General features: G+C 40.6%; 118 protein-coding genes, 1 other RNA gene, 3 pseudogenes and 1 other annotated feature (1 of these 123 only partly in view). Of the genes and pseudogenes, 21 read left to right on the forward strand and 101 right to left on the reverse strand.

Annotation, left to right across the window (positions count from 1 at the left end):
• Window positions 1–44: 44 nt before the first annotated feature.
• From recO to rpsU, 15 genes are all read right to left on the reverse strand, one after another.
• A complete protein-coding gene (gene recO, locus DFR59_RS06855; protein ID WP_114744898.1) occupies window positions 45–797 on the reverse strand; it encodes a DNA repair protein RecO in 753 nt (250 codons plus the stop codon).
• A 36-nt stretch (window positions 798–833) separates the two neighbouring features.
• Window positions 834–977 carry a YqzL family protein gene (locus DFR59_RS06860; RefSeq protein WP_114744899.1) on the reverse strand — a complete coding sequence of 48 codons (144 nt, stop codon included), beginning with the start codon at window positions 975–977 and terminating at the stop codon, window positions 834–836.
• Between the two features lie 147 nt (window positions 978–1124).
• Complete coding sequence (gene era / locus DFR59_RS06865; RefSeq protein ID WP_114744900.1) at window positions 1125–2033, reverse strand: GTPase Era; 909 nt, start codon at window positions 2031–2033, stop codon at window positions 1125–1127.
• Window positions 2026–2424, reverse strand: coding sequence for a cytidine deaminase (locus DFR59_RS06870; RefSeq protein WP_114744901.1), 399 nt, complete (start codon window positions 2422–2424; stop codon window positions 2026–2028). Before DFR59_RS06870 ends, era begins: the two co-directional genes overlap by 8 nt.
• 285 nt (window positions 2425–2709) lie before the next feature.
• On the reverse strand, window positions 2710–3102 hold the full coding sequence (locus DFR59_RS06875; RefSeq protein WP_114744902.1) for a diacylglycerol kinase family protein: 393 nt from the start codon (window positions 3100–3102) through the stop codon (window positions 2710–2712).
• Entirely contained in the window at window positions 3083–3556 is a 474-nt protein-coding gene (gene ybeY / locus DFR59_RS06880) for an rRNA maturation RNase YbeY (RefSeq protein WP_114744903.1), read from the reverse strand. Before ybeY ends, DFR59_RS06875 begins: the two co-directional genes overlap by 20 nt.
• Window positions 3553–5715: an HD family phosphohydrolase gene (locus DFR59_RS06885; RefSeq protein ID WP_114745255.1), complete on the reverse strand. Its 2163-nt coding sequence runs from the start codon at window positions 5713–5715 to the stop codon at window positions 3553–3555. The genes ybeY and DFR59_RS06885 overlap by 4 nt, the downstream gene beginning before the upstream one ends.
• A 233-nt stretch (window positions 5716–5948) precedes the next feature.
• On the reverse strand, window positions 5949–6911 hold the full coding sequence (locus DFR59_RS06890) for a PhoH family protein (protein WP_114744904.1): 963 nt from the start codon (window positions 6909–6911) through the stop codon (window positions 5949–5951).
• Window positions 6912–6914: 3 nt separating this feature from the next.
• Complete coding sequence (gene yqfD, locus DFR59_RS06895) at window positions 6915–8102, reverse strand: sporulation protein YqfD (RefSeq protein WP_114744905.1); 1188 nt, start codon at window positions 8100–8102, stop codon at window positions 6915–6917.
• Between the two features lie 12 nt (window positions 8103–8114).
• On the reverse strand, window positions 8115–8399 hold the full coding sequence (gene yqfC / locus DFR59_RS06900; RefSeq protein WP_114744906.1) for a sporulation protein YqfC: 285 nt from the start codon (window positions 8397–8399) through the stop codon (window positions 8115–8117).
• A 109-nt stretch (window positions 8400–8508) separates the two neighbouring features.
• On the reverse strand, window positions 8509–8880 hold the full coding sequence (locus DFR59_RS06905; RefSeq protein WP_114744907.1) for a hypothetical protein: 372 nt from the start codon (window positions 8878–8880) through the stop codon (window positions 8509–8511).
• A 29-nt stretch (window positions 8881–8909) separates the two neighbouring features.
• Window positions 8910–9914, reverse strand: a complete 1005-nt coding sequence (floA, locus tag DFR59_RS06910; RefSeq protein WP_425454698.1) for a flotillin-like protein FloA — start codon at window positions 9912–9914, stop codon at window positions 8910–8912.
• A gap of 7 nt (window positions 9915–9921) precedes the next feature.
• The gene (locus DFR59_RS06915) at window positions 9922–11247 is read right to left on the reverse strand and encodes an NfeD family protein (RefSeq protein ID WP_114745256.1); all 1326 of its coding nucleotides are present in this window, start codon (window positions 11245–11247) and stop codon (window positions 9922–9924) included.
• A gap of 159 nt (window positions 11248–11406) precedes the next feature.
• Window positions 11407–11853, reverse strand: coding sequence for a GatB/YqeY domain-containing protein (locus tag DFR59_RS06920; protein ID WP_114744909.1), 447 nt, complete (start codon window positions 11851–11853; stop codon window positions 11407–11409).
• Window positions 11854–11867: 14 nt separating this feature from the next.
• Window positions 11868–12041 carry a 30S ribosomal protein S21 gene (gene rpsU / locus DFR59_RS06925; protein ID WP_006838418.1) on the reverse strand — a complete coding sequence of 58 codons (174 nt, stop codon included), beginning with the start codon at window positions 12039–12041 and terminating at the stop codon, window positions 11868–11870.
• Between the two features lie 277 nt (window positions 12042–12318).
• Between rpsU and DFR59_RS06930 the strand changes: the two genes are divergently transcribed.
• Window positions 12319–13242 carry a Na/Pi symporter gene (locus DFR59_RS06930; protein WP_114744910.1) on the forward strand — a complete coding sequence of 308 codons (924 nt, stop codon included), beginning with the start codon at window positions 12319–12321 and terminating at the stop codon, window positions 13240–13242.
• Window positions 13243–13280: 38 nt separating this feature from the next.
• On the opposite strand, the gene deoC is transcribed toward DFR59_RS06930, so the two are convergent.
• The 13 genes from deoC to gpr form a co-directional block, all read right to left on the reverse strand.
• On the reverse strand, window positions 13281–13952 hold the full coding sequence (gene deoC / locus DFR59_RS06935) for a deoxyribose-phosphate aldolase (protein WP_114744911.1): 672 nt from the start codon (window positions 13950–13952) through the stop codon (window positions 13281–13283).
• Window positions 13953–14101: 149 nt separating this feature from the next.
• The gene (gene mtaB / locus DFR59_RS06940) at window positions 14102–15460 is read right to left on the reverse strand and encodes a tRNA (N(6)-L-threonylcarbamoyladenosine(37)-C(2))-methylthiotransferase MtaB (protein ID WP_114744912.1); all 1359 of its coding nucleotides are present in this window, start codon (window positions 15458–15460) and stop codon (window positions 14102–14104) included.
• Window positions 15461–15465: 5 nt separating this feature from the next.
• Complete coding sequence (locus DFR59_RS06945) at window positions 15466–16218, reverse strand: 16S rRNA (uracil(1498)-N(3))-methyltransferase (protein WP_114744913.1); 753 nt, start codon at window positions 16216–16218, stop codon at window positions 15466–15468.
• A 29-nt stretch (window positions 16219–16247) separates the two neighbouring features.
• Window positions 16248–17186: a 50S ribosomal protein L11 methyltransferase gene (prmA, locus tag DFR59_RS06950; protein WP_114744914.1), complete on the reverse strand. Its 939-nt coding sequence runs from the start codon at window positions 17184–17186 to the stop codon at window positions 16248–16250.
• Between the two features lie 24 nt (window positions 17187–17210).
• Window positions 17211–18344, reverse strand: a complete 1134-nt coding sequence (gene dnaJ, locus DFR59_RS06955; RefSeq protein ID WP_114744915.1) for a molecular chaperone DnaJ — start codon at window positions 18342–18344, stop codon at window positions 17211–17213.
• Window positions 18345–18509: 165 nt separating this feature from the next.
• Window positions 18510–20339 carry a molecular chaperone DnaK gene (gene dnaK, locus DFR59_RS06960; RefSeq protein ID WP_114744916.1) on the reverse strand — a complete coding sequence of 610 codons (1830 nt, stop codon included), beginning with the start codon at window positions 20337–20339 and terminating at the stop codon, window positions 18510–18512.
• Window positions 20340–20371: 32 nt separating this feature from the next.
• Window positions 20372–20956: a nucleotide exchange factor GrpE gene (gene grpE / locus DFR59_RS06965; protein WP_114744917.1), complete on the reverse strand. Its 585-nt coding sequence runs from the start codon at window positions 20954–20956 to the stop codon at window positions 20372–20374.
• 151 nt (window positions 20957–21107) lie between these two features.
• Window positions 21108–22139: a heat-inducible transcriptional repressor HrcA gene (gene hrcA / locus DFR59_RS06970; RefSeq protein ID WP_114744918.1), complete on the reverse strand. Its 1032-nt coding sequence runs from the start codon at window positions 22137–22139 to the stop codon at window positions 21108–21110.
• 85 nt (window positions 22140–22224) lie between these two features.
• Window positions 22225–23367: a radical SAM family heme chaperone HemW gene (gene hemW / locus DFR59_RS06975; RefSeq protein WP_114744919.1), complete on the reverse strand. Its 1143-nt coding sequence runs from the start codon at window positions 23365–23367 to the stop codon at window positions 22225–22227.
• Between the two features lie 113 nt (window positions 23368–23480).
• Entirely contained in the window at window positions 23481–25316 is a 1836-nt protein-coding gene (gene lepA, locus DFR59_RS06980) for a translation elongation factor 4 (RefSeq protein ID WP_114744920.1), read from the reverse strand.
• Between the two features lie 154 nt (window positions 25317–25470).
• A complete protein-coding gene (locus DFR59_RS06985; RefSeq protein ID WP_170137270.1) occupies window positions 25471–25803 on the reverse strand; it encodes a DUF3679 domain-containing protein in 333 nt (110 codons plus the stop codon).
• A gap of 12 nt (window positions 25804–25815) precedes the next feature.
• Window positions 25816–27024, reverse strand: a complete 1209-nt coding sequence (gene spoIIP, locus DFR59_RS06990) for a stage II sporulation protein P (protein WP_114744922.1) — start codon at window positions 27022–27024, stop codon at window positions 25816–25818.
• Window positions 27025–27097: 73 nt separating this feature from the next.
• On the reverse strand, window positions 27098–28228 hold the full coding sequence (gene gpr / locus DFR59_RS06995) for a GPR endopeptidase (RefSeq protein WP_114744923.1): 1131 nt from the start codon (window positions 28226–28228) through the stop codon (window positions 27098–27100).
• A gap of 209 nt (window positions 28229–28437) precedes the next feature.
• Between gpr and rpsT the strand changes: the two genes are divergently transcribed.
• On the forward strand, window positions 28438–28701 hold the full coding sequence (rpsT, locus tag DFR59_RS07000) for a 30S ribosomal protein S20 (protein ID WP_114744924.1): 264 nt from the start codon (window positions 28438–28440) through the stop codon (window positions 28699–28701).
• Between the two features lie 230 nt (window positions 28702–28931).
• Here rpsT and holA read toward each other — a convergent pair whose 3' ends face one another.
• Window positions 28932–29957, reverse strand: a complete 1026-nt coding sequence (gene holA, locus DFR59_RS07005; protein WP_114745257.1) for a DNA polymerase III subunit delta — start codon at window positions 29955–29957, stop codon at window positions 28932–28934.
• A gap of 304 nt (window positions 29958–30261) precedes the next feature.
• Here holA and DFR59_RS07010 point away from each other — a divergent pair, with 304 nt between their 5' ends.
• Complete coding sequence (locus DFR59_RS07010; RefSeq protein ID WP_114744925.1) at window positions 30262–30396, forward strand: YqzM family protein; 135 nt, start codon at window positions 30262–30264, stop codon at window positions 30394–30396.
• 62 nt (window positions 30397–30458) lie between these two features.
• On the opposite strand, the gene DFR59_RS07015 is transcribed toward DFR59_RS07010, so the two are convergent.
• From DFR59_RS07015 to DFR59_RS07025, 3 genes are all read right to left on the reverse strand, one after another.
• Window positions 30459–32753: a DNA internalization-related competence protein ComEC/Rec2 gene (locus tag DFR59_RS07015; protein WP_114744926.1), complete on the reverse strand. Its 2295-nt coding sequence runs from the start codon at window positions 32751–32753 to the stop codon at window positions 30459–30461.
• Window positions 32753–33214: a ComE operon protein 2 gene (locus DFR59_RS07020; RefSeq protein ID WP_114744927.1), complete on the reverse strand. Its 462-nt coding sequence runs from the start codon at window positions 33212–33214 to the stop codon at window positions 32753–32755. The genes DFR59_RS07015 and DFR59_RS07020 overlap by 1 nt, the downstream gene beginning before the upstream one ends.
• A 61-nt stretch (window positions 33215–33275) precedes the next feature.
• The gene (locus tag DFR59_RS07025; protein ID WP_114744928.1) at window positions 33276–33935 is read right to left on the reverse strand and encodes a helix-hairpin-helix domain-containing protein; all 660 of its coding nucleotides are present in this window, start codon (window positions 33933–33935) and stop codon (window positions 33276–33278) included.
• 43 nt (window positions 33936–33978) lie between these two features.
• Here DFR59_RS07025 and comER point away from each other — a divergent pair, with 43 nt between their 5' ends.
• On the forward strand, window positions 33979–34800 hold the full coding sequence (gene comER, locus DFR59_RS07030; RefSeq protein WP_114744929.1) for a late competence protein ComER: 822 nt from the start codon (window positions 33979–33981) through the stop codon (window positions 34798–34800).
• An 89-nt stretch (window positions 34801–34889) separates the two neighbouring features.
• Here comER and DFR59_RS07035 read toward each other — a convergent pair whose 3' ends face one another.
• The 8 genes from DFR59_RS07035 to DFR59_RS07070 all read right to left on the reverse strand — a co-directional run bounded on the left by DFR59_RS07035 (window position 34890) and on the right by DFR59_RS07070 (window position 39976).
• A complete protein-coding gene (locus DFR59_RS07035) occupies window positions 34890–35636 on the reverse strand; it encodes a class I SAM-dependent DNA methyltransferase (RefSeq protein ID WP_114744930.1) in 747 nt (248 codons plus the stop codon).
• Window positions 35636–35992, reverse strand: coding sequence for a ribosome silencing factor (gene rsfS / locus DFR59_RS07040; protein ID WP_114744931.1), 357 nt, complete (start codon window positions 35990–35992; stop codon window positions 35636–35638). The genes DFR59_RS07035 and rsfS overlap by 1 nt, the downstream gene beginning before the upstream one ends.
• Complete coding sequence (gene yqeK / locus DFR59_RS07045; protein ID WP_114744932.1) at window positions 35993–36562, reverse strand: bis(5'-nucleosyl)-tetraphosphatase (symmetrical) YqeK; 570 nt, start codon at window positions 36560–36562, stop codon at window positions 35993–35995.
• Window positions 36555–37124: a nicotinate-nucleotide adenylyltransferase gene (locus DFR59_RS07050; RefSeq protein WP_114744933.1), complete on the reverse strand. Its 570-nt coding sequence runs from the start codon at window positions 37122–37124 to the stop codon at window positions 36555–36557. The genes yqeK and DFR59_RS07050 overlap by 8 nt, the downstream gene beginning before the upstream one ends.
• Window positions 37125–37144: 20 nt before the next feature.
• Window positions 37145–37435, reverse strand: coding sequence for a ribosome assembly RNA-binding protein YhbY (gene yhbY, locus DFR59_RS07055; RefSeq protein ID WP_114744934.1), 291 nt, complete (start codon window positions 37433–37435; stop codon window positions 37145–37147).
• Complete coding sequence (gene aroE, locus DFR59_RS07060; RefSeq protein ID WP_114744935.1) at window positions 37422–38270, reverse strand: shikimate dehydrogenase; 849 nt, start codon at window positions 38268–38270, stop codon at window positions 37422–37424. Before aroE ends, yhbY begins: the two co-directional genes overlap by 14 nt.
• 81 nt (window positions 38271–38351) lie before the next feature.
• Entirely contained in the window at window positions 38352–39452 is a 1101-nt protein-coding gene (gene yqeH / locus DFR59_RS07065; protein ID WP_114745258.1) for a ribosome biogenesis GTPase YqeH, read from the reverse strand.
• 2 nt (window positions 39453–39454) lie between these two features.
• On the reverse strand, window positions 39455–39976 hold the full coding sequence (locus DFR59_RS07070) for a YqeG family HAD IIIA-type phosphatase (RefSeq protein ID WP_114744936.1): 522 nt from the start codon (window positions 39974–39976) through the stop codon (window positions 39455–39457).
• A gap of 346 nt (window positions 39977–40322) precedes the next feature.
• Between DFR59_RS07070 and sda the strand changes: the two genes are divergently transcribed.
• Window positions 40323–40463 carry a sporulation histidine kinase inhibitor Sda gene (gene sda, locus DFR59_RS07075; RefSeq protein ID WP_114744937.1) on the forward strand — a complete coding sequence of 47 codons (141 nt, stop codon included), beginning with the start codon at window positions 40323–40325 and terminating at the stop codon, window positions 40461–40463.
• Between the two features lie 47 nt (window positions 40464–40510).
• On the opposite strand, the gene DFR59_RS07080 is transcribed toward sda, so the two are convergent.
• On the reverse strand, window positions 40511–41308 hold the full coding sequence (locus tag DFR59_RS07080; RefSeq protein WP_114744938.1) for a phosphatidylserine decarboxylase: 798 nt from the start codon (window positions 41306–41308) through the stop codon (window positions 40511–40513).
• Between the two features lie 126 nt (window positions 41309–41434).
• Here DFR59_RS07080 and pssA point away from each other — a divergent pair, with 126 nt between their 5' ends.
• Window positions 41435–41974: a CDP-diacylglycerol--serine O-phosphatidyltransferase gene (pssA, locus tag DFR59_RS07085; RefSeq protein ID WP_114744939.1), complete on the forward strand. Its 540-nt coding sequence runs from the start codon at window positions 41435–41437 to the stop codon at window positions 41972–41974.
• Window positions 41975–42007: 33 nt separating this feature from the next.
• Here pssA and DFR59_RS07090 read toward each other — a convergent pair whose 3' ends face one another.
• Window positions 42008–43789, reverse strand: a complete 1782-nt coding sequence (locus DFR59_RS07090) for a M3 family oligoendopeptidase (RefSeq protein ID WP_114744940.1) — start codon at window positions 43787–43789, stop codon at window positions 42008–42010.
• Between the two features lie 328 nt (window positions 43790–44117).
• The gene (locus DFR59_RS20505; RefSeq protein ID WP_281269341.1) at window positions 44118–44252 is read right to left on the reverse strand and encodes a hypothetical protein; all 135 of its coding nucleotides are present in this window, start codon (window positions 44250–44252) and stop codon (window positions 44118–44120) included.
• Window positions 44253–44704: 452 nt separating this feature from the next.
• On the opposite strand from DFR59_RS20505, the pseudogene DFR59_RS07095 reads away from it, so the two are divergent.
• A pseudogene (locus tag DFR59_RS07095) lies at window positions 44705–44902 on the forward strand (RNA polymerase subunit sigma-70); the annotation flags it as partial.
• 184 nt (window positions 44903–45086) lie between these two features.
• Window positions 45087–45506 (forward strand): DnaA N-terminal domain-containing protein, encoded by a 420-nt coding sequence (locus tag DFR59_RS07100; RefSeq protein ID WP_114744941.1) that lies wholly within the window; start codon window positions 45087–45089, stop codon window positions 45504–45506.
• 32 nt (window positions 45507–45538) lie between these two features.
• Here DFR59_RS07100 and DFR59_RS20510 read toward each other — a convergent pair whose 3' ends face one another.
• The 4 genes from DFR59_RS20510 to DFR59_RS07110 all read right to left on the reverse strand — a co-directional run bounded on the left by DFR59_RS20510 (window position 45539) and on the right by DFR59_RS07110 (window position 47600).
• On the reverse strand, window positions 45539–45673 hold the full coding sequence (locus DFR59_RS20510) for a hypothetical protein (protein WP_281269342.1): 135 nt from the start codon (window positions 45671–45673) through the stop codon (window positions 45539–45541).
• 62 nt (window positions 45674–45735) lie between these two features.
• The gene (locus tag DFR59_RS07105; RefSeq protein WP_114744942.1) at window positions 45736–46566 is read right to left on the reverse strand and encodes a hypothetical protein; all 831 of its coding nucleotides are present in this window, start codon (window positions 46564–46566) and stop codon (window positions 45736–45738) included.
• Between the two features lie 190 nt (window positions 46567–46756).
• The gene (locus tag DFR59_RS20245; protein ID WP_170137271.1) at window positions 46757–46927 is read right to left on the reverse strand and encodes a hypothetical protein; all 171 of its coding nucleotides are present in this window, start codon (window positions 46925–46927) and stop codon (window positions 46757–46759) included.
• A 13-nt stretch (window positions 46928–46940) separates the two neighbouring features.
• A complete protein-coding gene (locus DFR59_RS07110; RefSeq protein WP_114744943.1) occupies window positions 46941–47600 on the reverse strand; it encodes a hypothetical protein in 660 nt (219 codons plus the stop codon).
• A gap of 227 nt (window positions 47601–47827) precedes the next feature.
• Between DFR59_RS07110 and DFR59_RS07115 the strand changes: the two genes are divergently transcribed.
• Both DFR59_RS07115 and DFR59_RS07120 read left to right on the forward strand, forming a co-directional pair.
• Window positions 47828–48229, forward strand: a complete 402-nt coding sequence (locus DFR59_RS07115; protein WP_114744944.1) for a helix-turn-helix domain-containing protein — start codon at window positions 47828–47830, stop codon at window positions 48227–48229.
• Window positions 48230–49018, forward strand: coding sequence for an ImmA/IrrE family metallo-endopeptidase (locus DFR59_RS07120; protein WP_114744945.1), 789 nt, complete (start codon window positions 48230–48232; stop codon window positions 49016–49018).
• 75 nt (window positions 49019–49093) lie between these two features.
• Here the strand turns inward: DFR59_RS07120 and DFR59_RS07125 are convergent, their stop codons facing one another.
• The 4 genes from DFR59_RS07125 to DFR59_RS07140 all read right to left on the reverse strand — a co-directional run bounded on the left by DFR59_RS07125 (window position 49094) and on the right by DFR59_RS07140 (window position 56146).
• Complete coding sequence (locus tag DFR59_RS07125) at window positions 49094–52090, reverse strand: type I restriction endonuclease subunit R (protein WP_114744946.1); 2997 nt, start codon at window positions 52088–52090, stop codon at window positions 49094–49096.
• A 2-nt stretch (window positions 52091–52092) separates the two neighbouring features.
• Window positions 52093–53382, reverse strand: a complete 1290-nt coding sequence (locus tag DFR59_RS07130; RefSeq protein WP_114744947.1) for a restriction endonuclease subunit S — start codon at window positions 53380–53382, stop codon at window positions 52093–52095.
• A complete protein-coding gene (locus DFR59_RS07135) occupies window positions 53375–55420 on the reverse strand; it encodes a type I restriction-modification system subunit M (protein WP_114744948.1) in 2046 nt (681 codons plus the stop codon). Before DFR59_RS07135 ends, DFR59_RS07130 begins: the two co-directional genes overlap by 8 nt.
• 162 nt (window positions 55421–55582) lie before the next feature.
• Entirely contained in the window at window positions 55583–56146 is a 564-nt protein-coding gene (locus tag DFR59_RS07140) for a recombinase family protein (RefSeq protein ID WP_114744949.1), read from the reverse strand.
• Between the two features lie 329 nt (window positions 56147–56475).
• Here DFR59_RS07140 and DFR59_RS07145 point away from each other — a divergent pair, with 329 nt between their 5' ends.
• The 5 genes from DFR59_RS07145 to DFR59_RS07165 all read left to right on the forward strand — a co-directional run bounded on the left by DFR59_RS07145 (window position 56476) and on the right by DFR59_RS07165 (window position 61243).
• Window positions 56476–57708, forward strand: a complete 1233-nt coding sequence (locus DFR59_RS07145; protein WP_245948406.1) for a hypothetical protein — start codon at window positions 56476–56478, stop codon at window positions 57706–57708.
• Window positions 57709–57900: 192 nt separating this feature from the next.
• Complete coding sequence (locus DFR59_RS07150; protein WP_158538344.1) at window positions 57901–58176, forward strand: helix-turn-helix domain-containing protein; 276 nt, start codon at window positions 57901–57903, stop codon at window positions 58174–58176.
• Window positions 58173–58541 carry a restriction endonuclease subunit S domain-containing protein gene (locus tag DFR59_RS07155; protein ID WP_114744951.1) on the forward strand — a complete coding sequence of 123 codons (369 nt, stop codon included), beginning with the start codon at window positions 58173–58175 and terminating at the stop codon, window positions 58539–58541. The genes DFR59_RS07150 and DFR59_RS07155 overlap by 4 nt, the downstream gene beginning before the upstream one ends.
• Before the next feature lie 228 nt (window positions 58542–58769).
• Complete coding sequence (locus DFR59_RS07160) at window positions 58770–60947, forward strand: site-specific integrase (RefSeq protein WP_114744952.1); 2178 nt, start codon at window positions 58770–58772, stop codon at window positions 60945–60947.
• A gap of 2 nt (window positions 60948–60949) precedes the next feature.
• Entirely contained in the window at window positions 60950–61243 is a 294-nt protein-coding gene (locus DFR59_RS07165; RefSeq protein WP_114744953.1) for a hypothetical protein, read from the forward strand.
• A gap of 59 nt (window positions 61244–61302) precedes the next feature.
• Here the strand turns inward: DFR59_RS07165 and DFR59_RS07170 are convergent, their stop codons facing one another.
• The 4 genes from DFR59_RS07170 to DFR59_RS20050 form a co-directional block, all read right to left on the reverse strand.
• Window positions 61303–61836, reverse strand: coding sequence for a hypothetical protein (locus DFR59_RS07170; protein ID WP_114744954.1), 534 nt, complete (start codon window positions 61834–61836; stop codon window positions 61303–61305).
• Window positions 61837–62309: 473 nt separating this feature from the next.
• Window positions 62310–62465 (reverse strand): hypothetical protein, encoded by a 156-nt coding sequence (locus DFR59_RS20045; protein WP_158538345.1) that lies wholly within the window; start codon window positions 62463–62465, stop codon window positions 62310–62312.
• A gap of 12 nt (window positions 62466–62477) precedes the next feature.
• Complete coding sequence (locus DFR59_RS07175) at window positions 62478–63302, reverse strand: hypothetical protein (RefSeq protein ID WP_114744955.1); 825 nt, start codon at window positions 63300–63302, stop codon at window positions 62478–62480.
• Between the two features lie 84 nt (window positions 63303–63386).
• Window positions 63387–63527, reverse strand: a complete 141-nt coding sequence (locus DFR59_RS20050) for a hypothetical protein (RefSeq protein ID WP_158538346.1) — start codon at window positions 63525–63527, stop codon at window positions 63387–63389.
• 277 nt (window positions 63528–63804) lie between these two features.
• Here DFR59_RS20050 and DFR59_RS07180 point away from each other — a divergent pair, with 277 nt between their 5' ends.
• The 3 genes and pseudogenes from DFR59_RS07180 (at window position 63805) to DFR59_RS07190 (ending at window position 66786) form a co-directional block, all read left to right on the forward strand.
• Complete coding sequence (locus DFR59_RS07180) at window positions 63805–65412, forward strand: recombinase family protein (protein ID WP_114744956.1); 1608 nt, start codon at window positions 63805–63807, stop codon at window positions 65410–65412.
• Window positions 65390–65917: pseudogene (sigK, locus tag DFR59_RS07185) on the forward strand (RNA polymerase sporulation sigma factor SigK); the annotation flags it as partial. The gene DFR59_RS07180 and the pseudogene sigK, both read left to right, overlap by 23 nt.
• Before the next feature lie 218 nt (window positions 65918–66135).
• A complete protein-coding gene (locus DFR59_RS07190; protein WP_114744957.1) occupies window positions 66136–66786 on the forward strand; it encodes a hypothetical protein in 651 nt (216 codons plus the stop codon).
• 221 nt (window positions 66787–67007) lie between these two features.
• Here the strand turns inward: DFR59_RS07190 and DFR59_RS07195 are convergent, their stop codons facing one another.
• The 6 genes from DFR59_RS07195 to DFR59_RS07220 all read right to left on the reverse strand — a co-directional run bounded on the left by DFR59_RS07195 (window position 67008) and on the right by DFR59_RS07220 (window position 71364).
• The gene (locus DFR59_RS07195; protein WP_114745260.1) at window positions 67008–67154 is read right to left on the reverse strand and encodes a YrzI family small protein; all 147 of its coding nucleotides are present in this window, start codon (window positions 67152–67154) and stop codon (window positions 67008–67010) included.
• Window positions 67155–67520: 366 nt separating this feature from the next.
• Complete coding sequence (locus DFR59_RS07200) at window positions 67521–67769, reverse strand: YrhC family protein (protein ID WP_158538347.1); 249 nt, start codon at window positions 67767–67769, stop codon at window positions 67521–67523.
• 154 nt (window positions 67770–67923) lie between these two features.
• Complete coding sequence (locus DFR59_RS07205; protein WP_114744959.1) at window positions 67924–69060, reverse strand: bifunctional cystathionine gamma-lyase/homocysteine desulfhydrase; 1137 nt, start codon at window positions 69058–69060, stop codon at window positions 67924–67926.
• 1 nt (window position 69061) lies between these two features.
• Window positions 69062–69985: a PLP-dependent cysteine synthase family protein gene (locus DFR59_RS07210; protein WP_114744960.1), complete on the reverse strand. Its 924-nt coding sequence runs from the start codon at window positions 69983–69985 to the stop codon at window positions 69062–69064.
• A gap of 29 nt (window positions 69986–70014) precedes the next feature.
• Entirely contained in the window at window positions 70015–70710 is a 696-nt protein-coding gene (mtnN, locus tag DFR59_RS07215; RefSeq protein ID WP_114744961.1) for a 5'-methylthioadenosine/S-adenosylhomocysteine nucleosidase, read from the reverse strand.
• A gap of 15 nt (window positions 70711–70725) precedes the next feature.
• Window positions 70726–71364, reverse strand: coding sequence for a class I SAM-dependent methyltransferase (locus DFR59_RS07220; RefSeq protein WP_114744962.1), 639 nt, complete (start codon window positions 71362–71364; stop codon window positions 70726–70728).
• A 164-nt stretch (window positions 71365–71528) separates the two neighbouring features.
• Between DFR59_RS07220 and DFR59_RS07225 the strand changes: the two genes are divergently transcribed.
• The gene (locus tag DFR59_RS07225; protein WP_114744963.1) at window positions 71529–71738 is read left to right on the forward strand and encodes a DUF2536 family protein; all 210 of its coding nucleotides are present in this window, start codon (window positions 71529–71531) and stop codon (window positions 71736–71738) included.
• A 44-nt stretch (window positions 71739–71782) separates the two neighbouring features.
• On the opposite strand, the gene DFR59_RS07230 is transcribed toward DFR59_RS07225, so the two are convergent.
• The 23 genes from DFR59_RS07230 to DFR59_RS07340 form a co-directional block, all read right to left on the reverse strand.
• Window positions 71783–72484, reverse strand: a complete 702-nt coding sequence (locus DFR59_RS07230) for a YrrS family protein (protein WP_114744964.1) — start codon at window positions 72482–72484, stop codon at window positions 71783–71785.
• Between the two features lie 72 nt (window positions 72485–72556).
• On the reverse strand, window positions 72557–74320 hold the full coding sequence (locus tag DFR59_RS07235; RefSeq protein ID WP_114744965.1) for a peptidoglycan D,D-transpeptidase FtsI family protein: 1764 nt from the start codon (window positions 74318–74320) through the stop codon (window positions 72557–72559).
• A 92-nt stretch (window positions 74321–74412) separates the two neighbouring features.
• Window positions 74413–74889: a transcription elongation factor GreA gene (greA, locus tag DFR59_RS07240; RefSeq protein ID WP_114744966.1), complete on the reverse strand. Its 477-nt coding sequence runs from the start codon at window positions 74887–74889 to the stop codon at window positions 74413–74415.
• A gap of 155 nt (window positions 74890–75044) precedes the next feature.
• The gene (udk, locus tag DFR59_RS07245; RefSeq protein WP_114744967.1) at window positions 75045–75683 is read right to left on the reverse strand and encodes a uridine kinase; all 639 of its coding nucleotides are present in this window, start codon (window positions 75681–75683) and stop codon (window positions 75045–75047) included.
• Between the two features lie 2 nt (window positions 75684–75685).
• On the reverse strand, window positions 75686–76960 hold the full coding sequence (locus DFR59_RS07250) for a peptidase U32 family protein (protein ID WP_114744968.1): 1275 nt from the start codon (window positions 76958–76960) through the stop codon (window positions 75686–75688).
• A gap of 73 nt (window positions 76961–77033) precedes the next feature.
• Entirely contained in the window at window positions 77034–77963 is a 930-nt protein-coding gene (locus DFR59_RS07255) for a peptidase U32 family protein (RefSeq protein ID WP_114744969.1), read from the reverse strand.
• Window positions 77950–78606: an O-methyltransferase gene (locus DFR59_RS07260; RefSeq protein ID WP_245948407.1), complete on the reverse strand. Its 657-nt coding sequence runs from the start codon at window positions 78604–78606 to the stop codon at window positions 77950–77952. The genes DFR59_RS07255 and DFR59_RS07260 overlap by 14 nt, the downstream gene beginning before the upstream one ends.
• A gap of 261 nt (window positions 78607–78867) precedes the next feature.
• Window positions 78868–80016 (reverse strand): endolytic transglycosylase MltG, encoded by a 1149-nt coding sequence (mltG, locus tag DFR59_RS07265; RefSeq protein ID WP_114744970.1) that lies wholly within the window; start codon window positions 80014–80016, stop codon window positions 78868–78870.
• Window positions 80017–80214: 198 nt separating this feature from the next.
• Window positions 80215–80508, reverse strand: a complete 294-nt coding sequence (locus tag DFR59_RS07270; protein WP_114744971.1) for a DUF1292 domain-containing protein — start codon at window positions 80506–80508, stop codon at window positions 80215–80217.
• Window positions 80509–80522: 14 nt separating this feature from the next.
• The gene (ruvX, locus tag DFR59_RS07275; RefSeq protein ID WP_114744972.1) at window positions 80523–80939 is read right to left on the reverse strand and encodes a Holliday junction resolvase RuvX; all 417 of its coding nucleotides are present in this window, start codon (window positions 80937–80939) and stop codon (window positions 80523–80525) included.
• Window position 80940: 1 nt separating this feature from the next.
• Window positions 80941–81207: an IreB family regulatory phosphoprotein gene (locus DFR59_RS07280; RefSeq protein WP_114744973.1), complete on the reverse strand. Its 267-nt coding sequence runs from the start codon at window positions 81205–81207 to the stop codon at window positions 80941–80943.
• A gap of 85 nt (window positions 81208–81292) precedes the next feature.
• Complete coding sequence (alaS, locus tag DFR59_RS07285) at window positions 81293–83926, reverse strand: alanine--tRNA ligase (protein ID WP_114745262.1); 2634 nt, start codon at window positions 83924–83926, stop codon at window positions 81293–81295.
• Window positions 83927–84254: 328 nt separating this feature from the next.
• Entirely contained in the window at window positions 84255–85331 is a 1077-nt protein-coding gene (locus DFR59_RS07290) for an AI-2E family transporter (protein WP_245948408.1), read from the reverse strand.
• A gap of 89 nt (window positions 85332–85420) precedes the next feature.
• Window positions 85421–85555: a YrzQ family protein gene (locus DFR59_RS07295; RefSeq protein ID WP_425454699.1), complete on the reverse strand. Its 135-nt coding sequence runs from the start codon at window positions 85553–85555 to the stop codon at window positions 85421–85423.
• Window positions 85556–85582: 27 nt separating this feature from the next.
• Window positions 85583–85771, reverse strand: coding sequence for a hypothetical protein (locus DFR59_RS07300; RefSeq protein ID WP_114744976.1), 189 nt, complete (start codon window positions 85769–85771; stop codon window positions 85583–85585).
• A complete protein-coding gene (locus DFR59_RS07305; RefSeq protein WP_114744977.1) occupies window positions 85719–86261 on the reverse strand; it encodes a PRC-barrel domain-containing protein in 543 nt (180 codons plus the stop codon). Before DFR59_RS07305 ends, DFR59_RS07300 begins: the two co-directional genes overlap by 53 nt.
• Before the next feature lie 129 nt (window positions 86262–86390).
• Window positions 86391–86987, reverse strand: a complete 597-nt coding sequence (locus tag DFR59_RS07310) for a biotin transporter BioY (RefSeq protein ID WP_114744978.1) — start codon at window positions 86985–86987, stop codon at window positions 86391–86393.
• A 157-nt stretch (window positions 86988–87144) separates the two neighbouring features.
• A complete protein-coding gene (gene recD2, locus DFR59_RS07315; protein ID WP_114744979.1) occupies window positions 87145–89541 on the reverse strand; it encodes an SF1B family DNA helicase RecD2 in 2397 nt (798 codons plus the stop codon).
• 32 nt (window positions 89542–89573) lie between these two features.
• Window positions 89574–90239 (reverse strand): tetratricopeptide repeat protein, encoded by a 666-nt coding sequence (locus DFR59_RS07320; protein ID WP_114744980.1) that lies wholly within the window; start codon window positions 90237–90239, stop codon window positions 89574–89576.
• Window positions 90240–90338: 99 nt separating this feature from the next.
• Window positions 90339–91454: a tRNA 2-thiouridine(34) synthase MnmA gene (mnmA, locus tag DFR59_RS07325; RefSeq protein ID WP_114744981.1), complete on the reverse strand. Its 1116-nt coding sequence runs from the start codon at window positions 91452–91454 to the stop codon at window positions 90339–90341.
• Window positions 91455–91469: 15 nt separating this feature from the next.
• Window positions 91470–92615, reverse strand: a complete 1146-nt coding sequence (locus DFR59_RS07330; protein ID WP_114744982.1) for a cysteine desulfurase family protein — start codon at window positions 92613–92615, stop codon at window positions 91470–91472.
• 61 nt (window positions 92616–92676) lie between these two features.
• Window positions 92677–93096, reverse strand: a complete 420-nt coding sequence (gene cymR, locus DFR59_RS07335; RefSeq protein ID WP_114744983.1) for a cysteine metabolism transcriptional regulator CymR — start codon at window positions 93094–93096, stop codon at window positions 92677–92679.
• A complete protein-coding gene (locus DFR59_RS07340; protein ID WP_114744984.1) occupies window positions 93093–93770 on the reverse strand; it encodes a YczE/YyaS/YitT family protein in 678 nt (225 codons plus the stop codon). Before DFR59_RS07340 ends, cymR begins: the two co-directional genes overlap by 4 nt.
• Before the next feature lie 142 nt (window positions 93771–93912).
• On the opposite strand from DFR59_RS07340, the gene DFR59_RS07345 reads away from it, so the two are divergent.
• The gene (locus DFR59_RS07345; protein WP_114744985.1) at window positions 93913–95181 is read left to right on the forward strand and encodes a replication-associated recombination protein A; all 1269 of its coding nucleotides are present in this window, start codon (window positions 93913–93915) and stop codon (window positions 95179–95181) included.
• Window positions 95182–95401: 220 nt separating this feature from the next.
• Here the strand turns inward: DFR59_RS07345 and DFR59_RS07350 are convergent, their stop codons facing one another.
• The 10 genes from DFR59_RS07350 to DFR59_RS07395 all read right to left on the reverse strand — a co-directional run bounded on the left by DFR59_RS07350 (window position 95402) and on the right by DFR59_RS07395 (window position 104102).
• A complete protein-coding gene (locus DFR59_RS07350; RefSeq protein ID WP_114744986.1) occupies window positions 95402–96352 on the reverse strand; it encodes an ABC transporter permease in 951 nt (316 codons plus the stop codon).
• Between the two features lie 19 nt (window positions 96353–96371).
• Window positions 96372–97274, reverse strand: a complete 903-nt coding sequence (locus DFR59_RS07355) for an ABC transporter ATP-binding protein (protein WP_114744987.1) — start codon at window positions 97272–97274, stop codon at window positions 96372–96374.
• A gap of 16 nt (window positions 97275–97290) precedes the next feature.
• The gene (locus tag DFR59_RS07360) at window positions 97291–97992 is read right to left on the reverse strand and encodes an ABC transporter ATP-binding protein (RefSeq protein WP_114744988.1); all 702 of its coding nucleotides are present in this window, start codon (window positions 97990–97992) and stop codon (window positions 97291–97293) included.
• Window positions 97993–97994: 2 nt separating this feature from the next.
• Window positions 97995–98369, reverse strand: a complete 375-nt coding sequence (locus DFR59_RS07365; RefSeq protein ID WP_114744989.1) for a GntR family transcriptional regulator — start codon at window positions 98367–98369, stop codon at window positions 97995–97997.
• A gap of 4 nt (window positions 98370–98373) precedes the next feature.
• Window positions 98374–99156, reverse strand: a complete 783-nt coding sequence (locus tag DFR59_RS07370) for a hypothetical protein (protein ID WP_114744990.1) — start codon at window positions 99154–99156, stop codon at window positions 98374–98376.
• Between the two features lie 132 nt (window positions 99157–99288).
• Window positions 99289–100050 carry a tRNA threonylcarbamoyladenosine dehydratase gene (locus tag DFR59_RS07375; protein ID WP_114744991.1) on the reverse strand — a complete coding sequence of 254 codons (762 nt, stop codon included), beginning with the start codon at window positions 100048–100050 and terminating at the stop codon, window positions 99289–99291.
• Window positions 100051–100220: 170 nt separating this feature from the next.
• Window positions 100221–100404: non-coding RNA, 6S RNA (gene ssrS, locus DFR59_RS07380), on the reverse strand.
• A 102-nt stretch (window positions 100405–100506) separates the two neighbouring features.
• On the reverse strand, window positions 100507–102285 hold the full coding sequence (gene aspS, locus DFR59_RS07385; RefSeq protein ID WP_114744992.1) for an aspartate--tRNA ligase: 1779 nt from the start codon (window positions 102283–102285) through the stop codon (window positions 100507–100509).
• Window positions 102286–102299: 14 nt separating this feature from the next.
• The gene (gene hisS / locus DFR59_RS07390) at window positions 102300–103571 is read right to left on the reverse strand and encodes a histidine--tRNA ligase (protein WP_114744993.1); all 1272 of its coding nucleotides are present in this window, start codon (window positions 103569–103571) and stop codon (window positions 102300–102302) included.
• Between the two features lie 64 nt (window positions 103572–103635).
• Window positions 103636–103866: a binding site (T-box leader), on the reverse strand.
• A 62-nt stretch (window positions 103867–103928) separates the two neighbouring features.
• A complete protein-coding gene (locus DFR59_RS07395; protein ID WP_114744994.1) occupies window positions 103929–104102 on the reverse strand; it encodes an RNA polymerase subunit sigma-70 in 174 nt (57 codons plus the stop codon).
• A gap of 163 nt (window positions 104103–104265) precedes the next feature.
• Here DFR59_RS07395 and DFR59_RS07400 point away from each other — a divergent pair, with 163 nt between their 5' ends.
• Entirely contained in the window at window positions 104266–106014 is a 1749-nt protein-coding gene (locus tag DFR59_RS07400) for an N-acetylmuramoyl-L-alanine amidase family protein (RefSeq protein ID WP_114744995.1), read from the forward strand.
• Between the two features lie 36 nt (window positions 106015–106050).
• On the opposite strand, the gene dtd is transcribed toward DFR59_RS07400, so the two are convergent.
• The 7 genes and pseudogenes from dtd to DFR59_RS07435 form a co-directional block, all read right to left on the reverse strand.
• Window positions 106051–106488, reverse strand: a complete 438-nt coding sequence (gene dtd / locus DFR59_RS07405) for a D-aminoacyl-tRNA deacylase (RefSeq protein ID WP_114744996.1) — start codon at window positions 106486–106488, stop codon at window positions 106051–106053.
• A gap of 33 nt (window positions 106489–106521) precedes the next feature.
• A pseudogene (locus DFR59_RS07410) lies at window positions 106522–108714 on the reverse strand (RelA/SpoT family protein).
• 446 nt (window positions 108715–109160) lie between these two features.
• Complete coding sequence (locus tag DFR59_RS07415) at window positions 109161–109673, reverse strand: adenine phosphoribosyltransferase (protein ID WP_114744997.1); 513 nt, start codon at window positions 109671–109673, stop codon at window positions 109161–109163.
• On the reverse strand, window positions 109664–112027 hold the full coding sequence (gene recJ / locus DFR59_RS07420; RefSeq protein ID WP_114744998.1) for a single-stranded-DNA-specific exonuclease RecJ: 2364 nt from the start codon (window positions 112025–112027) through the stop codon (window positions 109664–109666). Before recJ ends, DFR59_RS07415 begins: the two co-directional genes overlap by 10 nt.
• Before the next feature lie 255 nt (window positions 112028–112282).
• Window positions 112283–112624, reverse strand: coding sequence for a LapA family protein (locus DFR59_RS07425; RefSeq protein ID WP_114745263.1), 342 nt, complete (start codon window positions 112622–112624; stop codon window positions 112283–112285).
• A 163-nt stretch (window positions 112625–112787) separates the two neighbouring features.
• The gene (gene secDF / locus DFR59_RS07430; protein WP_114744999.1) at window positions 112788–115055 is read right to left on the reverse strand and encodes a protein translocase subunit SecDF; all 2268 of its coding nucleotides are present in this window, start codon (window positions 115053–115055) and stop codon (window positions 112788–112790) included.
• A gap of 152 nt (window positions 115056–115207) precedes the next feature.
• On the reverse strand, window positions 115208–115343 hold the final stretch of the coding sequence (locus DFR59_RS07435) for a post-transcriptional regulator (RefSeq protein WP_114745000.1). 176 nt of this gene lie beyond the right edge of the window; 136 of the gene's 312 nt are visible here — the last part of the coding sequence; its start codon lies off the right edge, out of view; it ends in the stop codon at window positions 115208–115210.

Below are 115343 nucleotides of genomic sequence, written 5' to 3' on the forward strand. Positions count from 1 at the left end.
AATAATTCAAACTAGGATGAAAGTCAAGTAAGTACTTGATTTCATCATAGCATTCCCTTTAAGTTTTCCATCTGTTCGAGGAATCTCTTCGATTTCAGATGGAGGCCTGTATATTCCTCATAATAGGCTGAAATGATCTTCCTAAGCTCCTTTTTGGTTTCTTCTTTTACAGAAATATTACCCAATCGATGGATATCAAGGAAGTAGAAAAGCCTAAGGAGTTTCAACACACCCTGGGAAACGGGAAAATAGTAGGGATCGACACTGAAGCATCTATGGCATATGAACCCATTTTCCCGAATGGAAAATCCGAATTCCCCATCTGTACTCCCACAAACTGCACAACGATCCAAAACAGGATAATGTCCAAGTACAGGCAAAATCTTCATTTCAAAGATATTCATCATAATATCAGGATCATAGCCTTCATTGATGTAATTAAGCGTTTGATAAAAAAGTTCAAATAGGAATGGATTCGGTTTACGATCTTCAACACTTTTATCCAATAAATCGGCAATATAGGTTGAATAAGCTGTTTGGAATAAATCTTCCCGGATTGTCCGGAAAGAATGAATAATTTCTGCCTGCTGCAAAGTCCCCAGCCCAGAACTTTTTTGAAATAAAAAGTATCCGTATGTAAAAAGCTGGGAGACCGAGGATAAGCGGCTGTTGGTTTTCTTTGCACCTCTAGCCATCATCCCGACCTTGCCCAGTTCTCTCGTAAAGATTGTGACGATTTTATTCGATTCTCCATAATCAGTAGCTCGTATTACGATGCCTTCGCATTTTTGAAGCACGAAAATCACCCTTCCAGAGTGGTGCTTTTATTGCTGTTAAATGATTGGGAAGTTGATTTCAGTCATTTCATCATCTGGATAGCTTGGCATTACAGGGTTATCTTTTTCAAGTTCCTTAAAAAGTAGGTATGTGTCAATACTACCTGTCTGTACAAAGAATTTCCAGGTAAGCTCTAACATTACAATCCCGCCTTTCAATTTTGAAACTAGTGGAATCCCATTACCTATGTGATTAGCATCACCCCAGCGGTCAAAAACATGAGACGTAAAATTTGCTAATTGACGAAATCCCTGACACCAAGCCTCCCGATTATGAAATTACGATGATCAGTAATCGTCGTCCCTGAATCCAAAATCCTTAAGATGGATTGATTTGTTTCTCCAATCTTTTTGAACCTTTACCCACAGTTCAAGGAAGACTTTTGAACCAAGGAGATTTTCAATATCCAAGCGAGCTCTCTTGCCGACTTCCTTCAGCAATTTACCTTGCTTGCCTATAACGATTCCTTTTTGGGAATCTCTTTCTACCACAATTGTCGCCATGACATGAATGACATCTTTATTGTCGTCTTTGGACATTTTATCGATTACAACTGCAATGGAATGCGGAATTTCTTCCCTTGTCAAATGCAAGACCTTTTCACGAATTAGTTCAGACACAATGAATCGTTCTGGATGGTCCGTGACTTGATCTGCCGGATAATATTGCGGGCCTTCCGGCAGCAGCAATTTAATCTGCTCCAGCAAACGGTCAACATTATTGCCTTCAAGCGCAGAAATCGGAACAATTTCTTTGAAGGGATAGAATTCTCTATATTGTTCAATAATCGGCAATAGCTCATCAGGCTGAAGCTGATCGATCTTGTTCACAACAAGAAACACCGGCGTCTTGACTTCCTTTAATTTTTCGATAATAAATTCATCCCCACGGCCATAGCCTTCGTCGGCATTTACCATAAAGAGGATCAAGTCCACTTCCCTCAGCGTATTTTGGGCGACTTTCATCATGAAATCCCCTAGTTTGTGCTTTGGTTTGTGAATTCCAGGTGTATCAATGAAAATCATCTGTGCATCTTCCTGTGTATAAACCCCTTGGACTTTGTTTCTTGTAGTCTGCGGCTTATCACTCATGATGGCGATTTTTTGGCCGATGACCCGATTAAGAAAAGTGGATTTCCCTACGTTCGGCCTTCCGATAATGGAAATAAATCCTGATTTGTGTTCACGATTACTCATGTAGATCCTCCGGAGAGAATGCACCTGGGAGCAATTCATCTACTGTCAGTTCATGGATATCGCCATTCAGATTGGTCAGGATGACTTTCATATCTTTTGAACAAAGTTCAGAGATCACTTGACGGCATGCGCCACACGGAGGAACCGGTCTTGTAGTATCTGCAACTACTGCAATTGCTTCAAACTGAGTATCTCCTTCAGAATACGCTTTGAAGAGAGCCGTCCTTTCCGCACAGTTGCACATGCTGTATGCGGCATTTTCTATATTGCAGCCGTGGTACACCTTTCCATCCTTCGTCAATAGGGCAGCGCCAACTTTGAACTTGGAATAAGGGACATAGGCTTTTTCTCTGGCGTTTTTCGCTTCTATGATTAATTGCTGTGAATTCATCTACGATTTCTCCTTTGTTGTCTATACTTCTATTTTACTACAAATCCAAGCCTCATTTGCTGTGAATAACAGAAATGTAATATAAAAATTATAAAATTCAAAAAAATCAATTATTTAGGACATGAATTGCTGCAGTGAATTCATTTTATCCCAATTCTAAAACGTTTTCAAACAGATGCACATTATTTAGGAAATTTTTCTCTTATTACCTTTCCAATATCGGTATATAGAAAAAGGATGCAGAAAAATCATCCACATCCCACTCAATCAATATTAGTTTATGAATTAAAGAAAAAAGTGTGCAATTTTCGGAAGGAAAAGTATGCATCCGATGATGACGGAAAAGATGGCAGCCAGCAGGACAGCGCCGGCAGCCAAGTCTTTTGCCATTTTAGCTGTCGGATGGTATTCCTCCGTTACCAAGTCCACCGTTTTCTCAATGGCTGTATTGATTATTTCCAAGGAAAGGACACCTGAGATCGTCAACAGCAGAATCAGCCATTCCCATTTTTCTAAAGAAAGGAGGGTGCCGAGAATAATGGCAATGATAGAAGCTCCAATATGGAATTTGAAATTCCTTTCATGCTTCATGACATATTTAAGCCCGTTGCCCGCAAACAAGAAAGAAGCTGCAAACTGCCGGATTTTCGATGACTGCCTAAGCTCTTTTAAGTCCATAACTGTCCAAAATCTCTTTTTGGCGTCCAAACATTTCTTTTTCCTCTTCTTCTGTCAAATGGTCGTAGCCCAGCAGATGAAGGAATCCATGGAGTGCAAGGAATCCTAACTCCCTTGAAAAAGAATGTCCATATTCCTCTGCCTGTTCTCTTGTTTTTGGGACAGAAATGATGATATCACCTAAAACCCGCGGCATGTCTGCACCAACTATTTCTAATTCCCCTTCGCCAAGCTCTTCGAGTGCAAAAGAAATAACATCTGTAGCACTATCCTTATCTCTGTATTGTCGATTGATTTCCTGTATTTTTTCATTATCAACGAAAGTAATCGAAAGTTCACTATCCGGTTCGACTTCTTCCATTTTTGCCGCAAAGTCCAATAAGCTTTGAACAAGTTCCTGGTCATCCATGGATATTTCATTGGTTTCATCCATAAAATCAATCATCAACGTCATGCTTCTTTCACCTTCTGTTTTTTCATTTCTGGATATTCTATCCTTGAGTGGAATATACCATTCAGCGTTTCACAAAATGTCTTCTTCACTACCTCAAGCTCTTTCAAGGTTATATCACATTGACTGAATTGTCCATCCTTCAAACGGTCTTGAACAATTTGATGGACCACTTTGCTGATTTCCTCCGGTGAAGGGTTGTTTTTTGACCGGACAGCTGCTTCCACACTGTCTGCCACAGCGATGATTGCCGCTTCTTTAGTCTGCGGCTTAGGTCCGGGGTATCTGAAGCTTGCTTCATCAATATCTTCATCTTTTTCCTTCGCTTTATAATAAAAATACTTCAAAAGCGTCGTCCCATGATGCTGTTCCGCAATATCGATGATTTCCTGAGGCATTTTATATTTCCTCAGCATATTCGCTCCGTCGGTGGCATGGGCAATGATGATATCCTTGCTTGCCTCGGGTGATAACCGATCATGAGGATTATCAATATTCACTTGATTCTCGATAAAAAAGACTGGCCTTTTTGTCTTGCCAATATCATGATAGTAGCAGCCTACTCGTGCAAGCAGGCCATTCTCACCGATTGCCTCACAGGCAGCCTCAGCCAAATTGGCAACCATTACACTGTGATGGTAGGTACCAGGTGCCTCAGTCAATATTTTCTTTAACAATGGATGATTTGGATTGGATAATTCGATGAGCTTCATTGATGATAAAATACCAAATCCAGCTTCAAAAAACGGAAGGAAGCCTATCGTCAATACTGCTGAAGTAATCCCGGATACAAAAGCAAAGATAATGTAATAAACATATTCCATTCGTGTAAACTGTCCGTTCCCCATCAATACAAGGAAGAACAGCAGCAGCACATTGACAAATGAAACAAAGATCCCTGCCTGCAAAATATTCACTCTATGCTTTTGATTGGATATGAATAAGATACCTGATAGTCCGCTGAAAAGAATATACAGGGCAATCTCCACATCAATCGTACCGTCCACCCCGCCGTGGAAGATGATGCTGCCGCATGCGGCCAGGATGATAGTGACGATCATTGCCACACGATCATTCAATAGGATTCTCACAAGCATAGGAGCCATTGCAGCTGGAAATAAATACGCGATATCTTCTATGTCCAATTCTTCCACTAAATCGATTACTTTCATGATCAATAAAGACGACAAGAGGATGATGCTGATCATAATCAAGCGGTTCTGATTTTTTTCCTCTGGTTCCTTAACATGGTGATAATGGAGATACAGCGTTCCGACAATCATGAAGACAAAAATGGCCAATCCTATCAACGGCTTTATAGTAGGGTTGCTTTTTAACAGTCCTAAAAGCTTCAGTTTCCTGTATACTTCTTTATCAATGGTTTGATCCTTTTGCACCAGCAGCTCCCCTTGAAAGATCTTCTCGGGTTCAATCGCATCCATTGCCTGCTGCTTGCGTTCCTTCGTTAATTCTGGACTGTATATATTATTCGGGACGATGGCGTACTTCCCCAATTCAATTCCTGCATCAAGGACGGGCTTTGTAAAACTTAATGAAGTCATCCTTTTTTCGAGTTCCTTTCGGGCGCCCTGGACTTCTTCTTCTTTGATTTTATCACCCATTATGGATTCAATTTGATTCAATACCACGCTTTTGACCCTTGATAGTTCTGATTCATTCGCTTCAAGGAGAGACTTGAATACGGAGTCAGGCAGATATTTTGTCACATCTTCAGTAGTGTTTTTGGAGAGTTTCTCCTTTAAAGAAGATAATTGTTCATCAATTGTCTTTTTGGGCTTACCTGATGCAGTGATTGAATCAACCCCCGTTTCATCAGGAAGATCCCCCTCTGCTGCAGAATCCCCTTCGTCAGAAGGCTCCTGCCTTACCTCTTCAATAAAATCAAAAACGGAGGAAATGAGAGCTACCCTATTTTGAGCTGCTTCCTTTTTATATTCATAGACATTCGGGACCTCTTCTGCAGCTTTATCCTTCTCAATCTCGGACTTTTGTTCATCAATTACGGTTTTTGGCGAATATATATTTTTCTGTGCAACAGAAAACAGCTCAATATCATATGTCTCCGGCTTCACATTACTGTACAGCATTCCGTAAATCAAAAGGGCAAGCCCGATGAAGATGATTCCTGTAAACATCTTCATGCTTAGAAAATTGCGAATTTTCGAGATTAACGTTTCCACTTTATCCTCTCCTATCACCTAATAGATAGGTAAGTCCTAATAAGTCCTATTGACCATATGTGATTATGTAAAATGATAACAGTTTTTTCATCAAATTTCATCTTCATTTATATTTTTCCAAACATGCACCCATTAGGAAGAAGAAAAACCGGCAATGAAGTCTGTGATGAGATGACTTCATTGCCGGTTAGTTTTTATTGGTCATTTTTTTCATATGCTTGAATGATGCTTGAAACAAGAGGATGTCTTACTACATCGCTATGTTCCAGGTATACAAAGGAGATGCCGGAAATATCCTTAAGGATTTTTTCTGAGGCAACCAGCCCTGATTGGGCTCCTTTTGGCAAATCAATTTGGGTCCTATCCCCTGTAATGACCATTTTTGAATCAAATCCAAGTCTGGTAAGGAACATTTTCATCTGTGCCTGCGTCGTATTTTGAGCCTCATCCAAGATGACAAAAGCATCGTCCAATGTCCTGCCGCGCATATAGGCAAGGGGAGCGATTTCGATTGTGCCTCTTTCAATAAGCCTCTGTGTATGCTCTGCTCCTAGGACATCATTCAGGGCATCATATAGCGGCCTTAAATAAGGATCGACTTTTTCCTTCAGGTCTCCAGGCAGGAACCCAAGGCTTTCACCGGCTTCAACTGCCGGCCTCGTAAGAATGATTCTTTTCACGCTGCCAAGTTTAAGGGCAGCGACAGCCATGACAACCGCCAAGTAGGTCTTACCTGTTCCAGCAGGACCTATTCCAAAAACAAGGTCCTTCTTTTTAATGGCAGAAATATACTGGCGCTGTCCCAGCGTTTTGACACGAATCGGCTTGCCTTTTGCATTTTTCGTTATTTCTTCTTCATAAAGATCGGAAAAAGACTCAAGTCTTCCTTTTTTCCCTAATTCAACGGCATACAATACATCCCGTCCGCTGATGTTTATCCCTTTGCGAATAACAAAGAGAAGTTCTTGAATCAATTCGTTTACAAGGGATACTGAATCTTCATCACCTGAAACGTAAATGGCCTCGCCGCGGGTGACAATGGAAACCCCCAGCTCATCCTCCATAATTTTTAAGTTAGAGTCGGAATTTCCAAATAATGCAATTGCTTCGTTCGGATTATCTATGTGCAGATTCATTTCTTTTAGGTTTTCTGACATTCGTTAGTCTCCTTGAATGATCGGTTGTCCAATCGCAATGTTTTCTACAACTTGGAAGTATAATGATAAGACTACTTTACCATTCTCGACTTTTTCATGCAAAACTTTTTCATCTATGATTTTTGCATCTTTATCCAATTGCGCTTTCAGACTGTTTCTCGCAAGCTCTTTGCCTTCTCTTAAAGCATCTGTTTTTGTATATGTCCTTTTCCCGGTTTCTTCTTCTCTAATGGTGGTTTTATTATAGCTGATTGGCAATGTCCATTTTAAAAATTTGACTGGATGTTTTACCTTATCTTCTACATGTTCCTTCATTTTATTATCGCCGAAGCCCCAAATCGGGAATTCCCAATTCCATAGCTTAATGGTATGTTTAATTTTTTCCTTTCCTGTCAATACATGAAATTCTGATTCGAGTGGAATTTCCACACTGCTTTTATACCATGTCTGTCCCCAGACTTCTCCTTTAGAAGCGACCAATTTTGCATGCTTGTCCTTACCGATATAGCCTGACACTAAAACCTGCCCTTTGTCTACATTGTCATGCACACTGACCATTGTTTGTCCTTCTTCCACAAACATTTTTACAATAGTGGCCTTTTTGGATGCGATTAAGTTTTGGAAACCAGTTTCCACCACTTTCTCAGGTGCATTTTTTTCGACCACTTGAAAATGATAAGTTGTCCCTTTCAAGACCACACCAACCCAAGTGATGTTGTCTAATGAATTACTTAATTCCCGTTGTATCGATTCAACATCCTTCATAAAGAACTGAGATTTACCAACCTGCACACCCATTCGATCCAACTGTTTCCGAATTGAATGTTCCGTTTGGGGGGTCGCTCCCTTGATTTCTATCCCCCATACGATATTGGATAGAATAGTAATGATTACAAAGAAAAGAAGGATACCTAACATAAAACCGGCATTCTTCATGGATCTTTTCAACAAAAAAGGTGCTCCTTCCCCCCTTAGGAATGACAGTTTACAAGGGAAAGATCTTTTTACCTTTCGAAGGACAGAAATATCATCCAGACGCATCATGAAGGTAATAGTATCGCTTCCCTGCCTCTTCACATTCCATACTGACATATTCGATCGGATTAGTGCATTAATGAATCGTTCTAAACCGCCGCCTTGCACCTTTACTTTCACGGTTCCTCCAAAAAAAGTCAGCCAATGATTCTTCAAGACTTTTTCCTCCTATTCATCCAAATACAGGACTTCACCAATTTTTCCTTCTAGCATGATTTCTTCGGGCAATATAGTTTTGATGACAAAAGAGTCACCTTTGATCAAGAGCTGCCCTTGTTTTAACAGCAGCCTCACTTCTCTATCTGAAAAACCCAATAGTCCTCTGTGATTTTCAATATAAATATGTATTTGTCCAATCATGGTGATTCGAGGAAGGTCCATTATGACATCTTCCGGCAGGTCCATTTTTTTAGTCATCCAGGTCCGAACCCTTTGTGCGATATTTTTGGCCATAAAAAAGAACCCCCTTTCCTCTCATATGTATGAGAAAAAAAGCGGGTTCAGCACATTTTTTTATTTAAATACATTCATAGAAACGATAGTCGTCAATACTTGTCTAATTCTATCTGCGGTATGGTTTCTTCGATTTAGGCGGACCTAATATTTCGCCAAGCACAACAGATCTTACAAGCTCATCACCTGTCAGCTCCGATCCAAATGGGCCCCAGGTTTCCTTGTCTTCCTTTTGGGCGCTGTCTGCGGTATTTTGGACAACCGTTTCTTCTGCTGTCTTTTTCTTATTATAGTAGTCAGTTCGAGCCTCAGCCGAATTCATCCTTGACTTTGAAGACTGAATTACTGCTTTTTCACTAATCGACTGTTGTTCAACTGGCGTTTTCTTAATCTGGCCAGGTTCATTAACTTTCTTTTGTTCCGCGATTTTTTTAAAAATCAGTCCAATGATCCCTATTGCAATAGGAATGAGAATTTCCATTGCTGGAACCTCCCTTCAGTTAGGGGCAATCACTTCGTATTTTTTGGCTTTTCCTTAGCATCCCCTGTCATTTTGCCAATGGATTCACGCATGTCTGTATCCGCATCAATGTTCTTAAAGTTCATATAGTCCATTACGCCGATATTCCCTGCCCTCAAAGCTTCTGCCATGGCAAGAGGGACCTCTGCCTCGGATTCAACCACTTTCGCCCGCATCTCCTGAACTTTTGCCTTCATTTCCTGTTCGTTCGCGACAGCCATTGCACGTCTTTCTTCAGCTTTAGCTTGTGCGATTTTTTTGTCTGCATCCGCTTGTTCCGTTTGAAGTTCCGCACCGATATTTTTGCCGATATCAACATCAGCAATATCAATGGAGAGGATTTCAAATGCAGTACCGGCATCCAAACCTTTAGTCAAGACGGTTTGTGAAATCAAGTCTGGATTTTCCAGTACCTTTTTATGATCCTCGGAAGAACCGATCGTACTGACAATCCCTTCCCCAACACGGGCAATGACGGTTTCTTCACCTGCTCCCCCTACCAATCTTTCAATATTGGCCCGGACAGTGATCCTTGCTTTCGCTTTCACTTCAATCCCATTCATTGCCACTCCGGCAATAAATGGCGTTTCAATTACTTTTGGGTTTACACTCATTTGAACGGCATCCAACACATCCCTGCCTGCAAGGTCGATAGCAGCGCATCGTTCAAATGAAAGTTCAATATTCGCCCGGTGTGCCGCAATCAGTGCATTGACCACCCTGTCAATATTCCCTCCGGCAAGGTAGTGGCTTTCCAACTGATTGATTGTGACATTCAATCCTGCTTTTGATGCTTTAATCAAAGGATTGATTACCCTGCTTGGGATAACGCGTCTCAGCCTCATTCCAATCAAGGTAAATATACTTATCCTTACTCCGGCTGCCAATGCTGAAACCCAAAGCATGACAGGGACAAATGTAAATAATACAGCTAATACGATGATCCCTAATGCAATGGCCAATAAAATAAGTATCGTTCCTGCATCCATCAACATTTCCTCCTTAAAATTCTTCTGTTTTTAAATATTCCCGTACAATGATCCGCGACCCTTCCACTTTCATCACCATGACCTTTACATCCTTGGCAATGTATCCGCCTTCACTAACGACATCCACTCTTTCATCATCGATGAGAATGGTCCCCGCAGGCCGTAGAGGAGTCTTGGCAATTCCGATGCGCCCAATAAGCTCCAGCCTATTTACATTTGATACATATCCGCTCTCGGTATTGGTAGAGTCAAAAAGAATCATTTTTTTAAACATCTTCATTTGCTTACCGAAAATTTTCACCATAACAATCATTCCAATGATTGCTGCAGCTGCAGCAATTAAAATAGAAATACCCATATACATCACATTCCCTGCTGCCATGTATAAGCTTACGATGATTGCCGCTGCGCCTAGTATTCCTGCAATAGCCCCAGGCACAAACAATTCTATGACTAAGAGAAGGAGCCCGATGATGAACATCACAAGCGACTCGTATCCAGCCAATCCCGATACAAGGTGCCCATAAAAAAACAATACAAGTGCACTAAGGCCAGCTGTCCCGGCTATCCCAAAACCAGGTGAATATAATTCGAGTACGAGACCAAGGCTTGCAACAGTCAAAAGGATTGGAACAATGAAGGGATTTGTCAGGAACTTTGCGAATTTTTCAGATGGACTTAAGTCCATTTTCACTACTTTCGCATCCTTATATCCGATGTCCGATAATAAGGATTCTACATTTTTGTAGGTTCCTTCTGAGTAGCGGACTTTTTCAGCCTGGTCAGCAGTCAATGTCAATAAATCCCCTTTGCCTGCATTTAAATTTGGCATATCGAATTCCGGATCTGCCATTGCTATTGCATATTCCGGATTCCTTCCATGCTGCTCCGCTGCATTCTTCATTGCTGCTCTCCAAAAGCTTTTTGCTTTTTTATCTGCCATATTCCCTTTTTGGTCGACGATTGCCGATGCTCCCATCGTGGCATTAGGGGTCATATAAATATGATCGGCGTGCAATGCAATATACGCCCCTGCAGATAATGCCCTGGAATCGGCATAGACTGCAGACTCAATCTCGGTCTCTTCAAACTTTTTCCCAATGTTCACAGCTTCTGATACTGATCCACCCGGAGTATCCATATCAAACAAAATGAGATCAGCATTATTTTTTTCTGCTTCTTTAATCGATTTGTCAATAAAGACCGTAAGCGATCTGCTAATTTCATCATGGACAGGGATGATATAAACCAGTTTATGCTGTGCAGATCCCTTGGCAATACTAGGAATCAATAATACTGCCATGAACAATAGCAGGATTGCTGCAATCTTTTTCTTCATTCTCACCGATGCCGCCTCCCTCCTTATTCATAATCTTATTTTCTTCTACGCTTTTCTTCACAAAAGGTTTCAGTTTTCCGAAATATATTTATAAATACTTTATATTAGACATGAAAAAGATCCGCAAAGCAATCTTTGCGGATCTTTGTAATAGTTATGTTAAGATAAAAGTTGTTGAACGAGTTTGCTCACGAGTGACCCATCTGCTTTGCCTTTTACTTTAGGCATCAGCGCACTCATCACTTTACCCATATCAGCTTTAGATGAAGCGTTTACTTCAGAAATAGTGTGTTTAACAATCTGTGCAACTTCTTCCTCTGACAGCTGTTTAGGCATGTATATTTCAACGAAAGTTATTTCTGTGCGAACTTTTTCCGCCAAATCTTCTCGACCAGCGTTTTCAAATTCCAGAAGGGAGTCTTTGCGTTGCTTGACTTCGCGAGAAAGAACTGTCAACTCTTCGTCTTCCGTTAATTCTTGTTTGCCTAATTTAATAGCTTCATTTTGCAATGCAGCTTTAAGCATTCTAATAACGGAGAGCTTCTCTTTTTCCTTATTCTTCATCGCTTGTTTCATATCACCGTTTAAACGTTCGAGAAGACTCATAACTACACCCTCTCTTAAAACTTGCGTTTTCTAGCAGCTTCGGACTTTTTCTTGCGTTTTACGCTTGGCTTTTCATAAAATTCGCGCTTTCTGTACTCTTGTAAAGTTCCTGTTTTAGAAACTGAGCGTTTGAAGCGACGAAGAGCATCTTCAAGCGATTCGTTTTTACGAACAACTGTTTTTGACATCTCTCTTTCCCTCCCTCCGAACACACTACACGTACATGCAAATGCAAAGAGTGATTTCTCATGCATCCTCGTATTGAGCTATCCATCAGGAATAGCTTAATACATCTTGTCCGCTTAACAAAGTTAATTCAACCCATTTATTAATGCGGAATACCATGTACTTTGCAATTATAATATAACTGTTTCATCAGGTCAAGATTTTACAGCGGAATTCTTCATATATATTGGCATGTCCCCTATTTTTTCTTCATATGATTAACAATAGGAGGGGAAATCATTGCTGCTGCTATTATTTTTATCTTTCATTTTATGCTTCATTCTGGGAATCACTTGGATGAGGATTGGTTTATATAATTTATCTGGAAAGCAATTGAATAGATGGCTTCACCGCTTTACTGAAACTCCGTTGAAAGGAATGGCGGCCGGTACTGCTGTAACAGGGATCTTGCACAGCAGTGCAGCAGTCATGGTCATGACAATCGGGTTTGTATCTGCAGGACTGATTACTTTTCCGCAGACTATCGGGGTGATTTTAGGAACAAATATCGGCACCACATTCACTCTTGAGTTTATTTCATTCCCGATTGATTCGTTTATTTTGCCTGCAGCCATTCCTGGATTCCTTCTTTTATTCTTTAGAAAACGTACAGCTAGGAGCACAGGATGGGTCCTTATAGGACTTGCCCTTGTTTTTGCAGCCATGCGCGGGTTTGAGTGGCTTGCAGATCCGCTGCTTAAGTATGGGTTCGTAAAAAAAATATTCCTTTTTATGGATCACTCGCTGATTATCCCATTGGTTTTTGGAGCTGTCTTTACAGCAGCTGTCCAATCAAGCACAGCAACAACCGGGATGATGATGAGTTTTCTTCAAGCAGATACCGTTTCACTTGATTCTGCCATTTCATTCATGATAGGCGCCAATATCGGGACATGCATCACTGCGCTCCTTGCAGCTATCGGTGCAGGGAATGAGGCAAGGCTCACTGCTTTTGCCCATGTTTGGCTCAATATTGGAGGGGCATTATTATTTTTCCCATTCATTCATCAACTGGGACGAGTCTCCGCATTTTTTTCTGATGGTCCAGCCTCGCAGCTTGCCCATGCCAGTGTCATTTATAATATTCTTTGCTCAATAATCGTCCTGCCTTTTTCAATGAAATTCGGAAAATTCATTGAACATGTTCATGGGATAAAAAAATGAAGTGAAGGCATTATCGCCTTCACTTCACTCATTGAAAATTAATAATCTGAATCTGCAGTCAAACCTTGTACGATTTTCACGCCTGAGCTTGCTCCGATTCTTGTTGCGCCAGCTTTGATCACTTTGTCTGCATCTTCAGCACTTCTTACTCCGCCTGAAGCTTTTACGCCGACATCCGGGCCCACAGTCTTTCTCATAAGTGCAACGTCTTCCGGGGTTGAACCGCCAGTTGAGAATCCAGTTGAAGTTTTCACATAATCCGCTCCAGCTTTTACTGAAAGTTCACATGCACGGACTTTTTCTTCATCAGTAAGAAGGCAAGTTTCGATGATGACTTTTGTCAACGCTTTGCCTTTAGCTGCTTCGACAACAGCTCTAATGTCTTTTTCAACTAGATCATTGTTTCCATCTTTCAATGCACCGATATTAATGACCATATCGACTTCTTTAGCACCATTTTCAATAGCGTTCTTTGTTTCGAACGCTTTTGTTTCAGGAGTGCTTGCACCTAATGGGAAACCGATTACAGTACAAACTAAAACATCAGTATCTTTAAGCATTTCGTATGCCTTTGCCACCCATGTAGGATTGACGCAGACGGAAGCGAATCCGTATTCTTTTGCTTCTGAGCATAATACCTCAATTTGGGCATTTGTTGCTTCTGGCTTTAATAGTGTATGATCAATCATTTTTGCAATATTTTGTGTCATGTCATAAAACCCCTTTCAGTTGTACGTACCTCTTTAATATACCATTGTTCCTTTAGAAATTCGACATAATTTTTTCTTTTTAGATTAAGCATTTTTGTTTTTTATTATTCTCATAAAAAAGCCGCAGAAAATCTCTGCGGCTATCGAAGTTAAACAACTTGTTCTGTTTCTTCCTGGGTTGGAAGGTCTTCAAGGACACGTACGAACTGTCCTTCATTATATGGATATCCTGCTTTGGTGATTTTCACTTTTACAAGCTTTCCTATCATTTCTTCTGATGCAGGGAAGACAACTTTCAGATAGTTATCTGTGTAGCCTACATACATTCCTTCCATTTCTGCTTCTTTAAACGCTTCTTCCGGGATGACTTCAAGCACTTCATCCTCAAATTGAGAAGCATATTCTTTTGCAAGCTGATCAGAGAGGTTAATCAAGCGGTGAACACGCTCGTTTTTGACTTCTTCATCAATCTGATCTTCCATTCTTGCAGCAGGTGTTCCTGTTCTCTTCGAATAAGGGAATACGTGAAGCTCGGAAAATTTATGTTCTTTTATAAAATTATAAGTTTCCATAAATTCTTCCTCAGATTCTCCAGGGAACCCTACAATGACGTCAGAAGTCACAGCAAGTCCAGGCAGAGCCTTCTTAAGCATGGACAATCTTTCTCCGAAGAATTCCATGGTGTATTTTCTTCTCATTCTCTTCAGAACGGTATTTGAACCAGATTGAAGTGGAATATGAAGATGGCGGACTACGATATTTGACTGATCGATGGCCTCAATGACTTCATCGGTAAGCTGGCTTGCTTCGATAGAAGAGATTCGAAGTCTTTTGATACCTTTTACATTCTTCTCAATATCCTTCAGTAATTGAGCAAGGTTGTAATCCTTCATATCTTCACCGTATCCGCCTGTATGGATTCCGGTAAGGACGATTTCTTTATATCCTGCATCAACGAGCTGCTGCGCCTGGCGAATGACTTCCTGTGGATCACGGGATCTCATCAATCCACGTGCCCAAGGGATAATGCAGAATGTACAGAAGTTATTGCAGCCTTCCTGAATTTTCAGTGAGGCTCTCGTGCGGTCTGTAAATGCAGGTACATCTAGCTCTTCATAAACTCTATTTTTCATGATATTTCTTACACCATTGATTGGCTGGCGTTCTTGTTTAAATTGTTCAATATATTCAAGCATCTTGACCCTGTCCTGTGTCCCGACGACAACGTCTACTCCTGGAATGGCCATAATTTCAGCCGGGGAAGTCTGCGCATAGCACCCTGTCACACAGATGACAGCGTCTGGGTTCTTCCTGATGGCACGGCGGATGACCTGGCGGCTTTTTTTATCTCCGGTATTTGTTACAGTACATGTATTAATGACATAAACATCAGAGGTTGACTCAAACTCTGTCCGTTCATATCCATTTGCTTTAAATAATTGCCAAATAGCTTCTGTTTCGTAATGATTCACTTTACATCCAAGTGTATGAAAAGCAACAGTTGGCATTCTATTCACCTCAATAACTCAAATTGATAGGAAATGGCCGATAATGCATATAACGGCGCTGTTTCCGTTCTTAATATTCTTGGCCCGAGGCCGCAAAGGATAAAACCGTTCTCTTCGAACATCGCTGCTTCTTTTTCACTTAACCCGCCTTCTGGCCCAAAAGCAATCATGACGGATTGTCCGGGTTGAATTTCCTGCAATATAGCGGCAAAAGCAGATTTTTCTCCTTTTTTTGCACTTTCCTCAAAAGCAGCCAATTTATAATCATAATCCTTCGACAATTCTAACAGCTGCTTTAGCTTGATGGGCGCATCTACAATAGGCACCACATTACGATGCGACTGCTCCGCAGCTTCAAGAGCAATTTTATTCCATCGCTCCACCTTTTTTGTTCCTTTTTTTTCATCCCATTTCACGATGGAGCGGTCGGCTATAAAAGGGACAAAGTGATTGGCGCCCAATTCTGTCCCTTTTTGTACGATCAATTCCAATTTATCCCCTTTTGGCAGACCGCTCACGATGGCCACATCGATCGGCAGTTCTTTGTAACTATGCTCCCATTCTACAATGGCAGCAGCAAGTTCTTCATTGGAAATTTCTTGTATCTCTGCGATGGCCGCTTCCCCGCTTTTAAACACAATGTAAAAGGAATCGCCTTCCTTCATCCGAAGGACTCTGACAATATGGTGAAACTGCTCACCATGCAATATCACTTTGTCTTCTCCATTATATGGTTCCGGAATAAAATACCTTTGCATCGAGGGCACCCCTGTTCATGGCTAATCTTTTACTTTTTCTTTGCAATGATTGCAACCCAGTCCTCCATAAGCATGGTTTCTTCGATTGCGAATCCTGCTGATTCAAGGGCATCCTTGACCATCTGTTTTTTCTGCCCGATTATTCCTGAGGTGATGAAATAGCCTCCAGGCTTCACTGCCGCTGCAGCATCTTCCGTAAATAGAAGGATTACTTCCGCCAATATATTGGCAACAACCACATCCACTTGTTGATCGATTCCATTCAACAAGTTGTTTTGTGCAACAGAGGCAATATCGTGGACTTTGTTTAGTTTGATGTTGAGTCGCGCAGAGTTCACAGCTACCTCATCAAGATCCAAAGCTGTTACTTTTTCAGCACCCAGCATGGCTGCAGCAATACTCAAAACACCAGAACCCGTACCCACATCAATTACTTGATCGCCTTTTTTCACTGTCCGCTCCAATGCTTGTATACACATTACAGTAGTTGGGTGAGTACCAGTTCCAAAGGCCATCCCTGGATCGAGTTCAATGATCAGTTCATCACTATTGACAGGCTGATATTCTTCCCAAGTAGGAACAATTGTAAACTTCTCTGAAATCTTCACAGGGTTGTAATACTTTTTCCATGCTGTTGCCCACTCTTCTTCGTTTACTTCACTGATTGTGACATGATTCAAGCCGATATCGATATTGAACAATACAAGATTGGTAATAGCCAGTTTGATTTCTTCAACCGTCTCACCGAGGAAGCTATTGACTGGGAGATACGCCTTTACGATGACACCCTCTTCAGGATAGTCATCAGGATTAAGTTGGTAGATTTCGCCGAATTGGTCTTCCCGCTCTTTCTCTAATTCGAAAGGATCCTCGATCACCACTCCACTGGCACCTGCCTCATGAAGGATGTTTGAAATCGGTTCAACCGCTTCATTTGTCGTATGGATGCTAATTTCTGACCATTTCATTGAACTACCAACTCCGTTTCAGTATTATTCGCCTTTAAAGGCGCGTTTGACTTTATCAAAAAAGCTTTCTTGCTGTTCATCAGGAACACTTCCGCTGATCTCTGCAAATTCTCTCAACAGCTGCTTTTGTCTATCATCCAGCCTTGTTGGAGTCACAACCTTCACTTTGATATGCTGATCGCCGGTGCCATATCCCCTTACATTCGGGACGCCTTTTCCTTTTAATCTGAAGCGCGTTCCAGTCTGTGTTCCAGCAGGGATTTTCAGCTTCACCTTGCCATGTAGGGTAGGTACTTCTATTTCATCACCAAGTGCAGATTGAACAAATGTTATCGGCATTTCACAATAAATATCGTCGCCGTCCCGGTCAAAGAATTCATGGGATCTTACATGGAACACCACATAAAGATCGCCTGCAGGGCCGCCATTGATTCCCGGTTCGCCCTGTCCTGAAATTCGAAGCTGCTGACCATCATCTATACCGGCAGGAATCTTAACGCTAATTTTTCTGCGCTTTTGAACTTTTCCTGTTCCACCGCAAGTAGTACATTTATCTTTGATTTCTTTGCCGGTACCATTGCAGTAATGGCAGACTCTTCGGTTCACAATTCTTCCGAATGGTGTATTCTGCTCTTCATTCAGCTGACCTGCACCTTTACAATGGGAACATGTTTCCGGTTTAGTACCCGGCTTTGCACCAGATCCATGGCATGTCTCACACGTTTCTTCGCGAGGAATTTCTATTTCCGTTTCTTTGCCAAATACGGCATCTTCAAACGAAAGAGTCATAGTATATTGCAGATCCGCACCTTGTCGAGGGGCATTCGGATCGCGTCTGCGGCCGCCTCCGCCTCCAAAGAAGGTATTGAAGATATCTTCGAATCCTCCAAAACCGCCTCCGAAATCTGATCCACCGCCAAATCCTCCGAATCCCTGATTAGGATCGGTATGGCCGAATTGGTCATAATGAGCGCGTTTTTGATCGTCGCTCAAGACTTCATAGGCTTCTTTTATTTCTTTAAATTTATCGGCAGCATCCGCTTCCTTATTGATATCAGGATGATATTTTTTAGAAAGCTTTCGATACGCCTTTTTAATTTCGTCTTTATTTGCACCTTTAGAAAGGCCTAGGACCTCATAAAAATCCCGTTTGCTCATAAAATTCACTCCCGATTCGATTCACATAAAGATTATTTTAACATTGAACAAAATTTAGTTGCAAGCATTAAAAGCGGAAGGCGCCTCATGCCAAACAAAAAGCCAAAGCCAAGAATGACCTGACTTTGACTTTTTCGTTCAATGTTTTAACTTGACCAGCTTAGATTATTTATCGTCGTTTACTTCTTCGTATTCTGCATCAACGACATCATCATCTTTGCCTTTTGCATCCCCATCTGCGCCTTGTTGAGCCTGCTGTTGCTTTGCAGCCTCTTCATAAAGCTTCATGGAAAGATTTTGAACGATTTCTTGAAGAGCATCTTTCTTTGTACGGATTTCTTCCAAGTCGTTCTTTTCGATTGCTGCTTTCAATTCATCTTTGGCAGCCTCCGCTTTTTTCACTTCATCCTCTTCAACTTTACCTTCTAAGTCTTTAAGAGTCTTTTCAGTGGTGAAGACAAGCTGGTCTGCTTCATTGCGAAGCTCAACTTCTTCTTTGCGCTTTTTATCTGCATCTGCATTTTCTTCTGCTTCTTTTACCATGCGTTGTACTTCATCTTCAGAAAGGCCGGAAGAAGATTTGATTGTGATGTTTTGTTCTTTTCCTGTGCCAAGATCTTTGGCACTTACATTTACGATACCGTTTTTATCGATGTCGAATTTAACTTCGATTTGAGGTACTCCACGCGGTGCCGGCGGGATGTCTGCCAATTGGAATCGGCCAAGGGTTTTGTTGTCTGACGCCATTGGACGCTCCCCTTGAAGCACATGGATATCAACTGCTGTTTGGTTATCAGCCGCTGTAGAGAACACCTGTGATTTTGAAGTAGGGATCGTTGTATTGCGTTCGATCAATTTTGTAAACACGCTGCCCATTGTTTCAATTCCAAGGGATAGCGGAGTGACATCTAGAAGAACGACGTCTTTTACATCTCCGGTAAGTACTCCACCTTGGATTGCTGCACCCATTGCAACAACTTCATCAGGGTTAACGCCTTTATGCGGGTCTTTGCCGATTTCTTTTTTAATTGCTTCCTGTACGGCAGGGATTCGTGTTGATCCACCGACAAGAATTACTTTATCGATTTCAGATGGGGAAAGGCCGGCATCTTTTAATGCTTGGCGAGTTGGCCCCATTGTTCTTTCTACAAGACCTGCAGAAATTTCATCGAATTTAGCGCGGGATAAAGACACTTCTAAATGAAGAGGTCCTGCTTCCCCTGCAGTGATGAATGGAAGGGAAATCTGAGTGGATGTTACACCAGACAAATCTTTCTTCGCTTTCTCTGCAGCGTCCTTCAGGCGTTGAAGAGCCATTTTATCTTTTGAAAGGTCGATGCCATTATCTTTTTTGAATTCCTGTACTAAGTAGTCAATGATGACTTGGTCGAAGTCATCTCCACCTAGACGATTGTCACCTGCAGTGGAGCGGACTTCAAATACTCCGTCTCCCAGTTCAAGGATAGAAACGTCAAAAGTACCGCCGCCAAGGTCATAAACCAGGATTGTTTGGTCTTCATCCATTTTATCCATACCGTATGCCAAAGCAGCAGCTGTTGGCTCGTTGATGATGCGCTCTACTTCAAGGCCGGCAATTTTACCAGCATCTTTTGTAGCCTGGCGCTCAGCATCATTGAAATAAGCAGGAACTGTGATTACAGCTTTCTCTACCTTTTCGCCAAGATAGTCTTCTGCGTATGATTTAATATATTGAAGGATCATTGCAGAGATTTCTTGTGGAGTATACTCTTTTCCTTCTGCTTCGATTTTATGGCCTGTACCCATATGACGTTTTACAGAAATGATTGTGTTTGGATTTGTGATGGCTTGGCGCTTTGCAACTTCCCCAACTTGACGCTCGCCATTTTTGAATGCCACTACAGAAGGTGTAGTGCGGTTGCCTTCGGGATTTGGAATTACTTTCGCTTCCCCGCCTTCAAGGACAGCAACACATGAGTTCGTTGTTCCTAAGTCGATACCAATGATTTTGCTCATGAAAGATTTCCTCCTTTATTTATATGTATCGTTTATTGATTGACTTTAACCATAGATGGTCTGATGACGCGATCTTTAAGCTTATACCCTTTTTGGAATTCTTCAACCACGACATTTGATTCATGGCCAGGGTCTTCCACTTGCATGACCGCTTGGTGAAGATGTGGGTCGAATTCTGTTCCGACTGCTTCGATCGGTTCGACACCCTCTTTTTTCAATGCCTCGATCAAACTTCTATAAACCATGTCCATCCCTTGTAGAAGAGATTTTGTCTGTTCATTTTCAGGTGCCATCTGCATAGCACGCTCAAAATTATCAATGGCCGGAAGTAGATCGGATATTAAGCTTTGCGCTCTATATTTTTCGCTCGATTCTTTGTCTAAATTGACACGTCGGCGGAAGTTTTCAAAATCAGCGCGCAGACGGAAGTAGCGGTTTTCGGACTCTTCCAGTTTTGCTTCCAATTCAGAAGCAAGACTTGAACCCTCTTCGTTTTGCTGTTCTGCCGCTTCAACTGTTTCTTCATCGACAGATTCAGCTTCATCAAATACTTCCTCTACCACTTCGTCCACTGCTTCATTGTTCATTTCTCCAGTGTTGTTTGTTTTTTCTGCCATTGCCTTTCACCTCCTTAAAATAGTGTGCTTCTATTCTATAAAGATTAACGGCTGATTCCGGGGCGCTGTCTAAAAGAAGGAATTATTCCATCCTGAACATGCGCCCTACTTGAATCAGCCTCATGTATTTCCCCTAACAATATGTCCACTATCATTCGCTTTGATACAAATTCGTCAATGCGAGAGACATATCATGCGTTAAGAAATCCAATAGGCTGATGACCCTGGAATATTCCATCCGGGTCGGGCCGAGTATGGCAATTTTGCCTAATTGTTCATCACCCATGGAATAAGTTGCCGTTATCAAGCTGCAGTTTTCCATCGTGATATTGTTGTTCTCTTTGCCGATTTTTACATGAATTCCTTTGGGAGCCTTTTTGAACAGATCGTAAATACCCTGCTCTTGCTCTATAAGGTTCATAATCGACCTGATTTTTTGAACATCATTGAATTCAGGCTGATTCAACATGTTTGTTTTTCCGCCGAAAAAAATCTTTTCATGGTTTGGAACCGTTATGGTTTCCGCCATTGTCTTCATGATGGAATCGTAGTTCTGAATATGCTGGCTCAAAATATGGGCGACTTCTTTATAAATCTTATCTTTCAAATCAGCCAACGGTGTTCCGGACAAACGCGAATTCAGAATATTGACCAGCTTCTCCAGTCCGCTTGAATCGAGCCCTGGCGGAACAGGAAAAAGTTTATTTTCCACATGGCCGGTATCAGTAATGATGATCGCCACGGCTGTATCTTGGTTCAGAGGAACAATCTGAAGCCTCTTCAGTTTATTTTCCTTAACCTCAGGTCCAAGGATGATAGCAGTATAATTTGTCAATTCGGAAAGTATTTTCGCAGAATTCTGCACGATTTTTTCCATCTCATACAGCTTATCTGCAAAAATAGACCTGATGACTCCTACATCCTTAGGATTCAGCTTTTGGGGAGACAGTAAATTGTCTACATAAAACCTGTATCCTTTATCCGAAGGTACCCTTCCTGAAGAAGTGTGGGTTTTTTCAATGAAACCCAATTCCTCGAGATCGGCCATTTCATTCCGTATAGTCGCGGAACTAAAGGAGATTTCTTCTTTTTTTGAAAGGGTGCGTGAGCCGACAGGTTGTGCAGACCGAATGAAATCATCAACTATGACTTGAAGAATAAAAAGTTGTCGATCTGTTAACAACATTCATCACCTCTGTTAGCACTCTAAAATGATGAGTGCTAAATCTAATATTAAATTATCAAAATGATAAAATGATGTCAATGATTTAGGATTGAATTACTCCGAGGAAGGACTGAAAAACCTCGTTCCCTAAAAACTTTCCTTCCCTTGTCAATTTTAAATGCCCATTATCTATTTCCACCAATTGACGCTCAGACATTTCTATTATCGGCGCATTGAAAATATCCATCATGGATTCGCCGAATTTTTGCTCGAACAATTCAATGGATACTCCCTCAGTCTTTCTTAGTCCGAGGAACATCTCTTCTTCCATTTTTTCCGCAATGGTCACTTTATGCTGTTCCATGAAAGGAAGCTGATCCTCCTCGAGCGGGAGCATATATTTCTTCAATGGGCCATAATTGGAGTTCCGGCTGTCTTTTGTATAACTGTGTGCACCTGCTCCAAATCCAAAATACTGTTCATTGTTCCAATATACCAAGTTGTGTCTGCTTTCAAACCCCGGCTTGGCAAAATTACTGATTTCATACTGTTTAAGGCCGGAAACTTCCATTTTTTCCATCAGAAGTCCATACATTTCTGCTTCAGTTTCTTCAGTCGGGAGCAAAAGCTTTCCTTTTCTCATCAAGTTATAAAAAACCGTTTTCGGCTCAACGATAAGTGAATATCCGGAATAATGCGGCAGCCCGAACCTCAATGCTTCTTCCACTGTCTCTTTAAAATCAGCAAGTGTCTGCCCTGGGAGGCTGTAGATCAGATCGATGCTGATATTATCAAAACCTGCTTTTTCCGCATTGGCAATGGATGCATACACATCCTCTGCTTTATGGGAGCGGCCGATCCGCTTTAATAGTTCATCATTAAAGGACTGCACCCCATAGCTGAGTCTATTGACGCCATATTCCTTCAAAATTTTCAGCTTCTCAATAGAAAGGTCGCCAGGATTTGCCTCAAAAGTAAATTCTCCTTGATCGAAAGGCAGCACTTCCCTAATATTCCTGCAGAGGGTTTCTAATTGTTTTTCATTTAGTGCAGTCGGGGTCCCGCCTCCCACAAATATGGTCTTTAGCCGTTCTGCAGGATATTTATCCATGGCCAATGTCATTTCCTTTTTGAGAGAAGCCAGATATTCATCGACTGGCTGGCCTTCAAAGAAAAACTTATTAAAATCGCAGTAATGGCAAATATGGTGGCAGAACGGTATATGGATATATGCAGATTCAATCATGAAATCACCGTCATTTCTTCATTATCTTTGCTTTTTCGGCAATATTTTAAAACTAGAGTCATAAGAAAAAGGGGCAGTGCCGGATTCCGTAACTGCTCCCCTTCATAATTTTTTTATTTCGGTTTATTTTGATCGTCCATCTTCAGGACAGCCATGAACGCTTCTTGAGGCACTTCAACAGAACCTACCTGCTTCATGCGCTTCTTACCTTCTTTTTGTTTTTCAAGAAGCTTTCTCTTACGGGAAATGTCTCCCCCGTAGCATTTTGCCAATACATTCTTGCGCATGGCCTTGATTGTAGATCGGGCCACAATCTTCTGTCCGATGGCCGCTTGGATCGGAACCTCGAATTGCTGGCGCGGAATTAATTCTTTCAGCTTATCAACAATGACTTTACCACGCTCATAAGCAAAGTCCTTGTGAACGATGAAACTGAGGGCATCTACTTTTTCTGCATTCAACAGAATATCCATTTTCACCAGCTTGGAAGCTTTATAGCCGATCAATTCATAGTCAAAAGACGCATACCCTTTTGTATTCGACTTCAATTGGTCAAAGAAGTCATAAACGATTTCTGATAAAGGAATTTCATAAACGACACTTACACGGGTTTCGTCCATGTACTGCATATCAATGAAGATTCCACGCTTTGTCTGGCAGAGCTCCATTACAGGACCGACAAAATCATTAGGCACCATCATGGTCGCTTTGACATACGGCTCTTCGACATAATCGATTTTTTGAGGATCGGGCATGTTGGATGGATTGTCGACATTAAGTTCCTCTCCATCAGTCATAGTGACCTTGTAGATAACGCTAGGTGCAGTGGTGATAAGATCGATCTTGAATTCACGTTCAATGCGCTCCTGGATGATTTCCATATGAAGAAGTCCAAGGAATCCACAACGGAAACCAAAGCCAAGCGCCTGGGATGTTTCCGGTTCGAATTGCAGGGCCGAGTCATTCAGCTCCAATTTTTCCAATGCTTCACGCAAGTCATTGAACTTGGAAGAATCAATCGGATAAAGTCCGCAATATACCATCGGATTAAGTTTGCGGTAGCCTGGAAGCGGTTCTGCGGCAGGTTTTTTAGCACTTGTGATGGTATCACCGACGCGTGTATCCCCGACGTTTTTAATAGCGGCTGTCAGGAATCCAACATCCCCTACAGTCAATTCATCGCGCATCGTTGCTTTTGGTGTGAATACCCCTAATTCCGTCACTTCGAACTCTTTACCGGTCGCCATCATTTTCACTTTATCCCCGACCTTGACGGATCCTTCAACGACGCGGATATATGCGACGACTCCTCGGTAGGAATCGTAGAGGGAGTCAAAGATCAATGCTTTCAACGGACCTTCCGGATCTCCTTCAGGGGCAGGCACAGTCTTAACAACCTGTTCAAGAATATCTTCTATTCCGATGCCGGCTTTTGCTGAAGCCAACACAGCTTCTGAGGCATCGAGTCCGATTACATCTTCGATTTCTTTCCTTACGCGTTCAGGGTCAGCAGCAGGAAGGTCGATCTTGTTGATGACCGGGAGGATTTCCAGGTTATTATCAATGGCAAGATAAACATTTGCCAGTGTCTGCGCTTCAATACCCTGCGCTGCATCAACTACAAGGACTGCTCCTTCGCACGCTGCAAGGCTTCGGGAAACTTCGTATGTAAAGTCGACGTGCCCCGGTGTATCAATAAGATGGAAGATATATTCTTCTCCATCTTTTGCTTTATAATTTAACTGTACAGCATTCAGTTTGATCGTAATTCCGCGTTCACGCTCTAAGTCCATGGAATCAAGAAGCTGGTTTTTCATTTCCCTGGATGTTAAAGCATTTGTCTTTTCCAGGATGCGGTCAGCTAGTGTTGATTTTCCATGGTCAATATGAGCGATGATCGAGAAGTTGCGAATTTTTTGTTGTCTTTTTAATTTCTCTTCACGATTCATTCAATGTTTCACTCCTGTTTTTCGACACATGTACACTATTTTTGATTATATCAGCACAAAATGGAAGATTCAACGAAAATCAGGAATCACTATAATGCCGCTTAATTCAAAACATGAAAGATGCACGTCCTGATTTTGGACGTGCATTCATTTATTATATGAGTGACGCAATAAGATTGACCAGTTTTTCCATCAAAGATCGGATTGAATCAGCAAGGGATTTACCGATACTCGAAAAGAAGTTGAATGTTTTCATTTCTTGCAGCTGCTTTTTCTTTGTTTCAATATCACTGGAAGAAACATCTTTTCCTAATACAGATGCTTCAACATCGCCGCCGCTATCTTTTTTTATGGAAAGAGGCGATTCCAATCCCGCATCCTGTCCTTTGAGATTGTGCATTCCTTCATTCGCTTTTTCCATGCCCATTAAAACACCGATAAATAATATAGAAACAAGAAGGATGCATTTTAACATGAACATTTTCATCTTCATCAACCTCTATTGCTTTGATGGTGGATCGGATTGATCGTTCTGAACCTTTTCGGCCTGCCAATAATTTTCTGCAAAGACATTTGCAAATGCCTTGATGGTTCGATCCATTTCCTCAAATGTATTATCGACTCCCCCGACTTCAATTAAAATCGAATTGGGAGAGAGGTCTTGATTGAATTTGCCGTTTGTTGCAGCCCCCTTTTTAGGAATTATCCCTCTAGAGAGCCCCTTGTATTTTTTTTCTAATAATTTATGCAAGTCATACGCTAATTTTGCGTTTTTTTCATAGTTTGGATTTTCTTCACCTATTACAAATGCAATTTTTGCATAATCCTGTCCATTGATTTGGATTGTCGTGTCTTTTTTCCTCCTCGAATCCCTATGAATGTCTATGAAGTATTGTAGATTCTTATCACTATTCATAGCAGATGCAACAACTGGACGTGCTTCTTGATATGCATTTGCAAAGGTCAATTCCTTTTTATTTAATCTTGCAATTATGTCTGTCTTATCAACCGTTGTGCCAATTCCTGAATTCTCTAGATCAACTTTTAATTCATCGCCCAGCTTCGTTACATTAATTTTTGAATGATAGGCTAAATCAGGGTCGGTCACACCTTTTAGATATGGCAGATAGGACTCGTTGGTATGTGTAAAATAGACGTAGACTCTATTTTTTCCGCCAGTCGTCAACGGAGGGGCAGATGAATTCGATCCGACAGGTGCACTTCCAATGGAATCCGTATTCTGCAATTCTGCGTCATTGTTTGGGTCAAGGACTTTATTTGGTGGAATGGACTCTATCGGCATATTTGTATAGTTGGTGCCTTCGCCCGCCACTAGAATATCACTATCAAATATTGAAAATCCCGGGAGCTCCCTTCCCAAAAAGCTCCTTGGATCTTCGAGGTTTACATTGGCTGCAAGCTTCATCAGCATTGTTCCTGCACTTTCCCCATCAGATGCTTCCTTCGGCATAGCACTTAGGAAAGCACTATTTTCGAAAGTGAACATTTTGTAGAGTGCTGCTCCAGAAACATTCTCCGCAGCTTGATTGACCGAATTCGAACTGATTCTATATTGGGGATTAAGGGATGTCAGGATTCCTGAAAGCGAAAAGATCGACAGGAGTGCGAACAAAAATAGCAAGGACCCTTTTAAGATTGTCGTGAAATGGACTGCGACGGCATAGCTTGGATTTTTGGCTGGTCTCATCGTTCCACCCTTTCTAGCGATTTCTAATACAATCTATGACTTTGATAGAAAAAGTAGAACACATATTGAGACCCTATCTTGTCTTAAATCCGGAATCCTCTTGATTGACTGCATCGTGCAAAGCAGCGTTCAATCCGTTTGCAATAAGATTTGCCATATCCTCAATGAATACATCCACTTCTTTAGGGGTCACCATTAAGTTATGCCCGATCGGAGCAAGGACTTCATGAATCAATTTTCTTTTTTCCTGCTCTTCAAGAGTCCCGATTATGCCCAGAAAAGTTTTGCGATGCTCCACCTGAGGGAGGTCTTCATCGGTCAATTTCCTCTTCTCTCCAAATGTCATCCCTGCTGGCGCAAGCGATCTTGATGGCCTGTCTCCTTCTTTCATTTCCTTTCCAAAATGTTTTAAAAGATAGTCAATCGTATCACTGGTAATGGTCACTGCATCCACAACTGTCGGAACACCGATCGCGATAACCGGGACACCGAGCGTTGCTTTATCAAGTCCTTTTCTCTTATTACCTACACCCGACCCCGGATTGATGCCTGCATCGGATATTTGAATAGTAGAATTGACCCTCTCTACCGATCTGGATGCCAGTGCATCAATGGCAATGATAAAGTCAGGTTTTGATTCTTTCGTGATGCCGAAAATAATATCGCTCGTTTCTATCCCCGTCAGCCCCATGACGCCTGGTGCAATGGCACTGACTGGACGATAGCCTTCCGATACGGATTCAGGCTGGAGTTCAAATAAATGCTTTGTGACAATGACGTTCTCACAAACCTTTGGCCCGAGTGCATCAGGAGTCACATTCCAATTGCCCAGCCCGACAATCAGGCAGCTTGCATTTTTGGGGATGCCCGCTTTTTCTATGAAACCGCTGAATTCATTGCTGAAAATATTCTGGACTTTCTGCTGAAGCTCCGTATCTTCTTCACGGATTCCAGCAGCCTCCAATGTCAAATAATTCCCTGCTTTTTTCCCGATGGTCTCTTCGCCTTCGGGGGTAATTTCAACTTGAGAGATTTTAATTCCATCCATTTCCTTTTCATGGATAATGACACCTTGGATATCTGAGAGATTCGCTGCATCCTGATTATTCTTTTTTGCCTTTTCTGCCAAAACCATTTCCCTTGCTTCTACCGCTAAATCAGTCCTGACAGAGTATTTATCATAATCGAATTGTTCTTCATTCACGGCTATCACCCCTGTGTAGTATGCATTACTATTATTTTCTATCCTTTCCTTCCAGTATTCCCTTCATTCAAGTAAATGGGTTTTTCCTTTTTGAGTATTGCATTCTGGCACTGCGTTTGATAAAATATCACTTGTTCTTAATGTTTAGGAATTGATAGTGAAGTCGAGTATTTATAGAACCTCGATCGTGCATTAGGAGGTGAACGGGAATGGCAAATATTAAATCTGCAATTAAACGCGTGAAAACAAGTAATGCGAGCAATGCACAAAATGTAACAGTTAAATCTGCTATGCGTACTGCTGTCAAGAAATTCGAAGCAGCTGCTGCGAACAACGATAGCAATGCGAAAGAACTTCTTTCAACTGCTGTTAAACATCTTGATAAAGCTGCTCAAAAAGGCATCATCCATAAAAATGCAGCAGACCGTACAAAAGCTCGTTTGATGAAAAAATTAAACGCAGCAACTGCATAATGCGTTAAAACGGCCAACTATGTTGGCCGTTTTTTTGTTAGAAAAGCGGAAGCGCCCTGCTAAGCCCCGACAAGCATAAGACGGAACTCGAAGGAAATCCTGATTTCCGTAGAGGTCCGGCTTATGACTCGAGGGGCTGGGCGCTGAAGCTGGACAGAGATTCACTCTGTTTTTTTATACTTTCTTATCTATTAAAAAAAGTTCTGCCGTAAAGCAGAACTTTTTTGTATTTATGCTATAGGCTGATGAAGGCGGAAAAAGAACATTTCGATAATCATTTCTTTTTTAAGTCCGCCCGTCTTCATTTGATAGTCGGCATCTGCCAAAAGATCCATGATTCTTCCTAATTCTTCATCGCTGAAAAGTCTCGATTGCCCGGCTGCCAGCTTAACTCTATAAGGATGCACTTTGATAGTCGTGGCAATTTGCTGCTGGCCGTATCCTTTACGTGATAATTCTTTCACTTGATACAGCAGCCTGAATTGCCCTGATAATATGGAAAGGATTTTGATCGGTTCCTCATTCTGTTTAAGCAAATCATAATAAATCCTCAAAGCCCCTTCAATATCTCTTTTGACCACCATCTCCACCAATGTGAAAATATTTTGCTCCAAAGACCTTGCTGTCAAGTTCTCGACCGTCTTTAAATCAATATGTTTCGTATCTCCGGCATATAAGGATAATTTATCAATTTCACTGGAAATCATCATCAAATTTGTCCCTGCCAGAACGAGCAGCATCTCAATTGCTTCTTCATCGATTTGTACTCCATTGCCTGCTGCTTTATTTCTGATCCAAATTTTGATGTCTGCCTCAGACAGCTTTTTTGCTTCAAGTACTTCTGCTTCCTTTTTTAGAAGCTTGGTCATTTTCTTACGCTCGTCCAATTTTTCGTATGGAGCGATGAAAACGAGTATGGTAAAAGGTGCAGGCTCTTTCAAATAGGCTTCAAGAACGGCCAGATTATGTTCTACCTTTTCTTTAGTCTTTTCAGCAGTAAGGAATACTGGGTTATTTAAGAACAATAAACGCTGCTCACCCATAAAAGGTAATGTTTCCGCGTCTTCAATTACTGCTTCGATCGGAGTTTCTTCCAAATCATAAGAAGCGAAGTTAAAGTCCATTTCTTCTTCATCCAATACATGTTCCAAGAGCTTCATTTTCGTTTCATTGAGTAAAAAACTTTCAGTTCCATATAATAAGTACAATCGGGAAAATTGCTTTTTTTCTATTTTTCTCCATAAATCCATTACCACGTTCATATCCGCTCCGATCCGTTAAATCTTTACCTATTTCTATGGTAAAGATAGATCACGCATTTGACAAGACACAAGAGCAGGGACTGGCACCCATCGGCATCCAATCCCTGAATTTATAATGAACGTCCATGGGTAAGGCCTAGGAAGCTTACACAGAGACGATTGATCTCCTTAAATTTATTGTCACCGTCAAGGCGATTTCTATAGGTGACAACTCTTGTCAGCATAGGAAAAAGAACGAGGAATTGTAGATTTTTTAATTGGAATCGGCTATACTAAAATGGAAATAGGAGGGGTACTTGTGAACGAGTTTGAAAAGAACGTGCAATCAAAAACAAATGACGCAGTAGAATCCGGCGTCGGTTTCGGTGTATCATTCGGTTTCTTTACGGTTATGTTCATTATTGCCACTGTCATTAAATATATTGGTTCTTAATGAACAGGTATAATCCCTTAGAAGAGGGCCTCACAGCAGGCTCTCTTTTTCATTTCTATATCCTATGGGATAACGCTTGTAAAGGTTCCATGCTTGCCGTAAAACCGAAATTCCACTGCTCCGTCCCTGTCTGTCCTCCAAATTTTCACCCCTCTTTCCTTCAGCCTCTCCAGGACTTCCTGAGACGGATGGCCATAGCGATTATCTTTTCCCACTGAAATGACAGCCACAGAAGGCTCTACTTCTTCCAAGAATTCCTCAGAAGTCGATGTCTTGCTGCCATGGTGGCCAATCTTCAAAATATCAGCCTGCAAGTGATAGCGCTTCATTAACTCTTTTTCCCCTTTCTTCTCCAAATCCCCTGTAAAGAGCCAGGTTTTCCCTCCTGCACGTGCGAATAAAATCAGAGAGTCATCGTTCCCTTCATATACCTCATCCTCTGGAGGAATGATGGTAAAGCTTGCACCGGATGCATACAATTCGTAGATATTCGTTATTTCTACAATGGGGATCCCCTTTTTGTCCGCTTTTTTGACAATCTCCATCATAATCGGCTTTTCCCACGAATGCGGAGAAATAAAAATCTTCTTCACTCGAACCTCATCCAACAATTTTAAAGCGGCTCCGATATGATCATTATCACTATGAGTGAGAATGAGTCCATCAAGTTTGGTAATGCCTTTGCTTTTTAGATAAGGGGATAATATATCCTCTGCAATTGAAAAAGATTGATCCCTCTGCTGCCATTCATCTTTCGGAAAGGAAATCTGCCCGCCTGTATCGATCAAATACACTCCTTTTCGGAATGGAAGGTCAATCAGTATACTGTCACCCTGGCCAATATCGATAAATGTGATGCTGCCAAACGGACTGATATATGGCAGCAGCTTAAGCACGGAGAATAAAAGGATGGTAAACACACAATAGCTCTTCCAATTACCGGATTCCAGCAAGAATAATGCAATGAATACTGCCAATAAAATAATTACCAGTTCAACTGAATTTGGTTTCCCTGAAGTTAGAACAGCAAAGGGCAGCTTGGCCATTTGATCAGCAGCCCGTTCCATATATTCAATAAATGATGAAAACAGTACATCTAATCCCCTGATAGGAAAATGAGGAATGAAGGAGAGTAAAAACAAAAGCATGGAAATCGGAATGATTAATACAGAAAATAAGGGGACAAAAAAACTATTGGCGAGGTATCCAGCTAAGGATATTTCGTAAAAATGATAAAGAATAATGGGGATGGATGTGGATTGGCAGACAGCCGTCACAGCCAGCATTTCCCCAAAAAATTTCCCAGCTGTCCTTTTAAATATCCCCTTTGATAAACCTAGGGAAAAACAAACGGCATATGAAAGCTGAAAGCCTATATCAAAAAGCAGATAAGGATTCAACGCCATAAACAGCAATGCTGCTGCACTTATTGAATCCAGTGTCGACATAATACGGGGAAAGCTTTTAGATAGAAGCAGAAAGAGAAATAATACCACTGCCCTCATGACAGGGGGATTTCCACCTGTCAGAAATCCATAAATGGGCAAGGCCGCTGCTAAAATGAGCATGGACCACTCCCTGGAGAATCCGGTCCGCAGCAAAACGATATAAGTTCCGGCAGCAATCAATCCTACATGCAGGCCTGAGATAGCCAATAAATGCACAATCCCCAATTGTCTGAAGGTTTGTAAGAGATCATCTGGAATAGCCCCTCTTTCTCCGAGAAGCAAGGCTTTTATGTACATAGAAGAATGAGCAGAAAAGTGAGTATCAATCTGATTGAGCAGATAGCTTCTCCAACTTAGAATATAACCGTTGAAGGAGCTCTTTTTTACGCAGCTTCTCAGCTCAATTTTCTCCGGAACCAAGATCCAATGGATTTTTTTTGTTTCTAAATAGGAGTGATAATCAAAGGAATTGAAGTTTCGATGTACAGAGGGAGATTCCAGCCTTCCTGAAACAGGGCAGAGCTTATTGGGAAGGAGGCCGTGAATGAGTGCATCTTTCTCTTCAGGAGAGGAAATCGTATAGCGGACAATAAAGTGTTCCCCTGTCTCAGTGGATGCAGATGCCGTCATCAAATCGCCATCAAATTGAGGAAGTGTTAGAAGTGAAATATTAAAGTGTGTGTCTTTTATTGAGAATTCAGTAGTGTTGGAGGCAATGTTCAATAAGCCTATTGAAAGAAAAAGGATGAAGGATGCGGAACAGAGAAAGACGGCTGCTTTGTTTTTGATTCGCACCAAAAGCCAAATCAGATGGCATATGATTAAGGCTGATGCTGCAAAACAATCAAAGGCAGCCGCAATTCCCGCTGCACCTGAATAAGCATAGAAAAATAGATGGCCTTTAAACATTAAATCCCAAACAGCTCACGCGCATCTTCTTTTAAATTCATTGGTACATGGATGACATCAACCCCTGCTTGTCCGAATAATTCCATCGCATATGGATGATTTTTGTAATCCATGGAATAATAGATCGTTTTGATGCCCGCTTGAATGATGGCCTTACAGCATTGCAGACAAGGGAAATGAGTCACATAGATCTCTGCCTTTTCTGTTGGGACCCCAAACTTGGCACATTGTAAAAGTGCATTCATCTCTGCATGTATGGTACGTACACAATGATTGTCGATTACGTAGCATCCTTGGTCGATGCAATGGTCTCCGCCTGCTATAGAACCATTGTAGCCGCCAGCAATGATCCGTTTATCCCGGACAATCGTTGCACCTACAGAAAGCCTTGTACATGTACTTCTCATTGCTAATAGGTGGCTTTGCGCCATAAAATACTCATTCCACGAAATTCTGTCCATGCAATCCTCTCCTTTGTCATCTCAATTTAAGTGTATCGATTTTCGAATTGATTGCAATGCATTATAAAGAAATTAAATCTGCAATTTTTTCATATGTCTTATCCCCTATTCCCGACACATTCTTCAAGTCCTCTAACTTTTTGAACATCCCGGACTCTTGTCTATATTCAATAATCAACTTCGCTTTACCCGGACCGATGCCAGGAAGCTGCTGCAGTTCTTCAATGGTTGCTTTGTTCAAACTGATTCTTCCATTGCTATGTCCACTCCCGGGGACGCCTATGTCTTCCTTCTTCACTTCCCCTTTCAATGGGACGTATATCATCATTTCATCCTGTATGATTTCAGCAAGATTTATTTGAGTCTGATCAGCATCCTCTAAAAAACCTCCCGCTTTCTCGATCAAACCAAGCACTCTTGCCCCTGGCTCTATATAATATAATCCCGGTTTTTTCACAGCGCCTTTAATATCCGCTGCAATTAACACCTTTTCAACTTCTCCTTCCTTTTGCTTCTCATCATGGATCTCTTCTATGTTTTCTGTATTTACCTCCTCTAAAATTCCACTCTTCACTTTTGTTTCATCAGAATTTATAAAATGGAAGGCGATGACCGCTAAAAGAGAAAGAGTGATCAATACTGCTAAAATCTTTTTGTACGACATCAACTCATGTGAAATGTTCGCCGCTTTGTCCATGAATATTTGGATTTTTTCGTTCATAAGGTTTTATGAGGCCGTTTGTTAAAGGAAAGGGGGGTGCATCTTGAAAATAGGAATGATCGGAACTGGGAATATGGGCAGTATCTTGGCAGAAGCATTCCTCGAGGGGGAAGCCGTTTCACCTTCTGAGGTATCAGTGACAAACCGGACACTTGAAAAAGCCAGAAGATTGCAGACAAAATACCCAGAAGTACAAGTTTGTTCAGGGATTGCAGAGACCATAACAAACTCAGATGTCATTTTCATCTGCGTAAAACCGCTGGATATCTATCCTATACTTGATAAACACGCTTCATTATTTACTCGAGAGAAGTGCCTTGTATCCATCACAAGCCCTGTATCAGTGCCCCAATTGGAATCAAAGGTATCCGCTTCATGCATCAGAGCCATTCCGAGTATTACCAATCGTGCATTGGCCGGTGTATCGCTGCTGACTTTCGGTAAGCAATGCGAGGAAAAGTGGAAAGATGCTATCTACAATCTATTTTCATTCATTTCTTCACCCGTTATGATTGAGGAAGCCATTACGCGTGTTTCATCCGATATCGTAAGCTGCGGGCCTGCATTTTTCAGTTATCTCACACAAAGATTCATTGATGCAGCAGTTCAAGAAACGGAAATAGATAAGGAGAAAGCCACTATCCTTTCAGGAGAAATGCTTATCGGGCTTGGGGAGTTACTGAAGAAAGGTTTTTATACCCTCCCCACACTTCAGGAAAAGGTATGTGTAAAAGGCGGGATTACAGGAGAAGGAATAAAAGTGCTGGAACAGGGATTGGGAGACGTCTTTCATGGACTTTTTCAAGCCACTCATGCAAAATTCGATGAAGATCTGGAACGAACAAAGAGGCAATTCGGAGTTTAAAAGCACTACACATCCATATTCGACGCATATGAATAAATCCCTTTAAAAAAGTGAAAGAACACGGCTCTTTTGTGAGCCGTGTTCTTTTATTAGATTTTCTGATTGATAAAGAAAATGCGTTCACTTTCATCCGTATATCGGGAACCGGAAAAATCACCCTGAATTTCTTTAATAGCAAACCCTGCTTCTCTCAGCCAATTTTCCAATTGATGTATGGGATAAGTCCTTTGTGTGTGAAACTCATCAAACCGTGAATAAAGATCAGAATCATCTTCCTGCACAAAAAATGTCAAGTCGTGTTCAACCGAATTTGGCTTTTCTCCTGGAAAACAGCTCCAAATATATGAAACTTCCTCTTCGTTCAAGGAAAATGTCTGATTCATAAAAATCTGTGACATTTTATAGATCGAGTGGACATCGAATAAAAGTAGGCCGCCTGGTTTTAAATGTTCATTAGCCTTCTCAAACGTATTTTTTATATCCTCTTCATCTGTTAAATAGCATAAGGAGTCGCAGAATATCGTGATGATATCATACGTACCCAATTCTTCGATTTTGGACATATCCTGTTGGAATAATTGGATTCTGACACCTGCTTTATCCGCTTTTTCCCTTGCAACCATCAGCATATCATCTGATAGATCAACACCAGTGACGTCATAGCCCAATTCTGCCAATCCGACAGTCAGTTCGCCTGTGCCGCAGCCAAGATCAAGGACCTTCTTTCCTTGTATCCCAAATGACTCTTTGAAATCCTGAACCATCTGAAGCCATTTATCATATGGCATGTCCTTCATCAAAAAATCATAAACATAAGCGAAGCGGTTATAGCTCATTAACTCAATTCACCTTGAAAATCGACAACTGGGGCATCTCCCCATAAGCGTTCAAGGTTATAGTAGCTTCTTTCTTCATGATGGAAAACATGAGCCACTACATCTCCAAGGTCGACCAGGACCCATCTGGCTTCATTAAAGCCTTCCATTTTTTTAACTTCATAACCCAATTCTTCAGCTTTTTCTTTAATTTCACGTGCAATGGCCTGTACCTGTTTATCTGAATTCCCGTGGCAGATCACAAAGTAATCGGATAAAAGGGATATCCCCTGCATATTTAACGCCACGATATCTTCTGCACGCTTATCATCAGCTGCTTTTACTGCAGCATATAACAATTCTGTATTATTGCTCATTCAAACTCCTGCCTTTCTATTTATCAAATCATTATAAGTATCGACTGTATCTGGAAATACAGCCTGGTTTCGTTTCATTAAAAATGTGATGGTATTCTTGATTGATTGAATCAAAGCACCATTTAAATCGGATTTTGCCAACTCCCGGACTTCTTCAACTCCCTGGAAGTGCCTGCCAGGTTCTATATAATCGGCTAAATACACCACTTTTTCAAGCAGGGTCATATTTTTCCTGCCTGAAGTATGATAGCGAATAGCATCCAAAATCTCTGCATCATCAATTCCTGCTTCGCTTTTCACTAAATAAGCCCCTACAGGCGCGTGCCATAACTCCTCATTATGTTCGAGAAGCCTTGGATCCATTTTCTGCGATGTTATGATATCCCGCATTTCATCTTTTGGACGGAACTTGGCATAGTCATGAAATATCGCAGCAATTTCCGCTTTTTCGACATCTGCACCGAACCTTTCGGCTAAATCGATGGAAGTTTGTACAACCCCCAATGTGTGCACATAACGATGTTCGGTCATCTTGGTTTTCACAAGTGCGAGCATTTCCTTCTTATTCATATAATCGCTGATCCTCCATATACTTTATGACATCATCCGGCACGAGAAAGCGGACGCTTTTACCCTCACGCAAACGGGTTCGGATCATTGTAGAGGAAATATCAACGTCCGGTGTTTCCACAAGTAAAACAGGGTACTCCGATAGCTGGGAATACCTTGGCCTGTTAACCCCTACAAATTGTATCATTTGGGTCAGCTCATCAATTTTATGCCATTTAGGAAGATATTCAATCATATCCGCTCCGATAATAAAATAAAAATCGGTCTCCGGCTCACGTTTCTTCAAATACTGGATGGTCTCATAGGTATATGATTTCCCTTTTCGTTCAAGTTCTATTTTCTCTACTTTAAATGAAGGGACATCCTTGATTGCCAATTCCAGCATTTCCACCCTGTGTTGAGATGTGATAGACGGGGAAGGATTTTTATGAGGCGGCTCTTGATTCGGCATGAACCGGATCTCATCCAGCGACAATGCATGAATGATTTCATTGGCAATGATCAAATGGCCTAAGTGGGGAGGATTGAAAGTCCCTCCCAGCAATCCCACTCGTTTCTGCATAAGAAAACCACCTTTTACGATTATGGCAGCTGAATTTGTTTATTTTCTTTTGATTCTTTGTAAAGAACAATGATATTGCCTATGATTTGAACAAGATTGGCTTTGGTGCCTTTTACAAACGCTTCTGCGACCATATCCTTATCCTCGTCGCAATTTTGCAGGATGCTGACTTTTATAAGCTCCCTCGCTTCCAGTGCTTCACTGATTTGTTTAATCATATTTTCATTTACTCCGCCTTTTCCCACTTGGAAAATCGGATTCAAATGATGTGCTTTTGCACGTAGAAATCTTTTTTGTTTACCTGTTAGCATAAGAACCTCCTAGTAGATCTAAAACTACTTTTTTCATTAATTTTGTATCCGGCTGAATCCCGGTCCATAATTTAAATGCAACGGCGCCCTGGTTGACAAACATCCCAAGTCCATTTTGGATCAGGGCTCCTTGAGACTTGGCTGCTGAAAGGAATTTTGTTTCAAAAGGATTGTAAATAATATCAGAAACAAATGCATCCTTCCTCAACTTTGAACTATCCAATGGTGTTTGCTCCGTAGAAGGGGCCATCCCAATAGGGGTGGTCTGGATCACCAGCGAAAATTCATTCAGGATAAAAGATGCTTCTTCGAGACTCCAGACATTTGACGTTACTTCAAATGGACACCGGCTGATAAGCGCCTTTCCATTTTCTATATTGCGATTGGCAATGGATATATGCTTTATGCCCAAGGATGCCAACGTATAGTAGATGGCTTTGGCTGCTCCCCCGGCACCGATAATCAATACATCCTCATTACTCAGATCCTGTTTCCATTCCGATTTCAAAGCTTCAACAAACCCTAATCCATCTGTATTGTAGCCTTTTAGCCTGCCCTTTTCATTAACGACTGTATTGACTGCCCCAATGGCTTCAGCCAAAGGATCGATTTCATCCAGAAATTCGATGATTGAAGATTTATGTGGGACCGTAACGTTGAATCCCGCTATCCCCAATTCTTTCATGCCTGACACGCTTTTTCCCAATGACTCTTTCTTTATATGAAACGGATGGTAGTGAGCCTTCATATTGAGAGAAGCAAAAACCGCATTGTGCATTGCAGGGGAAAGGGAGTGTCCAATCGGATCTCCGATTACTCCAAATAGCTTTTCCATCATACCCCTCCTCTGGTCACTAAAGGAATTTTGACGGAAATGAACAACGGAGGACCAGGTCCGTCCCCCGCTGCATCATTTTTAAATCAAGGATTTCCTTAATAATACCTGAACACCCTTTGGAACATGGGCAGCAACCCTTGCACCAGGTTCATTGATGGTCACCCATCCGAGTCCGGAAAATACGACATCCATTTTTCCTTCTTTAACAGAAAACTCATATCTGACCATCTCAGGAAATTCATCCATGCCTTCTTTGTTAGGAGGCTGAAGCATATCGCCTGCATGTCTTTCATATAACTCATCAGCATTTTCCAATTTCGTCCTATGGATGTTCAACTCATTGGATAAATAGCAAGTAAAGGAACGGCGTCCACCGGAAATATAATCAAATCGTCCCAATCCTCCAAAGAACAGCGTTTGCTCCTCATTCAGCTGGAATACCCTAGGTTTGATTTCCTTCTTTGGAGTAATGATCTTCAAGTCCGTTTTATCAACGAAATGAGCCATTTGATGGTGGTTGATGATTCCTGGAGTATCAATTAAGTCATGTCCATCGTCCAAAGGAATCTCAATCATATCAAGAGTGGTACCAGGGAAATGCGATGTCGTAATGACATCTTCTTCGCCGGCAACTTCCTTGATGATACGGTTGATAAATGTGGATTTTCCTACATTCGTACATCCGACTACATAAACATCCTTACCATTGCGATATTGTTCAATGGCATCGACTGCTTCCTTAATAAAGTTTCCTTTTCCTGCACTTACAAGGAGGACGTCGATCGGCTTCAATCCAAGCTCCTTCGCTTCATGCTTCATCCACTGAATAAGCTTTGCAGGCTTGACCGATTTCGGAAGCAGATCAACTTTATTCCCGATTAATAAAATAGGATTATTCCCCACAAAACGATGGAGACCCGGAAGCCAGCTGCCATTGAAGTCAAAAATATCAACTATTTTTACAATCAAGCTGTCTGTACGGCCGATTTCATTCAATATTTTTAGAAAATCATCATCTGTCAATGAAACATCCTGAACTTCATTGTAATGCTTCAATTTAAAGCATCGCTGGCAGATTATTTTTTCTTTCTCAAGTGATGACGGCGGAGCGTATCCTAAACCCTCTTTATCCGTAGTCTGGATGGCAACTCCGCAGCCTACACATTGTAATTCATTCATGCTCAAGAACCTTCCTCCCAATCAATCATTCCTTTTCGTTTGAACCAGTTCATGATCCTGCGCTCGATCTGACGATTGAATTTCGTAAAGAATCCATCCGATTTTGCAACAGGGACCACAAGGATGGTGTAAAAACCAGACCTGTTTCCCCCGAATACGTCAGTTAAAAGCTGATCACCGATCACAACTGTCTCTTCTTTTTTTAGGCCCATGCTTTTTAAAGCCCTTTTAAACGCTCTGCCCATCGGCTTGCGCGCTTGAAAAATAAATGGAAGATGCAGGGGATCGGCAAAAGCCTTGACGCGGCTTTGGTTATTATTTGAAACAATGGTTACAGCGATTCCGTTTTCTTCCATTTTTTTGAACCATTGAATTAATTTTGGTGTTGCGTTTGGACGATCCCATTCTACAAGGGTATTATCCAAGTCTGTAATGATTCCTTTTATTCCCCTTCTTTTCAATTCATCAGGGGTGATTTCAAATATGCTTTTGACCTGTTCGTTAGGCAAAAATTGTTTCAGCAATGTTTACACCTCTTATTCATTTAACCTTTCTATCATAACCAATTTTCTTTGCACTTTCAAAATGAATTCTACGATTTCTTATGTTTTATATTATCATTCTAATTATTTTTCGACATTATCCAACATTGTCCATCAATGTGGATAAATCTATTCACAAAAATCACAGCGATATGGTAATATTTCCAGATTTTATGAACAGGTTAATCACAACTTATCCACTTTTCGTTGTGGATAACAGAACGCTTGTTCCAGCAGTTTATCTCTGATAGAGTAGGGTATACCGAGAGTAACTTACATATATATGAATTAACGTCAATTATAGAACACCATTTTGGAGGTGAATATTATGAGAAAGCTTTCAGATGAATTATTGATCGAATCCTATCATAAAGCAAAAGAGTTGAAGCTAAGTCCAGACTTCATTCGCCTCATTGAGTTAGAAATAAGCCGCAGAACATTGACCAATAAAATAAAAGTTTCCTCTTAATAGGATGCTTTTTATGACTTCCCCAATGCATTGGGGAATTTTTGTTTTTAGATAGAGTTTTTTGCTTTTTTATAATACCCGATGACTTCCCCCATTTGAATATCATAAGGGACTTGAAGGGGTGTCCTCTTTTCAAACACATCTTTTTCAAAGAACAGCACAACCGTTGAGCCAAATGAGAAATAAGCAACACCCTGCCCTTTTCTCCAAAAGTCTCCTTGGTGCGTCAATTCGATTGAATTGATAAACATGGCTCCTACTTTTGCCACTGCTACATGACCGTATTTGGTATCCAGCTCCGTAATACAGCGGTAATTCTTTGCCAAGGTGGATTTTCCATGCTTCATCCCCATTTTATTGACTGGAAATGATTTCTTCCCCAATGTGTACTGTTCAGCGACCCTCCCGTCTACAGGGCTGTGGATCCGATGATAATGTGAAGGACTTAAATAAAGGACCATAAAGACCCCTCCAATATATTTTTCCTCTACACCACGGTTCCCAAACATTTCCTTTAATGAATAGTTTTTGCCCTTTACTTTGAATTCACTATTTTGAGAAATGTCCCCAACGTCTTCAATGACCGCATCCACCGGACTTACGATGGTATTTTCCCCTGCATCTATCTTTCTTGCACCCTGTTTTAGCTCTCGAATGAAAAAGTCTTTTAAAGTAGGATAGGATGAAATTGAATCACCCATTTCTTCCTGATTGATTCCGTACCATTTTGCAAAAGACGGGACAACTCGCCTGCTCATTTTTGATTCGGCAAAAGATTTAATGATTCCAGATGTCACACGGCCATTCGTCAATTCAATAAAACTCCGATATAACAACGATTTCAAGTGTTTCCCCCCATAAATCTTCAAATACCTCTTAACATTTAGGCATAATAAGCATATAATAAAATATTATTATACAATATATATCATTAGTTTGATTCCTTTTGTTTATATTAAGGAGTGATTCATTTGTTTTTTTCACATGTGGTCGACCAAACCTTAAAAAAAATCAAATCACAAACTGCTAATCTTCTTACACTGACCAACATGAGTCTAGGTGGATTCGCCATTTTAGCCGCAACACAGGGACAGCTTAATTTAAGTGTGGTCCTGATTTTTGTCGCAGCTTTAGCGGACCGTTTTGATGGGATGGCAGCCAGAAAGCTCAATATTGAATCCGAATTGGGGAAGCAGCTTGATTCCATGAGTGATGTGATTTCCTTCGGAGTTGCACCTGCGTTGTTATTATACCAAGGAATCCTCCATTCTTTCGGGTTCCCGGGGTTATTTTTTACCGTTTTCTATATGTCATGCGGAGCATTCAGGCTTGCTAGATTCAATGTCACTGAAAGCAATGGCTACTTTACCGGACTGCCGATCACAGCAGCAGGCTGTCTTGCAACCCTGGCTTATTTATTTAACCCATTAATTCCATCGCACTTATATTTGTTTATCATGATTGCTTTATCTTTCTTGATGATCGCTTCTTTTAAATTTAAGAAAATGTAAAAATCCGGCTCCCAGGAGCCGGATTTTTATTTATCACTTTGTAAGCGATAAGAATTCTTCTACGTCATCGATGCATAATTGTACACCTTTTTCCCAGAAGTCTTTCTTAGTTAAATCTACATTCAGGTGTTTCATGGCCAAGTCTTCAACTGTCATGGACCCTGTATCTTTCAGTAGGGCCATATATTTTTCTTCATACCCCTCTCCTTCTTCCAATGCTTTTGCATAGATTCCAAGAGAGAATAGGAAGCCAAATGTATATGGGAAGTTGTAGAATGGCACCCCAGTAATGAAGAAATGGAGTTTTGATGCCCAGAATAATGGATGATATTCCTCAAGACCATCGCCATATGCCTCTTTTTGTGCCGTTTCCATCAATTCATTCAGGCGGTCTTTGTTGACTGGACCATTCTTGCGCTCTTCATAAAAACGAGTTTCAAATAGGTAGCGGGCATGGATATTCATAAGCAATGCCACGCTGCGCTGAACTTTATCTTCTAAAAGCGCAAGCCGCTCTTCCTCGGAATTAGCATTTTTGACAGCGGCATCGGCGACAATCATTTCTGCAAAAGTAGAAGCTGTCTCTGCCACGTTCATTGCATAGTTCCGATTCAATGGATGGACTTCTTTCAAAGCAAAGGAATGGAAGGCATGCCCGAGTTCGTGTGCCAGTGTGGACACATTCGAAGGCGTCCCTGAGTATGTCATGAAAATACGAGATTGCTTGCTTTCAGGGAAGAATGTACAGAATCCGCCCGGTCGCTTTCCTGGCCTGTCTTCCGCTTCAATCCAGCTATCTTCAAATGCTGTATTGGTGAATTGGGACAGCTCTTTCCCAAATTTCTGAAACTGCTCTGTAATGAATTCAGCTCCTTCTTGATAGGAAAGGGCGGAATCCGTTTCACCCACAGGGGCATCTAGGTCATACCAGCTTAATTTATCCACACCGATTAAATCTGCTTTTCGCTTTAAGTAGCGTACAAATGGTTCTTTATGATCTGCAATGACAGACCACATCGCATCAAGCGTTTCTTTTTTCATACGATTGTATTGAAGAGGCTCTTGAAGGACTTCATCCCAGCCGCGCTGTTTATAAACGGATAGTCTGAAGCCTGCTAAATGATTCAGCGTATTTGAAAGCAGATCAGCTTGATTCCCCCATGCCTTTTCCCAGTTGTTGAATACTTCTTTCCTTACTTCACGGTCTTTATGGGAAAACTTATTGGCAGCCTGCCCGACTGAAAGCTCATCTTCCCCGAGCTGCACCTTGATTTTGCTTACAATCGCATCGTACATTTCGCCCCATCCGTGGTAGCCGTCTACATTAAGTGCGTTGATCAAGGCTTCCTGTTCACGAGGTAGTTTCTTGGCTGCTTCTTCTCTTCTTTCATTAAGTACAAAACGAAGTTCTTTAAGCTCTTCATGGTCTAATAATTCATTCCATACATCATCATTGATTTTCTTCAATTTATCATCTAAAAGTGTCAGGACAGTTTGGAATCGTGAACTTAAGAGGGCAACTTTTCCTCTCAGTTCATTCGCTCCTGTATCAGATGTATCCTGCGCCTGAAGACAGCTGACAAATGCGCCTGCCTGCCTCATTTTTGTCCCCGTCTGCTGGAACAAATCAATGATTCCCACCAAATTCTCTGCTTCATATCCGCTTGAAGGCATTTCCCAGTCAGACACAGAACGATTGAATTCTGTAAGCAGTTGATCGAGCGATTCCAAATGCGAACGAAACTCTTGGGATCCGCTTCCACCTGAAAAGAAGACATCCAGATCCCACTTTAATGAATATGTACTTGTACTCACTTAAACTCCCCCTTTATATGCAATGTCTTCATTATAACTTTACTTATTGAAAAATTCTAATAATTTGACCAACAAAAGTGCAAACGACCTTGGTCAGCCCCGACAAGCATAAGACGGAACTCGAAGGAAATCCTGATTTCCGTAGAGGTACGGCTTATGATCTCGAGGGGCTAGGCGCTGGAACTGGACGTCGAATAACTCCTTTCCAAGCTATCCCCAAATAAATATTTTATATATTCCTAGACAAAAAAAGCCATTCTTCTCTTCCCAGCTTACAGCAGAAGAAAAATGGCTCCCATTATCATTCAATTTTCGCGGTCCCTTCTACTTAACAGCATGTGAAGTACCACCAGCCGCCAAAAATCAAAAGCAGCACTAAAAGGACAATTGCCAATGCCAGATATGCCCCTCCATAAAAGGGTACACCATAATAGCAGCCGGGCGCTGGCCAACCATAATACATGATTGCCCACCTCCTTCTTTTTAGATAGTTTATGAAAGGCAAGACAAATATGTATAGGCTGTTCATGGATATTCAATCAATTGCTAAACAGTTTTCTGAACATTAATAATTATGAGAAATATGATATAATAAACATATTGACATTCCACGTAATCAATCTGAAAAGGAGGCTTTAAACGTTGAAAATTGTCGGCATCTGCAAAAAATGCAAGGGACAGGGAACGATCCCTTCTTTCGGTTTTTTGAAGAAAACATGTCCTCATTGTAATGGCAAAGGAAAGATCACATCATCCATAAGCAATAAAAAGCAGTCAAATCCTCTTGATTCTCACCTTTGACAGATACCTCTCAACCATTTTTCAAACAAAAGATTTTCTTGGACCTGCACGAACCACCACTCCAAATCATAATCATGATTTATAGGCAATAGTCCTGATTTAGGGGTGAGTAGATTGGCTGGAATCCTTACTGCACTGGGTTATTTTCTGAAAGAACTTGTATTTTTAGTTTCCTATGTAAAAAACAATGCCTTCCCACAGCCGCTGACAGCCAGTGAAGAACGCAAATATCTGCGATTGATGGCGGAAGGCGATGAAGAAGCAAGAAATTTGCTGATCGAACATAATCTCCGCCTGGTCGCCCATATCGTCAACACAATATGAACATAAAGCAATGTATGGAAAACCCCATTACATATAGGGTTAGAGCAAACTTTACTTTAAGAAAATCAGGCAGATTTAATAAAATAATAATTGATAACGATAACTTTCATATTTTAGATATTTTGTTTCGATAAATTGGACAAGCACTATTACAATAAGGTGGGTATATATAATGGAAAATAAAAGAATAAATTTAGTTACCGAAATCAGTTTATTAAAAGATATCTTCTATACTTTAGATGAGATAATTGAGCAAAAAGAAGAGGAACTGCAATACTTAACAGATATCGCTAATCACAGTAATAACTCGGATGGTTTTCATGAAGATGATGATTACAATCGATTTATCCAAAGAACTTGGTACGATATCCGGGAACTACTTAAAGATCAAATGACATCTGTTGATTTTGAAATTTGGATTGAACATTTAACCATACAAGCAATAGTAGAAAACAAAGCCTTTATTAACGTTCCGAATCAATTTGCTGTCCACTGGATTCGTAGACAATTTGCTCGGTTGATAACTGATAATTTTTCAACCATCCTTCATGATGATATCGAAGTTAAATTATTATGTGAGGATGCAGGTTAATAGGTATAGATAAATCACAATACAAAAAGCCACTAACTTGCATTAGTGGCTTTTTGTATTGCTTTCTCGACAAGGAAGGCAACGATCTTCTGTTGTACCTCTCTCACTTTCTCCTCATCGATTTCGTCATTGCTTGGGTGATAGACGAATTCTAGTTGCTTTGCCAATCTTAATCACCTCATGACAATGTATGAGGTGATATGGTTGTCCTATGACGAGCTAAGGTGAATTATTCTTTATCTAAGTCAAGGAAAAATCGAACAAAATCACGTCCGAACTTAGACATCTCTAAGTTCTCCTTGGACTTCAATTTCGGCTCTTTTAGCTTAGGTAACGACCCTTTATATCTTGGATTTGTCAGTTTGTCTAGGTAAGTATGTAATTCCTTGAATTTCTTCACAATCTCATCAAGGTCATCTGTTATATTTAAATCAGTTTTTGTTGTAAGTAGTCCAATACGAAGTAAATTTCTTCTAACTGATTCATATTGCTCGTAGCTAATTCCATGCCTTTCCATTACATCATGAAACGTTTCTCGGGCTTCTTGATCAAATATAAAACGCGAGGAGTACATCAGCCTTAAAACGGAAATATCGACCATTCTGAGCTCTTTGAGCACATCATAATATGTGAGGATGAAATCATCGGATACCTGTTCATGTTCTGTGATGTTAACAAACCCATTTACCATATATTGAATCTTGTCTTCTTGTTGTTCGTCAATAACGTAATCCATTACAAAATTAAACAGTTGATCAATTTTTTCTTTCTGTTGATCCGTTTTATGCTCTAAATTAACCCTAATTTCTTCTATTTTTGAATGAAGTTCTTCGGTGAAAGTTCTTATGTTTCTTTCGAATCGAGCTCGTTTATACCCCTGCACTGCTCCTGAAACCCCAGGAATAAGCGAACTTGCTGAATCAACAAGCATATCGCCTACAATGCTTGTTATGGATTCTTTAGCAATGTCTGCTGCCGTATCACTGCCAACGGTTAAGACTGTTTCAAGCGCAAGTCCTTTCCCGGATTCTTTTAAATCTTTTCTTTTATCACGATTCAAAGCACTCTCTCCTCAAGATTTTGTTAATAGCAATGCCAAAAGGGAGCATTCTAGCTCCCTATGGATTTATTTTACCATCCAAAACGTATTGTTTCTTACCGTTTTGTTTGATAAGATATTTTTAGTTTACATTTTACATGTCGTTAGTTTCTGCAAAAAACTAACATTCGAGTAGGGCTTTTTAAAAGTCCTACTTTTCTTTTCGTACGCCTTTAAAAGGCTTTGGGCTACTTGTTTTCTGGTCCATAAATCTTCCGGTTTCTGCATCTCTTTTAACCCAATTTCCGTTTGGTCCTTTAAACTGTGATCGTTCTTTTACTGCTCCAATACGACCATTACCTGGTTGTCCATTCTTAGCCACAATTGATTCCCCCTTATTGATAAATATAACGGATAGTAAAGTCAGGATCGATTTGGTATCCGAAGTTTACGGCAAATCGATTGCTATTTTGCAAATGTGCCACTTGTTCAGCAATTTCTCTTTTTTGTTCATCAATACCTTTAGTTTCATTTTGATCGATTTGCGCTCCAATTGGAGTTAACACCGTCACTTGAACTCGTCCACCACTTGTGTTTAAGTGCAACCCATCAAACGGAAGTGTAATTTTGTAATCAAATGCTTTTGGATTCCCTTTGACCGGATACAATTTGTGCTCATAGGATAAATGATATGTGTTCGGTGCATCTGGAATTGGAGTAAGCGTAGATTTCTTTAACACTGTGCGCAATAATAGCTTCGCTGCATCCATCTTCACTTCTTCAAGATTTTCTGCTTCAGCTTGTTGCAGAACATCTTCTGTACCTTTTAGCACATTTTCTGCTAGTGTCGGTAACATTGTAATACCTGTTGCATCAAACATTGCTAATACTTCTGGTGGAACGGAAACTCCGGCTGGAACATACCATGACCATTCAGTTGGAAGCGGTTCTGTTGTAACAAGTAATGTTTCAACTCGTGCGATATCGTATTTGCCTCCGTTATAACGAGACGTTCCAGTAATTGATACGGTTAAATCTTGTAATTGAATTTTCATTTGAAATTCCCCCTAATAATTTTATAATCACATGACTTGTCCGACGAGCAGCAATTTTTATCTGTTTTTACGTTTTCAACATCAGCCCATTTCATAAATTACGCTGTCACCGTAATTTTTTATTCTAAAATAAATATAAAACGTAGAAAAATATAAGTCAATACATTTTTACGCCTTGAACGTAAAAAATAAAATATGTTACACTGAGAGCGTAGGAGGAATCACTTATGAAACTTGGAGAACGTTTAAAATCACTTAGAAAATCAGCAGGATTAACACTTGCACAACTAAAAGATGCTACAGGACTTTCTGTGTCTTATTTATCAGATCTTGAACGTGGAAGAACAAATCCTTCGGTGAAAACACTTAACAAACTTGCCAGCATCTATAAAATTTCTGTTTCTTCTTTAACCGAAGGGGTTGAAGGATACGGAGTTAATAACGATGAAGAGTTAATTCCTGAAAGTTTACTTGCATTAAAAGACGATACGGATATCGGAAAACACATTACGGATGAAGATCTTTATTCTCTTAACAGAATTTCATTAAGAGGTAAACAACCTCAAACAGCATTGGAATGGAAGGAGATCTACTTGTATTTAAAAAGAATGCTGCCAGGAGATGAGTAAATGGATATTCCTCGGAATTTGAGAGAGCGTATGGAACAACTGGTACAGAATACATTAAAAGATTTCAATATAATAGGTTTCACAACACCTGAAGATGTAGCACAAAGATTGGGTTTGACCATTCACAACGGAAAACTTCAACAAGTTGATGGGGCATTCGATGAAGAAACAAAAGTCATTTTAATAAATGACAATGTAAGACTTGATCAAAGAAGACGCTTCACATTATTTCACGAAATTTGCCATTACCTACTTCGTCATGATGATGAATTCTTTTCTGATTTAAACGACTTATATGAAGATGATGAAGAATTTAGAAAGGTTGAAGAAAGACTTTGTGATATGGGTGCAATAGAATTCGCTGCTCCAAAAGAAGAGGTCCAAGCATTAATTAATGAACACGGCTTTTCTATTCATTTATTGTTCGAACTTGAAGAAAAATTTCACTTGTCCAAGCAAAGCGCAATGTGGCGGTTAGCAGAATGTGCTCCTCATTCTTGTATCCTGGCTATTTGCCGAGCTGATTTTGATATTTTTCCTCTATTAAAATTAGTACCAAAAGAAATTAAAATTGAGAATGCTTGGAATTCTGAATGGACGCCATATAAATTGAGAAAAGAAACGTCAATCCCTAAAGATCACCCTATTTGGACGACATCAGATTCTTTTGACGAATACTTTTCTTTCGAAGATACTTATATTCAATATTATTCAGGAAGTCAAATGGAAGCAAATGTAGAAGGTGTATGGATAAATGGTCGAGCTTATATCGTTTTTGATTTAATATAAAAATAAAAAAACAAGCAAATTTGCAGATTATAAATTTAAAATCTACATTTTGCTTGTTTTTCTATTTTTTATTTTTTATTGATTTTTATTTACTTCATCAAACCCGGATGCCTTGAGTAATTCATATACATGCTCACCCATATATCCTTCAAGTTGATCACGAAATAAATCGTCTTCAAGGATTTTACCAAAGAAGCCTTGATTCTTTTCAAATCCTTCAACAACATAATCCATAAAACGTTTACGAAAACCTAGAATAAAGTCATCAAGCGAGTTGTTTTGTGCCTGAGTTCTGAGGGTTTGATCTTCTTTTGCCGTTTCAATGATTTGCTGGATGTTTAGCTTTTCATGCTCACCGAATTCGGTCCCATTTTTAGAGTTCAGTCTTTCGAGAATTGCAGTAAGAGGATCTGTTGGCGGCTCTTCATTGCCTTTTCCGCCACTAACATTAATTTCAACAAAATAATCCTCTTCATCTTCCCCAAGTGTAATATTCGTGTCGCCTTTTTTCTTTTTTAAGGAGTAATATTCAAGCACTATTTTATCCTCTAGATTTACAGGAGGGCTACCCTTAATTGATATCTTCTTTAATAAATAGCGAAGATACACAAACAACTTATGCAGTTCAACATCTTTAAATGGTGTGATTTGTAGAACAAACATATAGACGCTATTAAACTTTTTAGCTTTACTCACAAAATCTCGCTGTTCTTCATCGCTTAAACGTTTATAGCGATCCACAGCTGAGTCAATGTAGTTATTCGAGAGCTCCGTATCGCGCTTCGTTTTCTTTTCTTTATAGATGATTTCAACGAATTTATCCACTTCATCATCCATTAGAATCATATAATTATCAATTTCTTGTTGTATGCTATAAAGCTCGTTTGGTTCAACGTCACCTTTTAATACGGTGTCTTCATAATAAGGTTCAAACGATTTACGAATATCATCCGGGTCATTTACAAAATCTAAGATGAATGTATCTTCTTTGTCAGGATGTGTGCGATTAAGTCGTGATAGTGTTTGAACAGCTTTTAATCCTGTCAGTTTTTTATCAACAAACATCGTATGCAGCTTAGGTTGATCAAACCCGGTTTGATACTTTTCCGCAACAAGCAATACTTGATATTCATCACTATCAAACTTCTTCGGTAATTGCTTTTCCGGAAATTTGTTCATACCAGGTTCTGTGTATTCATCGCCACTATCTTTCACAGTACCTGAGAACGCTACGAGCGCTTTCATATCCTTATAACCCTTTTTCTTTATGTAGGCATCAAACGCTAGTTTGTAACGAACAGCGTGCAAACGGGAAGCGGTAACAACCATCGCTTTAGCTTGTCCGTTTAGTTTTTTACTCGTAATTTTCCGGTAATGTTCAATAATGATTTCTGTTTTCTGTTCAATATTATGTGGGTGCAAGCTTACAAAACGAGAAATGGCTTTTGTTGCTTTTGCACTTTCAAACTCCGGATCATCTTCGATCTTTTTAGCCACTCGATAATAGGTACCATAAGTAACATAATTTTTTAAAACGTCTAGAATAAAGCCCTCTTGAATCGCTTGTTTCATGCTGTAAAGATGAAACGGATGTGGCTTGCCTTCATCATCTACTGTCCCGAACATTTTAAGTGTGCTGCCCTTTGGCGTTGCAGTAAAAGCGAAGAAACTAATATTCGGTTGCTTTCCGACTCGAGTAATTTCATCTAGAATTTTTTCTTCAGCATCAGTTTGATTTGCTTCTGCTTCTTCATCCTGTTTCTGAGCTTCTTCTAAAGTCAAGCTGGTAGTAAGTGCTGCCATGTTCTTTCCGCTCGTTGAAGAGTGGGCTTCATCAATAATGATGGCAAAGTTTTTATTCTTTAGGGTACCGAGTTTATCAAGAATAAATGGGAACTTTTGAATAGTCGTAATTATAATTTTCGTACCTTTATTTAAAGATTCTGCTAATTGAGATGAGTCTTCTTCAATTTTTGCAACCATCCCAGCTTTATGTTCAAGTTGATATACGGCTTTTTGAAGTTGTTTATCTAAGACTTTCCGGTCAGTAACAACTATTACTCCTTCAAAGACAGATTCATTTTCATCATTATGTAATGTTGCCAAACGGTGTGACAACCAAGAAATAGAGTTCGTTTTACCACTTCCTGCGCTATGTTGAATAAGATAGGATTGCCCAGAACCAAACGCTTTAGCGTGTGTTAAAACCTTTTTAACGGCATCTCTCTGATGATAACGAGGGAATATGAGTGTTTCCTTTATTTTAATTTTACCGTTATCATCTTCATCTTCATCTACAATTAGATAAACAAACTTATCAAGAATTTCAAGTAAGTTTTCACGTGTTAGAACATCTTCCCAAACATAATGCGTTTTAAGCTTTCCTGTAACAGGAGGATTGCCTTTGCCTCCGCTATACCCTTTATTAAAAGGGAGGAAGAAGGTTTTTGTCCCATTTAATTTCGTTGTCATAAAAGCTTCATTCGTATCTATCGCAAAGCATGCAATCACTCGCTGTTTAAAACGGAATAATGTATCTTTTCCGCTGCGATCATTCATCCACTGTTGCTTCGCATCTTCAACATCTTGACCAGTGAATTCATTTTTGAGTTCAAAAGCAAGTACGGGTAGACCGTTTAAAAATATTACTAAATCAATTCTTTCGCCTTCTTTATGTATGAGTTCTTCGGTTACAGAAAGACGATTTTTTGAGTATAGCTCTAACAACTCTTTGTTTAGAGTCGTTGGAGGTTTAAAATAAGCTAAATCAAGTTGCACGCCGTAATCTTTAATACCATTACGTAGTACATCGACCATTCCACGTCTTTTTAATTCATTATCTAACCTAAATAAGATTTTCTGTTTATATTGACCTTTATAAATCTCTTTTAATCTGGATAACGATTTTTCTTGGGTCTCTTCTAAAAATAAGAATAATTGTGTTTCATCAAATGCATATTGGCGATTGTAGTCTTGGTTAGATCCCTCCAAATATCCATTAACAGTAGTCAAGTATTCCTTGACTACTGTTTGAAATGCACGTTCTTTTAATATATCTGGTGTTAAGATCATTTTTACTTCACCTCCATTATTGATTTTTTATAATTCCGAACATCAATTTTTCCAGTAACAACTTCAAAAATTAAAGCTTTTTTATATACTTCTGCATTTCTTATAAAACCATCAATTTTATCAATAAGTGAATCAATGTTACTTGTCTTCTCTTCAATATATTTTACTATCTCAAATTGTTCCTGTATTGGAGGTATCATTATTGGGAAATTCTTAAACACATCAGTCTGTAATCTCCATCTTCCTAAAGTTGATACACCCTGTCCATGACCAAAGAAAATTTTACTTAAATAACATATTTTAAAGTAATATAAATAGTAATCATGACATTCTTCTTTATTTTTTTGTACAAATACCCGATAATCCGGGCTTGTTACTCCTTCATATGGCGAACTATCAACCCATCCTGTTAACAAGTCCATCATATTCATAACAAAATCTTTAAGTTCAACTCTTTGATATTTTGAGTAGTTGTCTGCGTGTTGACCTTCATTGCTTGTTAAGTCTTTTATTTTCAACCCCTTTTGGGTAAGGGATAGTACAACGGGATCCTTTTCTTGATTGATTTCCTTTTTAATATAGAATTTATGCTTAAATTTCTTAATTTCCCAATGCTCTGGAATGTCACCTATCCACGGTACATTACTCTTTTTCATCGGGACATTTCTTTGGAGTCCTTTTGTTATAATTTCCGTAATCAAAGAAATTCGATATTCCTTCATTCTTTCAATAACCTGTTGCTGCTTTAAAATAATATTATCTATTTTTTCTATTTGGTCTTTAAGAAAATCAGCAATTTGACTTTGTTCAGAAAGCGGAGGAAGAGGTACTTCAAAGGAACCAAACTTATCTTTAGTAAGATGTGTCATTGTTGATCCGTGCGTATCTTTCTCCATTTCGTTAATAAAACATTTTGCTAACCAATAATAAAAGTTTTTCTCAACCAACTTTTCATTTGGTATTACTTTAAAAATATGTTGATTTAATAACGCTTCTTCTTGCATCCAAAAGTGCACACCTAAGCTAGCAGACCAAGATAGTAATATATCTCCCTTTTTTATCAAATATTTATCGCTAATTTTTCTTCCCGAATAATAATTAAAATTTGCATTTCTATCAGTAAGGTTTTGAATTCTGATGATTTTAAGCCCAGTATCAGACCATTCCGTTGGCTTAAAGGCATAACCGTTAATATAATCTCCTATGTATTTAACTTTGGATAAACCCCAGTGACTCGGGATTTCCCTTAACCACTCTTTTCCTGAATCAATATAGGAAGGATACTTATTCATTCAATAACCCCTCCATTAATAATAGGATTTCTTGTTCCATTTTACGCATATCTTTTTTAATTTCTACTGATGAAGGTAAAGGTTGATATTTGTAGAAGATTCTAGTAAATGGTATCTCGTAACCAACTTTTGTTTTGCTTTCATCTATCCATGCATCTGATACATGTGGCAATACTTCTTGTTCAAAATATTTATATATATCTTGCTTTAAAGGTACACTTTCTGTATCCCTTAACGATGGATCGGACTCAACATTGCCTTTTTTATCTCTACACTCTTCAGCATTTTCATCTCTTTCGCTTAACCCCATATAAATCGCTTTTAGGAGCGACCCTTTTACTTCTGGTATATTTGATAGCAGAGGCTTTAACACATTTAAAAACTCTTCCCTGTTAAAATAAATAGCGCTCGAGGTATTTTCAGTTAATTGTGCAACTATACTATCTTGTAAACTTTTCCCTTCTTCAAGGGCTTTAATTTTCTTAAGATCGCTAGCTTTTTTTTCTTTTTTTGTTTTTAGCTCTAAATAGGTTTCCTCATTGAAAAGCTTAGAAAAGGCAGCTTCAGTATATAGATTTTTGATACGCTCTTCTGATATCCTAAAGTTCAGTTTTAACGGTCGTTCTACTGTTATTTTTTTGAAACCAAAATCATCTAAATCAAATATCTTACAATATTCATTTTCTTTAAACTCTCCATAAATTCTAGTAATTTCATCTATCTGACTTTGTGTGATTTCGTTTCGTTTGTTACCCATGTTTTTTCTCATTCTAGTAAAATAATTACTCGCATCGAGAAGTTGTATCTTGCCTTTACGAACTGCCCCTTTTTTTAAATCACCGTTTTTTCTATTAGATAATATCCAGATATACGTTGGAATTCCTGTGTTATAGAATAATTGGTCAGGTAATGCGACTATAGCTTCTAATAAATCATTTTCGATTAACCAACGGCGAACCTCACTTTCACCGCTCCCAGCATCACCAGTAAACAAAGGGGAACCATTAAAGATGATTGCCATTCTACTTCCAAGTTCATCTTTTTTCATTTTTGAAACCATGTGCTGTAAGAATAAAAGGGATCCATCTGATGTCCTAGGAATACCAGCTCCATATCTTCCTGATTCCCCTTTTTCCTCATGTTCTTCTAAAATTGAAGAACTGTAATGCTTCCAATCTACTCCAAATGGGGGATTCATTAACGAGTAACGAACCTGTAAACCTTTGTGACCGTCAGTTTCTTCAGTTAGCGAGTTTCCAAAAGCAATCTGTCCTGCGTTTTGACCCTTAATTAGTAAATCTGCACAAGCAATTGCATATGATTTTGGGTTTATTTCCTGTCCGAAAACTTCTACTTGTGTATTTGGATTTAATTCCTTGATGTACTCAGTTGCTTCAGATAACATACCACCTGTTCCACATGCAAAATCTCCTATTTGAACTATTTTCCCCTCTTTCATCAACTCGGACTGATCTTCATTCAAAAGTAGATTTACCATTAATTTAATAACCTCACGAGGAGTATAATGGTCACCAGCTTCAGCATTTTCAGAGAAACGTCGAATTAGTTCTTCAAATATGTAACCCATTTGTATATTGGACACTTTTTCAACACTCAGGTCCATACTTGCGAATAATTGAATAACACTGTATAGCAAGTTATGCTCATCCATTTTTTTTATTTCATCTTCAAAATCAAACCTTTCAAAAATTACGCGTACATTTGTTGAATAACCTTGTATGTAATTACGTAAATTAGCAGCTATGTTATCAGGATCTTTCAATAAAGTCTGAAAATCAAAAGGACTCGTATTATTGAAATCGTATCCAGTTATTCTATTTAATATTGCATCATGCTTTATTGACTTTGCTTTTTCTAATACTTCTTTCTTTGTCGGTTCCAGTAATGAGTCGAAACGACGTAGTACACTCAATGGTAATATAACATCTCGATATTCTTCTTTTTTGTATGGACCACGTAATATTTCAGCATTTTTCCATATGAAATTAACAAATTCGTTATTTTTTAAGATTTCCATTATATTCGACACCCCAATTTAAGCAAATTTTGATATAATTTCTTTTTTATCAGTTTTTTCCTTTTATCAATTTTACAATAACAACAAGAACGTTTCATTACATTTTTCGAACAAATTGCTAATAAAACGCTAAAATTCAACAAGTAAACAAATAAAATCGTCCTAACTTACAGGACGATTTCTTAAATAATCATAAAGTGTGGTTCGGCTAACGCCAGTTTTCTTTGTAATTTCAGCAACCGAAAAGCGTTTTGATTCATATAATGCAAATGCCATTTCTAATTTTTCAGTATCGACAGTTGGACGCCCAAGTTTAACACCGTTTTTCTTCTTAGCTGCAAGTTGCTCTTTTGTACGTTCAGATATGATATCTCGCTCAAATTCAGCGATTGCTCCCATCATACGAAAAAATAATTTACCCGAAGCACTGTTTGTATCAATTTTTTCATGAAGGGAGATGAATTCAATTCCTCGCTTTTCAAACTCTTCAACGAGCTCTTCTAGATGCTTTAAGCTACGGCTGATTCGATCGAGCTTAAATACAACGATTTCATCACCCTCACGAGCATAATCAAGTAGTTTATTCAATTCCGGTCTATCCTTCTTCATTCCGGATAAGTGTTCTTTATAAATGTTTTCTTCTTTAACCCCGGCTGCTTTAAGCGCTTCTATTTGCATGAGCATGTCCTGATCATCAGTTGACACACGTGCGTAACCTAGCTTCATTTCTTCCTCTTATTGATTGTACGAAAAAAGGTGGCTTTAATCTTTTTCGAACAAAAGACTTTTCGTACCCTTTTTCGAACAGTTTTTATTCAGTATAACAAGAAAAAACAACCGTTATACATTGTCTGAAAATTTGTCAATTAAACGGTCGTTTTTCGGATGCTATCGTTATGTTTCGTATTTTATTTTTTAGACCTTTAAGGAAAATGAATCCTAGTTATAAATTTCAATTCTCCCGAAGTTTATTAAATATGAACCGGTACATCTAGAAAAAAAAGTAAAAAATTCAGTATAATATAATTATTGAATAATATTGGGAGGCTATTAAATTGTATGGTAGAACAAATATAAAGTTATTTTCAGAAAAAGACTTCTTTTCTTTTTCAAGAGAGAAAGAAGAAAGTATTAAACAAACCATCGACCGGGAAAATGATAATTACATCCTTAACACAAACGAGTCAGATTATATTGCCCATTTGTTGGGAGTGTATCAAATGAATCCAGTTACTTTATTAACTGACCAGATTTATGCTACTGAAAAAGAGGAATTAATATCGTCTGATAGATTTCCTAATAGTTTTTACGTTACTACTAGTAAATCCTATCCTCGTCCGGTAATTACTTTTCATATACCATATTCAGGTGATAGAGGATTTTTAAAAATAAGACCGAGCCAATACATAATGTGGTCTCAAAGTGTTCCGATAACGGAGAATGAAATACTTTTTAGTGTAATCGTTTTTTCTGATACTGCAGAATCTGTGGAAAGAGAGTATCAATCATTTCTTAATCGTATTCAACAACAGATTGGTTATCTCCAGAAGGATATTGACCAATTCAATCAAGCCCTTGAAGGAAAAATTCAGGCTGTGTTCCAAAAAAGAAAAGAACAAATTCTTTCGAGGAAAAACTTAGTCGGGAGTCTATCTGTACCAATCCGTAAATCAGCAGATACTCCAAAAACTTTTGCTGTTCCTGTCCCGAAAGTTCGTCAAAAGATTTCTGCAAAACCTATCGTTACTGAAAATGGTTATAAACCAGATCCATCAATAGATATGAAAGTTTATAATGAGATATTAAGTGTTATTCATGATGTTGGTGTTATGTTTGAAAGAATGCCATCAACCTACTCCGGAAAAGGTGAAGAAGATTTAAGAGATCATATCTTGATGAATTTAGAAGCTCGTTTCGAAGGTTCGGCAACAGGAGAAACATTTAATAAAAGAGGAAAAACAGATATTTTATTAAGGCACGAAAACAGCAATGTATTTATAGGCGAATGTAAGTTTTGGAAAGGAAAAAAGGGTTATCTCGACACCATAAGCCAATTATTGGATTACTTGACATGGAGAGATTCCAAAGCAGCAGTAATTATGTTTGTAAGAACTAAAAGTTTTAGCCCTGTACTGGATACGGTGAAAAAAGAAACAGCGGACCATCCTAATTTTTTAGACTTTGTAAGTGAAACTAACGAATCCTGGATTAATTACAGATTCCATATTAATGGGGATAAAAATAGAGAAGTTAAGTTAGCTGTCATGTTATATCATATTCCTGCTTAACTAAATCAAATTAAGCGCCTAATGATTGGCGCTTATTTTTTTTGTATTATCTTCATTAACACTAACCACTTTAATAAATCCTAATTTTATGTAGCTTGTTCCTTTATCCCTTTTATTCTGAAATTGGTATAAAATACCAAAATTCTGATCATAATGATTATTACAATATCAAATTTTTATGGAGGTGCTTATATGCCTTTTGATTACCTACTTGAAAAAGAATTGGGTTTAGCGCCTAAGCTAGAGCCCAAATTCGCAAACATCGACGACGATGAAATGCTAACTCCAAACGAAGTTGCTGTTTTAATTGGACTTAGTTCGATCAGCGTTAGAAGAATGTGCCGAGAGGGAAAAATCGATTCCTATCAGTATAATAGAAAATATGCTATTTCCGGAAGAAGCTTGAAGGAATTTGTTTTCAGATCTGTTAAACGAACAAAATCAGTAAGGGAAGCTTTAAGCAGTTGAGTAAAAGCTATACTTGCCTTTCTTTTTTTAAAACAAATAAAATCAGCTATTACTATGAAAAACCTCTCATTCTATTTCCTTGTCCTTTTTGTCAAAAAGAAGCTACGATGAACACTTTCGATGGTAAATGGATGTGTGGGTGTGGAGAGAGTGGAACCTTAATTACATTGCAGACAAACATTGACTTATACAATACAGGAAAATCAATTGTATTAAATCCTAAAAAAACACGTAAAAAGATAAATAGTCAGTTTGATTTTGTAATAGCATCTCTGGCAGAACAAAAAAGAATAAAAAGCCATGTCGAACAATTAAAAGCATTGACAAATGAACTGGTGGAATATCTCACCAATAAAAAAGCTTAAACCATAAAATAGGTTTAAGCTTTTTTATTGGTATAAAACACCTGTTGAAACAAAGAATAATAAGGTATACAGTTGTTTTTAGACAATTAGCCCTTATTATTTTTTTTGAATACAAACGCTCATAACGCTCATTTTACTCCTCTTCTTTGTATGCTTTCGCACTTAGTTGTAGTTAAAAATGGTATAAAATGATCGTTATGAGCAAATACTATGCAAAGGAGGTTGAAAATGAAAAAAGTACGATCATTACTTGAAATATCTGTGGATGAGTTGAACATTTCGAAACAAACTATAGATTTACTTCTTAATTTCGGTATACTTTCGATCGGTGAATTATTGTCTACACCAACAAAAACTCTTAAAGAAAAGTTGGGTCTCGGAAACGATGCCATTGTTAAATTAAGATATGAAGCTAAATTGCTAGCCGATAAGTATGGTTTGTCGTTTGAAAAACTACAAGAAAAATATGGAGAACTTACTACCATTGATAAAGCCTTGAGGGAGCTGGGCGTTTTTTCAGTCGGAGAATTATCTGAAGTTTTAATGAATAAGTCACCTTACAAAAACTCTTTTTTTAAAGTTGGAAAAGACATCGCGCCTCCTCTAAAAGGAACGAATGGTGGAGTAAAAAACTATGTTATTTTTAATCAATTAAAAAAACATGTTGAAGAAATTAAACAAAATTATGCTTCTATTTCTGAAATTGAAAAGGAAACAGGTTTTGTTTTGAAATATTACAGTGCTAACGGCACTTTAAATCCTGCTCGACTGACAAATTCCCTATGGAACAAACAATGGATAATTAATAATTATAACGATTTTCGTGATAAATCGATGGGGAACAAGAAAACACCTTATTACGATTTTTTAACTAAACAACAACAAAATTTAATCGATGAGTATTTAAATCATCGTTCAGAATATGATATCTCCTATAGAAGAACAGAATTTGTCAATCAATTTATAACTGAATCAGCAGCTGAAGTTCATCGGAAATCTCTCACTCGCTTCTTTTTCAAAATGATTTGTGCAAGGTGTGGCATCAATATTTCATACGATGAGAGAAACAGAAAAATTATTGAACCGACACAAGAAGAAATGGAGAAATTCGATCCAGAAGTATTAGATTTAAAAAATATAATATCTCAAGATATTAAGGTTATTTCTCATGGTTTAATGCCGTCGACTCGTTCCGATGTTCGAAACCACATCAGAGCATTCATCATTTTCCTTCTGTATAAGAAACGCTTAGAACTGGAAGAGAAAGAATTTGAAACAAGTGTTGATGATTATAAAGGATGGCGGCAGTTAGAAAAATGGGAGGACCATATTTTCAATGCAATAAACACTTATCTCCCTCCTAACGGCACCAAAAAAATTGTTAATACTCAAACGTCTCTTTTCTTAAAAAGAAATCAAATGATAGGGATATATAAAACATTAATGGAAAATAAAAACGGCATTTTCCCTAAACCTTTAAAATTTGCTGCAATGATCATGATCTCGTTCTTTGGTGTTATTCGACCTAACGAATTAAGACAGATGAGAATTGAAAAACACCTTGATATCGATAAAAGCACTGGTTTGATGAAATTAAAAGAAATTGAAGGTGCGAAATTCGGCGCCATTTGGATAACTAAAGATATTAGCAAAAAACAGCTAAGTCCATCTCCAGATTATGGTACTTTAATTCCGGAAAAAGCTGTAAAACTGATAAATCGTTATCTATTATGGCTTTACAAAAAAACTCCTCAGTCGATTGGGCAAGGATTTTTATTTAGACCGGACGAATATAAACCTGATGAACCTTATTCTGTTTCAAACACCTTATATGGCTGGCTGAGGAAATATAAAGGATGCTTTGCAGATTATTTGTCTCCTCATGAAATCAAACACTTTAGTTCCTACGATATGAGGCATACTGGAAACAATATTATTGTAAAAGAAACAATTATTCACGATGACCCTGTGTTAAACGATCAAAAACAAATGGTTGCGATGTGGCATTGCCGCCACAAACCTGTAACTATTAATGAAAAACACTATACAGCTAAAACTGAGCTAGAGATTTATGCAGGTGTATTAAAACATGCCTATGATTTCCCTTGGGGTTTAGATGAATTAGAAGAGTGGGAGAATAAAATGCTTAATCGACCAGCGAAAAATCAAAAGATTCTAGAAAATGCTGACATTAAACCAATTTTATCTTCTGCTGAAAAAGCACAATTAGACAATTACGACGAGATTATTTCATCTTTACAATCAGAAGCAAAGAAATTAACTGATATTAAATATTGTGAAGAAAATGGGATTACTCCGGAAAAACGTGTTCAATCTTACAAAGAACTTCAAACCAAGTTGAAAAAATTACAACTAGAAAGAGAGTCAATTTTGGAGGTTGGATAATTTTGATGTCTTATGATGATTTTATGAAACTGTCTGAAGAGTTAAAAATAGATCCAAAAGAATATCTCCCCGAATCATTCGAGGAGATATTCGACGAATTTGATTATAATGCTGAGGATGTCAAAAAATTTTCGAAAAAGTCACTCGTTACAGTTCGTCGGTGGTGCCATAGTGGTGAGTTAAAAATTCAGAGTAAAAGACCCTACATATGTAAAGGCATCGATATAAAGCGAAAATTATTTAAAGATATTTATCAACAAAACATTGCTCCTAGATTAAAGGATTTGATCGTATAGAAACAAAAAACTGAACAATTTTGTTCAGTTTTTTGTTGCCTTAAAATGCTATTTGATTTTTATACAGAGTTTAGTCTATCTAAGAATCTGTTTCCTTTTTTAATAGTTTTTTCAACTTCAAAAAACTCTTCTATTTCATATGGCTCCTCTTTGCCGTTTTTTATTCCAATGAATTTTGTAACTATTTTTATTTCTTTTATTTTTTCTGGGTCTTTATCTAATTCGAAAATCCCTAATGAAAAAATAGAACTTTCAGAGCGTTTTATTTTATCAAATTTTAATTCATTCACAATCTCGTTGTCTATATAGACTGTTGAGGTTACGTTAACAACTACCTCAAATTCCCCGTGGATAGTTATAGCGTATCGATAAGGATCTCTCCGTATATATGTATCTTTATTGTATGTACTGTCTTTAGAATCAATAAAATGTTCTGTTGATAAAAATTCTGTATAGATAAAAACATCCTTATTATAAGTGGTTTTTCTATCTGATAAATTTTTTATTTCATACTGAACATATTGATCTTTATTGATAATTGAACAACCACACAATAGAACTGTCATAATAATGAGCACGTATATTTTTTTCATAATAACCTCCCTTTTATATTAATTTTATTGGAGGGAGAATTCTCGCGCCCTTTTTAAAAAAAATAACTATTTATTTCTTATTACGTTAATCGAAATGTTCACTCTTTCTGCAAAACGGGGCATCTCGGACTTAATTTTCAATATTTCGTCCATAATGACTATATGGAAAGATTATCTAAAATTATGACGACAAAACCTTCTGTCAATCTATTTAATGTACAAATGCATTTATTAAATGAATATATTAATCGAAACGGAGGTAAAAGTGTTCAAATCCATAAGTTCCTTTATCGGTTTGACTACCTAGGTGAGATATATTACTTGAAAGTCATTCTAGCCGATAACTTGTTCTTTCTCTTTACTAGAACAAGTTCCGGAACACCAAGGATGTTTCAATCGATGGGTGAACTTATAAGTTTCTTTACAGTAAAAAAGGGTTGAGCAATAAAATGCTCAATCCCTTTTTGATTTGTTTATGATGAGACCTTCACACGTTTTGATGTGCTCGATTTTTTACTGCTGCTCATTGATTTAATCCCTTTATTATAAACTCCAGCTGCCGCTTTTTGACTTCTTTTTAGTGTAGAGGAACCGAGCTTTTTTGATGTACTTCCAATAGCTTTACCCATCTTTTCTCCTCCTTAAACTGCTCTTTTTACTTTTTTCGCAATAGATTTTACAAATTGTTCATGAAATCCTAATAATAATAAGTTCGTTGTGAATTGTATAAATTCCTGCTCGTTCTCTTCGTTTAGAACATTTTCTTTATAAATAAAGACACCTAAGCCCAGACTTGGAGATCCATAATTTCTAACAGTTATAAACTGCTCAAATTTAGCGTCTTTTGTTTCCCATCTTCCTTTAACATTTTCCTCTTTGATACGTACCGCTTCAACATCTAAGGAAGAATTGATTAATGCCTGGGCGTTATCTAAATCCTTAGGCTTTTTTAAGTAGACTAGTTCAAAGTCATATTCTTCTTCGGAATCTATAGCGTCCTCGCTTAATTCCTTGGGGAAATACCAAATAAAATCTAATTGTTTCTTCCTTACATTAAAAATCTTTTTAATTTCCATTTCTATTTCTGTCATATAGGAAGTAACTTTTTCATCTATTACATTTTGACCTTCTCCATTTGCAATAGCAACCAAAGCTTCTCCTAAATTCTCCTCAGTATCCTCGTAGTTTTCGAATCCCGTTTTCTTTTTGGCAAATGTAATATTGATTAGAAAAACAATACCCAACACAATCAAACCATATATCGTTAGCAGTAAAAAAAATTGTCCCACCGATAGCCAAACTGACATTTTTTCGTTATATTGTAATATCGAAACTGCAAATGGTTTTGCCATTACCTTATGTAGTGAATCAAACAAATCCCCTAGTTTGTTATCAAGAAATTTTGTACCGATTAATATAAGAAAAAATAATATACTTCCCCCGTATCCCAATTTCTTTTTCCCCAAAAAAAATCCCCTCTCAACTCTGTAAACTTATCTAGGTAATTTTACCAATATTTAGACAAGTTATCAATAGAGAAGAATAGGAGATTATTTTCCAAATGCAGCAGGTTTATTTCTCTTTAATGTTGCAAAATAAACAGTTTCACCGTTCTTTAGTTTTTTCTTCCGCTTGTTTTCAACGGTTGAGTCGGTATTAATTTTTTCCAATTTTTTAATAGAATTAGACATGTCTACCTCCATATAAAAAGGTTTTTATCTAAAGTTACTATTTATTTTTAATTTTTATTACCCTTCTTTTTAGTGTTTTTAAACCTTTATATTTCAATGTTCGACCTACGCCGCCACTTTTATACAATTTATCCGTTTGCCCTTACAAATAACATGTCACTCACTGTCTTTTGGTAAATAATTCCCCTCCCTATTTTGTTCCGTTCAAAAAATCTATACTTTTAATGAATCATGGTAAGAATGAATATACATAGCAATAGAGGAAGGAGTTGACACCATGATTGGCATTTATCTTAGGGTAAGCACCATCTCACAAGCTGAAGAGGGCTACAGTTTGGAAACGCAAGAAGACCTGTGTATGAAGCGTGCAAAAGAGTTAGGTTACTCCCCTAAACAAGTGAAAGTGTACCGCGAAGAAGGTCGAAGTGGTGAGGACATTGATCGTCCGCAAATGAACCAGCTTCGTGATGATACAGCAAACGGAATCATCCATAAAGTCATTATAACGGATCCGGATCGTTTGACTCGTGATCTCACAGATAAGCTTATCGTGTGTAAAGAATGGGACAGACAAGGTGTAGAAATCATTTTTATTGATACGGAATACCAAAACACCCCGGAAGGTCAAATGTTCTTTAACATGCGTTCAGTATTCGCTCAGTACGAGTTAGCACAAATCCGGAAAAGAACCATAAGAGGACGCCTCCGTGCCGTTGAAAAAGATAAAAAGATTATGCCGATGCGAACGGCACCGTACGGTTATGATTATCGTGATGGTGAGCTTGTCATAAATGAGCCTGAAGCCATTTTTGTCAATAAAATATACACATGGTACTTGGAAGGTTATACGCTTCGTGAGATTGGAGATAAGCTATTCGCCGCAGGTGCTGTACCAAAACGTGCTGAAAGTAAAAATTTTGGGGCAACATCAATCAGAAGAATTTTAACCTCAGAAATTTATATCGGTAATTACGTTTATAATAAACGAGAAACAAAAAAGGTTTGGGGTGAACGCACAGGGTCCGGTAAACAGAAGAAAACCTATACCATCCGCGATGAAAGTGAGTGGATTCGTGTTGATGTCCCTCCTATTGTAGATGAAAAGACATTCCAACTTGCTCAAAAGCAAAAAGAGAAAAACATCAAAAAGCGCGGTAATGTTAAATTCAATTACCTTTTTAAAGGCATGATTCGCTGCAAGCATTGCGGACGCATTTGGGAGTGTACGACTTATAACGGACGAGAAGATAAAAAGACCGGTGAGAAAAAGAAATACGGTGTTTATCGCTGCCCTAACCTTAATCCCAAACGCTATGGCGATGGCATAACAAAATGCGATTGTAGGAGTATTCGTGTCGAACTATTGGATGATTACATCATGAATCTAATTCAATCTTCACTCAGCAATCCGGAGATGTTCCGTGAAGCCATCAAAGCCCGTCTAACAGAAAAAGATGACACACTAGACGAACAAGTCAACGAGCTCGAAAAACAGCTTAAAAAGAAAACAGACGAGCGAGACCGGATTAAGCGCATGTATGTGGTGGCGCAAGTCATCACTGAAGAAGAAATGCTAAAAGACATGAAGAGAATAAACGCTGAAATTACTGGTATTACAGATGAAATCAATGCACTAAAGCGCAAGATAGAACAACAAGAGATCAACACCATATCTGATGAACAAATAAAACTAATACTCGATAATATTAATTTAATGTTTGAAGATAATGAAATGACTTTTGAAAACAGGAGAGAATTAATGGAGCTACTCATTGAAGAAATACAGATTGACGCTAAAGGCGAACAAGTGGCTATTACCGTAAAAGGTCCACTCAATGACATTGCTTCATACTCACAACCTCAAAAAGTTCGAAAATACAGGTGAAGATGCGGAAGACCTGATTTCCATCGGCACCATCGGACTGATCAAAGCGATCGAAAGCTATTCAGAAGGAAAAGGAACAAAGCTTGCCACCTATGCTGCACGATGTATCGAAAACGAGATCCTGATGCATCTGCGGGCTTTGAAGAAAACGAAGAAAGACGTCTCCCTCCACGACCCCATCGGCCAAGATAAAGAAGGCAACGAAATTTCCCTCATTGATGTTCTAAAATCCGAATCCGAAGATGTCATTGATACAATCCAGCTCAGTATGGAATTGGAAAAGGTCAAAGAATATATCAGCGTACTGGATGATCGTGAAAAAGAAGTCATCATCGGCAGATTCGGTCTGGATTTAAAGAAAGAAAAGACGCAGCGGGAAATTGCAAAAGAACTCGGAATCTCCAGAAGCTATGTATCGAGGATTGAAAAGAGAGCGCTTATGAAAATGTTCCATGAATTCTATCGGGCGGAAAAAGAAAAGAAGAACCGGAATCAAACAGAATAAACTACTTTAAATGAGACCGAAGCCATTTTAGCTTCGGTTTTTTATTAGGGAATCACATCAAATTTTAAAGTACTCAAAGACTCACTCCTGAATAATTAATCGTGAAAGTAATTAATAGTCATACCAATCACTATTGGAGAAAATTACATAAATTGGTTTATTTGATAAATAAACTTTGTTACGATTGTACATAGCTTCAAATATTTGGAGGGTACAAGATGAAATCGAAATTAATTGGAACATTAATTGTTGGCGGACTTTTATTCACGGGCGTTGCATATGCAAAGGATATCAATATGAAAACGGTACCGAAGAATGTCGAAGTGAAAGCGCCCCAACCCCCAAAGATCGTTAACGATAAGGATTGGAAAAACGTCACGAAACTTGACCTGTCAATGAAATATGATTTTAACACAAGCGTTGAAGGTTTTGTTGCGGATAATTCGGCGGCATATGCGAAAGAAGCCACGGACGATATGAAAGAGATGAAGATAACGAAAGATAAATATTACTATTATGTTTCGAGGGCATACGCAACACGAAACGGGCTTGATATCATGAAAGTGAAAGGCGTTGCGCTCAACAAAGATTTCGATAACATGCGAAGCCTTGCGGATATCATTATCAACGAACAAGACAAGCGAATGAAGGATATCCCGAAAAAAGCCGACCATAAGGATATCAATGTCGTGATTAAATATCGTAGGGACGCTTCCGATCGTGAAATAAAAGCAATCGAATATATGAAAGAATTAACGTATGATCTTGACGCAGCAATCAACGGTTGGAAGAAACCGAAATATGGATTTTCATACCAGGCGGACGGGGACAAGATAAAAGAAATTGAAGCATTCATTGAGGGAGAATGATTTCTTACTGTATTTAACCAGAAAAGCAAACTATATTCCATTAAATGAAAAGAGAGCCGAAACAATATGACTTCGGTTCTCTTTTCATTAGTATAAGTGTGACAGGCATTGATCCTGTCACCTTCGTTATGCTCCATCCTTCTCCACATAAATAGCATTCAGACGTTTTACCTGTATAATCATCATCATAACCCCTTTCTTTTCGTTTGTAATTCATACGATTACAGCATATACGGATTGATTAACGTTTGATGTTTATCGCGGTTCGTTTCATATAATTGAGCTACAGTTTCATCACGAACAGCTTCTTCCAATGATTTTTGGCGTTTTTTAATTGTTACTGTCATAAATAGGATGTTCAAAGTCATTTTTATCACCTCGCTTCTGCTTAAAATAAGTGCAAATCCATAAAAAAACACAAGAGGATAGAGTCCCCTTGTGATAGACACAAAAAGACCGCAGGAATTCAAATTCGTCCTGCGGTCTGGAAATGCACGTTTAATTAAATTCTAAATTAACGCGGACTGAATCCTTCAGCGGCCGAACATAATGTATTATTTAGTTTTGCAGCATTTAATTTTCTTACCAACATATCATTCGACCTCCTTGTTAGTTTCCAATCACAATGGTAAGTATATCCAATTAGTTATGGTTTGTAAACCCTTTTTTTCCTTTTTTTATAAAAAATAAAAACCATGCTGATCTAATTGATATCAACATGGTTGAAATAAGCTTTATTTTTTGCTCAGAAAATCCTGTCCTTCTTCTGACTCATTGAGGATTTTTCGAAGTTTGATAGATTGAAAGAAAAAGTATGCAGCGAATGCAGTGGATGCCAATGTACCGGCCATTAACGCATATTCTTTATGAAGTGTTTTGCCGGCAGCAGGAATCACTACACCGATATATAAAAAAGCACTGAGTGCCATTAAGATAAATGCAAATCTTTTATAGTCCATCATTTTATTAAATACGTTTTTCAAAGTCATCACCTCATCCGATGCTTTTTACTACTCTTCTACTGTAACATATCTGCAGAAGAATAGAGGATGCAATAACTGGGAACTAATTGGAAAATGGTTTCGTATCGCAAATCAAAAAAGAAGCAGGAACATCCCCGCTTCTTCTCATTTCATTTTATTTTTCAAGAGCCTGCTTCAAGTCTTCGATCAGATCTTCCACATCTTCAAGCCCTACGGAAATGCGGACTAATCCATCTGTAATCCCTAACTCTGCACGTCGTTCTGCTGGAATGGATGCGTGTGTCATCCTTGCCGGGACTGAAATCAGACTTTCTACAGCACCGAGGCTTTCTGCCAAAGTGAAGTATTTAGTCTTGCTCAACAATTTATCAGCGTTGTCCTGGCTGCCTACATCAAAGGAGATCATGCCGCCGAAACCTCTTCCCTGCTTCTTGGCAATCTCATGGTTCGGATGAGTCGGCAGGCCTGGATAATAAATCTTTTCAACTGCCGGGTGATCTTTAAGAAATTCAATGATCTGTGCTGTATTGGCTTCATGTTCTTCCATTCGGACTCCGAGAGTTTTAATTCCTCTGATCAATAACCATGAATCTTGAGGTCCAAGAACACCTCCAGTGGAGTTTTGGACGAAATGAAGATCCTGCGCCAATTGTTCGCTATTCACTACCACTAGACCCGCAACGACATCGCTGTGGCCGCCAAGGTATTTAGTCGCACTGTGCAGGACAATATCAGCTCCATTATCGATTGGATTTTGCCAGTATGGAGTGCTGAATGTATTATCGACGATTGTCAATAAGTTATGAGCCTTTGCTATTTTCGCAGCTGCCTCTACATCTGTAACTTTCAATAATGGATTTGTCGGTGTTTCAATATAAACGGCTTTCGTATTGGAGCGGATTTCTTTTTCAATGTTGGCCGGATCGCTTGTATCAACAAATGTAGATGAAATGCCCACTCGATTCAACACCTTGGACATGACCCGGTATGTTCCGCCGTATACATCGTCCGTCATAATGATATGGTCGCCGCTGTTGAACAGCATCATGACCGCTGTGATCGCAGCCATACCAGAGCCAAATGCAAATCCGGCTTTGCCGCCCTCAAGATCCTTGATCAATTCTTCCAATGCGTTGCGTGTTGGATTTCCTGTCCTGGAATATTCATAGCCTTTAAAATTCCCTACACCATCTTGCTTATAGGTGCTGACTTGATAGATTGGAAAAGACACGGCGCCTGTCTGAGGATCATTAGAAATCCCGCCGTGGATTAGTTGTGTTTTTTTGCGCATATTATATCCCGCCTTCATAGATTTTTTTGCTTAAGTATCGTTCGCTTGAATCGGGGAATATCGTGACAATATTTGTTCCCGGTGCTGCCTTTTCCGCTTCAAGAAGAGCTGCATGAAGTGCTGCTCCAGATGAGCTTCCGACCAATAAGCCTTCAAGCGATGCCAGCTCCTTCACTCTTCTGAACGCATCTTCATCTGAGATGGTATGAATTGCATCAAAGTAGGCTGTATTCATATATTGCGGAAGAAATTCCATTCCGATCCCTTCTGTCTTATGGGGGCCTGATTCACCGCCATTCAAAATCGATCCTTCCGGTTCAACAATGACAGTCTTGATTTTCTTGTCCTGGTCCTTCAAGTAATTAGCTGTTCCCATAAATGTACCACCTGTTCCGGCACCAGCCACAAAAAAGTGAACCTGTCCGTCCAGCTGCTCCCAGATCTCAGGCCCAAGGGTCTTATAATACGTCTCCGGATTGGCTGGATTGCCAAACTGCTGAGGACAGTAGGAATCAGGGATTTGTTCAAGAAGCTCCTGCGCTTTGGCGATTGCTCCTTTCATCCCCTCTTCAGTCGGTGTATGGACTATTTTTGCGCCAAGCGCCTTCATAAGCTCCTGTTTCTCTATACTGAATTTTTCGGGCACACAGAAAATCACTTGGATGCCGCTGTTCACAGCTGCTAATGCAAGACCTATCCCCGTATTGCCTGCAGTCGGTTCAATAATCGTTCCGTTTTTAGAAATCTTTCCATTTGAGATTGCTTCCTGAAGAAGCTCTTTCCCCAATCGATCCTTGATGCTTCCACCAGGGTTAAAAAATTCGAGTTTAGCAAAAAGCCTGACACCCTCCGGTAATGGAAATTGCTTGATCTCCATCATCGGAGTACGGCCAATCAACTCATGTATGTTTTGATATACTTGCATATTTCTCCCTACTCCTTTGCCGCTGTTGATTAAGATAATGCCGATACCATTTTCATCACGAGGTTCGCAGAGTTTAATGCGGCAGTTTCCAGGAATTGTTCAAATGATACATCCGATTCTTTTCCTGCGATATCAGATAATGAACGAATCACCACAAATGGAACGTTGAACTGATGTGCTACTTGAGCTATGGCAGCTGCTTCCATTTCAACTGCTTGGAGGTCTTGAAACTTTCCTTTGATATATTCAACACGTACAGGATCATTCATGAAAGAGTCACCCGTTGCGATCAGACCCATCACCACTTGAGCATCGGATGTTTCCTTTGCGGCTTCTTCTGCAGTACCCATTAATTTTGCATCCGCTGCAAACCCTGCAGGCAGCTGTGGCACCTGTCCGTATTCATAGCCAAATGCAGTGACGTCAACATCATGGTGGCGCACCTCATTAGAAATGACGACATCCCCCACGTTTAAGGCAGGATTCAAGCCGCCGGCAGAACCTGTGTTGATGATGGCATCCGGTTTGAATCGCTCTAAAAGAACTGCCGTTGACATAGCAGCATTTACTTTTCCAATACCTGAACGAAGGAGCACCACATCTTTTCCGTCCATCTGGCCGCTTGTATACTCACATCCTGCAATTGTTTCCACTTCAGGATTTGTTATATTGTTCCTTAATAGGGTAACTTCTTCTTCCATTGCTCCGATGATTGCTACTTTCATGAATAAAACCTCTTTCTATTTTTTTATCGCTTCCATTATCCAAACGAAATCATTGCAGCGATTAAATGAAACTTCAAAGCCCGTTTTTTGGGCGATATCAGTCAAAACGGGAATAGTTGTGTAGTATTCCCTTTTAAGATCTTCGGCCAAATTATGAAATCCGTCGCTTTCAGCTTTTTTAATGGCTTCCAGATAAGCCTCTTTTGTTTCATACATCGTATCTGCAAACACTATTTTACCATCAATCTTTAATAGCCTGCCATAGATTGAAAAAGCTTCTAGTTTTTCTTCATCAGTGAGATGGTGAAATGCGTATGTGCTGACGATCGTATCAATATTTTCATCCACCTCGAATTGAATGAAATCCCCATCGATGATTTTCGTCCTGCCCTGAAGTTTTTCTTCTCCAATTGCCCTCATCTCTTTTGAAGGTTCAATTGCAATCACTTTCAGCCCCTTGTCCAGAAGCTTTAATGTCAAATTACCGGTACCCATTCCAAATTCCACTACAGTTCCGTTTGAGCGTTCTGCAACCGCTTCAAGGATGTGATCATAATATTGAAACACCTTTGCATATTCAGCATCATTTCCCGTAACTGAATTATCATAAGAATCTGCCCAATCCTGAAATAATTCCAAAAATTCTCTGCCCATAGATGGTCCGCTCCCTATTAATTTATATAATTCCTATCTGTATAGTATGAATTAAATTAAAAACTGTTCTTACTCTATCACAATCTCACATTTCAATCAACAGAATTGTATCTTGAAAACCTCATGGATGACAGGCTAAAATGTAGCTTAGAGGAGTGAAGGATATGAATATTCATTTTGATATGATTGAGGATAAGGTGGAGTTTTATGAAGCTGCAAGCCTAAAAGGCCTGGAACAGATGGTCAATGAAAAGATCGAGCAGAATAAAGCTATCATGCTGAGTGTGCATCATGTATCCCATAGCGTCCAATTTGGGGATGATGGGAAGAAGCATTATTCTGCTGTGGTCCACTATAAATTAATAAAAGGATGAATCCATTTAAAACCTGGATTCATCCTTTTTTTATTAAGTGTTCATTATTGTAGAGATTTGAGTTCCTGAACTTTTGTCGGCTTCCAGCCTTCGCCGTCCACCCACTGAAGGAATACCCGGTATTTTTGGGTCTGGTCTTTAGAAGCAACAGTCCCGACAGAAGAATCAGGGCTTCCTCCGTTGCCAATGAACCAAACGGTCATGTTGTCCTGCGGGATCCCAGTTGCATAAGAAAGGGCTTTGACCTTTTCATTCCAATCGGGGGTTCCTTCATCATATGATGAAACATGATCACCTGACTGGCTGGTGCCTACTGGACTCCAGTCCGGATTTTCATAAGTCTTGGCTACGTTTGGATCATTGCTGTCATCAGGGACCTCATTTGCTTCGCCCAGATCAGCTGCAGGCTGTTCTTCCTGAGTGTCCTGCTGTTTATTTTCATCGGATGAATCAGCATTTTTATCTCCTGATTCATCTGTATTTGATTGATCACTATTTGCATCTTCGGAATTATTCTGACTGGAGTCATCCGATTCAGATCCAGATGGCTCCGTCGTTTTGGGTTCATGCTGAGATGCCCCCTGCTCTTTGACAGGATCTTTCCCGCCTAAGAAAATTTTGCTTCCTACCACCAAAATCAAAATGATCACTAGGATGATCAATGAATTTAATATAATATTCGTTTTGCGGCGCTTGGCTCTTTGGGAAGAGCGTGAACCGCCAAATGAATTATAGTCTTTAGGCATATCTGTCCCTCCATTTCATTGCCATTATCATACCATGACTTTTCATCCACATGAAGGAATATATCATATTTTCTATTGATTTGGCAGTGCCTCATTTCCTGTTTGTTGATCTTTTTCATAGAGAAATTGGACAATATCAGCAAACATCGGATTTACTCCACCTTCTCCGTCAGCAACATCCAAATTTACAACAGCCAAAGCATATCTTGGCTTTTCAAAAGGGAAATAGCCTGCAAACCATTTATTATATAAATCCCCTTTTCCGGTCTGGGCAGTCCCGGATTTTCCTGCCACATCATATGGAAGCCCATTTAGTGACTTGCCTGTCCCATTCTCTCCTGTGACAACAAGCCTTAAAAGCCTCTGCAGCTTGATTGCTGTATAAGGCGAAATGGTACTTCCATCAAGATCCTTTTCGGGGAATTCAAACATGGCTGTCCCATTTTGATAGTCAATTTCTGAAACGGCACGGGCCATTTTTTTCTCCCCTCCCCTAGCAATCGCTGCCATCATATTGGCAACCGCCAATGGAGTAACACTGACATCCTTTTGGCCAATCCCGGTTTGGGCAATGAAATTTGCGTCACTCTTGTTTTCCTCATTGATGAAAATGGTTCCTTTATCTTCTTCAAATTGGTGAAATCCAGTCACATGATATAGATCGCCCTGCCATCCTGCTCCTCCTATCAACCCTAGTTTTTGTGCGAATGATTCGATAGTGTCCGGGTCTTGCTCCATCAGTTTCTTTGCCGTCTCTCCAAACGTGCGGTTGCAGCTTTGTGAAAAACTTTCATCGAAATTCAGCTTCCCGAGTTCCCTCGATGCTTCCTTCCCGTATAAATCAGTACTGCACTCGAAGAATTCTTTTTCATCTGCCGCGCCTTTTTCAATGGCAGCAGCTGCAATGACGGTTTTAAAAACAGAACCCGGGGTTTCTTGCTTTAACATATAATTGACCGCCCCGCCATTTTTATAAGGATCTTTTTCGCTGCGGTCAGGAAGGGATGCCATCGCAAGGATATCCCCAGTCTTGATATCCAGAAGCACTGCCCCTCCTTTTTTCATACCACGTTTTCTCAATATGTCATCAATCCCCATTTGAATCTCTTGATCAATGGTTGTTTTAATATAGACGGGGTAAAAAGGATTGGCCGGCTCTACATATTTCACCTTGTTGCCGAAAAGCGGCTGTCCTTCCCCATCAACATGATACACCAGCTTTGAGGCCCCGTCAGGAAGGAGGAATTCATCAAACGTTTTCTGCAGTCCTTCTACACCTATTGGAGGGATATCAATATCCTTTCGGTCAGGATATTTACGTTTATAAAGATTATCGTTCTTTGCTGTAAATCCTAATATATCCTCTGCAATATGTGAGCTCACAGCAAATGATTTCTTAACAGCAAACAGCCCGGGAATTTCTAATGAATTGATTTGGTCTTCCTGGCGGCTGTCAAGGACGATGGGGGTCTTCCCTCCAAGCACCATTGGCTTCGAGGCTTTTTGAACTTCCTCCTCCAGTTGTTGGGATGAAATATGTAAAATAGATGCCACTTTTCCTTTATCCCAAACTGTCTTCTTTAAGAAAGGAAAAATGACCACGACAGGCTTCTCTGTAAAGGTAAGCGGATTCCCTTTTCTATCAAGGAATTGCCCTCTGCCGTCATTGATTTCGAGTTCCTGTGTCCTTTGCGACACGGAAGATTCAATCAAGTTGATATGATGATTCGAAAAATTCTCTGTAGCAAATAACTGGATTGAGGACAATCTCCACGTTAGAATTGCCAGTCCTATAAATATTAAGATGCCCAATCCATAAATTCTTTTCCGCCGCACAAAACCACCTCATCACCATTTTTGACTATTCAAGCAAAAAATAGTCAAAAAAAATGTCCAAGCCTTATAGCGGCCTGGACATTTATCAAAAATTATTTAATGTTTGTGATACGTACGGACATTTCTCCGCCCGGAGTCTGGACTGATACCTGGTCATCGACTTTATGGCCGAGAAGGCTTTTGGCAATTGGAGAATCATTCGAGATCTTACCTTCGAAAGGATCTGCTTCTGCACTGCCGACGATTGTATATGTTTCTTCTTCTCCATTAGGAAGTTCAACGAAAGTCACAGATTTACCCAAAGATACGATTCCTGTGACCATTTCATCTTCTTGGATGATTTTAGCGTTTCTGATCATATTCTCTAAAGTAGTGATCCGCCCTTCGACAAATGCCTGCTCCTCTTTCGCTGAATCATATTCAGAGTTCTCGGAAAGGTCGCCGAAGCTGCGGGCAATCTTGATGCGTTCTACAACTTCTTTTCTTTTTACGGATTTTAAGTGCTCCAATTCCTGTTCTAATTTCTCTTTACCTTCTTTAGTCATTGGAAATACTTTTTCTGTACTCAAAACGATTCACTCCTTCTTAGATTAAGAAACCCCCGTTATTCGGTTCCATTATGTAGTAGTATTTCATTGGGATAAATCAGAGCGCGTCCTGTATAAGGGCGCGCATGTTCAGTAAATGATGCATTTACTTCAATATTTTTATCTATGCTATCGTATTACAAAAATGACTTTAGTTCAAGAATTGTTTGAATTTTTGTTACCATCAAGTCAATGGCGACATGGTTATGCCCGCCTTCAGGAATGATGATATCGGCATAGCGCTTCGTCGGTTCGATGAATTGATTATGCATCGGACGGACCACATTGATGTATTGGTCAATGACAGAATCCATTGTGCGTCCACGCTCTTTAATGTCCCGCAGCATACGTCTGATGATGCGAAGATCGGCATCCGTATCTACATATAGCTTAATATCCATTAAGTTGCGCAATCTTTCATCTTCTAATACTAAAATTCCCTCTATAATGATAACATCTTTTGGTTCAACTGTGATTGTTTCATCCGAACGAGTATGGATCGTATAGTCGTAGACAGGCTTCTCTACAGCTTCATAGTTCAAGAGGCTCTTTAAATGTTCAATCAATAGATCATTATCGAATGCAAGCGGATGATCGTAATTGGTCTTCAACCTCTCCTCAAATGGAAGTTCGGATTGGTCCTTGTAATAGTAGTCCTGTTCAATCATAAGAATGGAGTGTCCTGTAAAGTGCTCATAAATGGCTTTTGTGACACTTGTTTTTCCGGAGCCAGATCCGCCGGCTACTCCAATAACGATAGGTTTGTTACGGCTCATTTTTATATATTCTCCTTCCGCATCATGTTATTTGGAAATAACGGCTTATCCGCTTTAAATTTTACAATTTGCAGTGGGTGCCTAGCTGCTTCAAGCTCATTTCCTTTTGCATCCCAAACTTTCCCTACAATCTGTTTGAAGTTTTCAATTTCAGGGCCGAAAAATTCGATCTCATCACCTGGTTTGAAAAAGTTCCGCTGCTGAAGGGTGACTATTTTGGTTTCTTCGTCATAATGAAGCACCAGACCAGCAAAGTCTGTCTTGGTCTGCTTTCCATGTTGGCCAAACATCTGCTCCTGAAAGCCTGGTACGCCTTCAAAAAATGCTGGAGCGGTTTCACGGTTCGCACACTTGTCCAATTCTTCAAGCCATTCCTGTTTGATCTCGAAATTTTCCGGATCAGCGCAGTATGCATCAATGACTTTACGATAGACGCTTACAACTGTTGCCACATAGTGAATGGATTTCATTCTGCCTTCAATCTTTAAACTGTCGATCCCAAGCTCTATCATTCTCGGAATGGACTCGACCAGCTTCAGATCTTTCGGACTCATGGCAAAAGGAGCGTCCTTCTCGCTGAATAATGGCAACTCATCCTCGCCTTCCACTTGGAAGAGATCGTAATCCCAGCGGCATGACTGGCAGCATCCTCCTCTGTTGGAGTCGCGGGCTGTCATATGGTTGCTTAGTGTACAGCGGCCTGAATAGGCAATGCACATCGCACCATGGATGAAGGTTTCAATTTCTATATCGACCTTTTCTTTCATTTCCCGAATTTCGTCCCCGCTCGTTTCCCGTGCAAGAACCACGCGGTCCAGCCCTTCTTCCTTCCAGAACTGCACTGCCTTCCAGTTAGAAAGGGACTGCTGGGTGCTTAGATGCACCTCAACATTCGGAGCGACTCTCCTGCATGTTTCAATGATGAGAGGGTCTGCTACAATGATGCCGGCAACCCCTGCATCCTGCAGCCCTGTCAAATACTCCTCAAGTCCATTCATATTTTCGTTATGTGCATATATATTAGTCGTGACATAGATCTTGGCACCATATTGCTTGGCAAAATCGACTCCTTCTTTCATTTCCTGAAGGGTGAAGTTTCCGGCGTTGGAGCGTAGACCAAATTCCTGTCCACCGATATAAACAGCATCCGCCCCGTAATGAACAGCGATCTTCAGCTTTTCCAAATTGCCTGCTGGGGCCAGCAGCTCCGGCTTCTTAACGATTACCCGTTTGCCATCTATAATCTTTGAAATCTTATCCTGCATCACGGCAGACATTTCATATTCCTCCTTAACAGCTCTTACATATAGGTTCCGAAACCATTCCCGGACAATCTTAAAAGATTGCTGTTCAATAAACTGTTTCTTTAAAGAAGAACCCTGTATCAAGCGGCCTCGTCTTAGGCTGAAGCTGTTCGATTTTCTCCAGCAGACCGTCTTTGACATCCTCGTATTCTTCAGGATCTTTCAACACCAGGTCAATTGCTTTTCTATAAAGCTTTGTCACTTCAACAATATATTCAGGTGAATGCAGCACCCCGTCAATTTTAAATGAATCAATTCCTGCTTCCATCATTTCCTGCAGTTCATCAATGATGCACATATCATTCGGACTCATGATGTGTGTACCATTTTCGTCTTCGAAAATCGGATACTTATTATCACGTTCTTTGTCATACAAAAGCATCCCGGTTTCTTGATGTTGCTTTTCAACCTTCATCGCTTCACCGCGGAATTCGAAATAATTCCCGATGAGTGAACGCTTCGATTGGAACATACAAGTCATTCCATGAACCTGTACTTCAATCTCTACATCTGCATTTTCTTTCATTTCAATGATTGCCTCCATGCTCAACTCCCGAGCCAAGACAGCCCTTTTCGCCCCTCTTCTGCCCCAGTAATTGCAAGTATACCAGTTAGTGGCAGTCGTTTCCGTATTCCAGTGGAGGCGCATTTCCGGCGCGGTTTCCCTTACAGCCATCAATACTGCAGGATCACCGAAAATGATTGAATCTACATGATGATCACGAAGAAAAGCGATATAATCATTCAGTTCGTCAATTTTATCGTTGTGAAAAATCGCGTTCATTGCCACATACAATTTTTTCCCTTTGTCATGAGCAATTTTAACAGCCTCTTTCACATCATTGCGAGAGAATTCTCCAGCAAGTCTGAGACCATAACTTTGTTCCCCGATGACAAAAGCGTCTGCTCCAGCGTCGATTAAGTTTTTCATATTTTCTATACTCGTCGGAGTTACCAGCAGCTCAGGCGTTTTCATTTTCCTCACCTCTTCTAATACTTACAGCCAGTCCATCGCCAACCGGCATAATGGAAGTCAAATAGTCAGGATGCGTCATCAGCCATTCATTGTAGCGTTTGATTTTTGCGACAAGGTTTCTGATGCGCTTGTTTTCGATTTCCTTTTCAGCTACCAATCCTTTGAATAGCACATTATCTGTATAAACACATCCGGCATCTGCCAATTGCTCAGAATACATTTCGAAAAATTTCGTATATTGGCCTTTTGCGGCATCAATAAAAATCGCATCGAATGGACCCATAGTATTTGTGCAAGCAGCTAAGTCGAGGGCATCTCCTTCGAGTACAATCACTCTGTCAGAATAGCCGATTCTTGTAATATACTCTTTTGCAGCTTGAAACCTCTCTGGATCTCTTTCAATTGTGACAATGCTCGCTTCTGGCAATGCATGGGCCATCCTTAATGCTGAGTAGCCTATTGCAGTCCCGATCTCCAGTATCCTTTTAGGCTTTTGGATGCGAAGGATCTGCAGTAAAGCTTCAATCCCCGCCAATTCCATAATCGGTACGTTATTTGCCTCTGCAAATCTTTCCATCTCTTGGAATAAATCCGTTCGATCCGGAATCATGGATTCAATATATTCATTTACTATTTCGTTCAAGTAGAATTTCTCCTTTCAGGCATCACACTGTAATGCTGAGCTCACGAAAAAAGGGCGTCTGGAAATGAATGTGTACATGAAAAGAAGAAAGCCATAGGATACAGCTTTCTACATTCTGTCCTGTCATTATTCTCCATAAAGTCGACGCCCGATATACTTCGGAATGTTCATTCCAGCAGTTTTCGACAAAATAACTTGTATTATTTTAACATAAAAAAAGAAGGAAAGCTAATGGATCTTTCCCTCCAAAATCATAATGATTTAGTTATTACTGGTAATATATTTTGCTTTTTTCTGATTGTGCTCTTCCAGTGTTTTGGAATAATAGAATTCCCCTGTCTTAGTAGCTGCTAAGAAGTAAAGAAAATCAGTCTTTTCCGGGTTCAATGCTGCTTCAATCGACGTATCTCCTGAACTGGCAATCGGCCCTGGCGGAAGCCCGGAATTCTTATACGTATTATATGGAGAGTCAATTTCCAGGTCTTTATAGTAGACCCTTCCTTTATGTTCACCTAAAGCGTATAAGATGGTCGGATCTGTCTGTAAAGGCATTCCCTCATCTATCCGGTTATAGAAGACACTGGAGATTTTATGCCTGTCTGCTTTAGCAGTTGCTTCTTCTTCGATCAGGGAAGCCATCGTCAACACTTTATGGACGGATATTTTTTTCTGTTCCATCTCACCCTGATATTGGTCTAATACAGATTCTGTTTTATCGAGCATTGTGTCGATGACATCATCTACGGATGTTTTCTTTTCATAGAAAGAGTACGTGGCCGGATAAAGATATCCTTCCAGTGGATGCTTGATATCCTTAGCCAGGATATCCTTCTTAAGCAAGTCTGGATGTTCTTTCATCAGTTTTTTAATATAGGCCTGATCATCTAATTTTTTCATGACTTCAGGCTTAGTCGTTCCTGTTTTTTTTGCGATAATGTCAGCGATTTGGTCAATTTGCAATCCTTCAGGAACAGTAATTTTCATTGCTGCTTTCTTCAATACTTTCCCTGTTTTCAAGCTGGTGACGATTTCCTTCAGCGACATGGCGGAAGTAAGATCGTAGCTTCCTGCCTGGAATCCGGATTCATTATTGAGTTTCACATAATATTTAAAGACAGTTGCATTTTTGATAATGTCATTTTTCTCCAAAATTTTCCCGATTGAGGAGACACTGGACCCTATCGGCACTTCTATGGTCTTCGGTGTTTTATCCTGTGGATTCACAGGTCCTAATGCCGATTTGACGTATAGATAGCCGCCAAGTCCGACACCGCCTATGATCAGAATTAATGCAAGACAGATGATAAGGACGATTCTTCGGATCGTTCTTGCTTCACTTTGTCTTTCAATCATTTTATTATGAATGATATTTTTTCCATCTCGATTAGAGTTGAATTGATCTTTATCCATGGTTTTCCCCCTTTAGAACAAAAGTGGGACATTATCGACAAAATTAACGGCACCGATGTTCATTATACTACATTTTTCGCTTTAATCTGCAACAATTATTCAAAGTATTTAGGAAAAAATTTCTTTTTTTATTTAAAAAGTTGCTAACATAAAAAAAGACCTGCGTGTAAACACGCAGGTCTTCTACTAATTGTAACCTTACTCTTGCTCGCCCTCTTCTTCGTCGAGGAATGTTCCGAGCATTTCTTCGATCATATCCCACTCTTCTTCTGTTTCGATCGGCTTTAATTCACCGTCTTGTCCTTCTTCACCAGGTACAAAAGCAGAAGCATGGATTTCGATTTCATCTTCATCGTCTTCTTCTGCACCTATTGGATAGTAGAGTACATAGGATTTTCCGAATTCATCTGAATCAAATGTAAATAATACTTCGCAAAGCATCTCGTTTCCGTTTTCATCAATTACTGTAATATTTTTTTCTCCGTGTTCCATTATTAGTCACCTCATTATTTTTGACTGTCCAGGAATCCTTGCAGAATCATGGAGGCAGCCATCTTATCAATCACTTTTTTCCTTTTCTTGCGGCTCACATCAGCTTCGATCAAAACTCTCTCCGCTGCCATGGTTGTCAGCCTTTCATCCCATAATACAACAGGCAGGCCAAACGCTTCTTTAAGCATTTCCGCATAGGCTATCGACGCTTCACCGCGAGGACCCACTGTATTGTTCATATTTTTCGGGAAGCCTACAACAATCTTACTTACTTCGTGTTCATTTATCAATTCTTTGACACGGTCTAATCCAAATTGTTTCTCTTCTTCGTTGATAGCGATGGTTTCGATGCCCTGGGCAGTCCATCCAAAGGCATCGCTCATCGCCACACCGACTGTCTTAGAGCCGACGTCAAGTCCCATTACTCTCATGTCATCCCTCTTTGTGCTGATGTAAATACGACTTAACCAGTTCTTCGATCATTTCATCGCGCTCCAAGCGGCGAATGATGTTACGCGCATCGTTGTGACGTGGAATATAAGCCGGATCCCCTGATAAAAGGTAGCCCACTATTTGATTGATTGGATTATAGCCCTTTTCCTGCAGCGCTTCATACACTTGAAACAAGACTTCTTTTACATCATGTTCAATCGGTTCTTCAGGAAAATTAAAACGCATCGTTTTGTCAAATGAGCTCATTTTCTGCACCTCACTATATGCTTGTCCTTAAGGCAAGTCAAATTGTCAATCGTTACCTACCATTGTACACCACTTTCAATAGGAATCAAACGGATTTAATCCATTCTTCCGCATATTGAATAGCTGCATCGATTTTTTGCGGGTCTTTTCCTCCAGCCTGAGCCATATCCGGACGGCCGCCGCCGCCGCCTCCGCAAATGGATGCCACTTCTTTCACCAATTTTCCTGCGTGGTAGCCTTTCTTAACAAGATCATCTGTGACACCTGCGATGAAGTTTACTTTTCCTTCACTTACAGCACCGAGAAGGATGATGCCTGACCCGATTTTCTGCTTTAATTCATCAGCCATGGTCCGGAGGTTATTCATATCAGATGCATTTACCTTGCTCGCAAGGACCTTCACCCCATCGATGTCTTTCACTTGATCTAATATGCTGCCTGCTTCAATGTTGGACAGCTTCGCAGATAATGATTCATTTTCTCTTTGAACTTCCTTGAGCTCTGCCAAAAGACTGTCAATCCGGCTCAATGCATCCTTTGGATTTGTTTTTAATTTGGAAGCCACTTCCCCAAGGAGCTGAATTCCTTCATTCATTTGTTTATAAGCCCATTCGCCAGTGACTGCTTCAATCCTTCTTGTACCTGCACCAATACCGCTCTCGGATACAATTTTAAATAATCCGATGACTGATGTATTGGAAACATGGCATCCACCACAAAGCTCAATGCTGTAGTCCCCTACAGAAACGACGCGTACGATATCCCCGTACTTTTCGCCGAACAATGCCATTGCTCCCATTTCTTTTGCTTCTGCAATCCCTTTATTTTCAATTTTCACAGGGATGCTTGCCCAGATCTTTTCATTGACGATTCTTTCAATTTCCTTCAGTTCTTCTTCTTTAATCTGCCCGAAATGAGAGAAGTCAAATCGCAGTCTGGACGATTCCACTAATGAACCTGCCTGGTTTACATGTGTACCAAGGACATCCTTCAAGGCTTGGTGCAGCAAATGTGTTGCAGTATGGTTCTTAATGACTTTGCTTCTTGAACCTTCGTCCACAATGGCCGTTACGGAAGCTCCACTGATCAGCGTGCCTTCAACGACTTTAGCGTTATGAAGGTTTTGTCCATTCGGTGCTTTTTGGACATCTTTCACTTCTACTCTAAATCCGTCGCCGAGAAGAAGCCCCTTATCCGCAATCTGTCCGCCGCTTTCTGCATAAAATGGTGTTTGATCCAGGATGAATTGAATGTCTTCCCCTGCCTCTGCACTCTCTGCAAATTCACCATTTTTCAGAAGGACAGCCACTTTTGCAGTAGTTTGAAGCACGTCATAGCCGACAAACTTGCTTTCTGTCTTCACATCACCGATGACTCCGCCTTGAACTTGCATGGAATCAACATCCTGCCTTGCAGAACGTGCGCGTTCACGCTGCTTCTCCATTTCACTTTCGAATCCGCCGTGGTCGACTTTCATGTTTTCTTCCTCTGCGTATTCTTCTGTCAGCTCAACCGGGAATCCATAAGTGTCGTAAAGACGGAACACATCTGCACCGTTGATTGTATCCGATCCTGCTGCTTTTGCTTTTTGGATGACAGAAGATAGGATAGCCAATCCTTCATTCAATGTTTCATGGAAACGATCTTCTTCGTTTTTCACGACTTTTTGGATGAAATCGATTTTTTCTTTTACCTGCGGATAGAAATCCACCATGATTTCGGATACAACCGGAACAAGTTCATACATGAATGGACGATTGATGCCGATTTGTTTTGCGTATCTAACAGCACGGCGCAGCAATCTTCTTAATACATAGCCTCTGCCTTCATTGGAAGGCAGCGCTCCGTCGCCGACAGCAAATGATACGGTCCTGATGTGATCCGCAATGACTTTGAATGCTTCATCTTGTTCTTTTGATTCACCATAAGACTTGCCTGAGATTTTTTCGGTTGCCTTGATGATCGGCATGAAAAGATCAGTATCGAAGTTCGTTGGGACATTTTGAACGACGCAAGCCATTCTTTCAAGACCCATTCCAGTATCGATATTTTTCTTAGGAAGCGGAGTATACGTTCCATCTGGATTGTGGTTGAACTGTGAAAATACGAGATTCCATATTTCTAAATATCGCTCGTTTTCCCCGCCTGGATATAGCTCTGGATCCGTCGGGTCATCACCGTATTCAGGGCCCCTGTCATAGAAAATCTCGGTATTCGGTCCACTTGGCCCTTCACCGATATCCCAGAAGTTCCCTTCAAGACGAATGATTCTCTCTTCAGGTATGCCGATTTTTTCTTTCCAAAGATCATAAGCTTCATGATCTTCAGGATGAATGGTCACAGAAAGCTTTTCAGGGTCAAAGGCGATCCAATCTTTGCTTGTAAGGAATTCCCAAGCCCATACCATTGATTCCTCTTTAAAATAATCGCCGATGGAGAAATTCCCGAGCATTTCAAAGAAAGTATGGTGGCGGGCAGTCTTCCCGACGTTCTCAATGTCATTTGTACGGATGGATTTTTGTGCATTTACAATTCTCGGGTTTTCAGGCACTACCCGTCCATCGAAATATTTCTTCAAAGTCGCTACACCAGAGTTGATCCAAAGCAATGATGGATCCTCGTGCGGGACAAGCGAGGCACTTGGTTCGATCCGATGTCCTTTTTCTTCAAAAAAATCTAAAAACATTCTTCTGATTTGTGCACCTGTTAAATTCTTCATTCTTTTCCCTCCAATATGATTAAAATCATTTTTAGAAAACACAAAAAGCCCCCATCCCTATGGCAGGGACGAGAGCACTCGCGGTACCACCCTGATTCGGATGCAGCTTTTGCCTTTTGCATCCATCTCTTTCAAACCTTAACGCGGTGAACGACAGTGATTAGCTGTACTCCGGACTAGCGTTCTGCTATTCTTCACCTGGAATTCCTTTCAGCCTTGGAAATTCCTCTCTGGCGCCATAAGCTAGGTGGGCTATAACATACTCGATCCATCTATGTTTTCTTCTTTATGTATCTATGTCGAATTATAGAAAGTTAAACACCTTTTGTCAATTCTCACTCGAAGAAGATTTGGGGAAATGTGTTTTTGCATGAATAAGGGCTACCTTTAAAACTGCTAGGATTGGGACAGCCAAAAGCATTCCAATGACACCTGCTGCTTCTCCTCCGATCACAAGGGCTGCAATGATGAATAATGGATGCATGTGAAGGCTCTTGCCTACGATTAACGGCGAAAGGATATTCCCCTCAATAAATTGGAGAACCACGATCAAGATGAGAACATAAATCACCGATTTGATGGAAATCGATGCCGCAATGAGCAAAGCAGGTATAGCGCCAATTACTGGACCAAAGTACGGAATGACGTTTGTGATGCCAATGACAATGCCAAGCAATACGGGATAATGGATGCCGAGAAACCATAATACAGCAGTAGAAATGGCGCCTATTGCAAGGCAAACGATGAATTGCCCTCGAATGTATCCCCCGAGTGAATCATTGACATCCCTTAAAAAACGAATGCCTTGCATCCTCCATTTCCTCGGCGTTAAATACCAGCACATTCTCTTTACTTTGTTAATATCTTTCAAGAAGTAAAATGAGATGAACGGAATAACTGCCAAAATGAACATCATATTGATGATTTTAAGCAAAAGGTCTACGACATAGCCCAGGAAATCCTTTGTCCATTGTTCAAATGCCTGCATCTGCTCATTTATTTGCTGCTGGACACCGTCCGGCCAGCGCGAAGTGGAGTTCTGCAGATGTGTATTCCAGTGTTTGTATTGATCTGCAAACATCGGGATGTTATCAGAGAGTTCTCTCAACTGAACAATCAATAGAGGAACTCCTTTATATAGCCCATAGCCGGCTGCACCGAAAAAAATACAGTAAATCATCATGATGGCTATTCCCCTATGAATGCCGGCACTGTGTATTCTTTCAATGATAGGGTGAAGGAGGTAGGCGATGAAGCCTCCGATAAAGAAGGGAATGAAAGTAAGGAATAAGATATGCCATACCGGAAACCAGACTCCTTTTAAAAGATAGATGACATATAATAACAGCAATACTAGCAATATCAATGTTAATCGCTGAATCCATTTCCCGATTCCAGAAGACACAATACTTCCCTCCCTGCTTCTCAGTTTTCCAATTCCAGCAATTTTCATTCAAAAAAGGGACAGTGAACTATTCACTATCCCTTTGACTTTTATCTGAATGTTTTCATCATTCTTTTTCTCATTTTCTTCCACTGTCTGCCGCCTATTACGTTTTGCCTCTGAGAATAAACCGCAGCAGCAATACCGGCGCCAAATCCGATGAGTGAGGTCATCGTTTTATTCAAAACAATCACCTCTTTCTATAACTGAATTTAACTTAATTGTCGTTCATCTTCGGCGAACAGATCATCCAATGAACTTAACGTTCCATCCTCTTCTACTTGATGAGTATGGATGAGTCCTTTCGCAATTGAAAGCTCAATAAAGCAATTCCAGCAGTAATATTGATTAATACCGATTTTCCCCAAGTCCTTGCTCTGGCAATTTGGACATTTCATCATAGGGCAAGCCACCTCGCATGTAATCTGTCGAGACGATGATGGAATCTTTACCTATTAATGGGGGAACAGGTGTCGAAATGACCCTTTTTCCTTCTATGATGTCAGCAAAGAAACCATCTGTAAGCTCGTACCCTACGATTGTGCCCAATTTTTCCAGAAAATATACATCTTCCAGCTCTCCAAGGCATTCCCCTTCCATCGACAGGGTTTTCCTCCCGATGAGGGGCTGATGATGGAGAAGCGTGTATTCCCCATCTTCTCCATTCCCTCGCTGCAAATGTTCTTTGCTGTCGATCAGGATTCCATCAGGGCCGATAGCGATGACAGACTCAATCGGCAATCGATATTTTTTTGGGAACAGCCCTTTCGCTTTCATTGCTATGCCAGTTACACGCCCGTGTTCAGAAATGTAGATATCGCAGACACAGCCTGCTTGTTCGCCGTTCGTTAAAAAAACTGCGAGTCCGTTGATCAACGAAAATGTTCGCAAAAGTATCCCCACCTTCCGAACATTCCTATTGTTCCCGAATCGAAAGGTTTCATAAACAGTAGACTTTTCCAATAAGGATTAATAAAAAAAGCAGGGAAATCATTTTTTCATTGATTTCCCCGCTTATGATTAAGCTGATTTCTTAAGATTTCTGTAGGAGCTTCTGGACATTAGCGTTTTATCCAGCCTATGTGCCATCAATCCACCCAAAACGGAAAGGATGATGTCTTTTGGCAGTGGAACCATCATCCACGCCCATGCCATTTTGTATGTGAATCCATCTGGAGCTGATGCCCAAAGTTTATAGGCGCCATACATCCAGTTTGTTCCGAAAAGGTAATTGATGGCCATTCCAATCAGTGCTGCAGTGATATATACTGGGACGGAATTTTTCTTTTCAATGATTTTTCCTGTTGCATAAGCCGTCATGATATAAGATATGATAAATCCAAATGTCGGGCTTAAGATGTTTGAAAATCCTCCGCTGAACTGCGCGAAGACCGGAACACCCGCAAGTCCCACCAATGCATAGACAATCATGGCTATTGCTCCAAGGCGGCTTCCGAGGATGGCTCCAGCCAATATGGCAAAAAACGTCTGCAGTGTGATCGGGACCCCGCCGACTACCATGAATGGAACCATTGTTGTAATGTTCGCTCCGATTGCCATTAAGGCTACAAACATTGCTGCTAGTGTTAAATCAATTGGTTTTAGTTTTTTGTTCATATGTATCCCCCATGTCAAATGTTCTTCATTTATAGAATATCCTCATCCTTAAATATATGTCAACATTTTTAGTTGACTAGTTGACATATATGTTTAAGTTCACAAAAAAAGAAGACCATCTAAGGTCCTCTTCGGTAAATATCAATTATTACACTTTTCACAAAAAGTCATATGGGGAGATGTCTTCCATCCCGATCATTGGATTGATCTGATGGATGTTTGCTTCTGTGAGGGTTTGGGATTCATCACTTTTTACAGCGGATTGGACTTCATCTGTATCTGCTGCTTTTAAACGGCGGCATAGGGTTGTCCTCCGTTTTTGGTCATCTTCCCTTTCGACACCCATCCGGAAAGCATCTTCTTCGCCCAACAATATCAAGAATTTCTTGCTCCTGGTAATGGCCGTATATAACAGGTTTCTTCTCAGCATTCGGTAATAGCTTTTGACAACCGGCAAAATAACGATGGGAAATTCGCTCCCTTGGGACTTATGGATGGAGCAGCAGTATGCATGAGTGATTTGATTCATCTCCTGCTTTGTATAGGTCACTTCTGTCCCTTCATATGAAACGATGATCATCTCTTGCTTCTCTACATTTTCTTTAGAAGTAAAAATGGAAATGATCTCCCCTATATCGCCATTGAACACATTTTTCTCAGGCTGATTGACGAGCTGCAGGACTTTATCTCCTATTCGAAACTTTACATTCCCATAAGAGAGTTCTTTCCTTGTACCCTTTTCATCTCCATTTAATATCTCCTGCAATAAGGCGTTCAAGCTGTCAATCCCAGCCGGCCCCCGATACATAGGAGCCAAGACTTGAATGTCCTTGGCGGTAAAGCCTTTTGTCACCGCATTCTGCACGACTTTCTCAACCACTTGGGTGATCTGTCCTGAACTGCAAGCAATAAACGAGCGGTCAGGCTGCTGCTTTCTTACATCAGCGGGCACATGGCCGTTTTTAATCTCATGGGCCAATTCAATGATCGAGGAGCCTTCAGCCTGCCGGTAGATATCCGTCAGCCTGACTGTCGGAATTACCTTCGAAGCTAACAGGTCCTTCAACACTTGTCCCGGACCGACTGAGGGCAGCTGATCTTCGTCACCCACCATGACTACTTGAATATGTTCCGGAAGAGCTTTAAACAGCTGGTGGGCAAGCCATGTATCGACCATCGACATTTCGTCTATGATTAAAAACTTTCCCTCGATTTCCTTTTCATCATCTGCTTGAAAGCCCTCCTGTCCATTCCAGCCAAGAAGGCGATGGATAGTCACAGCAGGGAGCCCGGTCGACTCGGTCATTCGCTTTGCAGCTCTTCCAGTAGGAGCGGCAAGAAGAATGGGAAACGGCTCCTCCTTCTTATATTGAGAAGGATCCAGCGAACAGCCATGCAGTTCTGCATACAGCTCTACGATTCCTTTGATGACAGTCGTTTTCCCGGTACCCGGACCTCCTGTCAAAAGCAGCATCGGAGACATCAATGCCTGGCTTATGGCTTCTTTCTGCGATGGTGCATATTGAACCCCCAGCCGCTCCTCCAACTCCCCGAGAGCAAGCAAAAACTCTGACTGAGGAAACTGATCTTCATATTCATCCTGCGCAAGGATTCTTTGAATGCTGGTCACCAGGCCTTTTTCAGAAAAATAAAGGGATGGAAGATAGATGCGCTGTTCCTCGATCATCAATTTGCTCTCTTCGTTCAACTGGACAATTTCATTGGAAATCGCATCAAAAGGAATTTCGACGCTCTGATTTTCTTCCAGCAAAGCTTTCACTTTTTGCAATAAATCCCTGGCTTCAAGATACACATGCCCGTCCTGGATGCACTGCTGTTCCGTAACATAAAGTACTCCTGCTTTTATCCGGTCCGGATGGCTGCCATGGATGCCGATTTTACTTCCCAATTCATCAGCACGCCCGAAACCGATTCCTTCAATATCCTCTACGAGCTGATAAGGATTTTTTTCGATGATCTCCAACGCATTCTCTTTATAGACCTGGTAGATTTTCATAGAAAGCTGTGGTCCAAATCCGTATGTATTAAGGCCGACCATGATCTGTTCGAGCCCTTGATGCTCGACTAGCGTATCATAAATGGTCTTTGCTTTTTCCGGGGCGAGCTTAGGGATTGAATCCAATATGGAAGGCTGCTCCAATATTTTACTGATTGCATTTTCACCCAGCTCTGAAACGATCTTTTCTGCCGTTTTAGCACCGATTCCTTTAAAAAGTTCACTTGATAGATAATTGATGATCCCTTCTTTTGTCTGGGGCATCACTTTTTTAAAATGCTGTACATGGAATTGGGGGCCGAACTTTGGATGTTCCTTTACATCTCCATAAAAAACATAAGTTTCCTCTTCGTGGATCCTTGGAAAATAGCCGGTGATGACAGCCTCTTTATCGCTGTCCTGAAGGTTTGTTTCATCCACACGGATCCTTACGACAGAGTACAGGTTCTGCTCATTGTGGAATATCGTCACAATATGCCGCCCTTTAATATATCGCTCGTCTTCAGAAAATAAGTCCATATGACCTTGCCGGCTCATAGGTTTCACCCCCCTTTCCGTCTACAAAAAAATCAATCGTTCTCTAATGCTTTTTCCATCATTTTTTTGCCGTAGCCTGCAAGCATATGATCAGGCTGGATTTCGAGTGCCTTTTCAAAATAGACAAGGGCTTTTTCCGGATCATCTTCATGCCCTGCTGTTGCAACACCTAAATTATAAAGGGCGTCCGTATGATCAGGGACAAGCTCCAATACTTTATGGAATTCACTGATTGCTTCTTCATAAAGTCCCAATTGTGCCAGACATAATCCAAATTGAAATCTTGCCTCAGCATCTGAACTGTTTAATTCCGTGCTTCTCTGCAAATAAGGCAATGCCAGCTTGAACTGTTCAGCCTGCATGAATGAAAGGCCCAGCATGAAATAGGCATCGCTATTTTCCAACCCGGTGCCGATCGCTTTTTCATACATTTTGATAGCCGGCTCCAATTTTTCCGATTCATAATAAAGGTTGCCCAGACTATAGTAGGCAGCCCCTGCTTTTTCATCTATTTCAATGGCCTTCAGATAGAACTTTTCCGCTCTTTCCATTTCGCCAACCGCTGATAAAACATGTCCAAAATTAATATAGCCGACCACGTCATTTGGATTTTCCTCAATCACTTCATTAAAAAGGGCAATCGCTTCTTCAAACTGTCCTTTTTCCAAATGCTCGATGCCTGCTTTATTTTTATCCATAAAATCATCCACCTCATTGCTTTCAACTTCTATGTGAAGTATACCATAAATCAAGGCAAAAAAAGGACTGGCTCTTTACGATAAAGAGCAGTCCTTCCATTAGCCTACGTACGTCAATTTTTTGTTATGCTTAAAGATTTGATCGATGGTTCCTCCGCCGAGACACTCGTCTCCCTTATAGAAAACGACCGCTTGGCCTGGCGTCACCGCTCTAACCGGTTCATCGAATATGACTTTCACTGTGGAGTCCTCAAGTATTTGAACGGTTACTTTTTGATCAGGCTGACGATAGCGGAATTTAGCCGTACAAGCAAACTCCTGCGGTTTTGCTTCATTGGAAACCCAGCTGACACTTGCAGCAATGATGGATTCGGAATAGAGGGCATCATTGTCAAAACCTTGTCCAACAAAAAGAACATTGCGATCTAAATCCTTTCCGATGACGAACCAAGGATCGCCTGAACCTCCAATGCCCAGCCCATGCCGCTGTCCGATTGTATAATACATCAGTCCATCATGTTTGCCCATGACTTTGCCATCCATCGTTTCCATCTTGCCTGGTTGGGCAGGCAGATAGTTTCCGAGGAATTCTTTGAAATTCCGTTCCCCAATGAAACAGATTCCGGTACTGTCTTTTTTAGACGCTGTTGCAAGCTCGGCTTCTGCCGCAATCTCACGCACTTTCTTTTTATTGATGCCGCCAATCGGGAACATAACTTTGGAAAGCTGCTCCTGTGAAAGCTGGTTCAGGAAATAGGTCTGATCCTTATTCTCATCCAGCCCCCTCAGCATCTTGTATTCTCCATCGCGGAATTCCACCTGTGCATAATGGCCGGTGGCGAGATAATCGGCTCCAAGCTTCACCGCATGCTCAAGGAATGCTTTGAATTTGATTTCCTTATTGCACATGACATCCGGGTTAGGCGTCCGGCCCGCTTTATATTCATCAAGGAAATACGTAAATACTTTATCCCAATACTGCTGCTCAAAATTGACTGCATAGTACGGGATTCCGATTTGGTTGCAGACGCGGATGACGTCTTCGTAGTCTTCTGTTGCCGTGCAGACACCGGATTCATCCGTATCATCCCAGTTTTTCATGAAAATGCCGATGACATCATAGCCCTGTTCTTTTAATAAAAGAGCAGCAACGGAGGAATCGACTCCACCTGACATACCGACCACGACACGCGTATCTTTCGGTGCTTTATTCATTTTCCGCACCTCCTTTTATTGTTTTGCCAATCTATTGACGATGGCTGCTGTTTTTTCAGCTGCCATTTCGATTTGTTCTTCGGTATTATTTAAGCCGAAACTAAAGCGGATAGAATTCCTTAAGCGGTCCGAATCATTCCCGAACATCGCCACAAGGACGTGGGACGGCTCAATGGAACCTGCAGTGCATGCTGAACCACTGGATGCGGCAACTCCTGATAGATCGAGATTCACCAGCATCGCTTCCACATCTGTTCCGGCAAAGCTCAAGTTTAGCACATGCGGCAAAGCTTCATCAACAAATCCGTTTACCACAAAATAAACCTCATGTTGGGTAAGGATTTCAATGAATTTCTTTTTGAAGCCAAGGTATTTCTCTCTTCTTTCTTCCTTTGTTTCTTCAGCGATTTTTACAGCTTCAGCAAATGCTCCAATAGAAGAAACATTTTCGGTGCCAGCACGTCTTTTTTTCTCCTGCTCGCCTCCATGCATGCGAGGCTTGACCTTGACGCCTTCCCTGGCATAAAGGAATCCGATCCCCTTCGGTCCATTGATCTTATGGGATGAAACGGACAACAAATCCACACCAATCTGTTTTACATCCAGATTCTCGATCCCATATGCTTGAACAGCATCTGTATGAAAAACCGCTTGATGTTCTTTTAAAATATCCGCTATCTCTGCAATCGGCTGTATCGTGCCAACTTCATTGTTCCCGTACATGATGGATACGACAGTCGTTTCGTCTGTCAATGCCTGTCGAACAACTTCCGGATTAACAAGTCCTTTTTCGTCAACAGGCAGATATGTCACTTGAAACCCTTCTGATTCCAAAGCATGACAGGCATGAAGCACTGCATGATGCTCGATGGATGAAGTAATAATATGCATCCCTTTATCCTTGGCAGCATGGGCAGCCCCGATGATTGCCATATTATCCGCTTCTGTTCCACCGCTGGTAAAAATGATTTCATTGAAGGAAGCATTAATGCTCTTCGCCAGGAGTGTCCGTGCACTATCAAGGATCTGGCGCGCTTCCCTCCCGAATGAGTGGATGCTGGAAGGATTGCCATATTGTTCGTTCAGCAGTTTCACCATTTTTTCAGCCACTTGCGGATGCACCGGGGAAGTAGCTGCGTGGTCGAGATAAATTCGTTCCAATTCATTTCACTCCAATAATTGATTGATAATCGACTAAGGCTGTATGATTTCCACCATTGCCTTAGATATAAAACATATAAGCATCAGACTCGCCATCATTCGTATGATGGGCCAAATCTTCAATTGTTGTATTATCCAAGACTTCTTTCACGGCATCTCTGATTCTGATCCACAATTCCCGTTTAGCCGGTTCCTCATCTTCAATTCCTTCTACAGGGCTGATCGGCCCTTCAAGGACACGGATGATATCCCCTGATGAAATTTCGGAAGGCTCTTTGGCTAAGATATAGCCGCCATATGCCCCCCTGATACTTTTGACTAATCCTGCATTTCGCAATGGCGCCACTAATTGTTCGAGATAATGCTCAGATAATTCATGCGCCGCTGCAATTGTTTTTAAAGATGTAGGCCCTTCACCATGCCTTTTGGCAAGCTCAATCATAATGGTCAGCCCATAGCGGCCTTTAGTAGAAATTTTCATAGTTTCGCACCTCTATCTATTTCATTTGTTGAAATTGTTTTCTTTACTGATACTGCCTTTTCCATCAAATAATCCACCGTTTTTTGACATTGCGGCAATGCGATTCCAACTAGAGTACCGATTGAAAGACTAAAAAAAATCGTCCCATAGTATACTGGTCCGCCTAATTGCCAGCCAATGGCTAAAACCACTATTTCCATAGCCCTTCGAACGTGGGAAATCTTCCACCCCGTACGTTCATTGACGGCCAGCATCAAACTGTCCCTTGGTCCGGCGCCAATACCCGCCGCAATGTAAAGTCCCATGCCATAGGCCATGACTACCATCCCAACAAGGAACATGATGATTTTCCCTATCAATGTGTCCGGTGTTTTCATAAACGGCAGCAGCATATATAAATCAATGAAAAATCCTACGAGCAGCATATTCAAATAAGCTCCTACTTTAGGAATTTTCCTTGATAGAATGGAAGAGGAAAGCAGGACGATGCATCCGATTAGTATGGACCAGGAGCCAATTGTCAAACCCAGCTGTTCATACAATCCGACATGAAGGACATCCCAAGGTGTCGCACCAAGATCTGCAAGAATCAAAAAGACAATTCCAAGCGACATAATCAAAAGGCCGACAATAAAGAAGGCGAACCTGGCGATGATACTTTTTCTTTTGTCCATAGCATTCCTCTATTCCATGTTTTTGACTTTCCGATTTCACTTTTTCACTTTTGACATTATAGCATAGAACCCGTTACAGATGCATTCAAGCTTTCTCTTTGCTACAATACATGTACTAGAACATCAGTTTGGAGAGATGCACATGACCACTAAACCTTTGGCCTATCGGATGCGCCCCAGAAACATTGATGAGATCGTCGGACAAGAGCACCTGGTCGGAGAAGGAAAGATCATCAGGCGGATGGTAAAAGCCAAGCAGCTTTCTTCCATGATTTTGTACGGGCCACCCGGCATAGGCAAAACGTCGATTGCCAGCGCCATAGCAGGAAGCACCAAGTACGCATTCAGGATGCTGAATGCCGTTACCAACAATAAAAAAGATATGGAAATCGTGGTACAGGAAGCCAAGATGTCCGGGAAAGTCATTCTGCTGCTTGACGAGGTGCATAGACTTGATAAAGCAAAGCAGGACTTTCTCCTCCCCTATTTAGAAAACGGGATGATCACAATGATCGGTGCAACTACGAGCAATCCTTATCATGCCATTAATCCTGCCATCAGGAGCAGGTGCCAGATTTTCGAATTGAAGCCATTGGAGCAGGCTGATATGGAAAAAGCCCTTCAAGCGGCGGTGGAGGATGAAGAGCGTGGCCTTGGAAAATATCCTTTAGTGATGAAAGAAGATGCCCTTCATCATTTTGCAACGGCCAGCAGCGGTGATTTAAGGAGTGCCTTGAATGCATTGGAATTGGCGGTCCTTTCAACGGAAGAAAATAAAGATGGAGAGATCATCATCTCAGAGGAAACAGCAGAAGAATGCCTGCAAATGAAAAGTCTTGCCCACGATAAGGACGGAGATGCCCATTATGATGTTTTAAGCGGCTTTCAAAAGTCCATACGGGGAAGTGATGTCAATGCAGCCCTCCATTATCTCGGAAGGCTGATCGAAGCCGGCGACCTCCCAAGCATTACTAGACGGCTTCTTGTCATCGCCTATGAAGATATCGGTCTTGCAAGCCCCCAAGCCGGGCCGCGGACATTGGCTGCCATCCAGACAGCAGAGAAAATCGGATTCCCGGAAGCACGCATCCCATTGGCTAACGTCGTCATCGAACTTTGCCTCTCCCCAAAATCGAATTCTGCCATAATGGCCATCGGTGAGGCGTTGGCAGACATTCGTTCCGGAAAGAGCGGAGAAGTGCCTATTCATCTGAAAGACGCCCATTATAAAGGGGCGAAGGAGCTTGGCAGGGGAGTCGATTATAAGTACCCGCATGATTTTGAAAACGGATGGGTAAAACAGCAGTACCTGCCTGATACATTGAAAAACAAGAAATACTACAAGCCGAAAAAAACAGGAAAGTTCGAGCAGGCGATTTCTACAGTATATGATAAAATCAATAATAATTAATGAACAAAAGCGGAAGCGCCTTGGTCAGCCCCGACCAGCATAAGACGCAACTCGAAGGAAATCCTGATTTCCGTAGAGGTGCGACTTATGACTCGAGGGGCTAGGCGTTGGAGCTGGACGTCGATTAACTTCTTTCAAAGTTATTCACAAGGTAAAATTTTTATAATTTCTTTAACGAAGATAAAATCCCTGTCCACTTGATATGGACAGGGATTTCGTTTTATGCGGCTACATCACGTTTAGAAAATACCGTGAATGCGAGCGCTTGGAAAATGATAAAGTAAACGATCAATACAGCAACGGAGAAGCCCAATGTCATCCCCTCGACTACCGGCCTTCCATCAAAATAAGCCATCAGATTCGTATTGGCAAAGAGGATATATTTCGCCCAGTCAAACTTCGCCGCTACAAGAGAGGTAACTAGTTCGCCAGAGAATAATAGGAATATAGAGATCCCTATTGCCAATGAACTGTTCCTGAATACAGCTGAAATCATGAACGCCATAGTGGCTAGCATCAAGAGGTCCACAGAACTGAATAAGTAGGACTTAATCAGATGAAGCAGCATGCTTTGCTCAACAACCTCGCCTGATGAATACGCCAAGTAGGCGCTGCCTTCACCCGTTCCGAATAAAACCGTTCCCAACAGACCTGAAAAGACAAACAATAGTGAGAGAAGGAAAAGACCGAATAATATGATTGTCAAATACTTTGACAAAAGGATCTTCCATCTTCGGATTGGACGGATTAACAGCAGTTTAATCGTTCCCCAATTAAATTCACTTGCTACGATGCCGGCGGAAACGATGATCGTAAACAATCCAACAAAGGAAATCAATTGAGATGCCGTGGAAATGAATGTCCACACATTCCTGCCTTGATCTGGTGCAATATCATGCTTAATCCGGTATTCATTAATAGCAATATTTTTTTCTATCTCCGATTTTGCCATCTCCGGAATGTGTCCTTGCTCCAAATCTTGTTTCATTTGCTGGTTCTGAACCGTCAGCTGCTGCTTCCAGTTCACTTGATCCTGATTATTTGAATGCATATCTGTGTATTTGGTAAATGCCCCTACTACGCCGACCATCAAGATGATCATACCGACCATTACATACGTACCAGGTCTCTTGAATATTTTTATCCATTCATTTTGAATGAGTCTGAACATGGCTCTGTCTCCTTTTTAATTATAGATTCGTAACTTCCAAGAAACGGTCTTCCAGTGATTTTGCGAGTGCCTTCACACCAAAGACATCCACCTCATTTTCCACCAGGTGCTTGATGATGGCTGGTACTTGTTCCTTCAACAGGGGCACTTCGATTCCTGCAGGTGTTTTCCTTCCGGCAAGATCAAATTCTTCCTTAAGAAGTTTGATTGTCTTATCAATTGTGGATGTTTCAATTAAATAAATCTGTTCATTGCCTTGAACGAAATCATGGACAGTCTGAACATCCGTCAATTTACCTTTTTGAATGATGGCAATTCGGTCGCACATCAATTCCATTTCAGAAAGTAGGTGGCTCGATACAATGACAGACATATTTTCATCTCTGGCAAGCTTCCTTATGTAATCCCTTATTTCTCGGATTCCTGCCGGATCGAGTCCATTAGTAGGTTCATCAAGGATCATCACTTGTGGTTTATGCAGAAGGCACTGCGCCAATCCCAATCGCTGCCTCATCCCAAGGGAATAGGTCTTCACCTTGCTATGAATGGCATCTGTCAGTCCGACAAGCTCTACTACTTCTGCTATCCGCTCCTTACTGACTCCCTTGACCATTCTTGCATATTGCATCAAGTTCTGATATCCAGTCAGGAATTTATATAATTCCGGGTTTTCCACGATGGCGCCAACATGCTGGATTGCTTGGTCATAATTCTTCTGGATGCTGTTCCCTTTGATTAGAACATCACCTGATGTCAGTTTCATCAAGCCAACAATCATTCTGATGGTCGTTGTTTTTCCGGCTCCATTTGGCCCGAGGAATCCAAATACTTCTCCTTCCTTAATGCTAAAAGACAGATCATCAATGATTTTCTTTCCTTTGATTACTTTCGTTACATTTTTCAATTCAACGATTGCAGTCATCTTCACACTTCCTTTGTTATGATTCATTGAATATTTGCTTAAACCAGGACAAAACCGACAAGCCTTTTTCTTCCCTGAGTGCTTCTACGTTTTCAATGCCTAAAAGGTTCCCTTTATATATGGCAATCACTTCGTCAAGGATGGGCTCGATTTCATCAATTTCATGTGTAGCGATCACAACTGTCTGACGTTCAAAATCGATATGGGACAGAAGGTTTTTAACGATTTCATCCCGGACGATCGGATCCAATCCTGAAAATGGCTCATCGAGGAGCAGCAATTCGGCATCCCTGGCAAGTGATAAGACGAGCTTCAGCCTTCCTCTATTGCCTTTTGAATAATGGCGGATTTTTTTATGCTTCTCCAGTTTGAGTGTTTCAGCGAGTTCAAAGGCTTTGCCTTTATGAAAATCTTTGAACTGTGTACTGTAAAAATCAATCATCTGCTTGACTGTAAAGTTTTCATAGAACATATCGAGTTCTGTCAAATAGCTGACTTTTTCACTGATTTTCCGCGTCACTCGGTCGCCCTCGGCTAAAAAAAGTTCCCCGCTGCTTGGAAAAACGAGTCCTGCCATCATTTTCAGTGCAGTCGATTTTCCGCTCCCGTTCGGCCCGAGCAGACCGTATATCTTTCCTTTTTCCAAAGTGAAAGAAATCTCTTTCAGGGCATATTCTTCCCCGTATTTCTTGGTGACGTTGTGAAAGGATACACTCATCTTCACTCCACCCCCTTATGTTCAAAATAAGATTCGATGTCTTCCATTATTTCTCCTCTGTTGAACCCAAGGTCGGTCATATTCTTTAAAAACTGTTCCACAATCCCTTTTTTGAGCTGCTTTTTTATCTCCTCGAGGATCACTGTATTTTCCGTCACAAATGTTCCCTGCCCCCTTCTCGTTTCCACGATTTCCATCCTCTCCATTTCACTGTATGTTCGCTGGATTGTATTGGGGTTTACTCCCGACTGCACAGCCATTTCCCTAACAGATGGGAGTTTGCTTCCGGGGAGGAGTTCTTTACGGACAATCTGATGAATGATTCGATCGGCTATTTGCATATAGATTGGCTTCGCTGCTTGAAATTCTTCAGTCATCCCATCACACCTCTACTTTTTTCTCTAAGAGCCAGCTCGATGCGAAAAATAGAAGCACAGTAAGCAATGCATATAGGACAATCGGCAGAAGGGGTACATCAATCGGAGTCATTTCTGCATTCCAACTTCCTTGTTCATAATGAAATGATCCTTCCGCATAAATGGATATGCTCCATTTTTTCATAAGGGCAGCCAGAGGCTTGATTGTCATGATGAGCGTTTCAATGGTGTTCCAAATGACGAAAAGAAGGATGAGGATTAGCCAGCGGAATCTTTTCACAGATGGAAATTTAGAAAGTGAATGGTACACCGTCCAATAAAATAGGCACCAGCACGAAAGATAAAACGCAACACAAAATACGGTCAGGTTGATGAGGAAACCCTCTTTGTACGGAAGTCCCATTCCTAATTCATTCATTGCGGTTCTTGGTAAGAGCCATTCATACAAAATGAAAAATACAATCGTCAACACGAGCTGGGAGATGAGTTGATAGACGACTGAAATGAGCACCTTGGAAAAAATGAGCATTTTGGACGGCTGCGGTGAATGGAGCCAAAGCTGTGTCCTTCCTTCCGTCCGCAAAAATGAAAGCATCATGACTGGTATGAAAGCAATATGCATGCTTCCCAGGAAAATGACGATTCCTAGCAGTACAAAGGGTTCATGGAGATAGCTTGATAAGCCGTAGGATAAGAGTAAAAGGATGAACATGGTGATGAACCAGGTGAGCATCCAGCTTTTTGAAAGCAGGTAGTCTTTCTTCAGCAATCCCCTAAATGCGTTCAAGATTTGCTCCTCCTTCTTGTTGATTTGTATTAGTGTTCTAGTTAGATAGTACACTAATACAAATTGGCAGTCAATACCATTTTTCGCAAAAAAAACTGCCTTCGCTGGAAGACAGTTTTTACTTTCATTTATTTAATCGTTAACACGTATCATTTTGATGTCTGCGAGCAGCTGGTCTACTGCATATCCCGCCATGATCAATCCTGCTACGGAAGGAACGAAGGCATTGGAAGATGGAGGCATTTTTGCTTTTCTGATAGGAGCTTCATCATTCCCTACTTCTTTCCTTACTTCTTCGCGGATTACAATCGGGCTTTCATCTGAGAAAACGACAGGGATTCCTTTTTTGATTCCTTCTTTGCGCAGGCGCAGACGAATTACTTTTGCAATCGGATCGGTATGGGTTTTGGAAATGTCTGCAATTCGGAATCTTGTTGGATCCGACTTATTGGCTGCACCCATACTGGAGATAATCGGGATGTCCCTTTTTAGACATTCCTTCATCAAATGAATCTTATACGAAATGGTATCCGAAGCGTCAATGACGAAATCAATGTTATGGCTGAAGAATTCTTCATATGTTTCTTCCGTATAGAACATCTTTAATGAAATGACTTCGCATTCAGGGTTGATATCTTTTATTCTTTCTTTCATTAAATCGGCTTTTGGCTGGCCGACCGTTGATAAAAGAGCATGAAGCTGGCGATTGATGTTGGTGATATCCACATCATCCTTATCAACGAGGATCAGCTTACCAACACCAGTCCTTGCAAGGGCTTCAACTGAGAATGATCCTACCCCTCCTATACCGAGGATGGCGACGGTGCTGTTTTTTAAAATATCCAAGCCTTCTTTACCAATGGCTAATTCGTTTCGAGAAAATTGATGAAGCATAGAAATTCAACTCCAATTATAAATTCTGTTCCTATTATTATGATTCCTGAATTAGGATAAACGATTACACCTTTTAAAGCAACCTTTCCGATGGGAATTATTTTCGCATAATCCCCATAAAAATAACAAAACCCCCTATCACTAGGGGGGATTCATTCTTAATATGATGACGAGGTCCCAATTGTGCCGTCTGATAAATCCGTGTTTTGAACCCGCTCTCGGCAGGTGGATGTCCTGCACCAGGCTTTATAAGTCCTCTTGAAGAGGCATTTACGCCGTCTGGAAACTCGGACTTCCAATGTTCAAAGTGTTCGGTCAAAACAGTAGGTACTGTAACGGGCACATCAGGACTTCGTCTTTGTAATAAAAATCATATCACAGGAAAATCAGAAATTCAATCGTTGACCCCTGTCAAATTGCGCCAAAATTCTCAAAAATCGAAAAATGAGCCAAATGTCACGATTCAACTGCTTCAGTTTTTAGTCCCAAATGCAGTTCATCAAGCTGATCTTCACTTACTTTCCCAGGGGCATTTGTCAAAAGACAGCTTGCACTTGCTGTTTTCGGGAATGCAATTGTATCCCTCAAGTTCGTTCTTCCGGCTAACAGCATGACGATGCGGTCTAATCCTAGGGCAATTCCACCATGAGGCGGTGTACCATATTCAAATGCATCCAATAGGAATCCAAACTGCTCTTTAGCTTGTTCAGGTGTGAATCCCAATACTTCAAACATTTTTTCCTGGATATCACGCTCGAATATACGCAATGAACCTCCGCCCAGTTCGTAGCCATTCAATACAAGATCGTAAGCTTGGGCACGTGCTTCACCCGGTGCAGAATCCAATAGGCCAAGATCTTCGCGTACAGGCATCGTGAATGGATGGTGAGCAGCAAAGTAGCGGCCGGCTTCTTCATCATACTCCAAAAGCGGCCAGTCAGTTACCCATAGGAAATTGAATTTGGACTCATCAATCAATCCCAGTTCTTTTCCTAATTTTAAACGGAGTGCTCCAAGTGCATCTGCTACAACTGATTTTTTGTCTGCTACAAATAGGAGCAGATCTCCAGGTTGTGCATCCAATAGGGCAGTCAATTTCGCAGCTTCATCTTCTGGGAAGAATTTAGAAATCGGACCTTTAAGGCCTTCTTCCTCCACTTTTAGCCAAGCAAGGCCTTTCGCTCCATATCTTGAAGTGAATTCTGTCAATGCATCAATGTCTTTTCTTGAGTACTTGTCTGCTGCGCTCTTAACATTGAGGGCTTTGACTTGTCCGCCGCTTGCAACAGCGCCGGCAAATACTTTGAACCCTGATTCCTTAACAGCTTCAGAAACATCTTTTAATTCCATTTCAAAGCGGGTATCCGGTTTATCAGAACCATATCGGCCCATTGCTTCATCATAGGATAAACGAGGGAATGCTTCAGGAATTTCAGCTCCCTTAACATCTTTCATCAATTTGCCCATCATGCGCTCCACCATGGCAATGATGTCTTCCTGGGACATGAAGCTCGTTTCGATATCAATTTGTGTAAATTCAGGCTGGCGGTCAGCACGGAGATCTTCATCCCGGAAGCAGCGCGCGATTTGATAATATTTATCGAACCCCGAAACCATCAGCATCTGTTTAAAAATTTGCGGTGATTGAGGAAGGGCATAAAACTCTCCCGGATGTACCCTGCTTGGTACTAGATAGTCCCTTGCCCCTTCAGGCGTACTTTTCGTCAGGATCGGTGTTTCAATATCAAGGAATCCTTCATCATCAAGGAAAGTCCTGAATGCTTTTGTCACCTGATGACGCATTTTCAACGTTTCAAACATCATCGGTCTTCTTAAATCCAGATAGCGATATTTTAAGCGAAGCTCTTCTGAAACTTCTTTATCATCTGAAAGTACGAATGGCGGAGTTTTCGCTTCATTTATGATAGTGATTTCTGAAACAACTACTTCGATCTTCCCTGTCATCAAGTTCGTATTGACCGTTCCTTCTTCACGCGCCACTACTTTCCCTTTAATATCAAGGACATATTCATTTCTTACTTTTTCTGCAATTTCCAGCGCTTCTTTTGAACCATCCGGATTAAAGACAGCTTGAACGATTCCCGTCCGATCGCGCAAATCAATGAAAATGAGTCCGCCGAGATCTCGTCTCTTTTGCACCCAGCCTTTTAATGTAATGGATTCACCAATGTTTTCTTCTGTCACTTCACCGCAGTAATAAGTTCTTCCGTACATGTTGTTATCCTCCCTTAATCCGCTAGTTGTTGGAATGCTGAAACAAAATCATCAAGCGTCAATTCCTGCTGATCTCCTGTTTCCATATTTTTCACATTAATCTTATTAACTTTTAATTCATCCTCGCCGAGCACCGCAACAAATCTTGCGTTTACTCTGTCCGCCGCTTTGAATTGGGCTTTTATTTTTCTATCGAGGTAATCCTTCTCGGCAGAGTAGCCTGCCTGCCGTAATTGATACAGCAATTCGACCGTTTTATCCTTAGCTTCCTCTCCAAGAGAAACAAAGAAACAGTCCATCTTGGATTCATACGGTAGAACAGCCCCTTCGGCTTCTACTGCTGCCAAAAGACGTTCAATGCTCATTCCGAAACCGATTCCCGGAGTTTCAGGGCCGCCGATTTCTTGGATGAGGCCATTGTATCGTCCTCCGCCGCATAGAGTCGTGATTGCGCCGAAGCCTTCAGCACTGCTCATGATTTCGAATGCTGTATGGTTGTAGTAATCCAAACCGCGAACCAATGTAGGATCTACTTCGAACTCAATGCCAAGGGCTGTTAAATAAGCCTGGACTTTTTCAAAATATTGTATGGACTCTTCATTCAAATACTCGAGGATGGATGGAGCTGTTCCCATCAGTTCATGGTCCCTGTCCTTTTTGCAATCCAAAATACGAAGAGGATTCTTTTCGAGGCGATTTTGGCAATCGCTGCAAAACTCTGAGATCCTCGGCTCGAAGTGTTTAATGAGTGCGTTGCGGTGTGCTTTCCGGCTTTCCTGGTCTCCCAAGCTATTGATGACTAGCTTTAAGCTCTTCAATCCAGCTTCTTTATAAAGCGACATGGCCAATGAAATAACCTCTGCATCGATTGCCGGATCCTGGCTGCCCAATGCTTCTACCCCGAACTGGACGAATTGCCTGAAACGTCCTGCCTGGGGCCTTTCGTACCGGAACATTGGACCATTATAGTAAAGTTTGACAGGCTGGTTTGCATATCCGTACATCTTGTTTTCAATATAAGACCTTGCAACAGATGCAGTTCCTTCGGGACGAAGGGTCATATCCCTTCCTCCACGGTCTTCAAAAGAGTACATTTCTTTTTGAACGATGTCTGTTGTATCTCCTACGCTGCGCAGGAACAGTTCAGTATGTTCGAAAATCGGAGTCCTGATTTCTTTATAATTGAATTTTTGGCAAAGCTCTTTTGCCTTCTGTTCTATGAATTGCCACTTTTCCACTTCTCCAGGAAGGATATCCTGGGTTCCTCGAGGAATTTGAATAGCCATTTCTTTACTCCTCCAATTTCATTTTTATGTAATAAAAAAACTCCCATCCCTTGTAAAATGAATTACAAGGGACGAGAGTATGATTCCCGTGGTGCCACCCTAATTGAAGCAAATGTGCATGCTTCCTCTTTTACAGTTAACGCCTGCAACGTTCATCCCTTACTGGGCTCTGCCTTTTCAGGGTGAATCCTAGGAAGTGTCTTTCATCAAGCCAGCTTGCAGGATTGCTCTCAGCCTTGGCAACCCCTCTCTATCCAAGTGAATCTCGAATACTTTTCTTCCTCGATGGATCCTTTATTCGATTAATATTATTCATTTATAATACGAGCGTACTTCCTACATTGTCAAGGCGATTTCTCAAGATCGCTCCATTTTTTTCTTAAGCGACCTTACATCTCTCAATGTCAATCCAAATTCAGAGGCCAGTTCCATTGTGGTGGCTTGGCTTTCCCTTTCGATAAAATGATGAAAATCCACTCCAAAAACTTTTTCAGCCCCCATATTCATCGACTGTTTATCACCAAATCTCATTCCATGACCTCCTTTTTCCATCTGCTCTTCTTATCATTTCCAATCCCATAAATTTATTACATCCATAAAAGGAGTTTTTGAATTCATATAGAATAGTAATAACTGATACCCTTCAAAACTTTATGAAAAGTCATAGGGAAAAATAAAATAAGGCGGTGCATAAATGGCTAGGAAATTACTTCAGGCTGCCATCGTTGCCATCATGTTGACAGCCTCATTTTTCACCAATGCCCACTTTAGCCATGCGGGCGGACCCCAAGCCAAAGTAGGGGTCGATTCATTGAATGTCCGGCAAGGGCCGGGACTTACTTATTCTGTAGTCGCACAAATACATAAAGGGGAAACCTACGAAATCGTGGGCCAGCAAAAGGATTGGGTCCAAATCAAAGTTTCTGCATTCACAAAGGGTTGGGTTGCTTCTTGGCTCGTCACAACCACTGACAATGGATATACTGCATCCAGCAGTGATTCAATCGGCATCGTCACCGCCGATGGCCTTCGGCTTAGAAGCGGGCCGGGAACTGGTGAAAAAGTCATTGATGTCCTTTCTAAAAATGAAAAGGTCTCAATCCTGGCATCCTCCTCAAACTGGTACAAAGTCAATGCGAATGGCCATACCGGATGGATATCCAGTGAATTCGTTTCTATGTCAGGGAAAACGGAAGCTGCAAGCACAACCTCCGCTAAGAGCGCCATCATAACAGCAACTTCCCTGAACGCCCGTTCAAATCCGGATCTCGGCAGCAGGATTGTCGGCTCCCTAAAAAAAGGGGACCGGGTCCGAATCCTTTCCACAAAGAATGACTGGAACGAGATTGAATTTGGCGGGGACACAGCATGGATAAGCGGAAAATATGTGGAATATTCCGATTCGCCTGCTCCTTCTTCACCATCCTCAGGCAATCAAACCATGATGGCCGTTGTTAAAGTGGATAATTTAAATGTTCGAGAAGAACCTTCTTTGAATGGAAATATTGTCGGCAGTGTAAAATCCGGTGAACGTGTGAAATTGATCGAGGAAAAAAACGACTGGATGAAAATCGAGTTGAGCCAAGGAAGCACTGGCTGGGTAGCAGGCTGGTTTATGGAAAAGACCATGGCAGCACCTTCAAAAGGGAATGACGTCTCTTCTTCAAAAGGTACAGCCGTCATATTGTATAATGGGACAAACATCCGCAAACAGCCTTCTGTACAGTCAGGCATCGCTCTAAGGGCAAATGCAGGAGACTCCTTCCGTATTAAGGGGGTAACAGGAGATTGGGTTGAAATTTATCTTTCCAACGGCGATACAGCTTTCGTGGCAGGATGGATCATATCAACCGATTTGAAAAATGCCCCTGGCAAAAACGGAAACGAAAGTCCCCAATCACACGGATCCATCGCAGGCAAGACGATTGTCATCGATCCTGGCCATGGCGGCAGGGATAATGGTACAACCGGGAACAAAGGGACACTTGAAAAAAATATGACCTTAAAGACTGCTCAATTGCTTTATGACAAATTAAGCAATGCAGGTGCGAAAGTCATCATGACAAGGAATGATGACCGGTACATTTCTTTGCAGTCCCGTGTTGCTGTAGCTCAATATGAAGACGCTGATGCGTTTATCAGCATCCACTATGACAGCATTCCGGACCGCAGCGTAAATGGACATACAACCTATTATTATCATTCGTTCCAAAAAGATTTGGCCGAGTCAGTCAACCAAGCAGTCTCCAAGAAAGTCAATCTCAGGGACCGAGGGGTTAGATTTGGAGATTATCATGTCATTAGGGAAAACCATCAGCCTTCCACACTTTTGGAACTTGGCTATTTAAGCAATCCCGCTGAAGAAGCATCTATTCTTTCCAATCAGTATCAACAAATTGCTTCCACAGGCATTTACAATGGGTTAATGGATTATTTCAACTAAAAAAGCAGAAGGGAAATTCCCTTCTGCTTTTTTTTATCAGCTTTCAATAATCAGAGTGACTGGGCCGTCATTCGTCAATTTGACATCCATCTTGGCACCAAATTTACCTGTTTCAACAACAATTCCTTGATCTCTCAACATCTGATTGAACGCCTCATACAATGGCTCCGCTTGTTCAGGACGTGCTGCAGCCATGAAGTTCGGCCTCCTCCCTTTACGGCTGTCGCCATAAAGGGTGAACTGAGAGATCGATAAAATTTCACCGCCGACATCTTTCAAGGAAAGGTTCATTTTCCCGTCCTGATCTTCAAACACACGGAGATTTGCTATTTTTTCTGCAAGATACTTAGCGTCATCAAAGGTATCTTCGTGCGTTACTCCAACTAATAGAACAAAGCCGAAGTCGATGGATCCAATCGTTTCATTTTCCACAACCACACTAGCTGCTTTAGATCTTTGCAAAACGACTCTCATCTGAATTTCTCCTTACCGAAAGATTGTTGACAATCAATTCATGATTCTTCGGACGGAATAGATGTCAGGAATCTGTTTTATACGCTCAACCACTTTTTGAAGATGGCTGATGTTTGTAATAGAGATGGACATGATGATGGTAGCTGCTTTATTTCTATCGGATCTGCCGGAAACAGCAGTGATATTGGTCTTCGTTTCGTTGACTGCCTGCAGCACCTCATTCAGGAGCCCTCTTCTGTCATAGCCTGTAATTTCGATATCGACATTATATTCTTTTCGTACTGCTCCATCACTTTCCCATTCAACAGGAATCAAGCGGTTCTGCGCCTCGCTCACATCCACGTTCGGACAATCCGCCCTATGGACTGAAACACCTCTCCCCTTGGTGATGAAACCGACAATTTCATCTCCTGGAACCGGGTTGCAGCAGCGTGATAAACGAATCAATAAATTGTCGATTCCTTTCACTCTTACACCCGCATCCCGTTTTTTATGAGTCGGGAATGATTTGAGTTCAGAAACGGCCTCTTTAATTGTTGTTTCTTCCTGATCACGTTTCTTGCGCAGTTTTTCCGTCAGCCTATTGGCGATTTGAGCAGCAGTGATGCCATTATAGCCGACAGCCGCATACATATCATCTTCATGGGTGAAATTGAATTTTTCAGAAACCCTTTTAAGATTTTCCGGAGTGAGGATCTCCTTCAATTCAAAATCAAGTGCTTTAATTTCTTTTTCAACCAATTCTTTACCTTTTTCGATATTTTCATCTTTGCGCTGTTTCTTGAAGAACTGCCTAATCTTATTTTTCGCCTGCGAAGTCTGGGCAAGTTTAAGCCAATCCTGGCTTGGTCCATAGGAATGCTTCGATGTCAGGATTTCAATGATGTCGCCTGTCTTGAGCTTGTAATCAAGTGTGACCATTTTTCCGTTGATCTTGGCCCCGATGGTCTTATTGCCTATTTCAGAGTGGATCCTATAGGCGAAATCAATCGGAACCGATCCTGAAGGAAGCTCGATTACATCACCTTTTGGCGTAAAGACAAACACCATATCAGAGAAAAGATCGATCTTTAATGATTCCATGAATTCTTCAGCATTGGCTGAATCATTCTGGAACTCCAGGATTTCGCGGAACCATGTTAGTTTCTTATCAAATGGAACTTCTTCATCGACGGATTTGCCTTCCTTGTATGCCTAGTGAGCGGCAACCCCGTATTCTGCAATTTGATGCATTTCTTTTGTCCGGATCTGTACTTCCAGGGGATCACCTTTTGGACCAATGACCGTCGTATGCAGGGATTGATACATATTCGGCTTTGGCATGGCAATATAATCTTTGAAGCGCCCAGGCATCGGCTTCCAGCAAGTATGGATGATTCCGAGCACCGCATAGCAATCTTTGATGCTGTCAACGATGATTCTCACTGCAAGCAGGTCATAAATTTCATTGAACTGCTTATTTTGAAGGACCATCTTTCGATAAATGCTGTAAATGTGTTTTGGCCTTCCGGAAATTTCCCCGATGATGGTGACTTCTTTCAGACGATCCTTTACGTCGGAAATGACATCTTCGAGATACTGTTCCCTTTCTGCCCGCTTCTTTTTCATCAGATTGACGATACGGTAGTATTGCTGTGGATTCAAATATCTGAGAGCTGTATCTTCAAGCTCCCATTTAATTTTTGAAATCCCCAGCCTGTGTGCAAGCGGCGCGAAAATCTCCAATGTTTCATTGGAAATCCTGCGCTGCTTCTCATGGGGCAGATGCTTCAGGGTGCGCATATTATGAAGCCGGTCAGCGAGTTTAATCAGGATGACGCGGATATCCTGTGCCATCGCAACGAACATTTTTCGATGATTTTCAGCCTGCTGCTCCTCTTGGGACTTATATTTAATCTTCCCGAGCTTTGTAACACCGTCCACCAGCATGGCCACTTCTTCATTGAATTCATTCTTCAATTCTTCCAACGTGACGGAAGTATCCTCGACGACATCATGAAGGAAGCCTGCTGCAACAGTAGCAGGATCCATTTCAAGATCTGCCAGGATCCCAGCTACCTGGATCGGGTGGATGATATAAGGCTCCCCTGACTTTCTATACTGCTCTTTATGGGCATTCGCAGCATAATCATATGCTTTTTGAACCATACGCACATGATCTTTATTCAAATATTCAGTTGTACGCTCTATCACTTGCTCGGCGGTCAAAACTTGATCTTTCGCCATATAAAAACTCACCTTTATGAAGAGAAATTTTATTTATACGTTCAATGAATCTGCCTGAGACAATTTATAGAATCGCCTAGGGCAATTCATAATCATTTTAGGAATTTAACTAATTGTTACTATTATCGAAAAAAAACTATGAGATGTAAAGCCATTCGTGCAGAAATTTAGGCATTTTGAAAGCATTTGTCGAAAAATATTGTAAAATTAAGGCTGTTTTCGTAAACCTTGTTGTTAAAATCTTAAAGCCGATTTTAACGTAAAAATACATGTTTTGCGCATGGGATAAAGTATCCAGGCTCTTTTAGAGCTGATTTTTCTGTATGGATTGCATAAGTTATCCTGTTTTACTGCATAAAGCAACAAACTTTAAGAAAAGAGCCAAGATAAAAACGAAAGAGTACCCCTTTCCAGATTTAAAAGGGGTACTCTTAACAATGAATTAATTAAAACTGCATTAGAGTCAAAATATCGTAATCATCTAATTTATTGCGGCCATCCAAATAAGTCAATTCAATCAAGAAAGCGATTCCAGCCACAACTCCGCCTAGTTCTTCAACCAATTTGATAGTAGCTTCGATGGTTCCACCAGTTGCAAGCAGGTCATCGGTAATAAGGACGCGCTGTCCCGGTTTGATTGCGTCTCTGTGGATTGTTAAAACATCTTTCCCATACTCCAAGCCGTAGTCCACTTTCACTGTTTCTCTTGGAAGCTTTCCTTCTTTACGAACAGGAGCGAAACCGACTCCAAGAGAATAAGCGACAGGGCAGCCGATGATAAATCCGCGTGCTTCAGGCCCCACTACCAAATCGATGTCTTTTTCACGTGCATATTCAACGATTTGATCGGTTGCGTATCTATATGCATCCCCGTTGTCCATCAACGTAGTGATATCTTTAAATTTAATTCCTGGTTTTGGCCAATCCGGAACAATTGTAATATATTGTTTTAAATCCATGCTTCCGTTTCCTCCTCATTATGAACAGACCATAAGGTACGCTCATCAAACCAAGCTTTTAATTGCTGATAAGATGAATAGAGCAGTTCATTTTCCATTATAAATTGAGATTGTTTTAATTGATAGGTCCTTGAATCCGTCAAATCCCGTTTTGGACTAACAGGATTGATAGAAACAAATCCATTGTTTATTGTAACAAAATCCAGCTCAAAAAACACCTGTGACATAAAATCTATTGTTTCCCGCGACCATCCTTTATGTTTTGCCAGACTATCGCCAAATCGATTTAAATCAAATGGACCTTTTTGTTTTAGAAAAGCATAGAACCATTTAAAGTGTTCCCTCTTTGGAATAGTACTGAAGAAATGGTTTTCTTCATGGTGGAAATAGGCATAGATTCTATGCGGAAAGCTTCCTTCAAGTGCTTTTTCCAAGATTGCCTTATCTGCCGGAAGGTCTAGCAAAATAACATTCTTTTCGTTCAGATCAAGCTGCTCTGCCGCTATTGCGTCATACACTCTTTGGAGGGTCAACCCTTTTACAAAAGGTAATTTTTCCTCAGTGACTGGATTAAAGGTCAGGAATAAGGCTTCGCTGCCAGGGATTTTAGACAGCCATTTGTCTATTTGCCTGATCCCCCTGATATCGAACAGCTGCCCTTCACCAACAGCAATATCCTGGACGAACACTTGAGGTTTTCTATTATTATTCCACTCGTTGATAGACAGTTCCCCTATCAAAGATACCTTTGAAAGAGGAGAAATGTGATCCGCCTTATCGCCAAGGCCAAATCCCACTCCATCCAGAGATGCCGATTCACTGGCTAAAACTACTTTAAGATGATTCGAATCAGAACCGATTTTCCTTATCGTAGATAGGTTCACATCTTTAATTAATAGCTTCGGTTTGGGATTGTTCATTCCGAATGGAGCAAGCAGATTCATTTCATTGATTGACTCAATATGAATATCCTTGATATTTATTTCTGCATCCACCTCGGTTAGCGGGATGAAGTCATCATCTGTCAGCTGCTCTCTGCCAAGTTTATTTAATCTTTCCCTTAATTCAGGCACATCATCAATGGCAAGCGTCATTCCTGCCGCCATCGGGTGTCCCCCGAAATGAGGCAGTATATCCCTGCATTGAGATAAGTTCTTGTACAAATCAAAGCCGGCAATACTTCTGGCAGATCCTTTTGCCTTGCCTGTCTCCGGGTCGAAGCTCATTACGATGGCCGGACGGTAGAATCTGTCCACAATCTTCGAAGCAACGATTCCGATGACCCCGGCATTCCAGCCTTCTTTTCCAACTACGATGCACGTATTTTCTTCCGGAGGGAATTGTTCAGCAACCATCTGTATTGCTTCTTCTGCCATTTCATTGACAATGGATTGCCTTTCTTTATTTAACGCATCGATCTCCTGGGACAGCTCCTTTGCCGTTTCGATTGAATCCGTCAAAAGAAGTTCCACTGCAGGGTCTGCATCTCCCAGTCTTCCTACTGCATTAATCCTTGGTGCAATAGCGAATCCGATCGTTTCTTCAGTTATTTCATTTTGGTTGGAACCCGTGATCCTGATTAATTCTTTAATGCCAACCCGGTTTGTAGTCTTTAGCTTCTTCAAGCCTTTTTTAACGATGCTTCTGTTTTCTCCATGAAGCGGCACTAAATCTGCAACCGTCCCGATAGCCGCGATTTCAAGAAGATGTTCCGGCAAGCTTCCATATAAGGCATGTGCGAGCTTCAAAGCAACGCCGACCCCTGCTAGGTCAGCGAACGGATACGTGCTGTCCTCTCTTTTTGGATGCAGGATAGCCAGTGCTTCCGGGAGGACAGGACCTGGCTCATGATGATCTGTGATAATTAGGTCCATTCCTAATTCTTTAGCGACCTCAGCTTCATGAAGTGCAGAGATACCTGTATCGACTGTAATCAGAAGTTTGATTTCCTTTTCGGCCGCCATTCTAAAGGCGTTTTCGTTCGGTCCGTACCCTTCTGAAAATCGGTTTGGGATATAAAAATCCACATGAGCCCCGAGATCCCGGAGAACCGTCATCATCACCGTCGTACTGCTCACACCATCTGCATCATAGTCGCCGAATATTAAAATTGGTTCTTTTTCATTTATTGCTTGCTTGATTCTATCAACTGCAATCTCCATATCATTCAGGAGATAGGGATCATGGAATTGATCTTCACTAAATAAAAATTCTCTGGCTTGATATTCTTCTGTGATTCCCCTGCTTACAAGAAGAGAAGCCACAAAAGGAGTGATCTGCAGTTTTTCTGCCAGATCCTTTGCCAGAGTTTGATCCGTTTCTTTTATCATCCATCTTGTTTTTGAATTTAACATACGTTCACCCCTCAGACCTTCTCTATTATACAAGAGTGGACAGGGCACTTCAACGGAAGAAGAGGGTGTATAGATTGAGAGGGAATCCACTCGCTTTCCGCGGACGAACTGGCAAGCCTCCTCGCTTCGCTGTGGGGTCTCGCCTGCCCGTTTTTCCGCCGGAGTCTCGCAGATTCCCTCACAATCACAATAATTTCAATCTTTCACAACAAAAAAACTGACCCAGTATATTGAGTCAGCGCTTCTCTCTGCTTTTTATTCTCCCTCGTGGCCATCAATGTGGTCAGGGATGTTTTTCTTATTGAAAGTTGATTCTTCTGATTTGAATGCTGAATTCTTGTTTAATTCTTCTTGCAGGGCTGCATTTTGTTTTTCAAGCTGCTTCACTTTTCGCTGGAGGCTGTACATCCGCACAAAGCCTACCGAGCCAATGATGATACCGCCCATGAACACAGATCCAAGTATCACCAATATCAACGGCCATTCAGCTGTCCCAAACAAATAATTGACTTCAACATTATCCACATTAATGACGGCAAAAATGGCTACAATCAAAGCAAAAACAATTCCAAATAATAATGTCCATTGAAATTTCATTTTTTCACCTTCCATACCCGTTTATCATAATGCCTCTCTTATTCATACCCTATTTAAAAAGAGGTATAAACTATTTTCTTCTATTCCCGTGTCGATAGCAAGCCTCAATCGGCCAAAAAGAAAAGCCGCAGTAAAAACTGCGGCTTTTTCAACGGATGGAGCATTACACTTGAGGTTCGTCGCTCCATTTTTTCTTTTCTTTAACGGTTTTGATTGTACCTTTTTTCTTAAGTTCTTTTTTCTTCCATACTAGCCAAAGCTGAGAAGCGATGAAGATGGAAGAATACGCACCGGAAAGCAATCCGATCAATAGTGCAATAGAGAAGTTTCGGATTGATTCGCTTCCGAAGATGAGCATGGCAACAACAGTGATGACAACCGTCAATACCGTGTTGACAGAACGTGTAAATGTTTGACGCACACTTTTATTAACCACTTCTTCCAGCTCTTCTGGTGTCTTGATGCGGCGTTTCTTCGCCATGTTCTCACGAATACGGTCGAATGTAACGATGGTATCGTTGATGGAGTAGCCGACGATGGTCAATACAGCCGCAATGAATGTCAGGTCGACTTCCAGACGGGTGATGCTGAATACCCCGATGATAAAGAATGCATCATACAGCAAGGCAATGATGGCAGCAAGGGCCATATAAAGCTCAAATCGCAGCGTTACATAGATGATGATCCCGATGGATGCGATGATGACAGACTTGATCGCATTTCTAGCAAGTTCCTTCCCGATGGTAGGGGAAACGGTGCTGACATTCGGTTCATTTCCGAGTTTTTTCGTAAAGCTGGTCTTAAGGTCTGCTATTTCTTTTTGCGATAGAACCCCTTTAAATTGAGCAACGCCAATTTCATTGTTTTTACCTGAAAGGACAACGGTATCCGGCTTCAGGTGCAATTCATCAAATTGTGATTCGATCTGATCTTTTGTTAAAGCACTCTTAGACAGCAGTTCAACACGTGTACCATGTGTGAAATCAATTCCCAGATTCAATTGGAATATGATCAGGAAAATCAAGCCTAATAGAACGGTTATGATTGAGTAGCCAAAGAACTTTTTGGAAGGCTTGACGAAATCGAACTTATCAAAGCGCGTTGGAAGATCCAATGTATCAAAGTTCTCAGCGATATCTTTGACGTCACCTTTTTTAACACCCATTAAGGAAGGCTTGCCTTTCAAAGCTCGGCTGTTCACCAGCAATCCTAATAATAGGCGTGAACCGAATACAGCCGTGATAAAACTTGCCAGGATGCTGACAATCAACATTGTCGCAAATCCTTTGACAGAGCTTGTCCCATAAATGAAAAGTACAATACCTGCAAGGATTGTCGTTAAGTTTGCATCCAAAATGGTCATAAAGGAAGATTTATTACCAGCTTGGAATGCTGCCCTAATGGACTTCCCGACCTTGATTTCTTCTTTTATCCGTTCATATGTGATGATATTGGCATCCACTGCCATACCGACACCGAGGATCAAGGCGGCGATTCCAGGCAGTGTCAGGACACCGTTCATCCAATCAAAGATAACCAGGATCAAATAGATATAGATTGATAACGTGACAACTGCCACCAATCCTGGGATGCGGTAATAGAAAAGCATGAACAGGAAGATGATGCTGATCCCGATGATCCCCGCGAGGATCGTCTTATGCATTGCCTGTTCTCCGAACTTAGCCCCGACGGACGTTGAGTATGTTTCTTTCAATTTCACTGGCAGTGCTCCAGCATTTAAAAGGGAAGCAAGATTCTTTGCTTCATCGATTGTGAAATTCCCTGTTATCTGGACATCAGAGGAATTGATCGGCTTGGAAACTTGCGGATCTGAAATGAACTTTGGATCCGCTTTTTTGGCTTCTGCTTTATAAGAGTCTTTGCCTTCTTCAAAATCAAGCCAGATGACTAACTTGTTGTCTGGGTATGGTTTTTGAGACAAATCTTTTGTCAGGTTATAGAATGCATCTTTGTCTTTCAATTGCAGCGAGACAATCGGATTGTTCTTGTCATCGAAGGTCTGCTTTGCCTTTCCTGAAACAAGGTCTGTTCCATCAAGGCGGACTTTATCATTGACATCACGGAAAGTCAGATTCGCTTGAGTGGATAGGATCTTGCGTGCTTCATTTTGATCTTCTACCCCTGCCAATTGAACGCGGATCCGGTTATTTCCTTCAATTTGGATGCTCGGCTCGCTCACACCGAGAACATTGATCCTGCGGTCCAATGCATCTGCGGTATTTTGAAGGACTTCCTTCGTGATCTTCTGTCCTTTTTTTGCCGGCTCCACTTGATACAGGACTTCGAATCCACCCTGCAGATCAAGGCCAAGCTTGATGTTCTTCAAAATGTTCTGGGTCGTTGCACCCGCTAAGCCAGCGAATAGCAAAATTACAAGGATAAATGCAACGATTCTGCTTCTTTTTACCATTATGTATAAATCCACCTTTCACGTCTTGAGCACGGGCCGAGCGCATTTTACCTTCAAGCACCGAGAAGAACCGCACCAAAATATTGCCAACATTCTCATTATGAATTAGAAAAAAAATGATGTCAATTTTTCTTTTTACACCTTTTAATCCATTATTTTCCTTTTGGGTGAAGCAGCTCCTGAAGTTCATCCTCATCCACTTCGGTGAACCAATTAGGGGATCGGTATGCTTCAATTGTAGCAAACGTCATGAATTCGCTTACCTTCACCGAGAGAATATCATGTACC

It is taken from the genome of Falsibacillus pallidus (genome assembly GCF_003350505.1).
Classification (GTDB): domain Bacteria; phylum Bacillota; class Bacilli; order Bacillales; family DSM-25281; genus Falsibacillus; species Falsibacillus pallidus.

Bases quoted from the DNA above. Each gene is read 5' to 3' on its own strand.
- DFR59_RS06885 (WP_114745255.1), bottom strand. From the start codon at position 5,715: ATGAAGATGTTTACAGGAATCATCTTCATCGGGCTTGCCCTTTTGATT.
- prmA (WP_114744914.1), bottom strand. From the start codon at position 17,186: ATGAAATGGTCAGAAATTAGCATCCATACGACAAATGAAGCGGTTGAA.
- spoIIP (WP_114744922.1), bottom strand. From the start codon at position 27,024: ATGAGACCAGCCAAAAATCCAAGCTATGCCGTCGCAGTCCATTTCACG.
- lepA (WP_114744920.1), bottom strand. From the start codon at position 25,316: ATGAATCGTGAAGAGAAATTAAAAAGACAACAAAAAATTCGCAACTTC.
- DFR59_RS07140 (WP_114744949.1), bottom strand. From the start codon at position 56,146: ATGAAGCTAGGTTACGCACGTGTGTCAACTGATGATCAGGACATGCTC.
- DFR59_RS07135 (WP_114744948.1), bottom strand. From the start codon at position 55,420: ATGGAAATCTTAAAAAATAACGAATTTGTTAATTTCATATGGAAAAAT.
- DFR59_RS07395 (WP_114744994.1), bottom strand. From the start codon at position 104,102: ATGAGATTTGGTGATAAACAGTCGATGAATATGGGGGCTGAAAAAGTT.
- recJ (WP_114744998.1), bottom strand. From the start codon at position 112,027: ATGTTAAATTCAAAAACAAGATGGATGATAAAAGAAACGGATCAAACT.
- DFR59_RS06890 (WP_114744904.1), bottom strand. From the start codon at position 6,911: ATGTCAGAAAACCTAAAAGAAATGAATCTGCACATAGATAATCCGAAC.
- DFR59_RS07345 (WP_114744985.1), top strand. From the start codon at position 93,913: ATGACCACTAAACCTTTGGCCTATCGGATGCGCCCCAGAAACATTGAT.
- DFR59_RS07120 (WP_114744945.1), top strand. From the start codon at position 48,230: ATGGATATTCCTCGGAATTTGAGAGAGCGTATGGAACAACTGGTACAG.
- DFR59_RS07365 (WP_114744989.1), bottom strand. From the start codon at position 98,369: ATGACTGAAGAATTTCAAGCAGCGAAGCCAATCTATATGCAAATAGCC.
- DFR59_RS07180 (WP_114744956.1), top strand. From the start codon at position 63,805: ATGATTGGCATTTATCTTAGGGTAAGCACCATCTCACAAGCTGAAGAG.
- DFR59_RS07415 (WP_114744997.1), bottom strand. From the start codon at position 109,673: ATGGATTTAAAACAATATATTACAATTGTTCCGGATTGGCCAAAACCA.
- DFR59_RS07050 (WP_114744933.1), bottom strand. From the start codon at position 37,124: ATGCAGAAACGAGTGGGATTGCTGGGAGGGACTTTCAATCCTCCCCAC.
- DFR59_RS07015 (WP_114744926.1), bottom strand. From the start codon at position 32,753: ATGTTTAAAGGCCATCTATTTTTCTATGCTTATTCAGGTGCAGCGGGA.
- sda (WP_114744937.1), top strand. From the start codon at position 40,323: ATGAGAAAGCTTTCAGATGAATTATTGATCGAATCCTATCATAAAGCA.
- hisS (WP_114744993.1), bottom strand. From the start codon at position 103,571: ATGGCTATTCAAATTCCTCGAGGAACCCAGGATATCCTTCCTGGAGAA.
- dnaK (WP_114744916.1), bottom strand. From the start codon at position 20,339: ATGAGCAAAATCATTGGTATCGACTTAGGAACAACGAACTCATGTGTT.
- DFR59_RS07375 (WP_114744991.1), bottom strand. From the start codon at position 100,050: ATGCTTCATCAATTTTCTCGAAACGAATTAGCCATTGGTAAAGAAGGC.
- DFR59_RS07310 (WP_114744978.1), bottom strand. From the start codon at position 86,987: ATGAACAAAAAACTAAAACCAATTGATTTAACACTAGCAGCAATGTTT.
- DFR59_RS07360 (WP_114744988.1), bottom strand. From the start codon at position 97,992: ATGAGTGTATCCTTTCACAACGTCACCAAGAAATACGGGGAAGAATAT.
- DFR59_RS07025 (WP_114744928.1), bottom strand. From the start codon at position 33,935: ATGAACGAAAAAATCCAAATATTCATGGACAAAGCGGCGAACATTTCA.
- DFR59_RS07205 (WP_114744959.1), bottom strand. From the start codon at position 69,060: ATGCGCAAAAAAACACAACTAATCCACGGCGGGATTTCTAATGATCCT.
- aroE (WP_114744935.1), bottom strand. From the start codon at position 38,270: ATGGAAAAGCTATTTGGAGTAATCGGAGATCCGATTGGACACTCCCTT.
- recD2 (WP_114744979.1), bottom strand. From the start codon at position 89,541: ATGAGCCGGCAAGGTCATATGGACTTATTTTCTGAAGACGAGCGATAT.
- aspS (WP_114744992.1), bottom strand. From the start codon at position 102,285: ATGTACGGAAGAACTTATTACTGCGGTGAAGTGACAGAAGAAAACATT.
- DFR59_RS07150 (WP_158538344.1), top strand. From the start codon at position 57,901: ATGCCTTTTGATTACCTACTTGAAAAAGAATTGGGTTTAGCGCCTAAG.
- DFR59_RS06945 (WP_114744913.1), bottom strand. From the start codon at position 16,218: ATGCAAAGGTATTTTATTCCGGAACCATATAATGGAGAAGACAAAGTG.
- DFR59_RS07340 (WP_114744984.1), bottom strand. From the start codon at position 93,770: ATGGACAAAAGAAAAAGTATCATCGCCAGGTTCGCCTTCTTTATTGTC.
- hemW (WP_114744919.1), bottom strand. From the start codon at position 23,367: ATGATTGAATCTGCATATATCCATATACCGTTCTGCCACCATATTTGC.
- DFR59_RS07100 (WP_114744941.1), top strand. From the start codon at position 45,087: ATGGAAAATAAAAGAATAAATTTAGTTACCGAAATCAGTTTATTAAAA.
- DFR59_RS07425 (WP_114745263.1), bottom strand. From the start codon at position 112,624: ATGAAATTTCAATGGACATTATTATTTGGAATTGTTTTTGCTTTGATT.
- DFR59_RS07320 (WP_114744980.1), bottom strand. From the start codon at position 90,239: ATGGATAAAAATAAAGCAGGCATCGAGCATTTGGAAAAAGGACAGTTT.
- DFR59_RS07355 (WP_114744987.1), bottom strand. From the start codon at position 97,274: ATGACTGCAATCGTTGAATTGAAAAATGTAACGAAAGTAATCAAAGGA.
- DFR59_RS07125 (WP_114744946.1), bottom strand. From the start codon at position 52,090: ATGATCTTAACACCAGATATATTAAAAGAACGTGCATTTCAAACAGTA.
- DFR59_RS07220 (WP_114744962.1), bottom strand. From the start codon at position 71,364: ATGGGCAGAGAATTTTTGGAATTATTTCAGGATTGGGCAGATTCTTAT.
- DFR59_RS07400 (WP_114744995.1), top strand. From the start codon at position 104,266: ATGGCTAGGAAATTACTTCAGGCTGCCATCGTTGCCATCATGTTGACA.
- cymR (WP_114744983.1), bottom strand. From the start codon at position 93,096: ATGAAAATTTCTACTAAAGGCCGCTATGGGCTGACCATTATGATTGAG.
- DFR59_RS07250 (WP_114744968.1), bottom strand. From the start codon at position 76,960: ATGTCTGCCGTGATGCAGGATAAGATTTCAAAGATTATAGATGGCAAA.
- DFR59_RS07210 (WP_114744960.1), bottom strand. From the start codon at position 69,985: ATGCAAGTATATCAAAACATACATGAGTTGATTGGCCGTACTCCGATG.
- mnmA (WP_114744981.1), bottom strand. From the start codon at position 91,454: ATGAATAAAGCACCGAAAGATACGCGTGTCGTGGTCGGTATGTCAGGT.
- DFR59_RS07300 (WP_114744976.1), bottom strand. From the start codon at position 85,771: ATGATGAAATGTCCAAATTGCCAGAGCAAGGACTTGGGGAAAATCGGT.
- DFR59_RS07230 (WP_114744964.1), bottom strand. From the start codon at position 72,484: ATGCCTAAAGACTATAATTCATTTGGCGGTTCACGCTCTTCCCAAAGA.
- ybeY (WP_114744903.1), bottom strand. From the start codon at position 3,556: ATGACGTTGATGATTGATTTTATGGATGAAACCAATGAAATATCCATG.
- udk (WP_114744967.1), bottom strand. From the start codon at position 75,683: ATGAGCCGTAACAAACCTATCGTTATTGGAGTAGCCGGCGGATCTGGC.
- DFR59_RS06905 (WP_114744907.1), bottom strand. From the start codon at position 8,880: ATGGAAATTCTCATTCCTATTGCAATAGGGATCATTGGACTGATTTTT.
- DFR59_RS20505 (WP_281269341.1), bottom strand. From the start codon at position 44,252: ATGTATTATGGTTGGCCAGCGCCCGGCTGCTATTATGGTGTACCCTTT.
- alaS (WP_114745262.1), bottom strand. From the start codon at position 83,926: ATGAAGAATTTAACAGGTGCACAAATCAGAAGAATGTTTTTAGATTTT.
- DFR59_RS07160 (WP_114744952.1), top strand. From the start codon at position 58,770: ATGAAAAAAGTACGATCATTACTTGAAATATCTGTGGATGAGTTGAAC.
- yqfC (WP_114744906.1), bottom strand. From the start codon at position 8,399: ATGGCCAAAAATATCGCACAAAGGGTTCGGACCTGGATGACTAAAAAA.
- DFR59_RS07280 (WP_114744973.1), bottom strand. From the start codon at position 81,207: ATGAGCTCATTTGACAAAACGATGCGTTTTAATTTTCCTGAAGAACCG.
- rsfS (WP_114744931.1), bottom strand. From the start codon at position 35,992: ATGAGCAATAATACAGAATTGTTATATGCTGCAGTAAAAGCAGCTGAT.
- DFR59_RS07115 (WP_114744944.1), top strand. From the start codon at position 47,828: ATGAAACTTGGAGAACGTTTAAAATCACTTAGAAAATCAGCAGGATTA.
- yhbY (WP_114744934.1), bottom strand. From the start codon at position 37,435: ATGCTAACAGGTAAACAAAAAAGATTTCTACGTGCAAAAGCACATCAT.
- mtaB (WP_114744912.1), bottom strand. From the start codon at position 15,460: ATGCCAACTGTTGCTTTTCATACACTTGGATGTAAAGTGAATCATTAC.
- DFR59_RS06860 (WP_114744899.1), bottom strand. From the start codon at position 977: ATGTTAGAGCTTACCTGGAAATTCTTTGTACAGACAGGTAGTATTGAC.
- DFR59_RS07130 (WP_114744947.1), bottom strand. From the start codon at position 53,382: ATGAATAAGTATCCTTCCTATATTGATTCAGGAAAAGAGTGGTTAAGG.
- DFR59_RS06920 (WP_114744909.1), bottom strand. From the start codon at position 11,853: ATGAGTCTTCTCGAACGTTTAAACGGTGATATGAAACAAGCGATGAAG.
- DFR59_RS07195 (WP_114745260.1), bottom strand. From the start codon at position 67,154: ATGACTTTGAACATCCTATTTATGACAGTAACAATTAAAAAACGCCAA.
- DFR59_RS07035 (WP_114744930.1), bottom strand. From the start codon at position 35,636: ATGAGCTATAACCGCTTCGCTTATGTTTATGATTTTTTGATGAAGGAC.
- DFR59_RS06985 (WP_170137270.1), bottom strand. From the start codon at position 25,803: ATGAAAATGTTCATGTTAAAATGCATCCTTCTTGTTTCTATATTATTT.
- grpE (WP_114744917.1), bottom strand. From the start codon at position 20,956: ATGGCAGAAAAAACAAACAACACTGGAGAAATGAACAATGAAGCAGTG.
- DFR59_RS20050 (WP_158538346.1), bottom strand. From the start codon at position 63,527: ATGTCTAATTCTATTAAAAAATTGGAAAAAATTAATACCGACTCAACC.
- floA (WP_425454698.1), bottom strand. From the start codon at position 9,914: ATGTTGATGGATGCAGGAACGATACTTATTTTATTGGCCATTGCATTA.
- era (WP_114744900.1), bottom strand. From the start codon at position 2,033: ATGAGTAATCGTGAACACAAATCAGGATTTATTTCCATTATCGGAAGG.
- DFR59_RS20045 (WP_158538345.1), bottom strand. From the start codon at position 62,465: ATGGGTAAAGCTATTGGAAGTACATCAAAAAAGCTCGGTTCCTCTACA.
- rpsT (WP_114744924.1), top strand. From the start codon at position 28,438: ATGGCAAATATTAAATCTGCAATTAAACGCGTGAAAACAAGTAATGCG.
- DFR59_RS07170 (WP_114744954.1), bottom strand. From the start codon at position 61,836: ATGAAAAAAATATACGTGCTCATTATTATGACAGTTCTATTGTGTGGT.
- ruvX (WP_114744972.1), bottom strand. From the start codon at position 80,939: ATGAGAGTAATGGGACTTGACGTCGGCTCTAAGACAGTCGGTGTGGCG.
- DFR59_RS07270 (WP_114744971.1), bottom strand. From the start codon at position 80,508: ATGGAACACGGAGAAAAAAATATTACAGTAATTGATGAAAACGGAAAC.
- DFR59_RS07350 (WP_114744986.1), bottom strand. From the start codon at position 96,352: ATGTTCAGACTCATTCAAAATGAATGGATAAAAATATTCAAGAGACCT.
- DFR59_RS07110 (WP_114744943.1), bottom strand. From the start codon at position 47,600: ATGAAAATTCAATTACAAGATTTAACCGTATCAATTACTGGAACGTCT.
- yqeH (WP_114745258.1), bottom strand. From the start codon at position 39,452: ATGAATGAATTACAATGTGTAGGCTGCGGAGTTGCCATCCAGACTACG.
- DFR59_RS07225 (WP_114744963.1), top strand. From the start codon at position 71,529: ATGAATATTCATTTTGATATGATTGAGGATAAGGTGGAGTTTTATGAA.
- DFR59_RS07255 (WP_114744969.1), bottom strand. From the start codon at position 77,963: ATGAAAACGCCTGAGCTGCTGGTAACTCCGACGAGTATAGAAAATATG.
- mtnN (WP_114744961.1), bottom strand. From the start codon at position 70,710: ATGAAAGTAGCAATCATCGGAGCAATGGAAGAAGAAGTTACCCTATTA.
- DFR59_RS06915 (WP_114745256.1), bottom strand. From the start codon at position 11,247: ATGAAGAAAAAGATTGCAGCAATCCTGCTATTGTTCATGGCAGTATTA.
- yqeK (WP_114744932.1), bottom strand. From the start codon at position 36,562: ATGAATAAGAAGGAAATGCTCGCACTTGTGAAAACCAAGATGACCGAA.
- deoC (WP_114744911.1), bottom strand. From the start codon at position 13,952: ATGACACAAAATATTGCAAAAATGATTGATCATACACTATTAAAGCCA.
- dnaJ (WP_114744915.1), bottom strand. From the start codon at position 18,344: ATGAGCAAACGGGATTTTTATGAGGTCCTAGGCCTTTCTAAAGGTGCA.
- DFR59_RS06875 (WP_114744902.1), bottom strand. From the start codon at position 3,102: ATGGACTTAAAAGAGCTTAGGCAGTCATCGAAAATCCGGCAGTTTGCA.
- secDF (WP_114744999.1), bottom strand. From the start codon at position 115,055: ATGGTAAAAAGAAGCAGAATCGTTGCATTTATCCTTGTAATTTTGCTA.
- rpsU (WP_006838418.1), bottom strand. From the start codon at position 12,041: ATGTCAAAAACAGTTGTTCGTAAAAACGAATCGCTTGAAGATGCTCTT.
- DFR59_RS07020 (WP_114744927.1), bottom strand. From the start codon at position 33,214: ATGGACAGAATTTCGTGGAATGAGTATTTTATGGCGCAAAGCCACCTA.
- mltG (WP_114744970.1), bottom strand. From the start codon at position 80,016: ATGGATAAAGATCAATTCAACTCTAATCGAGATGGAAAAAATATCATT.
- dtd (WP_114744996.1), bottom strand. From the start codon at position 106,488: ATGAGAGTCGTTTTGCAAAGATCTAAAGCAGCTAGTGTGGTTGTGGAA.
- DFR59_RS06870 (WP_114744901.1), bottom strand. From the start codon at position 2,424: ATGAATTCACAGCAATTAATCATAGAAGCGAAAAACGCCAGAGAAAAA.
- DFR59_RS07190 (WP_114744957.1), top strand. From the start codon at position 66,136: ATGAAATCGAAATTAATTGGAACATTAATTGTTGGCGGACTTTTATTC.